This is a genomic window from Solirhodobacter olei (assembly GCF_004010155.1).
Classification (GTDB): domain Bacteria; phylum Pseudomonadota; class Alphaproteobacteria; order Rhodobacterales; family Rhodobacteraceae; genus Solirhodobacter; species Solirhodobacter olei.
On sequence record NZ_RRYH01000015.1, the window covers coordinates 114,384 to 209,594 of the forward strand.

Annotated in this window: 79 protein-coding genes, 3 tRNA genes and 1 pseudogene (1 of these 83 cut by a window edge); 32 read left to right on the plus strand and 51 right to left on the minus strand. The window is 66.1% G+C overall.

Annotation, left to right across the window (positions count from 1 at the left end; all coding sequences use genetic code 11):
• The 14 genes from EIP85_RS12330 to EIP85_RS12395 all read right to left on the minus strand — a co-directional run.
• Positions 1-62: the beginning of an ABC transporter ATP-binding protein/permease gene (locus EIP85_RS12330; RefSeq protein ID WP_127902488.1), read on the minus strand. The gene continues 1,705 nt to the left of window position 1, outside the view; 62 of the gene's 1,767 nt are visible here — the first part of the coding sequence; it begins with the start codon at positions 60-62; its stop codon lies beyond the left edge, outside the window.
• Positions 63-169: 107 nt separating this feature from the next.
• A complete protein-coding gene (ppsA, locus tag EIP85_RS12335; RefSeq protein WP_127902489.1) occupies positions 170-2,563 on the minus strand; it encodes a phosphoenolpyruvate synthase in 2,394 nt (797 codons plus the stop codon).
• Between the two features lie 90 nt (positions 2,564-2,653).
• Positions 2,654-4,288 (minus strand): NAD(P)-binding protein, encoded by a 1,635-nt coding sequence (locus EIP85_RS12340; RefSeq protein ID WP_127902490.1) that lies wholly within the window; start codon positions 4,286-4,288, stop codon positions 2,654-2,656.
• Positions 4,285-5,307, minus strand: a complete 1,023-nt coding sequence (locus EIP85_RS12345; protein WP_127902491.1) for a thiamine pyrophosphate-dependent enzyme — start codon at positions 5,305-5,307, stop codon at positions 4,285-4,287. Before EIP85_RS12345 ends, EIP85_RS12340 begins: the two co-directional genes overlap by 4 nt.
• Complete coding sequence (gene porA, locus EIP85_RS12350; protein ID WP_127902492.1) at positions 5,304-6,578, minus strand: pyruvate ferredoxin oxidoreductase; 1,275 nt, start codon at positions 6,576-6,578, stop codon at positions 5,304-5,306. Before porA ends, EIP85_RS12345 begins: the two co-directional genes overlap by 4 nt.
• Complete coding sequence (locus EIP85_RS12355; protein ID WP_127902493.1) at positions 6,572-7,144, minus strand: 2-oxoacid:acceptor oxidoreductase family protein; 573 nt, start codon at positions 7,142-7,144, stop codon at positions 6,572-6,574. The genes porA and EIP85_RS12355 overlap by 7 nt, the downstream gene beginning before the upstream one ends.
• A gap of 342 nt (positions 7,145-7,486) precedes the next feature.
• Complete coding sequence (locus tag EIP85_RS12360; protein ID WP_127902494.1) at positions 7,487-8,425, minus strand: pirin family protein; 939 nt, start codon at positions 8,423-8,425, stop codon at positions 7,487-7,489.
• A 302-nt stretch (positions 8,426-8,727) separates the two neighbouring features.
• Positions 8,728-10,491, minus strand: coding sequence for an ABC transporter ATP-binding protein (locus tag EIP85_RS12365; RefSeq protein WP_127902495.1), 1,764 nt, complete (start codon positions 10,489-10,491; stop codon positions 8,728-8,730).
• Positions 10,492-10,526: 35 nt separating this feature from the next.
• Complete coding sequence (locus EIP85_RS12370) at positions 10,527-11,471, minus strand: acetamidase/formamidase family protein (RefSeq protein WP_127902496.1); 945 nt, start codon at positions 11,469-11,471, stop codon at positions 10,527-10,529.
• Positions 11,461-13,095: an ABC transporter substrate-binding protein gene (locus EIP85_RS12375; protein WP_127902497.1), complete on the minus strand. Its 1,635-nt coding sequence runs from the start codon at positions 13,093-13,095 to the stop codon at positions 11,461-11,463. The genes EIP85_RS12370 and EIP85_RS12375 overlap by 11 nt, the downstream gene beginning before the upstream one ends.
• Before the next feature lie 38 nt (positions 13,096-13,133).
• Positions 13,134-14,054 (minus strand): ABC transporter permease, encoded by a 921-nt coding sequence (locus tag EIP85_RS12380; RefSeq protein WP_127902498.1) that lies wholly within the window; start codon positions 14,052-14,054, stop codon positions 13,134-13,136.
• Complete coding sequence (locus tag EIP85_RS12385) at positions 14,051-14,935, minus strand: ABC transporter permease subunit (protein ID WP_127902499.1); 885 nt, start codon at positions 14,933-14,935, stop codon at positions 14,051-14,053. Before EIP85_RS12385 ends, EIP85_RS12380 begins: the two co-directional genes overlap by 4 nt.
• The gene (locus EIP85_RS12390; protein WP_127902500.1) at positions 14,932-15,537 is read right to left on the minus strand and encodes an ANTAR domain-containing response regulator; all 606 of its coding nucleotides are present in this window, start codon (positions 15,535-15,537) and stop codon (positions 14,932-14,934) included. Before EIP85_RS12390 ends, EIP85_RS12385 begins: the two co-directional genes overlap by 4 nt.
• Positions 15,534-16,634 (minus strand): transporter substrate-binding protein, encoded by a 1,101-nt coding sequence (locus EIP85_RS12395; RefSeq protein ID WP_127902501.1) that lies wholly within the window; start codon positions 16,632-16,634, stop codon positions 15,534-15,536. The genes EIP85_RS12390 and EIP85_RS12395 overlap by 4 nt, the downstream gene beginning before the upstream one ends.
• 453 nt (positions 16,635-17,087) lie before the next feature.
• Between EIP85_RS12395 and EIP85_RS12400 the strand changes: the two genes are divergently transcribed.
• Together EIP85_RS12400 and EIP85_RS12405 are read left to right on the plus strand one after the other, a co-directional pair.
• Positions 17,088-18,170 carry a saccharopine dehydrogenase family protein gene (locus tag EIP85_RS12400; RefSeq protein ID WP_127902502.1) on the plus strand — a complete coding sequence of 361 codons (1,083 nt, stop codon included), beginning with the start codon at positions 17,088-17,090 and terminating at the stop codon, positions 18,168-18,170.
• A 136-nt stretch (positions 18,171-18,306) separates the two neighbouring features.
• The gene (locus EIP85_RS12405; RefSeq protein WP_127902503.1) at positions 18,307-19,056 is read left to right on the plus strand and encodes a 1-(5-phosphoribosyl)-5-[(5-phosphoribosylamino)methylideneamino]imidazole-4-carboxamide isomerase; all 750 of its coding nucleotides are present in this window, start codon (positions 18,307-18,309) and stop codon (positions 19,054-19,056) included.
• 9 nt (positions 19,057-19,065) lie between these two features.
• Here EIP85_RS12405 and EIP85_RS12410 read toward each other — a convergent pair whose 3' ends face one another.
• The 4 genes from EIP85_RS12410 to EIP85_RS12425 form a co-directional block, all read right to left on the minus strand.
• Positions 19,066-20,646: a DHA2 family efflux MFS transporter permease subunit gene (locus EIP85_RS12410; RefSeq protein ID WP_127902504.1), complete on the minus strand. Its 1,581-nt coding sequence runs from the start codon at positions 20,644-20,646 to the stop codon at positions 19,066-19,068.
• Positions 20,646-21,776 (minus strand): HlyD family secretion protein, encoded by a 1,131-nt coding sequence (locus EIP85_RS12415; protein ID WP_164871717.1) that lies wholly within the window; start codon positions 21,774-21,776, stop codon positions 20,646-20,648. Before EIP85_RS12415 ends, EIP85_RS12410 begins: the two co-directional genes overlap by 1 nt.
• 244 nt (positions 21,777-22,020) lie before the next feature.
• Positions 22,021-22,974 (minus strand): glutathione S-transferase family protein, encoded by a 954-nt coding sequence (locus EIP85_RS12420; protein ID WP_127902506.1) that lies wholly within the window; start codon positions 22,972-22,974, stop codon positions 22,021-22,023.
• Between the two features lie 288 nt (positions 22,975-23,262).
• Positions 23,263-24,195 (minus strand): LysR family transcriptional regulator, encoded by a 933-nt coding sequence (locus EIP85_RS12425; RefSeq protein ID WP_127902507.1) that lies wholly within the window; start codon positions 24,193-24,195, stop codon positions 23,263-23,265.
• 109 nt (positions 24,196-24,304) lie between these two features.
• Between EIP85_RS12425 and EIP85_RS12430 the strand changes: the two genes are divergently transcribed.
• Both EIP85_RS12430 and EIP85_RS12435 read left to right on the plus strand, forming a co-directional pair.
• Positions 24,305-25,675: an amidohydrolase family protein gene (locus EIP85_RS12430; RefSeq protein WP_127902508.1), complete on the plus strand. Its 1,371-nt coding sequence runs from the start codon at positions 24,305-24,307 to the stop codon at positions 25,673-25,675.
• A 315-nt stretch (positions 25,676-25,990) separates the two neighbouring features.
• Complete coding sequence (locus EIP85_RS12435; protein ID WP_127902509.1) at positions 25,991-27,001, plus strand: aldo/keto reductase; 1,011 nt, start codon at positions 25,991-25,993, stop codon at positions 26,999-27,001.
• 347 nt (positions 27,002-27,348) lie between these two features.
• Here EIP85_RS12435 and EIP85_RS12440 read toward each other — a convergent pair whose 3' ends face one another.
• From EIP85_RS12440 to EIP85_RS12460, 5 genes are all read right to left on the minus strand, one after another.
• Complete coding sequence (locus EIP85_RS12440; protein WP_127902567.1) at positions 27,349-28,542, minus strand: hydantoinase/carbamoylase family amidase; 1,194 nt, start codon at positions 28,540-28,542, stop codon at positions 27,349-27,351.
• 245 nt (positions 28,543-28,787) lie between these two features.
• Positions 28,788-28,863: transfer RNA gene (locus tag EIP85_RS12445), tRNA-Val, on the minus strand.
• Positions 28,864-28,951: 88 nt separating this feature from the next.
• Positions 28,952-30,430 (minus strand): ArnT family glycosyltransferase, encoded by a 1,479-nt coding sequence (locus EIP85_RS12450; protein ID WP_127902510.1) that lies wholly within the window; start codon positions 30,428-30,430, stop codon positions 28,952-28,954.
• Entirely contained in the window at positions 30,408-30,674 is a 267-nt protein-coding gene (locus EIP85_RS12455; protein WP_127902568.1) for a lipid-A-disaccharide synthase N-terminal domain-containing protein, read from the minus strand. The genes EIP85_RS12450 and EIP85_RS12455 overlap by 23 nt, the downstream gene beginning before the upstream one ends.
• A gap of 31 nt (positions 30,675-30,705) precedes the next feature.
• A complete protein-coding gene (locus EIP85_RS12460; RefSeq protein ID WP_241559996.1) occupies positions 30,706-31,452 on the minus strand; it encodes a glycosyltransferase family 2 protein in 747 nt (248 codons plus the stop codon).
• Between the two features lie 294 nt (positions 31,453-31,746).
• On the opposite strand from EIP85_RS12460, the gene EIP85_RS12465 reads away from it, so the two are divergent.
• Positions 31,747-33,408, plus strand: a complete 1,662-nt coding sequence (locus tag EIP85_RS12465) for a DUF6538 domain-containing protein (protein ID WP_127902512.1) — start codon at positions 31,747-31,749, stop codon at positions 33,406-33,408.
• Positions 33,409-33,457: 49 nt separating this feature from the next.
• On the opposite strand, the gene EIP85_RS12470 is transcribed toward EIP85_RS12465, so the two are convergent.
• Positions 33,458-34,297 (minus strand): type 1 periplasmic-binding domain-containing protein, encoded by an 840-nt coding sequence (locus EIP85_RS12470; RefSeq protein ID WP_127902513.1) that lies wholly within the window; start codon positions 34,295-34,297, stop codon positions 33,458-33,460.
• A gap of 560 nt (positions 34,298-34,857) precedes the next feature.
• Between EIP85_RS12470 and EIP85_RS12475 the strand changes: the two genes are divergently transcribed.
• From EIP85_RS12475 to EIP85_RS12515, 9 genes are all read left to right on the plus strand, one after another.
• Positions 34,858-35,319: a hypothetical protein gene (locus EIP85_RS12475; protein ID WP_127902514.1), complete on the plus strand. Its 462-nt coding sequence runs from the start codon at positions 34,858-34,860 to the stop codon at positions 35,317-35,319.
• 278 nt (positions 35,320-35,597) lie between these two features.
• On the plus strand, positions 35,598-36,113 hold the full coding sequence (locus tag EIP85_RS12480) for a hypothetical protein (protein ID WP_127902515.1): 516 nt from the start codon (positions 35,598-35,600) through the stop codon (positions 36,111-36,113).
• A 562-nt stretch (positions 36,114-36,675) separates the two neighbouring features.
• Positions 36,676-37,062, plus strand: coding sequence for a hypothetical protein (locus tag EIP85_RS12485; RefSeq protein WP_127902516.1), 387 nt, complete (start codon positions 36,676-36,678; stop codon positions 37,060-37,062).
• Positions 37,063-37,261: 199 nt separating this feature from the next.
• Positions 37,262-37,468 (plus strand): hypothetical protein, encoded by a 207-nt coding sequence (locus tag EIP85_RS12490; protein WP_127902517.1) that lies wholly within the window; start codon positions 37,262-37,264, stop codon positions 37,466-37,468.
• A gap of 162 nt (positions 37,469-37,630) precedes the next feature.
• Complete coding sequence (locus EIP85_RS12495; protein WP_127902518.1) at positions 37,631-39,745, plus strand: hypothetical protein; 2,115 nt, start codon at positions 37,631-37,633, stop codon at positions 39,743-39,745.
• Positions 39,746-40,250: 505 nt separating this feature from the next.
• Entirely contained in the window at positions 40,251-41,507 is a 1,257-nt protein-coding gene (locus EIP85_RS23030) for a hypothetical protein (protein ID WP_206615528.1), read from the plus strand.
• A 286-nt stretch (positions 41,508-41,793) separates the two neighbouring features.
• Complete coding sequence (locus EIP85_RS12505) at positions 41,794-42,468, plus strand: recombinase family protein (RefSeq protein ID WP_127902519.1); 675 nt, start codon at positions 41,794-41,796, stop codon at positions 42,466-42,468.
• Between the two features lie 1,025 nt (positions 42,469-43,493).
• Complete coding sequence (locus EIP85_RS12510; RefSeq protein WP_127902520.1) at positions 43,494-44,060, plus strand: hypothetical protein; 567 nt, start codon at positions 43,494-43,496, stop codon at positions 44,058-44,060.
• Positions 44,047-45,012 (plus strand): DUF2971 domain-containing protein, encoded by a 966-nt coding sequence (locus EIP85_RS12515; RefSeq protein ID WP_164871718.1) that lies wholly within the window; start codon positions 44,047-44,049, stop codon positions 45,010-45,012. Before EIP85_RS12510 ends, EIP85_RS12515 begins: the two co-directional genes overlap by 14 nt.
• Positions 45,013-45,304: 292 nt before the next feature.
• On the opposite strand, the gene EIP85_RS12520 is transcribed toward EIP85_RS12515, so the two are convergent.
• From EIP85_RS12520 to EIP85_RS12535, 4 genes are all read right to left on the minus strand, one after another.
• Positions 45,305-45,379, minus strand: a tRNA-Val gene (locus EIP85_RS12520).
• Positions 45,380-45,576: 197 nt separating this feature from the next.
• The gene (gene lon, locus EIP85_RS12525; protein ID WP_127902522.1) at positions 45,577-47,985 is read right to left on the minus strand and encodes an endopeptidase La; all 2,409 of its coding nucleotides are present in this window, start codon (positions 47,983-47,985) and stop codon (positions 45,577-45,579) included.
• A 180-nt stretch (positions 47,986-48,165) separates the two neighbouring features.
• Complete coding sequence (locus EIP85_RS12530; protein ID WP_127902523.1) at positions 48,166-48,843, minus strand: acyl-homoserine-lactone synthase; 678 nt, start codon at positions 48,841-48,843, stop codon at positions 48,166-48,168.
• Between the two features lie 131 nt (positions 48,844-48,974).
• A complete protein-coding gene (locus tag EIP85_RS12535) occupies positions 48,975-49,571 on the minus strand; it encodes a helix-turn-helix transcriptional regulator (protein ID WP_127902524.1) in 597 nt (198 codons plus the stop codon).
• A gap of 206 nt (positions 49,572-49,777) precedes the next feature.
• Between EIP85_RS12535 and EIP85_RS22785 the strand changes: the two genes are divergently transcribed.
• Positions 49,778-50,194 (plus strand): autoinducer binding domain-containing protein, encoded by a 417-nt coding sequence (locus EIP85_RS22785; protein ID WP_164871719.1) that lies wholly within the window; start codon positions 49,778-49,780, stop codon positions 50,192-50,194.
• Positions 50,195-50,236: 42 nt separating this feature from the next.
• On the opposite strand, the gene tgt is transcribed toward EIP85_RS22785, so the two are convergent.
• A complete protein-coding gene (tgt, locus tag EIP85_RS12545) occupies positions 50,237-51,367 on the minus strand; it encodes a tRNA guanosine(34) transglycosylase Tgt (protein WP_127902526.1) in 1,131 nt (376 codons plus the stop codon).
• Between the two features lie 208 nt (positions 51,368-51,575).
• On the opposite strand from tgt, the gene EIP85_RS12550 reads away from it, so the two are divergent.
• The 5 genes from EIP85_RS12550 (at position 51,576) to EIP85_RS12570 (ending at position 54,495) form a co-directional block, all read left to right on the plus strand.
• Positions 51,576-51,941, plus strand: a complete 366-nt coding sequence (locus tag EIP85_RS12550) for an SUF system Fe-S cluster assembly protein (protein WP_127902527.1) — start codon at positions 51,576-51,578, stop codon at positions 51,939-51,941.
• Between the two features lie 362 nt (positions 51,942-52,303).
• Positions 52,304-52,654 (plus strand): HesB/IscA family protein, encoded by a 351-nt coding sequence (locus EIP85_RS12555; RefSeq protein ID WP_127902528.1) that lies wholly within the window; start codon positions 52,304-52,306, stop codon positions 52,652-52,654.
• Positions 52,654-53,034 (plus strand): TfoX/Sxy family protein, encoded by a 381-nt coding sequence (locus EIP85_RS12560; RefSeq protein ID WP_127902529.1) that lies wholly within the window; start codon positions 52,654-52,656, stop codon positions 53,032-53,034. Before EIP85_RS12555 ends, EIP85_RS12560 begins: the two co-directional genes overlap by 1 nt.
• 73 nt (positions 53,035-53,107) lie before the next feature.
• Entirely contained in the window at positions 53,108-53,860 is a 753-nt protein-coding gene (gene tpiA / locus EIP85_RS12565) for a triose-phosphate isomerase (RefSeq protein ID WP_127902530.1), read from the plus strand.
• Between the two features lie 125 nt (positions 53,861-53,985).
• Complete coding sequence (locus tag EIP85_RS12570) at positions 53,986-54,495, plus strand: MarR family winged helix-turn-helix transcriptional regulator (RefSeq protein ID WP_164871720.1); 510 nt, start codon at positions 53,986-53,988, stop codon at positions 54,493-54,495.
• Between the two features lie 145 nt (positions 54,496-54,640).
• Here the strand turns inward: EIP85_RS12570 and EIP85_RS12575 are convergent, their stop codons facing one another.
• The 3 genes from EIP85_RS12575 to EIP85_RS12585 all read right to left on the minus strand — a co-directional run bounded on the left by EIP85_RS12575 (position 54,641) and on the right by EIP85_RS12585 (position 57,401).
• Positions 54,641-55,069 (minus strand): VOC family protein, encoded by a 429-nt coding sequence (locus EIP85_RS12575; protein WP_127902531.1) that lies wholly within the window; start codon positions 55,067-55,069, stop codon positions 54,641-54,643.
• 62 nt (positions 55,070-55,131) lie between these two features.
• Complete coding sequence (locus EIP85_RS12580) at positions 55,132-56,493, minus strand: tetratricopeptide repeat protein (RefSeq protein ID WP_127902532.1); 1,362 nt, start codon at positions 56,491-56,493, stop codon at positions 55,132-55,134.
• Between the two features lie 5 nt (positions 56,494-56,498).
• Positions 56,499-57,401, minus strand: a complete 903-nt coding sequence (locus EIP85_RS12585; protein ID WP_127902533.1) for a hypothetical protein — start codon at positions 57,399-57,401, stop codon at positions 56,499-56,501.
• A 198-nt stretch (positions 57,402-57,599) separates the two neighbouring features.
• Between EIP85_RS12585 and thyX the strand changes: the two genes are divergently transcribed.
• Positions 57,600-58,505 carry an FAD-dependent thymidylate synthase gene (thyX, locus tag EIP85_RS12590; protein WP_127902534.1) on the plus strand — a complete coding sequence of 302 codons (906 nt, stop codon included), beginning with the start codon at positions 57,600-57,602 and terminating at the stop codon, positions 58,503-58,505.
• A 72-nt stretch (positions 58,506-58,577) separates the two neighbouring features.
• On the opposite strand, the gene EIP85_RS12595 is transcribed toward thyX, so the two are convergent.
• The 4 genes from EIP85_RS12595 to EIP85_RS12610 all read right to left on the minus strand — a co-directional run bounded on the left by EIP85_RS12595 (position 58,578) and on the right by EIP85_RS12610 (position 63,269).
• Complete coding sequence (locus EIP85_RS12595; protein WP_127902535.1) at positions 58,578-59,069, minus strand: REP-associated tyrosine transposase; 492 nt, start codon at positions 59,067-59,069, stop codon at positions 58,578-58,580.
• A 95-nt stretch (positions 59,070-59,164) separates the two neighbouring features.
• Positions 59,165-61,117, minus strand: coding sequence for a DNA topoisomerase IV subunit B (gene parE, locus EIP85_RS12600; RefSeq protein ID WP_127902536.1), 1,953 nt, complete (start codon positions 61,115-61,117; stop codon positions 59,165-59,167).
• A gap of 148 nt (positions 61,118-61,265) precedes the next feature.
• Entirely contained in the window at positions 61,266-61,589 is a 324-nt protein-coding gene (locus EIP85_RS12605; RefSeq protein WP_127902537.1) for an arsenate reductase family protein, read from the minus strand.
• A gap of 249 nt (positions 61,590-61,838) precedes the next feature.
• Positions 61,839-63,269, minus strand: a complete 1,431-nt coding sequence (locus EIP85_RS12610) for a Glu/Leu/Phe/Val family dehydrogenase (protein WP_127902538.1) — start codon at positions 63,267-63,269, stop codon at positions 61,839-61,841.
• Between the two features lie 362 nt (positions 63,270-63,631).
• On the opposite strand from EIP85_RS12610, the gene EIP85_RS12615 reads away from it, so the two are divergent.
• From EIP85_RS12615 to EIP85_RS12625, 3 genes are read left to right on the plus strand one after another with little or no spacing between them, the layout of a single operon-like run.
• Complete coding sequence (locus EIP85_RS12615; protein WP_127902539.1) at positions 63,632-65,332, plus strand: TadE/TadG family type IV pilus assembly protein; 1,701 nt, start codon at positions 63,632-63,634, stop codon at positions 65,330-65,332.
• The gene (locus EIP85_RS12620; protein ID WP_127902540.1) at positions 65,329-65,877 is read left to right on the plus strand and encodes a TadE/TadG family type IV pilus assembly protein; all 549 of its coding nucleotides are present in this window, start codon (positions 65,329-65,331) and stop codon (positions 65,875-65,877) included. The genes EIP85_RS12615 and EIP85_RS12620 overlap by 4 nt, the downstream gene beginning before the upstream one ends.
• A 3-nt stretch (positions 65,878-65,880) precedes the next feature.
• Positions 65,881-66,465: a hypothetical protein gene (locus tag EIP85_RS12625; protein WP_127902541.1), complete on the plus strand. Its 585-nt coding sequence runs from the start codon at positions 65,881-65,883 to the stop codon at positions 66,463-66,465.
• 95 nt (positions 66,466-66,560) lie between these two features.
• Here the strand turns inward: EIP85_RS12625 and EIP85_RS12630 are convergent, their stop codons facing one another.
• Positions 66,561-67,148 carry a TetR/AcrR family transcriptional regulator gene (locus EIP85_RS12630; protein ID WP_127902542.1) on the minus strand — a complete coding sequence of 196 codons (588 nt, stop codon included), beginning with the start codon at positions 67,146-67,148 and terminating at the stop codon, positions 66,561-66,563.
• Positions 67,149-67,276: 128 nt separating this feature from the next.
• Between EIP85_RS12630 and EIP85_RS12635 the strand changes: the two genes are divergently transcribed.
• Both EIP85_RS12635 and EIP85_RS12640 read left to right on the plus strand, forming a co-directional pair.
• Positions 67,277-67,549, plus strand: a complete 273-nt coding sequence (locus tag EIP85_RS12635; RefSeq protein ID WP_127902543.1) for a hypothetical protein — start codon at positions 67,277-67,279, stop codon at positions 67,547-67,549.
• A 93-nt stretch (positions 67,550-67,642) separates the two neighbouring features.
• A complete protein-coding gene (locus tag EIP85_RS12640) occupies positions 67,643-68,932 on the plus strand; it encodes a homoserine dehydrogenase (protein WP_127902544.1) in 1,290 nt (429 codons plus the stop codon).
• A gap of 31 nt (positions 68,933-68,963) precedes the next feature.
• Here EIP85_RS12640 and EIP85_RS12645 read toward each other — a convergent pair whose 3' ends face one another.
• Positions 68,964-69,431 (minus strand): CoA-binding protein, encoded by a 468-nt coding sequence (locus EIP85_RS12645; RefSeq protein WP_127902545.1) that lies wholly within the window; start codon positions 69,429-69,431, stop codon positions 68,964-68,966.
• A gap of 294 nt (positions 69,432-69,725) precedes the next feature.
• Positions 69,726-70,499 carry a 23S rRNA (guanosine(2251)-2'-O)-methyltransferase RlmB gene (rlmB, locus tag EIP85_RS12650; RefSeq protein ID WP_127902546.1) on the minus strand — a complete coding sequence of 258 codons (774 nt, stop codon included), beginning with the start codon at positions 70,497-70,499 and terminating at the stop codon, positions 69,726-69,728.
• Between the two features lie 156 nt (positions 70,500-70,655).
• Between rlmB and EIP85_RS12655 the strand changes: the two genes are divergently transcribed.
• A tRNA-Tyr gene (locus EIP85_RS12655) sits at positions 70,656-70,739 on the plus strand.
• Between the two features lie 178 nt (positions 70,740-70,917).
• Here the strand turns inward: EIP85_RS12655 and EIP85_RS12660 are convergent.
• The 4 genes from EIP85_RS12660 to EIP85_RS12675 all read right to left on the minus strand — a co-directional run bounded on the left by EIP85_RS12660 (position 70,918) and on the right by EIP85_RS12675 (position 74,382).
• Positions 70,918-71,928 (minus strand): ABC transporter substrate-binding protein, encoded by a 1,011-nt coding sequence (locus tag EIP85_RS12660; protein WP_127902547.1) that lies wholly within the window; start codon positions 71,926-71,928, stop codon positions 70,918-70,920.
• 30 nt (positions 71,929-71,958) lie between these two features.
• Positions 71,959-72,744, minus strand: coding sequence for an ABC transporter permease (locus tag EIP85_RS12665; RefSeq protein WP_127902548.1), 786 nt, complete (start codon positions 72,742-72,744; stop codon positions 71,959-71,961).
• A complete protein-coding gene (locus tag EIP85_RS12670) occupies positions 72,741-73,610 on the minus strand; it encodes an ABC transporter ATP-binding protein (RefSeq protein WP_127902549.1) in 870 nt (289 codons plus the stop codon). Before EIP85_RS12670 ends, EIP85_RS12665 begins: the two co-directional genes overlap by 4 nt.
• A gap of 214 nt (positions 73,611-73,824) precedes the next feature.
• Positions 73,825-74,382 (minus strand): TetR/AcrR family transcriptional regulator, encoded by a 558-nt coding sequence (locus tag EIP85_RS12675; protein WP_127902550.1) that lies wholly within the window; start codon positions 74,380-74,382, stop codon positions 73,825-73,827.
• Positions 74,383-74,500: 118 nt separating this feature from the next.
• Here EIP85_RS12675 and EIP85_RS12680 point away from each other — a divergent pair, with 118 nt between their 5' ends.
• Positions 74,501-75,712 (plus strand): MFS transporter, encoded by a 1,212-nt coding sequence (locus EIP85_RS12680; protein WP_206615529.1) that lies wholly within the window; start codon positions 74,501-74,503, stop codon positions 75,710-75,712.
• A 54-nt stretch (positions 75,713-75,766) separates the two neighbouring features.
• On the opposite strand, the gene EIP85_RS12685 is transcribed toward EIP85_RS12680, so the two are convergent.
• The 8 genes from EIP85_RS12685 to EIP85_RS12720 form a co-directional block, all read right to left on the minus strand.
• Positions 75,767-77,875: a sensor histidine kinase gene (locus tag EIP85_RS12685; RefSeq protein WP_164871721.1), complete on the minus strand. Its 2,109-nt coding sequence runs from the start codon at positions 77,873-77,875 to the stop codon at positions 75,767-75,769.
• A gap of 496 nt (positions 77,876-78,371) precedes the next feature.
• A complete protein-coding gene (locus tag EIP85_RS12690; protein WP_127902552.1) occupies positions 78,372-80,114 on the minus strand; it encodes a M14 family metallopeptidase in 1,743 nt (580 codons plus the stop codon).
• A 94-nt stretch (positions 80,115-80,208) separates the two neighbouring features.
• Complete coding sequence (locus EIP85_RS12695) at positions 80,209-81,099, minus strand: transglutaminase family protein (protein ID WP_127902553.1); 891 nt, start codon at positions 81,097-81,099, stop codon at positions 80,209-80,211.
• A gap of 3 nt (positions 81,100-81,102) precedes the next feature.
• Positions 81,103-83,508, minus strand: coding sequence for a circularly permuted type 2 ATP-grasp protein (locus tag EIP85_RS12700; protein WP_127902554.1), 2,406 nt, complete (start codon positions 83,506-83,508; stop codon positions 81,103-81,105).
• A gap of 3 nt (positions 83,509-83,511) precedes the next feature.
• Positions 83,512-86,943 (minus strand): transglutaminase family protein, encoded by a 3,432-nt coding sequence (locus EIP85_RS12705; protein WP_127902555.1) that lies wholly within the window; start codon positions 86,941-86,943, stop codon positions 83,512-83,514.
• 202 nt (positions 86,944-87,145) lie between these two features.
• Positions 87,146-88,264, minus strand: coding sequence for an aminotransferase class V-fold PLP-dependent enzyme (locus EIP85_RS12710; RefSeq protein WP_127902556.1), 1,119 nt, complete (start codon positions 88,262-88,264; stop codon positions 87,146-87,148).
• Between the two features lie 50 nt (positions 88,265-88,314).
• Positions 88,315-89,493, minus strand: coding sequence for an acetyl-CoA C-acyltransferase (locus tag EIP85_RS12715; RefSeq protein WP_127902557.1), 1,179 nt, complete (start codon positions 89,491-89,493; stop codon positions 88,315-88,317).
• Positions 89,490-90,617: a 3-hydroxyacyl-CoA dehydrogenase gene (locus EIP85_RS12720; RefSeq protein WP_127902558.1), complete on the minus strand. Its 1,128-nt coding sequence runs from the start codon at positions 90,615-90,617 to the stop codon at positions 89,490-89,492. Before EIP85_RS12720 ends, EIP85_RS12715 begins: the two co-directional genes overlap by 4 nt.
• A 678-nt stretch (positions 90,618-91,295) precedes the next feature.
• Between EIP85_RS12720 and EIP85_RS12725 the strand changes: the two genes are divergently transcribed.
• From EIP85_RS12725 to EIP85_RS12740, 4 genes and pseudogenes are all read left to right on the plus strand, one after another.
• Complete coding sequence (locus EIP85_RS12725; protein WP_164871722.1) at positions 91,296-92,711, plus strand: cytochrome P450; 1,416 nt, start codon at positions 91,296-91,298, stop codon at positions 92,709-92,711.
• 353 nt (positions 92,712-93,064) lie between these two features.
• Complete coding sequence (locus tag EIP85_RS12730; protein WP_206615530.1) at positions 93,065-93,514, plus strand: Arm DNA-binding domain-containing protein; 450 nt, start codon at positions 93,065-93,067, stop codon at positions 93,512-93,514.
• 158 nt (positions 93,515-93,672) lie between these two features.
• Positions 93,673-93,981: pseudogene (locus tag EIP85_RS23575) on the plus strand (transposase); the annotation flags it as partial.
• A gap of 544 nt (positions 93,982-94,525) precedes the next feature.
• Entirely contained in the window at positions 94,526-95,197 is a 672-nt protein-coding gene (locus tag EIP85_RS12740; RefSeq protein ID WP_127902560.1) for a glutathione S-transferase, read from the plus strand.
• Positions 95,198-95,211 lie beyond the last annotated feature (14 nt).

Genomic DNA, 95,211 nt, shown 5'->3' on the forward strand with positions numbered 1-95,211 from the left:
CGCAACTCGGCCCGGAGACCCTTGCTCCAGGCGAGTGCGGGGTCGGCCCCGGCATCGGACATGCTTCCCGCCTCCGCTTGCGCCCCGGTTCAGCCGACCGAGGCAAACGCTGAGAGAAGCTTGGCCCGGCGGCGGCGAAAAGCAAGACCGCCGGGATGGTTGCGGGGCGCTACGCCTTCTCGGCGGCGGCAACATGCCGCTTCACGGCGAGGAAGCTGTCCGGCGTGACGGAGATCGTGTCGATCCCCGCCTTCACCAGGAGCCGCGCGAATTCCGGATCGTTCGATGGCGCCTGCCCGCAGAGCCCGACCTTGGCGCCCGCCTTGTGCGCGCGCTTGATCACCGTCTCGATCATCCATAGCACAGCCGGGTTCCGCTCGTCGAAGAGCTCCGCCAGCTCGCCCGAGTCGCGGTCCACCCCCAGCGTCAGCTGGGTCAGGTCGTTCGACCCGATCGAGAAGCCGTCGAAGCGCTTGGCGAAGTCCTCGGCCAGGATCACGTTGGAGGGGATCTCGCACATCACATAGACCTTGAGATCCTTCTTGCCGCGCTTCAGGCCGGCTTCGGCCATCACCTCCAGCACCTTGTCGGCCTCCTCCAGCGTCCGGCAGAACGGGATCATGACCACGACATTGTCGAAGCCCATCTCCTCCCTCAGCCGCCGGATCGCCTTGCATTCCAGCTTGAAGCCCTCGCGGTAAGCCTCTGAATAATAACGCGAGGCGCCGCGGAAGCCGATCATGGGGTTCTCTTCCTTCGGCTCGAATTCGCGGCCACCCAGAAGCTCGGCATATTCATTGGTCTTGAAGTCGCTCATCCGGACGATGACCGGCTTGGGATAGACCACAGCCGCGATCCGGCTGAGACCACGGGCCAGACCGTCGACGAAGTACTCCGCCTTGTCGGCATAGCCCTTGGTCAGTTCGGCGAGCGCCGACTTGGCATCGGCATCCTTGAGCCGGTCGAAGTTCAGAAGGGCCAGCGGATGTGCCTTGATCGCGTTGTTGATGACGAATTCCATCCGCGCCAGCCCCACGCCCTCGCTCGGCAGCCGCCACCACCGGGCGGCGGCAGAGGGGTTGGCCATGTTGAGCATGATCCTGGTCTTCGTCTCAGGCACGTGGTCGAGCGAGAGTTCCTCCACCTCGAAGTCCGAGATCCCGGCGAGCACGGTGCCGGTCTCGCCTTCGGCGCAGTTCACCGTCACGTCCTGGCCGTCATGCAGCAGATGCGTGGCGTTGCCGGTACCCACCACCGCGGGTAGGCCCAGTTCGCGGCTGACGATGGCGGCGTGGGAGGTGCGGCCGCCGTGATCGGTGACGATGGCCGAGGCGCGTTTCATGATCGGCACCCAGTCCGGGTCGGTGGTCGAGGTCACCAGGATCGAGCCGTCGACGAAGCGGTCGATCTCCTTAGCGCTTTCGATCAGGCAGACCCGGCCCGTCGCGACCGCGCTGCCGACCGAGAGACCGCTGAGCAGAACCTCGCCCCGGGTCTTGACGGTGTAGGATTTCATCGCCGCCGCCTTGGCGCGGCTCTGCACGGTCTCGGGCCGCGCCTGGACGATGTAGAGCTCGCCCGTCTCGCCGTCGCGGGCCCATTCCATGTCCATCGGCAGGCCGTAATGCGCCTCGATCACCGCCGCCATGCGGGCGAGGTCAAGGATCTCGGCATCCGACAGCACGAAACGTTCACGCTCGGCCTTCGAGGTCCGCACGTTGCGTGTGGTGCGGCCATGGGCGCTGTCGTAGATCATCTTGATCTCTTTCTCGCCCAGTCGTTTCTCCAGAATCGGCACCAGTTTCTTCTTGCCGATGAAGGGTTTGTAGACCTCGTACTCATCGGGATCGACGGCGCCCTGCACCACGTTCTCGCCCAGTCCCCAGGCCGCGGTGATAAGCACCACCTTGTCGAAGCCCGACTCGGTATCGATCGAGAACATCACCCCTGAGCCGCCGGTATCGGAGCGCACCATCTGCTGCACCCCGACCGAAAGCGCGACCTTCATGTGGTCGAAGCCCTTCACGGCCCGGTAAGTGATCGCCCGGTCGGTGAAGAGCGAGGCGTAGCAGCGGCGGCAGGCATCCAGAAGCGCGGCCTCGCCCGAGACGTTGAGGTATGTCTCCTGCTGGCCTGCGAAGCTGGCGTCAGGCAGGTCCTCGGCGGTGGCGGAGGAGCGGACCGCGACCGAGGCTTCTGCCCGACCCACGCGCTTTGAAAGCTCGCGGTAGGCGGTGGCGATGTCCTTCCGGATGTCCTGCGGCCAGTCGCCGGCGATCATCATGCCCCGGATCGACTTTCCGGCCTCGGCGAGCGCGATCTTGCCGTCCTTCAGGTCGGCCAGAACCGCGCCGATGCGGCTGCCGAGATCGTTGAACTCGATGTACTTGCGGAACGCATCCGCAGTGGTGGCGAAGCCCGCCGGCACACGGATGCCCTTGGCGGCAAGCGTGCCGATCATCTCGCCCAGCGAGGCGTTCTTGCCACCCACGCGGGCGACGTCACCGCGCTTCAGATTCTCAAAGAAAACAACGTTGTCGTCCAAGGCAACTTTGGCGTCCATAACGGCCTCCGATCGCGCTAATTCAACCTTTCCGAAACCCTAGGTGCGGCGCCCGCGCACCGCCTTGACATGTATCAACGGCGGCGGCGGTCAGCCGATCTCGGGCACCATCTGGATCGCCCCGCAGGGGCATTCGGCGGCGCAAAGGCCGCAGCCCTTGCAAAAATCGTAGTCGATGCGGAAGCGGTTGCCGGGGCCGAGCTTGATGACCGCATTGTCCGGGCAGACGCCGAAGCAGTTGTCGCATTCGAAGCAGTTGCCGCAGGACAGGCAGCGCCGCGCCTCGTAAAGCGCGGTGTCCTCGGTCAGGCCCTCGACGACCTCGTCGAAGCTCGTCTGCCGGCGCACCATCGCCAGTTCCGCCTGCACCGAACGGGGCGCGTCGTCGTAATACCAGGTGTTCAGGCCCTCGAACTCCGCCAGCGGATGGCGCTCGGAAGCGCCATATGCCGCGCCGCGCAGCCAGGCGTCGATGTGGCGCGCGGCCTTCTTGCCGTGGCCGATGCCGACCGTCACCGTCCGTTCCGCCGGCACCATGTCGCCGCCCGCGAACAGGCCTGCCCGGCCAGTCATCATCCGCGCGTCGACGCCGACCACGCCGTCCTTCGCGATCTCCACCCCGGCGACCCGGGTCAGAAAGGACGTGTCCACATCCTGGCCGAGGGCGAGGATCAGCGTGTCGGCCTCCAGCGTCTCGAATTCGCCCGTCGGCTGAGGCCGGCCCTCGGCATCGATCAGCATCTTTTCCACGGTGAAACGGGTTTCGTCGATCTCCTTGATGGTGCGGAGCCAGTGGATCAGGACGCCCTCGTCCTCTGCCTCCCGCGCCTCGAATTCATGCGCCGGCATCTCCTTGCGGGAGCGGCGGTAGACGATCATCGCCTCCTCCGCGCCCAGCCGCCTGGCCGACCGGGCCACGTCCATCGCGGTATTGCCGCCGCCGTAGACGATCACCCGCCGGCCGAGCGCGGGGGCCGCGCCGGTCTCGACCTGCTCAAGCAGGCTCACTGCGTCGAGAATTCGGCCAGCGGCATGGGCGGGAATGTCGATCCTCTTGGCCAGATGCGCGCCGACGGCGGCGAAGATCGCGTCGAAGCCCTCGGCGAAGGCGGCCTCTATATCCGTAACCTTGGTGTTCAGCTCCAGCGTCACGCCCATGTCGAGGATGCGGGCGATCTCGGCATCCAGAACCGCGCGCGGCAGGCGGTATTTCGGAATGCCAAAGCGCATCATGCCACCGGCCATGGGTCCCGCCTCGCGGATCGTCACGGCATGGCCCATCCGGGTCAGGTGGTAGGCCGCAGAAAGGCCCGAGGGTCCGGCCCCGATCACAAGCACCCGCTTGCCGCTGGGGTCCGCGCTGACGGCAGGCCTCAGCCCCTTCTCGATCGCATAATCGCCAAGGAACCGCTCCACGGCGTGGATCGAGACGGCCTCGTCTAGCTTTGCGCGGTTGCAGGCGGTTTCGCAGGAATGGTAGCAGACCCGCCCCATCACCGCCGGCATCGGGTTGTCGCGCATCAGGATCTGCCAGGCGGCCTCGTAATCGCCGCTCTCGGCCTCGAACAGCCAGCCCTGGATGTTCTCGCCCGCCGGGCACTGGTTGTTGCAGGGCGGCAGCTTGTCGACGTAGACGGGCCGCTCCGTCCGCCAGGACCCGGTGTGGTTCAGCTTGCTGGAGCCGGGATCGAGCGTGATCGCGAAAGGTTTCACCGCGTCGTTCATGCCTTGCCCTCCCCGAGCAGCCCGTAGCGGCGGATATTGGCATCCGCCATCGCCTGGATCGCCGCCAGGGTCTGGTGATCCTCATGCCCCTCTCGAAAGAGATGGGCGAAGCGCTTCTGCGGCCTCAGATACGCCTCCACCGGCACCTGGTGGCGGATGGTCTTGACCGCCGTCACGTCGCCATGCTCGGCCTCGAACAGCGGGAAGAGGCCGCTTTCCACCGCCAGCCGGGCCAGCTTGATCGTGTCCTGCGAGGCAGAACCCCAGCCCAGCGGACACGGCACCATGATGTGGATGTAGCGCGCGCCCCCGATCGCCATGGCGCGGGTCACCTTCGCCTCCAGGTCGTGCAGATCCGCGACCGAGGCGGTGGCGACATAGGGGATTTCGTGCGCCATGGCGATGCGCGGCAGGTTCTTCCCGGTGCCAAAGACATTGCCCGGGTGCGGGCCCACGGCCGGCGTGGTCGCGGTGCGCGCGAAGGCCGGCGTGGCCGAGGAGCGCTGCACGCCGGTATTCATGTAGGCTTCGTTGTCGTAGCAGATGTAAAGCACATCATCATTGCGCTCGAACATACCGGAAAGACAGCCAAATCCGATATCCGTGGTGCCGCCGTCCCCGCCCTGCGCCACGACCCGCACATCGGTCCTGCCGGTCGCCCGCATCGCCGCCGCGACGCCGGTCGCCACCGCCGGGGCATTGCCGAAGACCGAGTGGAGCCAGGCGATCTGCCAGGAAGTCTCGGGGTAAGGCGTGGTGAAGACCTCGAGGCAGCCGGTCGCGTTCACCGCCACCATCCGCCCGCCCGCGGCCCGCATCGCCGCGTCGAGCGCATAGCGCGCGCCCAATGCCTCGCCGCAGCCCTGGCAGGCGCGATGACCGGAGGTGATGGCATTGGAGCGGTCGATGGAGCTCTGCACCGTGCGTGTCGCGGCATCCATCAGCCGGTTGCCGACGGTATGGGTGCCGGTCTGGTAGAAGCGGACCCTCTGGCCGCCGGTTTCCGCCTGATCGTTCATTCCCCGGCCCTCCTTGGCGAGACCCGGTGGACAAGCCCCGGGTTCAGGGCCTTCAGCAGGTTCTCCGCGATCGGCCCGGATTCGCGCAGCCCCGCGGCGCGGGTCAGCTGGCCCTCGACCGCGCTGCGGTTGAGGTCGAGGAAGGTGATGTCGTCGAGCGCGTCGCGGCCCGCCGCCTCGATCACCCCGGCGATGCCGGAGCGCAGGATCGGCCGGCCGCCGAGCCCGGCGATGACGGTGTAGACCGGGACCGCGTGCCCGCGCAGTGCCATGCGGAGGTTGGAGGCGAGTACCCCGCCAAGCCCGGGGGAAAGGCTTTTTTCGATGCAGACCACGCGTTTGGCGCCTGACAGGGCCTCGTTCAGCTCGGCCAGCGGGAAGGGCCGGAAGGAGCAGATCGAGATCGCGCCGGCCTTCACGCCGCGCTCGCGCTCTGCGTCCACAACGTCCTTGATCGTGCCGTTGATGGAGCCGAGCGCGACGAGCACCGTCTCGGCCCCCTCGAGGCGGTAGGGGCGGATCAACCCGCCGGCTTCGCGGCCGAAGGCGGCGCGGAACTCATCGGCCACGCGGGGGATCACCTCCAGCGCGTCGATGTGCTTCTGGTGGCCGAGATAGCGGACCTCGGTGAAGGCCTCCGGCCCGACCATGGCGCCGATGGAATAGGGGTTGTCCGGGTCGAGCTGCTGGACCGGCACATAGGGCGGCAGGAAGCGGTCGACCTCTTCCTGGGTCGGCAGGTCGATACGTTCGAAGGCATGGGTCAGGATGAAGCCATCGACGCAAACCATTACGGGGCAAGACAATTCCTCGGCGATGCGGAAGGCCTGGATGTGGAGGTCCGCCGCCTCCTGGTTGGTCTCGGCGTAAAGCTGGATCCAGCCGGCATCCTTCAGCGCCATGGCGTCGGAATGGTCGTTCCAGATGTTGATCGGGGCACCGATGGCGCGGTTGCCGAGCGTCATCACGATCGGCAGGCCGAGGCCGGCGGCGTTGTAGACCGCCTCGGCCATGAAAAGCAGCCCCTGGCTCGCCGTCGCCGTATAGGCCCGCGCGCCCCCTGCCGAGGCGCCGATGGCGACGGACATGGCGCCGAATTCGCTTTCCACGTTGATATATTCGCAGCCCTGGAGGCGGCCGTCCTTCACCATGGCGCCGAGGCCCTCGACGATATGGGTCTGCGGCGTGATCGGGTAGGCGCAGATGACCTGCGGGCGGCAGAGGGCGATCGCCTCGGCCATGCCCTGGGAGCCCTCGATCTGCTTCAGCATGGCGCAACCTCCTTCTGCATCAGGGTGAAGGCCTCCTCGGCCGCCGCTGCGTTGGCCTCGCCGACCCGGCCGGCGAAGCGGGCGCGGATGGCCTTCAGTACGGCCGCCAGCCCGACGCGGCCTGTGAGCGCGGCGAAGCCGCCCAGAAGCGCCGCGTTGGGCAGGGGGCGGCCGATGTGACGCAGCGCGATCTCGGTCGCGGGCAGGCAGAGGGCATGGCCGGGGGGAAGCCTTTCGGCGACATCGGAAATGCCTAGCTCGGCAAGGGTTTTCGTTGAATTCACAAGCAGGTAGCCGCCGTCCTTGAGACCCGCGAAGACATCCACGGAGTGGAACAGCGTCGGGTCCTGAATAATCAGCGCGTCGGGGTCGACGATGGGTTCGCGCAACCGGATCTCGCGCTCGTCGATGCGGCAGAAAGAGGCGACGGGGGCCCCTGTCCGCTCTGATCCGAAGGAGGGGAAGGCCTGTGCGTGGCGCCCCTCGTCGAATGCCGCGACGGAGAGAAGTTCCGCCGCCGTGACGACCCCCTGACCGCCGCGTCCGTGCAATCTGACTTCGAACATGCATGCCTCCTTGCCTGGGAGGAGGCTGCTGCGGACCGGGCGGCGGCGCCCTGACCTGTGTCAAATCGCGGTTCGGTTGTGCGGGATTCGGCTCACGAAAGTGGGAGGCGAGGAGAGGGCTGAAGGGGGCTGCCGACAGGGCACCGATCAAGCACCGCTTTCGCACCGTAAAAGCACCGTATTTCGGGACGGTGGTCGGGCGGTTTGCGCAACGGGTGCGGCGGTAGACGGTGCGCACTGAGTGCGCGCCCTACGCGGAGGAAGGACTGCGCCTGCCCGCGGACAGGCGCCGGTCCGTCGGTGCTGCGCACCGCTGTTCCGGGCCGGCCCCTCCATCCCTCCCTACCGATCGGGGGCGGGGATGAACTCTGCGTCGTCGCCGGGCGGCAGGCGGAAGCGGCCGTGGGCCCAGTCGCCGGCGCGCCAGGCCTCCTTCGCGGCCTCGATCCGCTCCTTCGAGGAGGCGACGAAGTTCCACCAGATATGCCGCGAACCTTCCAGCGTCGCCCCGCCGAGCGCCAGCATCCGGGCGCCCCCGGCCCCCGCGCGCACGGCCAGGCGGTCGCCGGGCCGGAAGACGAGCATGCGGCCGGCCTCGTAGCTCTGACCGCCCGAAGAGACCGAGCCGGAGAGGATGTAGAGGCCGCGATCCTCCTGATCCTCGGGCAGCGGCAGCGCCGCGCCGGGGGCGAGGGTGACGTCGGCGTAGAACATCTCGGATGGCACGGGCACCGGTGCCTCCGCCCCCCATGCGCGGCCGAGGATCAGGCGCACGGATTTGCCCTCCGCCTCCAGAACCGGCAGCTTGTCCGCCGCGGCATGGGAGAAGCCCGCCGGGTCGTCCTCCTTCTCCAGCGGCAGGGCGAGCCAGGTCTGCACGCCGAACATGGTCTGCGGCGCCTGCCGCGCCGGGCCGTCGGTGCGTTCGGAATGGGTGATCCCCTGCCCCGCGACCATCAGGTTCACCGCCCCCGGCTCGATCCACTGGTCGGTGCCGAGGCTGTCGCGGTGATGCATCCGTCCCTGGAAGAGATAGGTGACAGTGGCGAGCCCGATATGCGGGTGCGGGCGCACGTCGATGCCCTGGCCGGTCAGGAACTCTGCCGGACCCATCTGGTCGAAGAAGATGAAGGGGCCGACCATCTGGCGCTTCGCCGAGGGCAGCGCGCGGCGCACTTCGAAGCCGCCGAGGTCGCGGGCGCGCGGCACGATCACCGCCTCGATTGCGTCGACCGCGTCGCCGATTGGAACGCTTGGGTCCATAAGGGGTGTCCAGCTCATCTCGCGCCTCCTGTCCGTTGCCAGGATCAATCTAGCGCAAAACCGCCGTGGCGCTTCCCCCCGTCAGCGCGCAGGCCCCGTGCAGGGCTGCACGGCATGGTGGGCGGCGGCACCGTTCGGCGCGCCCATCTCGGGACAGGGGCGGGGCCAGGCGGGGGCGAAAGGCCGCGCGTCAGAAACCTACGTGATTTCAAGGCCCTGAAACGGCCGTGGCGGCCTTCCCCCCGGCCCCGGCGTCGCCGGAACCGGGGGGCGCAAATGCTCAGAAAAGCCGGCCGTTCGGGCGGGCAAGGCGCCCGCGTTCAGGCATCCGCGTCGGCGGCCACAAGATGTCCGTCGCCGACATCGACGAGGGGAACGCGGACCGGCTCATCCCCGAGCTTGCGGACGGGGCTGGGAATCTCGCCCAGCATGCGCGGGAAGGCCTCGCGGCGATGTTCCGGGTCAGGGACCGGCACCGCTTCGATCAGCCGGCGCGTGTAGGGGTGGCGCGGGTTCGAGAAGATCTGCGAACAGCGCCCCATCTCCACGATCTGGCCCAGATACATGACCGCGATCCGGTCGGAGATATTCTCCACCACCGCCATGTCGTGCGAAATGAACATGTAGGAGATGCCGAACTCTGCCTGAAGCTCCTTCAGAAGATCGAGCACCCGCGCCTGCACCGAGACGTCGAGGGCCGAGACACTCTCGTCCGCCACGATCAGCTTGGGCCGAAGCGCAAGCGCCCGGGCAATGCATATGCGCTGCCGCTGCCCGCCGGAGAATTCATGCGGATACCGGGTCATCTGGTCGGCCGAGAGGCCGACGCGGTTGAAAAGGCCCGCCACCCGGTCGAGGCGCTCGGCGGGATCGCCGATGCCGTGGATGTCGAGCGGCTCGCGCACCAGATCGCCGACCGTCATCCGCGGGTCGAGGGAGGCGAACGGGTCCTGGAAGATCATCTGCACATCGCGCCGCAGCGCCAGACGCTCGCGCGCATCGCGGGCGGACATGTTGCGGCCGTCGAGCACCAGATCGCCGGTGTAGGGCACGAGGCCCGCGATCGCCTTGGCGGTGGTGGACTTGCCGCAGCCGGATTCGCCCACGACCGAGAACGTCTCGCGGCGGCCGATCTCGAGAGAGATGCCTTCGACGGCGTGGACCCGGCGGTCCACCTGGCCGAAGAAGCCGCCGTGCAGGTCGAAGCGGACCGTCAGGTCGTCGACCGAAAGAAGCGGATCCGCCTTCGGGGCGGGCACGGGCGCCGCCGGCGCCTGGGCCCCGACGCGGATGCGCGGAACGGCGGCCAGCAGCTCTCGCGTATAGGGTTGGGAGGGTTCGCGGAACAGGCTGCGGATGTTGTTCTGCTCGACCATCTTTCCGTCGCGCAGGATGATCACGCGGTCGGCCGTTTCGGCGACGACGCCCATGTCGTGGGTGATCAGGATGATCGCAGTGCCCATTTCCTGCTGCAGATCCTTCAGCAGCTGCAGGATCTGCGCCTGCACGGTCACGTCGAGCGCGGTTGTCGGCTCGTCCGCGATCAGCACGTCGGGCTTGAGGGCGAGCGCCATGGCAATCATGACCCGCTGGCGCATGCCGCCGGAAAGCTCGTGGGGATATTGCGTCAGGCGGCTGGCCGCCTCGGGGATACGGACGGCCTCGAGCGCCTCGATCGCGCGGGCGCGGGCGGCGGCGCGGCCGAGCGGCTCATGCGCCTGGATCGCCTCGATAAGCTGGCGGCCGATGGTCAGGACCGGGTTCAGCGAGGTCATCGGCTCCTGGAAGATCATCGCGATCCGGCTGCCGCGGATCTGGCGCATCCGCCCCTCGCCCAGCTGGGCGAGGTCGATGTCGCCCAGCATCACCGAGCCGGCGGAGATCTTTGCGGCGGGCCTGGGCAGGAGGCCCATGATCGCGAGCGATGTCATCGACTTGCCGGAGCCGGATTCGCCGGCGAGCGCCAGCGTCTCGCCGCGGCGCAGCTCGAAGCTGAGGCCGGAGACGACCGGCCTCGGCCCGTCCTCGCTGCCGACGACGACGGTCAGCCCGCTGACGGACAGGACGGGGGGATCAGCCGGCATCGCGATGCCGGCTGAAGCGCTGGACTGTGGCTGGTTCATTCAAACACACAGCGTGGAAAGTAGAACGAGACGACCCAGTTCGGCATGTCGACGATCTCGCTGATGCGCAGGTCGCCGCAGACGGAGCAGAGCATATAGGCCTCCACCGGCGCGATGTTGTAGCGCCCGGCGAGCAGGTCGACCATTTGCGAGACCGCCGCCTTCGCCCCGGCCATCAGGTCGGCGCCGACGCCGGTGGTGACCTCGTAGCCCTTCGCGTCGAGGTGGCGCGTGACCGGCCCCGGCGTGGTGAAGCGCGGCATGGCGAGGTTCGCCTGCTTCTCCAGCTCGAAAGTCAGCACCGCGTTCATCGGGCTTTCGATCGCGGTCCCGCAGACTTCGCCATCGCCCTGGGCGGCATGCGTGTCGCCCACCGAGAAGAGCGCGCCCGCCACCTCGACCGGCAGATAGAGGACCGTGCCGGCGGAGAGATCGCGGATGTCGAGATTGCCGCCCACCCGGCGCGGGGGGACCACCGAATGCAGCCCCGGCTCCGCCAGCGCATTGCCGATGGTGCCGGCGAACGCCTTCAGCGGAACCCGCGCGTTCTTTCCGAAGAGCGCGGGCTCCATGGACCCCTTGTCATAGGACCAGATGTTCAGCGCCGGATCCTTGAAGTCATCGGCCAGAAGGCCGAAGCCCGGAATGTTCGCGGTCCAGCCGAAGCCGGAGGGCTTGAACTCCTCGATGGTGATCTTCAGCGCGTCGCCGGGCTCCGCGCCATCGACGAAGATCGGCCCGGTGACCGGGTTGATCTTGTCGAAGGACAGCGTCGCGATATCGGCGGCTGTGCTTTTCGCGGTCAGCTGGCCGCCCGAGGAATCCACGCATTCGAACTCGACCGTGGTGCCGGGCGCAATGCGCCCGGCAGGTTCGATCGAATTGTCCCAGCCGAAGTGATGATGGTGGCTGTGGATCGTGTAGTCACACTTAGTGCACATTCTTCACCCAGATATTGTTGTAGTTCACCGGGATGTTGATCGGGTCGGCGTAGAGGGCGTCCGGCCCGGCCATGCGGTCGGAGCGCATCGTGTAGTGCTTCTCGTGGAAGACCGAGACCCAGGGCGCTTCCTTCACGACCTTGGCGTAGATCTCGCCCCACATCTTGTTGCGCTCGGCCTGCTGATCGGGGGCGACCAGCGCGTCCGCCTTCTTGGCCTGCGCGTCCAGCGCCTTGTCGCAGAACTTCGCCCAGTTCCAGCCGCCGGGCACCGCGCCCTCGCAGCTCAGGATCGGCCAGTAGAAGTCCGACGGATCGGGGTAATCGGCAATCCAGGCCATGCCACCGGACCAGATCATCGGCACGCCCTTGTCGGAACCGCCGGCCGAGATCACGTTGGCCTGGTCGAGCGACTTGATCGCGGCCTTGATGCCGACGTTCGACAGATCCTGCTGGATCGCCTGAGCGATGCGCGGGTTCGGATCGGTGTTGTAGACGTAGAGCTCGGTCGAGAAGCCCTTCGGATAGCCGGCCTCGGCCAGGAGCTTCTTGGCACCTGCCGGGTCGAACTTGTAGCCCTGGATGTCCTTGTTGTAGCCCGGCATCAGCGGCGGCAGCGGCTCTTTCGCCGGGATGGCGCGGCCGTTGATGATCTGGATGATCCGCTTCTTGTTGATCGCCATGTTCACGGCCTGGCGCACCTTCACGTTGTTGAAGGGCTTCTCGGTCGTGTTCATCGTGATGTAGCCGGTCTGAAGCTGTTCGCCCTCGACGATGTTCTTCCGCGTCTTCGGGTCCTTCATCACTTCAAGGAACTTGGCCGGCGGGATGCCGTCACCGGCGATGTCGATCTCGCCCCGCTGCAGGCGGAGAAGCGCGACGATCGGGGCCTGGCCGAATTCGAAGGTGATCTGGTCGAGATGCGGCAGACCCTTCTGCCAGTAATCCGGGTTGCGGACGAAGACGAGCTTCTGGCCGACGTCCCACTGCTTCATCTCGAAGGCGCCGCTGCCGACCGGGTGGTGGCCGAAGTCGGCGCCCCATTTCTCGACGGCTTCCTTCGGCACGACGAAGGAGAAGTTCAGCGCCATCTTCTGCAGGAAGGCGGCGTCGGGCTGCGACAGGTCGATCTCTACCGTTTTCGGGTCGAGGACCTTCACGCCGGACAGCTCTGTCGCCTTGCCGGCGGCGACCTGGTCATAGCCGACGATGGTGGAGAAGAAGCTTGCCCCCGGGCTTTGCGTCTTCGGGTTCACCACGCGGTCGAGCGAGTATTTCACGTCCTCGGCGGTGATGGCGCGGCCGTTGGAGAACTTGATCCCGTCGCGCAGGGTGAAGGTGTAGGTCTTGCCGTCGGCGGAGATCTTGTAGCTCTTGGCGAGGTCCGGCTCGAGCTGGGTGGTGCCCGGCTTGTAGGTCATCAGCCCGTCGAAGAGGCTCTTGATCATCGACCAGTTCTGCCAGTCGTAGCCGATGGCCGGGTCGAGCGTGGCGACGTCGTTCGAGAAGGTGACGGTGATGTCGCCCCCCTGCTGCGGCGTGCCGTCGTCTGCCAGCACGGTGCTCGGCATGGCCGTCATCCCGAGCAGTGCTGCAGCAATCCCTGTTGTCAGTATTTTCTTCATTGCTTGCCTCCGTTTGGAAAGCGGTGGGTTGAAACCTGTCACTTGAGCTTGATCCGGGGATCTATGAAGGGCGCGATCAGGTCGGCGAGAAGGTTGCCCAGCACGATGGCGACCGCGGATACCAGGGTGACGCCCATGATGATCGGCGTGTCGACGCGCTGGATCGCCTGCCAGGCGAGCTGGCCGATTCCGGGCCAGCCGAAGACGCTTTCGACCACGACGATGCCGGACATGAAGAGGCCGATGTCGATGCCGACCATGGCGACGATGGGCAGGATCGCGTTTGGCAGAGCGTGGCGGAACAGGATGGCGGCGCGCTTCAGCCCCTTGGCCCGGGCGGTGCGGATGAAGTCCTGCCGGAGCACGTCGATCATCGAGGACCGCATCATCCGCGAATACCAGCCCGCCCCGAGGATCCCGAGCGTCACCGAGGGCAGCACGAGGTTCGAGAAATGGCCGTAGCCGCCGATCGGGAACCACGCGAGCTGCACGGCGAAGACGTAGAGGAGCAGAAGGCCCACGACGAACTGCGGCGCGGAAACCCCGACGAAGGAGACGACCATCAGCGCCTGGTCGGTCTTGGTTCCGCGGCGCAGGGCCGCGAAAAGCCCCATGGTCAGCCCCATGGAGAGCTCGCAGAAGATCGAGCCGACCATCAGAAGGAGCGTCGCGGGCAGCCGCGCCGCGATGAGCGATCCGACCTCGGTCCGCTGCAGGTAGGACCGGCCGAGATCCCCGTGCAGCAGCCGCACCAGGTAGCGCCAGTACTGCACGATGAACGGCTGATCGAGGCCAAGCTCCCTGCGGATATTCGCGATCATCTGCGGACTGGCGTTGCGGCCGGCGATCTGGCGTACCGGGTCTGCCGGCAGCAGGTAGAGCAGCGCGAAGGTGACGAGGGACACGCCGAAAAGGATGAGGATCGACTGCACGATCCGCTTCGCAAGATAGGCGATCATTTCAGATGCCCCCGCTGTGTCGGGTCAAGAACATCGCGCAGCGCGTCTCCCACCAAGTTGAAGGCAAGCGCGAGCAGCAGGATCGCCACGCCGGGGAAGAAGACGAGCCAGGGCGCCGACTGGAAGTAGGTCTGGTTCTCGAAGATGATGTTGCCCCAGGAGGGGGTCGGCGGCTGCACCCCGACGCCGAGGAAGCTGAGCGTCGCCTCCAGCAGCACGGTCGTCGAAATGCCCAGCGTTCCCCAGACGATGATCGTGGGGAAGAGATGCGGCAGGATGTGGCGGGTCAGGATCCGCCCTGCCCCGGCGCCGATCGAGCGCTCGGCCTCGATGAACTCGCGTTCGGCCAGCGAGCGGGTCTCGGTGAAGATCACGCGGGCAATCTGCACCCAGTTCACCAGCGCGATCACCATGGCGACGATCCAGAGGCTGGGCGTGAAGACGGCGGCCAGGCTGATGGCGAGGAGCAGCGCGGGAAAGGCCATCATCAGGTCGGTGAAGCGCATCAGGATCGTGGCGACCCAGCCGCGGTAGAACCCGGCCAGCACGCCCACGAGCGTTCCGATGAAGAGAGAGATGCCGTTCGCCACGATGCCGATGATCAGCGAGGTCCGCGCCCCGAAGAGGATCCGCGTCAGAAGGTCCCGCCCGAGAAGATCGGTGCCGAGCAGGAATTTGGCGTTCGGGGCAAGCGGGGCGCCCTGAAGCGTCAGCCCGTCGAACATCTGATCGTCCGGACCGTAGGGCGTCAGGTAGGGCGCGAAGACCGCGCCCAGCACCACCAGCGCGATGATCGCCAGGCCGAAGATCGCCAGCGGGCGGGACAGAAGCCGCGAGATCGCTCCGCGCTCGCGCTTGGGGGTATCTGCAGCGGCGGTCACTTGGTCACCTGGCGGTCGGCCCGCTCCATATCTGTTTCGCGATAGGCAAGCACGCGTTGGGCCGCCTCCTCCATCGTCAGGCGGCTGTCCATGGCGAGGCTGCGCAACCGGGCGAAGCCCGCCTCCTGGCTGCCGCCGGCCTGCGCCAGGGCCGCGACCGCCCGCACGATCGTCTCGCGCTGGGAAATCCGCTCGCGAAGGCTCGCGACCTTCGCCTCCAGCGCCTTGTTCTGTTCGAAGGTCTGCCGCGCGATCAGCAGCGAGGAATAGACCCCGGCACTGCCGACCGGCTTCAGCAGCTGCGCATTGGCGGAGTGCGAGAGCGCCCATTCGATGCGCCCGGGCGCTTCCGAGCCGATAAGCGCGATCGTCGGCATAGGGGCCGCGCCGGGCTTCCACGGAAACTGGTCGTCGAAGCCCATGTCGGCGTCGAAGAACAGGAAATCGGCCCGGACGGCGCTTGCGGGCACCTCCGGCCAGGCCTGCTCGGCGGTCAGGCCGATCGCGGTCAGCTGCCGCGCCAGCGCCTCCACCACGTCGTGCGGCCGGTGCAGGATGACGGCATGCGCGCCGCCGAGGATCGGGATGCGCCGCGCCGTCATGACACCACCCGAAGGCCCGGGCGCCCGAATGCCGTCATCGGATCGTAGCGTGAGAGATAGGGATCCGGGGCGAGGCAGGCGGCAGACTCCTCCACCACATCGAAACGGCCATCGTGGATGCGGGCGATCCGCACCGGCAGATGGGCGTGCCGCGTCGCCGGGTCGATCGCGATCTGGCCGAGGGGCGTCCGGAACCGCCGGCCGGCGAAATCCATCGCGCCGCCCGCGGGGGTCTCGCCGTCGAGCATCTCTGCCAGGATCGAGACGGCGCTGTAGGCGGAAGCCATGAAGGAGGAGTCGAGGCCCTCGTCCTTGCCGCCCGGCACCCCGTCGAAATAGGGGCCAACGGAGAGGTGGCCCTCTCCATTCCCGCCGATCGCGGGCAGCTCTGCCTCGGAGATGTTGCAGCTGATCAGCGGGCAGGTGCCGGGCTGGAACCACGGATCCTGCCGGCCAAGCTCGGCATAGGCGCGCAGGAAGGCGTAGGAGGTGGCGCCCACGAAGTTGTTGAGGATGAAATTGGGGCGCTGGATGCGGATGTCCTCGACAATGCGCCCGACATCCTCGTCGCCCATCGCCAGGTACCGTTCCCCCAGCACGGTGCCGCCCGCGTCCCCGATCAGGTCGCGCGCGATGCGGTTGGTCTCCCACCCCCAGATGTAGTTGGAGCCGACCAGAAAGGCGCGCGACCCGAAGCGCGGCACGACATAGGCCAGCAGTGGCAGGATGTGCTGGTTCGGGCAGGCGTGCATGTAGACGACGTTCTCGCTCGCCTCGAACCCTTCATAGGGGGCCGGATACCAGAGCATCCCGCCGTGCTTCTCGAGCGCGGGGATGACTTCCTTCCGGCTCCAGGAGGTGATGCAGCCGATGATGTGGCGGGCCCCGGTGTCGCGCAGAATGTCCTCGGCCAGAGGCGCGTAGCGGTCGACGTTGCCGCCCGGATCCCGCTCTACCGGCACGATCTCGATCCGGGCATCCGGCCGGGCGTTGACCCGCTCGATGGCCTTCAGCGCACCCGCCCGGCAGCTTTCGGAAATGAGCGCGTAGGTCCCGGATCGCGAAAACAGCAATCCAACTTCGATGCGCTTAACCATGAGCAGTCGCCCCACGTCAGAAAATAAAAAAGCCCGCAGAAGCACCATCTGATCGACAGCGCTTAAGCGGGCGTTCTTGCCAGTGGCCACTCTGAGCCTTTGGGGTAAGGCTATTCACACGTCGTTGATTGTCAAGCCCATTGGGACGGCGGCGGCCCCTCCCACGCAATAAATTCCCCCGGCAGGAGGGGGTGAGCTTAATTTTCTTGCAAACGGTCCTGCCGGACGTTCCTGCCAGACGGCCCCGCGCTGCCGGTTCCCTTGGGGCACGGGGGGGCACGGGGGGGAAGGGGGGGCACGGGCAATGCGCCCATCCGCCCGGCAGAATTCGGCGGTTTGACACCGGAGCGGGCAATCTGCCGGGGGATTTCGTCAGCCATGCCCATCACTCTGCACGGCAGAATGCGCCGGGGCCACGCAGGGGCGATGGCCGGCAAGGAAAGGGAAAACCTCATGTCTTTCAGCAGGATCGCCGTGCTTGGCCTGGGCAAGGTCGGGCATCTGGCCGCCGAGCTTCTGGCTGCCTCGGGCTTCGAGGTCACCGGGATCGACGCGCGCGCCGTGACGGAGGCGCCCTTCGCCACGCGGGTCGCCAACCTGACGGAGGCGGAGGGCCTTCAGGACATTCTGTGGGGACAGGAGGCGGTGCTGTCCTGCCTGCCCTACAGCCTCAACACCGGGGTCGCGAGCGCGGCCCATGCGCTTGGCCTCCACTACTTCGACCTGACCGAGGACGTGCCGACGACGAAACATATCCGCCGCCTGGCCGCGACGGCGCGCGGCGTGATGGCACCGCAATGCGGTCTGGCGCCGGGTTTCGTCGGGATCGTCGGGGCCCATCTGGCCGGGCAGTTTGACAAGGTGCGGTCGATCCGGCTGCGCGTCGGGGCGCTGCCCCAGAACCCGACGGGGCTTCTGGGCTATGCCTTCAACTGGTCCCCCGAGGGCGTGGTCAACGAATACCTCAACGACTGCGAGGTGATCGAGGAGGGCGTGCTTAAATCCGTCTCGGCGATGGAGTGGCTGGAGACCATCCATATCGACGGCATGCAGCTTGAGGCGTTCACGACCTCCGGCGGCCTTGGCACGATGTGCGAGACCTTCGCCGACCGGGTCGAGAACCTGGATTACAAGACGATGCGCTATCCGGGCCACGTCACGCTGATGAACTTCTTCTTCCACGAGCTGCTGATGCGCGAAAACCGGGCCGATGCGGGCAGGATCCTCACCCATGCCAAGCCGCCGGTGTCGGACGATGTGGTCTATCTGCATGTCGCCGTCGAGGGCTGGCGCGACGACCAGCTGGGCCGGGAGGAATTCGTGCGAGCCTACTACCCGCTCGAGATCGGCGGCAAATCCCGCACGGCGATTGCCTGGACGACCTCTGCCTCGGTTGCGGCGGTGATCGAGATGGTGCGCGATGGCAGGCTGCCGCAGCAGGGCTTCCTGAAGCAGGAAGAGATCCCGCTTGTGCCCTACCTGAAGACGCGCACCGGCAATTACTACGAGATCGGTCACCGCCGCCGGAATGGCTGACAGGGGGGGCGGCGGCCGCATCTGCCGAATCTGTCCGTCACGTGCGTCGCAAAACAGGCTTAGCCCGGCGCGTGGAAGACAGAGCGCAATGGGCGTACCATGACCATTGGCGCTGCAGTCACCGGAGGGCATTGCCATGATTCTCTATCCCACCCTTGAAATCATGAACGGTAAATGTGTGTCGCTGAAGCGCGGGCGGCTGGAGGAGCCTGTCCTGTGGCACATCGACCCGCTGGCAACGGCACGCCGCTTTGCCGAGGCGGGGGCCGAATGGCTCCACGTGACCGACATCAACCGTCTTCTCGGCAACGCGGGGGATAATTCCGACCTGATCGAGGAGATCATCAGCGCGGCCGGGATCCCCGTGCAGCTCGGCGGCGGCTTCCGGTCGCGCGAGGCGGTCGAACGCTGGATCGACAAGGGCGCGGGGCGCATCGTGATCGGCACGATGGCTGTCTATTATCCCGACCTCGTCAAGGAGCTGGCCAAGCTTCATCCCGACCAGATCATCCTGTCGCTGGACATCTACCAGGGCCGCCTGATGACGGACGGATGGCGCTCGCCCAGCGCATTCACCCCCGAGGCGTTTCTGGCCGAATTCGACCGCGCGCCGCTGGCTGGCGTCATCGTCACGGACATCGACGCCTATATCGCCGATGAACCGGACGGGTCGATGGGCGTGATCGCGGGCCTGGCCAAGGGCACGCGCCATCCGGTCATCGCCAGCGGGATCGTGCGGAGCATCGATGACGTGTCGCGCCTGCATTACATCCCCGGGATCTCCGGTGCCGTGATCGGGCGCGCGCTGATGACCAAGGACGTGGACCTGGTCGATGCGCTTGACGTCGCGCGGGCGACCCCCGAACCGACGGCCGAGTTCCAGTAAGGGGCGCGGTCAGTGCGCGGGCTGCGAGGCGGCGGCCCGTGCCTTGCGGCTGCCGACCCGCAGCATCAGGACCAGCGGCACCACGAACAGCACCGCGATCGTGAGGACGTGAAAGACGTCGTCATAGGACATGACACTCGCCTGCAGGCGGGTCATGCCGTAGATCTTTCCGATTGCGGCCTGCTGGCTGCCGAGGGTGCTGCCGAGCTGCCGCACGGCGGTGGAAAAGGTCGGGTTCAGCATGTTGAGCCCCTCGGTAAGCCGCACCTGATGGAACTGTTCCCGCTGGGCAAGAAGCGTCTGGCAGAGCGAGATCCCGAAGGCCCCGCCAAGGTTGCGGAAGAAGTTCAGAAGCGCGGACGCCTTGTCGGCGCCGCCCGGCGGCAGCTCGAGATAGGCCGCTGTGCTGATTGGGATGAAGAGGAACGGCAGGCCGATCGAGATGTAGAACCGGGCCGTCACCGCGTTCCAGAAGGTGCTCGCGAGGCTGAATTGGCTCAGGTAGTGGAAGCTGACCGCCTGGACCAGGAAGCCCGGCACCAAGAGGAGGCGAAGGTCCAGCCGGTCCGACAGGATGCCCGAAAGCGGCATCACCACGATCGTGAAGATCCCGCCGATGGTCAGCGCCAGCCCGGCCTCGTAGGCGGTGTAGCCATAGACCCGCTGCAGAAGCTCCGGCACCAGCTGGATCGTGCCGAAGACGAGCAGGCCCACCAGTGCGATCAGAATCGAGCAGATCCTGAAATTGTGCACCCCCAGAAGCTGCAGGGGAACGATCGGGTCGTCGTGGTTGAGCTCCCACACCGTCATTCCGCCGAGACCCAGAAGCGTCAGCACGGCCAGGATGCGGATGAAATCGCTTGAGAACCACGCATCCTGCTGGCCGCGGTCGAGCATGATGAGCAGGCAGCCAACGCCCACCGCCATGAACAGGAAGCCCACCCAGTCGATCCTGATCCCGCCCTCGCGGGTGCGGCGCGTCTCTTCCTGCAGCACCGGCGCCTCGACCACGAAGGCGCCGGACAGGACCAGCGCGAGGATGCCGACCGGCAGGTTGATGAGGAATATCCAGTGCCAGGAGATGGCATCGGTGATCCAGCCGCCAAGCGTGGGCCCGAAGATCGGACCGACGACGATGACCATGCCGAAGGCGGCGAAGGCGATGCCGCGCCGGTGCGGTTCGAAACTGTCGGCGAGCATCGACTGCTCGACCGGCGCCAGCCCGCCGCCGCCGACCCCCTGCAGCGTCCGGGCAAAAAGCAGGAACCCAAGTGTCGGCGCGAAGGCGCAGGCCACCGAGGAGAGGGTGAACAGGGTGATCGAAATCTGGAAGTAGCGCTTTCGGCCCAGCACCCGCGAAAGGAAGCCCGTGATCGGGATCACCACGGCATTCGCCACGAGGTAGGTCGTGATCATCCAGGTGCCCTGGGAATAGGAAACCGCGAGGCTGCCAGCGATATTGTTGAGCGCCACGTTCGCGATGGAGACGTCGAGAACCTCCATGAAGGTGGCCAGCGAGATCGCCCAGGTCATCACCCAGGGCCCGGCGGCCCCCGCTGCGGATCGCGGCAGGCGGGCCTCTTCGGCCATCACTGCCCGACCCGGACCGTCGGCACCACCGACATGCCGGGGCCGAGCACGTATTTCGACAGATCCGGCCCTTCGATCGAGATCCTCACCGGGACCCTTTGTACGACCTTCACATAGTTGCCGGTGGCGTTCTGCGGCGGCAGCAGCTGGAACGCCTCGCCCGAGCCGCGCTGGATCGAGAGGACCTTGCCGTGAAAATCGACACCCGGATAGGCGTCGACATGGATGCTGACCGGATCGCCCGGATGGATGCGGGCGAGCTCGGTCTCCTTGAAATTGGCCGTGATGAAGACGTGATCCGGCACCAGGGCCATGATCTGCTCGCCGGGCTGAACATAGCTGCCCTGATTGACGTTAAGCTGAACGATCTGCCCGGCCATCGGAGCGCGGATCGTCAGATGGTCAAGCGTCACCTGCGCGGCCTCCAACGCCGCCTTCGCCTGCTTCAGCTGCGCGTTGGCCGAAGCGACGCCGGCCGTTGCGGCATCGGCACTTGCCTTTGCCGAGGCGACGGCGGTCTTTGCGCGGGCGGCATCGGCCTTGGCCGAACTTGCCCGGGTTCGGGCATCGTCGAATTGCTGTTGCGACACGGCCGTGTTGCCGCTGCTCTTCTTCAGCCCCTGCAACCGGTCGAGCGTCCGCTGGTCGTTCTCGGCCGTGATCCGGGCCGCCTCATATGCGCTTTCGCTTTGCGCGATGGCGGCCTTCGCCTCTTCGAGATGCGCGGCGGCGCTTTGCACGCCTGCCTTCGCCCCGCTCAGCGCCGCCGACGCCTGATCGTAGCTTGCCTTCGCGGCGGCCGGGTCGATCCGGGCGAGAAGCTGACCGGGCTTGACGGAGGTGTTGCTGTCGATCGGGACGTCCACGAGGCGCCCCGGTTCCTGGGGAGCGATGCGCACGATACGGGCGTCGATGAAGGCGTCGTCGGTCGAGGTGTAGAGCCGGGCGTAGAAATACCACCACGCCCCTCCGCCCGCGCCAAGGAGCGCGATCACCACGACCAGGAACAGCAAGAGCCGCCGCCGCCGCAGGCGGGAACGATCCTTGCTGCGCGACGCGCCTTCATCCGAGGACGGCGGCTCCTTCCCGGGGCCCCTTGCCTCTGCACCATCCGGTGCGTCCTGTCGCATTCGGTCTTCGTTCACCACCGCAACGGGGCGCGGCTTGCTGCCTGCGCCCTCTGTCTCCTCTGGCAGGGGTAAATCCTCGTCCATACTGTCGACCTATCCGCAATGACCCTAGGAGATAGGCCTTCGCCGCAAAATATCTAATCGCGGCAGGCCGATGCCGGCTCACATCCCCGACAGGCCCCGGCGCCGGTGTGGCGCGGACCCGCCTGGAAGGCCGCAGCAGGGGCCGTGCGGGCTGGCGCCCTTACAGCGCGGAGGCCGGTCCGATGGGGACGATGCCCGTCGGGTTGATCGACGTCAGGCTCTCGTAATAGTGGTGGCGGATGTGGTGCAGGTCGATGGTCTCCTCTACCCCCGGCCAGGCGCGCAGTTCGGCGAAGTAACGGCTCAGGTTCGCGTAATCTGCGATGCGCCGCAGGTTGCACTTGAAAAGTCCGACATAGACGGGATCGAAGCGCAGAAGCGTCACGAAGAGGCGCCAGTCCGCCTCCGTGACGCGGTCGCCGCAGAGGAAGCGGCGGCTGGCGAGGCGATCGTCGAGCATGTCCAGCGTTGCGAAAAGCTCCCCGGCGGCCTCCTCGTAAGCGCCCTGGCTGCGGGCGAACCCACAGCGGTAGACGCCGTTGTTCACAGTCGCGTAGATGCGGTCGTTCAGCGCGTCGATCTCGGCCCGCAGGTCGGCCGGATAATAATCGCCCGGGGCGGCGCCGAGACCGTCGAAGGCGGAATTGAACATCCGGATGATCTCGGAGGATTCGTTGCTCACGATCCTGCCCTGAGCCCGGTCCCAGAGCACCGGGACGGTGACACGGCTGGTGCAGTCGGGCTTCGCGGCGAGGTAAACCTCCCGCAGGTAGCGCGCGCCCAGGATCGGGTCGGCCATGGTCCCGGGGCCGTCGTCGAAGCTCCAGCCCTGCTCGCCGAGGTGCCAGTGGACGACGGAAAGGTCGATCATCTCCTCCAGCCCCTTGAGGCGGCGGAAGATCAGGGTGCGATGCGCCCAGGGACAGGCAAGTGAGACATAGAGGTGGTAGCGGCCCGCCTCGGCCTTGAAACCGCCCTCGCCGCTTGGCCCCGGAGCGCCGTCGGGGGTGATCCAGTTGCGGAAGACAGTGTCGGGTCGCTGGAACCGCCCGCTTGCGTCAGCCCTCTTGCGCGGGTCGTCTGCCTGCCAGTGGCCCTCGATCAACAGCCCCATCGTATCCTCCTTCGTCCTCGTTCGGCCCGCCGGAAAAATGGCCGGGCCACCGGCGTCCGTAACGGCCGCCGGTCGTGGTTCGATCAGATGCCTTGGTGATCCGCATCCCCCGTCTTCGGCAAATGAGGACCAAGTCGGGGGGCAATGTCCACCCCGGAGGGCACATGAAGGCCCTGGACTGGATGGGCGGAAGGGATCACACGCGCATGTGAAGTCCCAGGGCATCCCGAGGATGCCGATGGCATGCGTCCGGCCCCTGCCGGTGCTGCGTCCCGGGGATGGGCCGCGCTATCCGCGCGCGGCCCCCGGGAGCGCCTTCGCCTCCGCCGCGATGCCGGCGAGCGTGTCGATGAGGATCGCCGACAGGGCGCTCGCGCTCTGCGATGTCTGTGCCGGGGGGCGGCCGGTCAGCGACAGCACCTCTGTCGCGCGGCCCGCCGCCATCGGCAGGAAGAGCAGGTCGCCCCGCCGCACCTCTTCGCAGACATCCGCCCAGGTGAGGAAACCCACGCCCGCGCCCGCCATCACCAGCGACTTGATCGCCTCGATGGAGTTGGACCGCGCGATGGCCTGGGAGTTCAGGCCCATCCGCTCCATCATCGCCCGCACGATGGGTTCCACGGTCAGCGAGCGATCCGACAGGACGACGTGCCGGCCCTGCAGGTCCGAACGGGCCAGCGCCCCCTTCCGTACCAGATCGGGCGTCGGCCGCAGCACGATGCCGATGTCGAGCGCGGTTTCGAAGAGAACCCGCAGCCCGAGATCGCCGGGCATGTTGAAGGCCACCGCGAGGTCGAGTTCGCCCGCCAGCATCCGCTGCGCGATCCGTGCCGTGCCGCCGGTGAAGACATCCAGCGTCGTCGCGCCGTGCATCGCTTCCAGCCTGCGGAAGACCGCGGGAAGAACCGTGCGGGTGAAGCATTCCATGATGCCGATCCGGACCAACCCCTTCCGGCCCTTCAGCATCTCGATCTCGCCGCGCAGGGCCTGATCTTCCCCCTGCCACGCCCGGATGCGGTCCACCACCAGCTTGCCCGCCTCGGTCGGGGTCATGCCCCGGGCGTGGCGGGTCAGAAGCGGCGTTCCCATCTCCGCCTCGAGGTTCAGGATCTGACGGTCGATCGCCGAAGGCGCCAGGTTGATCCGCTCCGATGCCTTCCGGATCGAACCTGCGCTAACGACAGTCTCGAAGACTAGGGCGGCCCGGGTGAGCAGAGGCATGGCGAGTGTGTCCTCATTTATAGAACGCGATGTGCATTTCTTTGCGTTTGAATGGAACACCCCCGGCCCGTAGCCTCAAGCCTGAAACCATTATGATGGAAGGGTTCCGATGGGCGACGACCAGCTTCTGAGTGCCGGCCATGTGCTGACGATGGATGCGGCCAACACCGTGCTGACCGACGGCGCGGTTCTTGTCCGCAACGGGACGATCCAGGCCGTCGGCAAGCGGACGGAGCTTGAAGGAAAGCATCCGGACGCGGCCCGCACCCACTACGGCAACTGTCTTCTGATGCCCGGGCTGGTCAACGCCCACAGCCATTCCGGCCTGTTGCGCGGCACGGCGGAGGGGCTGCCCGTCTGGGACTGGCTGCGGATGTATATCGATCCGATGCACCGCGTGCTGAACGCGCGGGAGGCCGAGGCCGCCTCGTGGCTCTGCTATGCCGAGAGCCTTCTGGCGGGCTCGACGACGGTGGTCGACATGTGGCGCTTCATGCATGGCAGCGCGCGGGCGGCCGACAGGCTCGGCCTGCGCGCTGTGCTGGTGCCCTATGTGGGCGAGCATCCCGATTACGACTACTTCGAGACGCTCGACAGCAACGAGCGGCTGCTGGAGGACTGGCACGGCGGGGCGGAGGGCCGGATCAGCGTCTGGGTCGGGCTCGAACATCTCTTCTACGCGTCACCGGAGCGCCATCGCGCCTTCATCGACCTCGCCCTGAAATACGACACAGGCTTTCACACCCACAGCAACGAGGCCGAGATCGAGCTGCGGGAAATGGACCGGCGCTACGGCAAGCGCTCCATCCACGTCCTGCGCGATCTCGGGTTCTTCGAGCCGAGGCACACGCTGCTTGCCCACTGCGTCTGGCTGGACGACGGCGAAATCGCGCTTTTGGCCGAGCATGGGGCCGGCGTGGCCCACAACCCCGTCAGCAACATGAAGCTCGCCAGCGGGATCGCCCCAGTGGAGAAGCTGCTGAAGGCCGGGGTCGCCGTCGGCATCGGCACCGACGGGGAGAAGGAAAACAACAACCTGGACATGTTCGACGACATGAAATGCGCCTCCCTCCTGGCCAAGCTGAACACACTCGATGCCGGGGCGCTCGACGGCTGGCAGGTGCTGCGCATGGCCACGATCGACGGCGCGCGCAGCATCGGCATGGGGGACACGATCGGATCGCTGGAACCCGGCAAGCGCGCGGACATCATCGCGGTGCGCACCGACACCCCGCGCATGACGCCCCTTCTGGGAGAGGGCGAATTCTTCAACCTGCACTACAACCTGGTTCATGCCGCCCGCGGATCCGATGTGGAGATGACGATGGTGGACGGCCGCGTCGTGGCCGAGGCGGGCCGGCTGCTGAACGCCGACCTCGACGGGCTGATCGCCGAGGTCCACGCCGTCCTGCCGGATCTGTTCGCGCGGCGGGCGGCATTCCTGGCGGATCACAGGGACGGTGCAGTCAGCCCGGTGTGACCAGCCGGGTTCACTGCCCTGCGGAGCGCATGCTCGAGCTGCGTCCGAAGAAACCCAGGATCGAGATCGCCACGGGGGCCGGCTTCCCAAAGCCGGCCTCCGAGCCCGAAGTCTGACTGGCACGCATGTCGTCAAGATGCTCGACCAAAAGGAGGGACTCCAGTCTGAGATCTGACCGGCGCACGATCCTCGCGTGAGTGTGTCGCCACCCGTCCGTCATCTGGCTTGCGTCAAATGGATTGCGGATTAGCTAACCGGTGTACCGCAGCTCTCGAAGCTGCTTCGGTTACTTGTATGCGGCAGGAGGCGTGAACAATGGAATATCGAGCCCTTGGCAAATCTGGCCTCAAGGTATCCGAGCTTTGCCTTGGAACGATGACGTTCGCCGGCGGCTCCGGAATGTGGAAAGCGATCGGTCAGGTCCCGCAGGATGAGGCGACCGCTCTGGTCAAGACCGCATTCGACGCTGGTATCAACTTCTTCGACACGGCGGATATCTATTCGGAAGGCGCGTCCGAGCGGATGCTGGGCCAGGCTCTGAAGAACCTGGGCCTGCCCCGCGGCGAGGTGGTGATCGCGACAAAAGCCTTTGGCCGCGTCCATCCGGGCCCGAACGGCCGCGGCGCCTCGCGCAAGCATCTTATCGATGCCTGCGACGCGAGTCTTGCCCGGCTCGGCCTTGATCACATCGACCTGTATCAACTCCACGGCTTCGACCTCGAGACGCCGGTAGAGGAGCAGATGGACGCGCTGAACGACCTCGTCCGTGCCGGAAAGGTCCGCTACGTCGGTGTTTCGAACTGGGCCGCCTGGCAGCTGGTCAAGGCCTTGGGCATCGCCGAGCGGCGCGGCTTCGCGCCCATCCGGTCGATCCAGTCCTACTATACCATTGCCGGACGCGAGCTTGAGCGAGAGATCATTCCAGCTCTCAACTCCGAAGGGGTGGGTCTCATGGTCTGGAGTCCGCTTGCCGGGGGCTACCTGAGCGGGAAATTTACCGGCGCGACGGGCGACGGCCGGCGCGCGAATTTCGACTTCCCGCCGATCGACAAACCGAAAGCCGACCGCATCGTCGAGATCATGCGGGCGATCGCCGACGCGAAGTCGGCTTCGGTCGCGCAGATCGCTCTCGCCTGGCTGCTCCATCAACCAGCGGTCACAAGCGTCATCATCGGTGCCAAGCGGGCCGATCAGCTCCAAGACAACCTGAAAGCCCCTAACGTGAAGCTGAGCGAAGATGAGCTTGCGCAACTGGCGGACGTGAGTGCGTTGGACAAGGAATATCCCGGGTGGATGTTCGAGCGTCAGCAGTCCGCAAACCGGTAGCCCACCCACGGAGCCCGGGCTCCAGGGTCCGGGCCCCATTGCCAGGGTGATGCCCTCGCCCGCTTCCGCTCGCCTTGCCCGAACCTCCAATGGCTGCCACACCAGTCGGCCCCTTGCACGCGCAGAAGGAGCGCCGGGGACGGGTATCTCGAAGACCGTTGCTTCCTCTGCCGGGCCAATCAGTCCCCGCCACGGAGCAGGTCAGGTGAGTGACGACGCCGGTACGGCGGCGCTGCCCGGCAGGGCCCGGACAAGCCGGGTTTCACGACCATGCGCTGAAACAGGAGACAGCTCACGCTCACTATCGCCGGCCAGTCATTCACCCGGGGCCGTTGCCCGCGCTCCGCCTAAAGTGCAGCTACTGCACGGGCCAGCACGTTGAGGCCGACGACAAGATCTTCCTCTCGCGTGTCCTCGTCGAAGTTGTGGCTTACCCCGTTGATCGAGGGGACAAAGAGCATCGCAGCTGGCATGTGCCGCGCAACACTTGTGGTGTCGTGCAGCGCCCCAGAGGGCATACGGCGCCACTTGCCCGGCGCCTCGGCTTCCGCGGCATGTGCCAGCGCCTGTTGCAGGCGAGGGTCCATCGCGACCGGCTCCAGCCCCAGCAACTGGCCGAATTCGACCTCCAATCCTCGGTCTTCGGCAACTTCGGCAACAGTCTCGCGGATGATCGCCTCCATCGCTGCCAAGCGGCCGCTATCGCCATCCCGCCACTGCATCGAGAACATCACCCGTCCTGGCACGATCGAAGAGCCGTTGGGGTGAACGCTTACATGACCGATCGTCCATACCGTCTCGGGAAGCACCACGTTGCGCAGCCGGTCGTTCAGGCGTTGGTTGAACTCCGACAGCCCTTGAAAAGCGTCGCGGCGCAGATGCATGGGCGTCGTGCCGGCGTGGTTCGACTGGCCCGTCAGCGTGATCCGCATGTCGCGGATGCCAACAATGGAGGTCACAACCCCGACGTGCTCGCCCGACGTATCGAGATACGGCCCCTGCTCGATATGCGCCTCGATGAAACCGGTGAAGCGTGCAGGATCGAGGAAGTCGCCGCTGACCAGATCAGCCATCTTCGCGCGCCCCTCGGCATAGCTGGTCCCGTCCGAGGCGGTCAGCGTGTCGGCCTCCTCGAGGCTCCGCCCGCCCGCCCAGACGGTCGAGCCGGTGGTCACGCCGTAGCGGCCCTCTTCGTCCTGAAAGCTCACAACGGAGATGTCAGGGCCACCCGCTTCCTTTGCCGCGCGAGCTATCTCCAGCGCGACCATCACGCCGTAAGCGCCGTCGAGCCAGCCACCCTCGGGTTGGGTATCGGAATGCGATCCCATGAGCAGGCTGGGGCCGTCACCCGCGAGACCGAAGAGATTGCCGACCGGGTCGAAGTAGGGGGTCAGTCCCGCCTCCGCGAACTGCGCGGCGAGCCACTTCCGCGCCTCGATATCCTTGTCAGTGTAAGCGGGACGCACCACCCCCTTGCCCACAGCACCGATGGACCGAAGCTGATGAAGGCTGTTCAGGAATCTCTGCGGGTTAGGCTGCATGGCTTGTCCACCTTCTTGCTGCGAGAGCCGCTCTAACAGCACGGGCGCCCGATAGCCACTTTGAGCTGCTGCCGGTTTCGTGGACATGACGAAAAGATCGTGATCGCGGAACTGGCGGAGGCTCTTGACCACGGAGGCCTGGCGCGGCCCGCCAACACTGCCTCCGAAGAGGTGACCGGCACCGCACCTACGGAACGGGACCCGAGACCTGTTCTCAGCACACCAGACGTCATTAGCGGGATAGATGGTGGGTGATGAGAGGCTCGAACTCCCGACATCCTCGGTGTAAACGAGGCGCTCTACCAACTGAGCTAATCACCCGGGCCGAAGGCCTGGGCGCTTTCCTACCCCGGCGGCCGGGCGGGGCGCAAGATGGTGTGACGGGGTAACGGCCTCTCCGGCGCGCGGGTCAGCCCTTGGCGACCCAGCAGTCGCCCGGCACGCGCCAGAGGGTGACGGGGCCGCGTTGCCAGGTGCCGGGCACCGGCTGCAGCACCTTCAGCTTCTCGCCGCCGCAGCGGGGCGGCCCACCGGGCGTGGCGAAAAGCGCGTCGCCGGGAAGCACGGGGGGGACCGGGTGGGTCATCTGGTACTGGTCGTTGTAGCAGTCCGTGTCGCCTGCCGGGCAGCCCGGCGCGGGGGCGGCATAGAGGCCAAGGCCGGACGCCCGCCCGGTGTAGAAGAGATCGGCCTGCAGCGCCCGGCTGGTAGCGACGACCGAGCGGAGGTGGTTCGCCCTGGCGGTCGCGATGATCTCGCGGCTGACGGCGGCGCGGCCCATGTAGCGGGCCATCAGCGCACGGCCGTTCGGCATCACCACCGCCTCGGGGTAGATCACCAGCGCAATCAGGAAAAGGCAGATCGCGGCGTTCACCGCGACGGTCAGCGCCCCGAAGCGGGGGTGGCGCGCGGCACAGGCGAAAAGGAGGAGCGCAGCCGGCAGGTAGGCCGCCACCGCCCAGTTGGCGAAGGCATGGGACAGGAGCGCCTGCACCGTCACCAGCGCGACCACCGGCAGGGACGTGGCGATCATCGCCCGCTCCCACGCGGCGCGGCGGCGCCAGCGGGCCGAGAGCGCCAGCAGGCCCGCGAAGCTCAGCGGGCCGAAGACGCCGAACTGCGCCGCCAGGAATGACAGCGCGGCGCCAAGGTGGAGGCCGGTGCGATCTTCCGGGTCGTTCACCCAGTCCATGTTGTCGGCGGTGTGGTGCAGCGTCGGCCAGCCGTTGACCGCGTTCCAGAGGATGTTCGGCAAGAGGCACAGGAACGCGACGCCAAGCGCGATACCCGCCGCCCGCCAGCCCGGGCGCGCCTCGGTCACCAGAAGGGCCGCAAGCGCGCCGCCAAGGATGAAGTAGAGCGCGGCATATTTCGCCATGGCCCCAAGGCCAAGGCCGAGACCCGCGAGCGCCGCGTAGCCCGCCCCGCCGCCGCGCGCGGCGCGCAGCCAGGCCCAGAGCGCGAGCGCCAGGAAGGGGAACATGATCGTGTCGGTGGTGATCAGGAGGCTGCCCACCCCCACCATCGGCAGGCTCAGGTAGCCCGCCGCCACCCAGACCGCGGCGCGGCGGCCGGCGAGCTCCGCCGCCGTGGCGGCCAGCAGGACGGCCGTCGCCGCATGGGCGAGCGGGGCGGCGAGGCGGACGAAGAACGGCGCCTCTGACCCGGCGATGGTGGTCACGGCGCGGATCACCCAGCCGATCAGCGGGGGCTTGGAGTAATATCCGAAGGCAAGGTCCTGCCCCCAGAGCCAGTATTGCGACTCGTCCAGGAAGAGGTCGGTCCGGTCGAAGGCCAGGGCCAGCAGCCGGGCAGCGGTGACCGCGAGGACGATCAGCAGGACCGGCGCGAGCCAGCCCCGCCGCTCAGGCGCTGCGGCGCTCTGCACGGATCAGCCAGAGGTTCCGGGCGTAGATCACCACGCCGAGGGATTGCCCGATGGTGAAGACCGGATCGTGCCGGGCGATGGCATAGGCCAGCAGAATCAGCCCGCCACCGATGGAGAAATACCAGAAGGCCACCGGCATGACCGAGCGCTTCGCCCGTTCGGAGGCCAGCCATTGCACAAGAAAGCGCGCGGTGAAGAGCGCCTGGCCCAGGAGGCCGATGGCGATCCAGACGAGCCCTGCCATCGAGCCCGCGTGAAAGAACCGTACCAGCGTCTCAGTCAAGCCCGCCTCCCTGCCCGCCCGCACGTTCGACCGCGCGCGCCTTCTTGCGGCGGCGGATCAGCCAGGCGACCCCGGCGAGATCGGCCACCCCGACGAGGGCGCGCTGGAAATTCGAATATTTCGACTTGCCCGCCGCGCGTTCACGATGGGAGACGTCGACCAGCACCACCTCCCAGCCGTCGCGCTTGGCCAGCGCGGGCAGGTAGCGGTGCATGTGGTCGAAATAGGGGAAGGCGAGGAAGGCCTCGCGCCGGAAACCCTTCAGGCCGCAGCCCGTGTCCCGCGTGCCGTCCTTCAGAATGAAGGCGCGAATGCGGTTGGCCAGGCGCGACGCAAGCCGTTTGGAGAGCGTATCCTGCCGCGCGACACGCTGGCCGGCGACAAGGCCGATGCGGCCGGCGGTATCGGCGAGGAACGGCGCCCAGAGCTTCGGAAGCTCCTCGGGCGGGTTCTGGCCGTCGCCGTCCAGCGTGCAGATGATCCCGGCCTCGGCAGCCAGGACGCCGGAATGGACCGCCGCGCTCTGCCCGCCCGCCTTCGGGTGCTGAAGCAGGCGCAGCTCGGGCACGTCGGCCATCAGCGCGCGGAGACGCTCGGCTGTGTCGTCGGTGGAGCCGTCGTCGACAGCGATGATCTCGAAGCTCGCAAGGCTCGCGCAGGCGGCGCGGATGCCCGTGACGAGCGGGGCCACGGCCCCCGCCTCGTTATGCATCGGAATGACGATCGCGACGGTTTTCACCTGGGCCTCGGGGATTCTATGGGCCGGCGGACGGCGGGCATCTGAACTCATCGGTCTAGGCGCGCCTCCCGGCCCTGTCAACCGAGGCCGTTCTGCATCCAGGCCAAACGAAAGCGCGCCCGAAGCCGGGCCTCGGGCGCGCGAATTATGGTGGGTGATAACGGATTTAAATCACCCATCACCATTCGCTCGCCCTGTTTTTCCTATTTTTACCCAATATTCAATAATTTTTGCGTTGATTTTGGGTAACATCTCGAGCATTTATGGGTAACATTTTGGGACTTTGAGGCCGTCATGAACTCCGACAAACACCAGAAGGCGAAGTACCTTAAGAGGGAGGAAGACGGCTATTGGCGCTACATTCGCAGAGTGCCCATTGACCTTCAACAAGCCATCGGCGCGAAGCGCTGGCGACGGTCACTGAGCCAGAACAGAACCGAGGCCGAGCGGCGCGCACAGTCGCTACGGGTCGAGCACGACGCCCTAATTGCCCGCCTCCGCGACCCGGAGACGGCGACCGAGACGAAGGTGGAACTAGCCCGCAGACGGACACAAGCTCGGATGGCTGATTTGGAGGCACAGGGCGCACCAAGTGACGGGCACGAATATGTGGAGTCGGTCACCCCCATCATTGCCGAGTTGGAAGCCAAGGGCGAGCCGGTCGAGCCGTCGGACCTTGGGCACACAACGGAGTCCTTACTCGGGGAAATGTGGCGGCGCGTCCCGGAGGTTCTGCTGAGCGCCGAGGACGAACCAGACCGCGCAAAACGCTACCATCAACTCGTTGGCTTTCAGGTGATGGCGTTCGGCGATCAGTCGCGCGGAAGCGTCGACGGGCGCCCCGACATCCCCGCCCCCGATGGTAAGGTTGCCCGAATGCAGTATGACGCACACCGCGCGATGCTGGAATCGGCTCTGGAAGAGATAGCCCCGTTACCGGACGATACGCCACCCGAGCGGCGCCTTAGCGGCCTCCTGAAGCAGTACATTAAGGCGCAGGCCCTGCGCCCGAACTCCCAGCGATCCTACGAGGGCAAGATCAAGCGCTTCCTGCGGTTCGCTTCGCCAGACGCGAACAACCCGGCGCTAGGCGACCATAGCTTACCCAGTTACACGCCGGAGCTTTTTCGCGAGTATCGCGACTACCTGCGGGATGGCGACGAGGAAGAGTCCTTTAAGCCCATGAACGCGACCAGTGTTCGGCAGTACTTCGCACCCATGAAAGCGCTATGGACTTGGGCCGCCGACGAATACCAAAGCGATCCCACCCTCAAGGAACTCTCTTTCCCGCGCATCCGCATGCCGAAGGACGGCGAGACCGTTGAGGAGAAGCGCTGGCAGTCCTTCGATGACAACGAGATCAAACAAGTGTGGAAGCTTCTAAACGAGGCGTGGGGGCCGGACGGTGACAGCCGGCTATCACCGACGCGCCGCAAAGCCTTTCTGATGGCCTTCCGCGTGATCCTGTGGACAGGAATGCGTCCCGTTGAGGTGTTCCGCCTGACGGCGGACAACGTCAAATCGGACGCCGCCCACGGCGACATCCTGCACATCACCCACACGAAAACCAAGATGCCCCGGAAAGTACCCATCGCAAAAGGCATTAGCGACCTGCCAAACTTTCTGGCGTCTGGCGGCTTTGCTGGCGAACTGGCAAACGCGAACGCCAAGGGCGGCGCTAGCAAACCCGGCTCACTGGCGGGTACGATGCGTGATCAGTTTCGCACCATCATCCGGGACGGCGGACTGACCAACCGGAAGCATGTTCTATACAGCGCCAAGGACACGTTGGTGGAGCGACTACAGCGCCAGAATGCTGGGGATGACGTCATCCGGAGCATCATCGGGCACGTGACCGGACAGAAGTCGCTCCGAAACTATAAGACGTTGTTGGGTGACACCGCAGACGGCATGATGCAGATGCGGAAGGCGCTGAACCAGATTGAGTATTGGTGAAGGCAGCAACAGCCCTAATGCGGGCGAAGTAGACCCAACCGGAAGACAGCTAGGCAATACCAGTGGAGGCCACAAGGTATTGACCGATTTGTCCGACTTCGGTGTCCAAGTCCAATCCATTGAACAGTCGACGCGCTTGAGGCTGACCGGGCGTGATCGGCTCTGCCACCCAGAACAGATCGAAACCGTTTTGACCCGCTGCACCAATAGACGTAGCACCGCCTACCGTTGGATCTGGTCCCTCGGCGACCATCTTGTCGATTGCGCGACGGGGTAGGCCCGAGGTGATGTGCGGCTCAGTTCGGCGGTATGCTTTAAGCGCTTCATCGAATGCCTCTTTGGCTGTGCCCAATACAAGCCACGGGTCGCCGTCTTTAGGAGGCGCATCGGGGTAAGTCAGCTCCACCCTAAACGCTGCTTCCATTCGGCCGTCAATGTGCGCGACCTTGTATTTCATCTCGTGCGGACACCAGCCAAAGAATGCCGCCGAGAAAATCCCGTCATCTGAATTCTTTCCTTTGCCCTCTGAAAACTGGCGCCGCTCCTTCATGAAGCGCTCGGCCAAACGATGGACAAACCCTGCAATCTGTTCGAATGTTGGCGGGTTTGAGAGATCACCCGGACGCGCCAGCTTCTGAAGAAGAGTTGAAGCCGTTACGGCCGTCATCGTAGCTGGCAACGCCGATCCCGCGTAGGCAAAACCATATTGCGTCCAATAATGTGGTATACGAAGATGGTCCTCTTGATCCATCGCTGATGCAACAACTGGAATTGCATATATCTTTGTGGCTATCTCCGTGGTCGGCTTATCCTCCGATCCGGCGACCAGCCGTGTGTCCGCTGCACACCACTGCCGACCATTTTCCTGCCAAATCACTGCTATTGTCACGACAAGCATCCTTGAGAAGGGGCCGAGAAAAATTAACTTGCCGCGAGCCCAAAGATCAATCCTCAGCGCTTTATCTCGCGCAAACGTCAATGAAGCTCAAGTAATCTAGCTTCAAAGCGGCCCACAACGTCTATGCGTCAACAGCTTCACCGGTAAAATCTCTGACAATCGGAAGTTCCTCCTGACCGCGTTTCCGAAGTGCTTGCATTTTATCAAATGTTATGTTATTACATAAATACTCCGGAAGCACACACGCCGGTCGACTTCTCCCACCCGTGAGGCAGCCTTGCACCAGTACACTATCACTATAGTCGATCTATGTGCCGCAGCCGGGATCACCTACCGGACTGCCGCCAAGTGGCTGAAAGGCTTGCCCCGCATCCGGCGCCGCGATGGTTTCCACTACAATCTCGCTGACGTCTTGCTTGTTATCCGCTCTCGGCGCCGGGGTATCTCCGCGATGGCGCCGGAGGTGGTTGAGTTGGCTCGGGCCGCCGAGCTTCGGGGCTGCCCGAGCTGACTCCCACTATCTTCCCTTAACTGACAAAGGAATTTTCAGAATGTCTGACGCAGACGATCTTCGTCACCTTGTTTCGCTTTTGCCCCCGGAAGACAATGCCCGCCTTTTGGAGGTGACCAACCAGTTGTCACAGGCCTCTGCGGCACTGGGCGTAGACGTGGATACGGACAGCCTCCTTTCGGTCGAGGCGGTTCGCCTCGCCGTGCTCGCGGGCCTCGAGTTCCGAGTGGACGAGGCGTTGGCACAGCTCAAAAACGTCCCCGCCGTAGCCGAGCGCCTGAAGGCCCGCAGCGATGATGCTAAGGCCCGTCGTGAGATTTCGGAATACGCCCAGTCGCTCCCGAGGGATAAACGGATTTCCTACGCCCGGAGCCTCGGTGGTATCGCTGCGGGGAAGCCGGGCAATGCCGACAGCGGCAATGTCCCTGATCTCTCCACCATCAACAGCATCAAGGATCGCGCAACCCGACTGGCACTAGCGCGCCGCGCGGGCTTGGCGTGACGACGTGAATAGCGAGACGCTTCTCTCCCTTTGGGATGAGGTTCTAGCCTTCGCAAGAGAGCATGCCACCCGCCTGCAGGCTGATCCGGCGGTCTCCTCACCTCAGAAGAAGCGAAGTTTGGCTATCTTCTCCGACGCGGCACAGAAACTGTACGCAACCCGAGATGCTATTCGAGCCGCAGACCGTCACCTTGCGTTCGTCCACCCGCGTCAGCGGGAGACGATTGTGGACGAGGCCCGTATGGTTCGCGATTTGCTTCGCTGGGAGGCCGAAGAGGATGGCTAAGGATCGCCGGGCGCGCCGAACACGTCGAGTAACAATCGGCGGGTCTGGCGGCAGCAGTCTCGTATCACACGGCGCGCCGCCATCGAACTGGGATGGGTTGGAACATTTTGTCTACGCCGCAGAGGCAAACTTTGTGGCCGCGAAGGCCTCGGCCCAAGCAGGTGCGAATGTTGACTGCAACAGCTACCTTCAGCGGTCACTCGATGCTCTGGATGCTGCCGCGCAGTTCGTCAACGACCGTGCCCGCGAGGAAGCAGATGCTTCCCGTGGTGAGATGCGCCCGGATGTTCCGTGCCACACCGCGTCACTCGACATTAATGTCGCCGCCGCGTGGATTGCCGGACTGGGCGTCTGGCTTGGCATGGTGACCGCCGAGGAGGCCCGGCAGCGGCGTCACCGCGCCCTTGCAAGGCAGAACGTCATCGACGGGATCAACGCCAAGGCCGACGACGCGCTAATGGCAGAGCTGCGCGGTGATGATGCCGCAGGCAGGGCGGCAAGTATTTGACCCACGCTTCCATGGCTCCTTGCCCCGATGCGGAATCGGCGAGACACGGTCATACGTCGTGGTCACTCGAGTGGCGTCCACGCACTGACGCTTAGGGCGGGCGGTTACCTCGGCAATGTCCCCAAGAGAACGCCTCTTCGCAGCAACCGCTGCTCCGACTCCTCCACACAGCCATTAGTCAATCTTATAATTGACCCATCGCGCAGGCGTCAAATATGCGCTTGAAGCGGATTCCCCGTCCTCGATGGCAGAAAGATGTTAGAGAAACGCGATAAGGGATGCCGGTCTCTGCCATATCATCGGCCCTCGCCATTAGCCCCACAAATGTGACAAAAATCTAACCCTGATTTCCAATTTTCACGAATGCGTGATTTTGTAGCGCACTGATAATAATAGCTATTTTTTAATCTTAAAATCAAATTTCAGCTTCAAGCTGACTCCTTTTCCCGAGTTTTAGCACATTGGCCAATCCGGGGACATGGACCCGTATTGAAATTTTCGCGGCATTCCGTATCTTCGCCGTGTGGTGAATGAATGCCACGCTAAAACAGAAGGAAACAAAATGTTGGACTGCGTATGCAATGAATTGGACTCATCTCCATGGGTGACCGCTTTTTTGGTTGGGTTTTTCGATAGCCATAAGCCCTCCTACACTGAGAGTGTCGGCCGAGTTCTCAAAATTCGTATGGCAACCGGGGTTTGCCCGCCCGCAGAGTTGATTGGCGCTGAAACGGATATCACCTTGAACGAGGACGATACATTGATATTGCCGCTTGCTCTGAATGGAATGCCCCCGAGTGATGCAATTGAAGCAATCTTGAACATTACTCCCGACGATGTTTGCGCGGACTTTCTCATTGGAATTCGGGCGGGAGAAGCTCCGGATGGGACATGGCTGCCACGCTTCCTCGGCCCGTACAGCGCCAACCCGATGTGGGGAAAGAACTGATGTGCGACCTTCATTCAGAGCTGATCCAGCAGACCGCCCTGCTCGCCAGCGACGCCGAACGGATACCGAGCCCGAAGGTTCGAACACGCATGCGCGCTAGATGGCGAGAGATCGGGCGGACCTTGAGTGCAATGGACCCACATGAACGTCGGATGGGGCCGCTCTGCATTCACCCTGACGGTCGGCCGGGATGTGCGCCATGAGCGTGCCCTTCCATTTGCATCGCTCCGCCGAACTGGAAAGCGTTCGCGACTTGCTACACGACGCGCTCGAACTGGCGGAGGATGTCGGCACACCGGTTGAAACCCGGATCGCAATTGATCGCGCCCTGAAGGCGGTCTGCAAAGATATGACGCCCATCAGGATCGGCAGGCGCGGGCCCGGCTTCGTACGGGACGCCGGCTAACCACTGAAGGCGGGCGTCAGCCCGCCTCCCGTAAGTACGAGTGTTTGACGGCGGTACTGCCGCACCCCTCGCAGACAAGCGAACACGAAGAGCACCCGAACGCCCGTGCGGCAATCGGCCGTGACCCTTTGTCCAAAATGGCTACGAAGCATAGGAGAAGATATGGAAATGTTTGTTGACGTAAGTAACTCGGCCGCTGTCGCCGCTGAAATCGAACCGGAAGAACTGGTAATCCCTGAACCCTCCGCCATCGCGAAGGGCGCCAAGGAAATCAGGGATAGTTTCGACCAGAAGCAGCGCGAGCGCATCCGGAAGGCTCAGGCGCTGATACTGTCGGACGCAAGTGAGGCTCTGCATGAGCTCAGCCGAAAGAAGGTTACGCCCCCTGATGTAGAACTGGCAGTGCTGGTCGCGGGACTGGAGAAGGCGAAAGCACCAGAGAACACCAAGGTTGAATTTCTCGACGTCCTCCGGGCCGCTTTTCCGAAGCTGGAAAAGACTTGGCTCAAAAACCTCCGTGTGGCGGTGAAAAACATTCTCAAAGCCCCCAGTCGAAGCGCCGCGCAGGCCATGACGTACAACCTCGTGAACCTGCACGATTTCCGCCATCAAGTCGGCCACGGACTGCGGGAGCTTGAAAGGGCGAACAAGCACAATCCCACGCTGTTTCGCTACGGCAGCGAAGTAGCCGAGATCCGCACCGACCCCCTGACGGGGGCCGCTGCCATCGAGACGTTGAGCTTTCAGGTGTTCAAGGCGCGGGTGAATGCCGTTGCCGAATATCGACGTCTCCATTTGGATGGAGAGTCTTCGCAGGGTGTCAGCGTCCCGGAGGATGTCGCCCAGACGCTCTACGCCCACCCCGAGTTGCCGCTGCCGGTTCTGCGAGGGATTACCCGGACACCCGTCTTCGATACGGAAGGCAATCTGATCAAAGTGCCGGGCTACCACAGGGCATCGGGGCTCTATTACGCACCACCACCCGACTTCGCCGTAGATCTCCCGAGCGGGCGCGTCAGCGCCGAAGATGTGACACAGGCCATTGCCGATCTGTGCGACCTGTTCTGCGATTTCGAAATGGACGGCCTCTCGCGCGAGGCTTTCACTGCTGCGGTTCTACGCGGCGAGGGCGACAAACAATGGCGCCTAGCCGGTACGCGCGCCCGTAGCGCCGTGCCGCCGTCCTTCCTCGCCTGTGTCGCTTGGATGTTAGAACAGCCCTGCCGCCCGATGATCGCGGGACCTGTAATGGGTCTCCTCGTGTCAAAGACGACGCCGGGAGCGGGCGGAGGGCTGCTGGCCAAGGTCATGCAGATGATCGTGCAGGGATCGACCGCATCTCGGCAGCTCGCCAAGAGCGAGGACGAACGCCGCAAGGCCATCTTCACTGCATTGAAGGGAAGCCCACCAACCGTATTCTGGGACAATCTCCGCGCAGGTCACGAGGTGGATAGCGCTGCGCTGGCGTCCCTCCTGACGGAGCCGGTCTGGACCGACCGGGAGCTTGGGCGCAGCGGCGAACGCAGTCTGATGGTCACCGCGTCGTTCATCTTCGTCGGAAACCGACCCTTGTTCTCAGATGAGCTGCGCCGCCGCCTGAGTCTGTGCGAGTTGCTGCCGCAGGTGGCCGATCCTGCCGCGCGTGACACCAGCAGCTTCGCCCACCCCGACCTGTTTGGAGATGTAAAGCGGGATCGCGTGCGCTACGTCCGGGCCCTGTTGGTGCTGGTGTTGAATTGGATCCAGCAAGGCCGCCCGTCTCCGAAGTATTCGGTCGCGCCGGGCAGTTACGACGAGTGGCACCGGGTCGTCGTGGGCATCCTTGAGGCCGCTGCACCTCATTGGAAATCATGGGGGGCAAACCGCTCCAAGCTGGACGACGTTGCTGGCTCTGACGACACCACCGAGATCGACACACTGCTCGCATTGTGGGCTCAGGAATATGGGCTCGGGCAGCCTGTGGAGGCATCGGCACTCTGCACGGCGGTCGCTCAAGCGAGGCTGGAGCTGCCGTTGAAGCCCGCGCGACATGGTGACGAATGCGAATACAGCTCCAAGTCGCTGGGGCGCTATCTCAAGAGCTTTGCCGGGCGAGTCTTCGAGGTGGAGACCAAAGACGGCGAGAAGTCGGTCGCCGTGCGTCAGCACGACAAACGGGGTAAGGGCGGCTATCCATGGCTTCTTGTCGAAGTGGCGCAGAAGCCCAAGGCTGTGCCGAATGCTGTCAGCCTTGCAGCGGGGGCTCAGCGGCGGGGACGCGGGGGCAACTTCGGGTGATCGGATCTGGGCGGCGTCGGCCGCCCTTTCCTATCGCGTTGGTGCAACGTGGCGAGGGACGCGCCGAAGTACAGATTACGGCAAATACGCCCGAAAACGGTCGCAAACACGGCCACGAAACCAAAACAAAATTAATGGGTTAGCGCCGTTCACCGTATTGGCGTATTTTAATACCTTGCCCATAGTCCTGTTCAGATCAACACGTATCAGCGTATGTTCTCACAGGCTCTAGCTCCGCCCCCATTACGAATGTTGCAATACGGAAATAGGGCCGAACTTGCCGCCAAGCCGTTGAAACTGCGTAGAGTTTTTCCACCGTAATTGATGGCCGCAAATACGGCCCCGAGTACCATCTGCTGCTCAAGCACGGCACTTGCGCTTCGCGCAGGCCAGACACCCGGAGCAGTCCTTGACCGCATCCGGGCTAAGGCGCATCTATCACTTTGCAGACCATTCGGATATCCGATTCCGACACGGCCAAAACTGTTCAGCGTGATTGACAATCATGGAAACCGAGAAGAACGAGAGTCACGATACGACGCAAGAAGATAATAGTCCCGGCACCGGGTCTCTGCATTCGGCGGCTCAGGCCACTGCTGACCATGCGTTGACCGCTGGCACAATTGCCAATGGGGGTGAACCAATCCGGCTGACTGACATCAATATGCATGGAATCTCTGCTTCAGCAGGGTTGCCGGGAAGTGAGATCAAGATCTGGACAAGGCTTGCGATGACTTCGGACGACCCGAAGTTTTACCGTATTGTGCCGAACCTCGCTTCTTACATCACTGCTCTAGCGCGTAACGCAGGCGCTAATGTCAACTTAGATCGGGCAGACACAGTCTTACTCGTCATCGGACCGGACAACACGGGCAAGTTGTGGGTGGACACCGTCGCGACCACGCTCAAAGCGATGCCGAAGCGCCCAATGATCGTCGGCGCACCGATCTTCGAGTCTGACATAGCAGACGTGACAGCCATGGAGTTTCCCTGCGTTACCATCGGACGGCAAGACCGAATCGTTTTCCTATTCCGGCAAGATTGGCGGTTCGCCCTGTTTTTTGACTTCAATCGCGATGGAAATTTAGACTTGCCTCGGGCGAGTAGGGACCTTGCCAAGCTTTACCGAAGCCTAAAGTACCGCCACTTATATGATACGCTGGCAGACCAAGCCGTATTTGGGCGCCTTCGGTCCGCCGGTTGGTTTCCATTCGTTGAGATCGTCGGTCACGAATTTACGGAACTTGCAAACCACTGTGAAGCTGGATTTGATCTTGCCGACCAAGAGTTCAAGCTTGTGGCAAGCTTTGATAGAGCCCGACTTGATTCTATGGTTGATAGGTGGCTTACGAAGCCTCACTTTGCGTCCAAGGAGCCATTTCTAAGGGTTGCGGTTGATGCATTCGAACAGAACAATCCGATTTCTTGCATCAAGACGGTTCTGACCGAGATCGAGGGCGTATTGCAGGCCGCCTACAAGGCCGCTACCGGCCAAGGGACACGGCAAACAGGCAAGCTTCTTGAATTTGCCAAACTATCGGCTGAGGAAAAGGCAGGAGGCTCAGACTCACTACTCTTTCCGTCCGATTTTGCGAAGTATCTCGAAGATTATACGTACGCCAACTTTGATCCCTCGGGCCCGTCTGGTTCTGCGAGCTCGCGACATGCCGTTGGACACGGTGCCGCTGACGCGACGACATATACTCAAGTTAGGGCTCTGCAGGCACTGCTCACTCTGGATCAAATCGCGTTCTACACCTAGCGGCAGACTGCGTCACAGCAGCGAGGCAGGGCATTTGAAAAATCGGCGTTTCAGTCGCTGTCGGACGCTGGCCCGCTGACCTTCCCGAATATTGGCGAAGCGCAATATGGGTGGGTCCATGACGCAATCCTGATGGGACGTCTATTAAATTCGGCTTGGCGACCACTGAAGCGGTGCCATCACCAAGAATCCAAGCTAAACGTACGAATTTAATATCGAATCATATCCCCTCTGGCCTATAATTTGGCCTAACGAACATTACGCCAGTTTGGAAATTAGGTTCAGAATGCGGATTGTGGCCTACATCCGAGTTTCCACTCGGCGACAAGGGGAAAGCGGACTCGGGATCGAAGCCCAACAGGCCGAGATCGCGGCTTACGCCGCCACCCATGGTGCCAGCATCGCCGCCGAGTTTATCGAGGTGGAGTCGGGCAAGAAGGACGACCGCCCGGAGCTGCATCGGGCGATCCGCGAAGCCCGGCTGACCGGCTCACGCTTGGTCATCGCGCGGTTGAATCGACTGTCGAGAAATGCCGCCTTCCTGCTGAACCTGCGCGACTCCGGCGTGGACTTCGTGGCGGCAGACATGCCGAACGCCAACAGCCTGACAATCGGTGTCATGGCGCTGGTGGCGCAAGAAGAGCGCGAGGCTATCAGCAGGAACACCAAAGCCGCGTTAGCGGCTGCTCGGGCGCGGGGCCAGAAGCTCGGCAACCCCAACGGCGCAGCGGCCCTGAGACGCGCAGGGAAGGGCAACACGGCATCCCGGCAGGCTGCTACGGCGCGGGCCGACGCCCGGGCTCACGACCTCGCTGACGTGCTGGCAGACATCACCGCCAAAGGCCACACGACGCTTCACCAGATCGCCAAGGAGCTGAACCGGCGGGAGATTAGGACGCCGCGCGGCGGGCGCTGGCATCCGTCCAGCGTGGCGAACATACGAGAGCGGCTAGCTAGCTGATCTGGCTCCAGCGCGCGTTTAGCGCGCCGGGGACCCATCAGGGCGGTAGGGGCATCCTTACGCAACGGGCGCAGTTGCTGACTATGACTAGAATCCCGAATCTGCCCGCTTGCTGATGTTCCATCTCCCGAAAAGGGAAACTTTCACACCACGCAAGTCTGACCTTGTCGGCTGGCTCGCCCTGCGACTATGCTATGGGTGTGAGACCAAGCTGGTCGCAAGGCGAGCCTCGCCGGAGCCAGTTTCGCCGGGCGGTACCATGATTGGTATACGCCCGGCTCCACCCCCACAAGATCCATTAACTTTATCGGCACGTCCAGATGTTAACCCCGCATTGGAAAAGGGGAATACAGTCAAAGTACATTAACATATTGTTTCTAAATGTTATTTTTCTCTAATCGCCAACTTGCGCAGCTTGCAGATGAAGACGTCGGCCTTTCTCCACACGCCAAGTAAGCACTCGCATAGGTCGTGTGAATGACTCACGAAACGAGTCAAAACAATGAAGGGAGAGCGATTGGGTCACTGCAGCCGGCCCTCGAAAACTGCGCTTCGCCGCAACAGAAGTGCCGGCATTTCATTCTGCCTTTGTTCGTGCAGCTTATCCAATTGGTGGCCCGAGTCCGCGACCTGCTAGACGATCACTCCGAGGTGAAGACCACCTGCCCGGCCTGCCGCACCATCACTGTTATCGCGTGCGCGGCAGATTCAACGTGAGCTTGCCCGGCTGACCCAAGACACCCCTATTCCCTTGACAGTCTCGCATATGTACTTAGTTTGTTCCTGCACCTAGCGGTTATCGGCTCGGCATGTGCCCGCCGTAGGCGGATTTTATTATTTCACGCCCGCCTAGCCCACTTGGCCGCGATGACAGATGTAAACGCTTATTGATGCCCCCAACATAATCTTGGTGAACCGAACTTGCCAAGGATACGACGGGCCACAAGAAGGCGTTTCAGCCTACCAGAACGAGGGATAGACGTCCGCCCACAAATCACGGGCCAGAGGAAACCAAGGAGACTCGTGTGGAGTGGAATGATGCAGGTGATTACGCAGCTCTGATCGGTGGAATTCTATATCGGAACGTCAAGAATCCTTTGGTAGTCAACGGAACACCTCCTATCACCCTTTCTCGTAATCCAGAAACAAGCGCACTGGCCGTATCCTTCCAAATATCAGCCGATGATGAAAACATCATCGCCAAGATTGATCGAAACAACGTGACGGTGATTAATGAAAACTTCTACCTATACACTGGACAAAAGAGATTCTCAGTTATTCGAATAAAAGGTGGGCAGGTGGTACTCGACTTGAGATACGAGATCGAAGATTCTCCATATGAACTCGAATTGTCTACAATCTTCCTGCAAGATGGCTGCCCAGTCATACTTCACCCCGAGCGCACAAAAGTTGCAAAAACAAACGATAACAGCGGCCCCAATCTATCAAATTTAACATTGACGTCCCAACGCGACTCGCAGGGAACAGGTATCAAACTCGATCGCGCGGCAATTTATCTTCTTGGTGTTTGCATCGAGAATCTCTCAAATGGGGTGGACATCAGCACCGGAGAAGGAAATGCAGATAAATGAACTTCAAGCTGCCGCGCTGAACACGGCGAGGGAGCGTTTCTTCGCAAGCTGGAATCCGCTCCACGCACCATTCCCCAACCGTCTATATCACTACACGTCCGCCGCAGGTCTAATTGGAATCTTGTCGTCGCGGTCACTATGGTTAACTGACTTGCGATATATGAATGACATGTCAGAGCTCCAATTTGCGCAACAGGCCATAGATCAATGCATTTCAGATAAGCTCAGCGACCCAAGCCTGTCGGAAGCCCAAAAGGAGTTCCTCTCTCGTATTTCGCGAAGCTACAACCCTTTCGATTCTGGTGCCGCTGTATATTCCGCCTCGTTTTGCGAAAACAAGAACCTGCTGAGCCAATGGAGGGCGTATCGAGGTCAGGGTGGCGGCTATGCGCTTGGATTTGATTTTTTCCACACAATACGACTCTTGGATAGACCCTGCTTCTTGCGCAGAATTATTTATGGCGTTGAACAGCAAAGATCAATTATTGACGATGCGGTAACCAACCTACTCGCAGGCGTTCACGACGGGAGCAAGGATTTGCAGCTATCAGATGTGTCTGATCAATTTCTTCCTGCGGCGTGTCAGGTATTTTCCCAGCTTGCAGCAGAACTCCTCTTTTGCCTTAAACACCCGGATTTTCACGAAGAACGTGAGTGGCGCCTAGTTAGCACTACACCTCAATTGTCGCCGATTCAGCGAGAGCTGATTCCACCTCAATTCCGCGAGTTTCAGGGGAACATAATTCCTTACTATGCCGTCAGCTATGATAGATCGGTCAAAGCATCCAACGACGACCTCTCCGGAATTGGGTTTCCCATCCAAGAAGTTGTCATCGGCCCCACAGTTAGCGGAGACCTGAATGAAAGCTCCCTTAGGACATTGATGCTGAGTCTGTCTCGGGACATCGTGCCGAATATCACGAAGTCTGAGATTCCGCTGCGCTGGTTGTGACTGAACACCTACAATCAAACCCGGGGGCGAAGAGGGCCGAACCTCTGCCCGACGGCGCGTGAGTGCCTGTTGCCTTCTGCGTCCCTCCATCATGCGCCGCTACCCTTCGTCTACAGCACTTCGGAGGTGGGTAGCTCGACTTTGATGCGTCCGACGGAGAGCGAATCCCCTACCCCTCGGCCCGAATTCCGCCTCTTCGCGAACTCCGTTTTGGGTAACATTTCGGGATAGTTTGGGTAACATTTGGGCCCCTCCCGGGGCCCAAATTGTCTTATTTTACTGGAAAGTGTAATGGTGGGTGATAACGGATTTGAACCGCTGACATCTTCGATGTGAACGAAGCGCTCTACCGCTGAGCTAATCACCCGTCGGCGGGGGTCATAGCCGCAGACGACGGCCTCCGCAAGAGGGTCGTGGCGGGAAATGGCGGATGGCCGGGGGGCGGTGCGGTGTGCGGGCGGGGGCGGGCATTGGTGCGCAATGAATGCGCACCCTACGGGGGCGGGGTGGCCAAAGGAAAAGGGCGCGCCGGGGGCGCGCCCTTCGATTTTCCGTCCGGACCGCTCAGTGGGCGGTGGCGCCGGGGGCCTCGGCCGCCTTGGCGCGGGCGGCGGCGGCTGCCGCCTCCTCGGCCGCCTCGTCCCATTCGACGGGCTCGGGCATCCTGACCAGCGCCTGTTTCAGCACCTCGCGGACATGGGCCACGGGGATGATCTCCAGCCCCGATTTCACGTTGTCGGAGATCTCGGCGAGATCCTTGGCGTTCTCCTCGGGGATCAGCACGGTCTTGATGCCGCCGCGATGCGCCGCCATCAGCTTCTCCTTCAGCCCGCCGATCGGCAGCACGTTGCCGCGCAGCGTCACCTCGCCCGTCATAGCCACGTCCTTGCGAACTGGGATGCCGGTCAGCACCGAGACGATGGAGGTCACCATCGCCACGCCGGCGCTCGGCCCGTCCTTCGGCGTCGCGCCTTCGGGAACGTGGACGTGGATGTCCACCGTTTCGAACTTCGGCGGCTTGATGCCGAGCTGGGGCGCGATCGAGCGCACGAAGCTCGACGCCGCGTCGATCGACTCCTTCATCACGTCGCCGAGCTTGCCGGTGGTCTTCATCCGCCCCTTGCCGGGCAGTTTCAGCGCTTCGATCGACAGAAGCTCGCCACCCACGCTGGTCCAGGCGAGGCCGGTGACGACACCGATCTGGTCTTCCTTCTCGGCGAGGCCATAGCGGAACTTCTTGACGCCGAGGAATTCCTCAAGGTTTTCAGGCGTGACCGTGACGGTCTTCACCTTGCCCTTGATGATCTCGGTCACCGCCTTGCGGGCGAGCTTGGCGATCTCGCGTTCGAGGTTCCGCACCCCCGCCTCGCGGGTGTAGGTGCGGATCATCTCCATCAGCGCCTCGTCGGTGAGGGTGAACTCGGCCTTCTTCAGACCGTGCGCCTTCACCTGCTTGGCGACGAGATGCTGCTTGGCGATCTCGCGCTTCTCGTCCTCGGTGTAGCCGGCCAGCGGGATGATCTCCATCCGGTCCATCAGCGGGCCCGGCATGTTGTAGGAGTTGGCCGTGGTCAGGAACATCACGTTGGAGAGGTCGTATTCGACCTCCATGTAATGGTCCGAGAAGGTGGCGTTCTGTTCCGGGTCGAGCACCTCGAGCATGGCGGAGGCCGGATCACCACGGAAGTCCTGGCCCATCTTGTCGATCTCGTCGAGCAGGATGAGGGGGTTGGTGGTCTTGGCCTTCTTCATCGCCTGGATGATCTTGCCGGGCATGGAGCCGATATAGGTCCGCCGGTGGCCGCGGATCTCCGCCTCGTCCCGGACACCGCCGAGCGAGATGCGGATGAACTCGCGCCCCGTCGCCCGCGCGACCGAGCGGCCGAGCGACGTCTTGCCCACGCCGGGCGGGCCGACGAGGCAGAGGATCGGGCCCTTCATCTTCGTCGCCCGCGCCTGAACGGCCAGGTATTCGACGATGCGCTCCTTGACCTTCTCAAGCCCGTAGTGATCGGCGTCGAGCACCTCCTGGGCCTTGTTGAGGTCCTTCTTCACGCGCGACTTGGTGCCCCACGGGATCGACAGCATCCAGTCGAGGTAGTTGCGGACCACCGTGGCCTCGGCCGACATCGGCGACATGGCCTTGAGCTTCTTCAGCTCGGCATCCGCCTTGTCGCGGGCCTCCTTGGAGAGCTTGACGGCGTTGATGCGCTCCTCGAGTTCGGCGATCTCGCCGCCGTCCTCGCCCTCGCCGCCGAGTTCCTTCTGAATGGCCTTCATCTGCTCGTTCAGATAGTACTCGCGCTGGGTCCGCTCCATCTGGCTCTTGACGCGGGTCTTGATCTTCTTCTCGACCTGCAGGACCGACATCTCGCCCTGCATCAGGCCATAGACCTTCTCCAGACGCTCGGCCACGTCGAGGGTTTCCAGAAGCTCCTGCTTCTGGGCCACTTCGATGCCGAGGTGCCCTGCGACGAGATCGGCCAGCTTGGCCGGTTCGCGGGTGTCCGAGACGGCGGTGAGCGCCTCCTCGGGAATGTTCTTCTTCACCTTGGCGTAGCGTTCGAATTCCTCGCCGACGGAGCGCAGGAGTGCTGCCACCGCGGCCTCGTCGCCGGGAAGCTCGGTCAGAAGCTCGGCCTTGGCCTCGAAGAATTCGTCATTCGACAGGTATTCGGTGATGCGGACGCGGGCCTTGCCCTCGACCAACACCTTCACGGTGCCGTCGGGCAGCTTCAGAAGCTGCAGGACATTGGCAAGCACGCCGGCCTTGTAGATGCCGTCGGCGGTCGGATCGTCCACCGCGGGATCGATCTGCGAGGACAGCAGAATCTGCTTGTCCTCCTTCATGACCTCTTCCAGCGCCCGGACGGATTTCTCGCGGCCCACGAAGAGCGGCACGATCATGTGCGGAAACACCACGATATCGCGCAGCGGCAGGACCGGATAGCTGGGGGCAAGAGACTCAAACATGCGGGTTCCTTTCTCTGGCGGAAGGCGGCGGCCCCATCGATCGGCGGCCCGGCGCGTTCCCCATCTCGCCACAATATCTGGGGCACCCGCCCCAGGCTTTCAACCACACCAAATCACGGCCGTGTCATAGAATGCCCCCGGCCGCAACCGGGGGCAAGCGACAAGCCGGCGGGAGGCGGATCACTGCGCCATCACGGCCATGGCAGGGGCCCGCGCGGGGACGCGAGCGGGAGCGAAGGGCGCGGGCGCGCGGGCCGGGCGCCGAAGCCCCAACCCCTTCACCGCGGGCATGGCGAGAACGGCATAGCGCCGCCCGTCGCCGCAGTCGTGGAACGGCTCGCCGATCCGCTCGGCCGGCCAGCCGAGCTGGCGCAGCGTCCGCATCAGCGTGATCGGCGACAGCGAGATCAGCCGCTCCGCCCCGGCGCGATGCGCGGTGGCGGCCAGCCCTTCGACGATGAGGCCGAGGGCGTGGGCGCGCTCCGCCTGGGTGGTAAGCGCGTCGGAGAGTACCAGCCGCGTGCATTCCCAGACCGAGGGGCTGCGGATCTCGCCCGGGAGCACGCCCGAGGGGATATCTGGCAGCTTGCCCGCGACCGCGTCGCGCAGCATGTAGCTGTGCGGCCCCCAGCTGGCCGTGGTCGGCATGCAGCGCGCGCCGCCCACCACCGCGCCGTCCAGCAGGGCCAGCGAGTAATGCGCCATCGGGTTGTCATACTGGTCCATTTCGACCGCCTCGTTATGCGGAATGTCCCAGCCCAGGCCATCGACGAAGAAGCGTTTGCGCAGCTTCAGATAGTCGTAGAACGCCGGGCCGTGGCGGTGAAGGTCAGACAGGTCGAAGGTCACGTTTTCCATGGGGTCATCCTCCAGGTTGCACAACCTGAATTAGAACACCCCAAGCAACAGTTGAAAAATACAGATCGTATTGTTTCCGGAACGAGGGCCAATAACGCCGCCCTGCCCCGCGGCCCGGCGCGCCGCCGCGATCAGATCAGCCCGGCCGTTGCGGCGAGCGAGACGGCATGGCTTGCGTTGCGGGCGTTGAGCTTGGCGCGGGCGTTCTTCAGCCTTTGCTTGATCGCCCCCTCCGTCACCCCAAGCTCGCCCGCGATCTCGCGCAGCTTCATGCCGGACTTGACCATGCGCAGCACCTCCAGCTCCGCCCGTGTGAGGTTGGAGGGCGGGGCGAGATCGACATGCATCTTCACCAGCTTCCGCGCGATCAGTGCGATCTCCAGATCGGTGAATTCTCGATCCTCCCGGGCGAAGGAGCCGAAGCTGCGCTGGACCTCCGGGTCCACCCCGCCGCAGACCGCCACAAGGCCGAAATTCAGCCCGAAGCGCCGCGCGGCTGGCAGAACGCCGCGCGGATCGGGGGTTGCGATCTCGCTCCAGCGGATCGCGCCGGTATTGTCATAGGCCCAGCGGATCACCGGATCGTCGAGCATCAGGCCGTTGCGGGTATAGTGGTCGACCCAGGATGCGGGCAGCGCGTTTTCCTCTGCCAGCGGGAAGGCGAAGCCGAGGCGGATGGCGATGTAATGGCCTGCCGGAGCCAGCTCAGCAAAGGAGATCTCATCCAATGGATGAGTCGACAGCTGCGAGCCTCTCGAATAGTCTTGGATCAGCCTTACCACCTTGGCGTGTCTTGCACGGTCTCGTCCTGATATGTCACGGAACCGTGTCAGGCGAAAGAGTGGGGGCGACAATGGAACGGCAGGCCAGGATTGGTGAGAGTCTCGGACGACTCCGGGATGCACATCCGGCCGGCTTCGCAATCGCCTTGCACGTGAAATATAGTGCGCCGCAATACCTGTTCCAAGCCTACGATTCGGAGTGGATCGACACTTACACCCGCCATGGGATGGTGCTGCGCGACCCGACGGTGCGCTGGGGCTTCGCCAACACCGGCGCCATTCGGTGGAGCAAGCTTGTCGATCCCGAGGGAGCGCCGGAGGGGGCGGAGGTGCTGCGCCTCGCCGCCGAGCATGGGCTGCGCTACGGCTTCACGCTGGCGGTGGAGGAAAAGGGGTCGCGCAGCATCGCCAGCTTCGCGCGCCCCGATCGCGAGGCGACGGATGACGAGATCGCCAGGGCGGAGGCGGAGCTGACCGAGCTGCATGTGCTGACCCGCGACCTCCACCAGCTGACCCCGGCCTTCCATGCCGCACTGAAGCAGATGTCGATATTCCTGACCCGGAGCTGAGGCCCCGGGCGGGACGGCCCCGCCGCCCCTCCCTGCCCCGGATCAGAGCGGTTCGATGTCGCCCTCGGCGCGCTCTGCCTCGAACGCCGCCACGAAGGCCTCGAGCCGCCCCGCGGCGATGGCGCCGCGCAGACCGGCCATCAGCTCCTGGAAATAATGCAGGTTGTGCCAGGTCATCAGCATGGAGGAGAGGATCTCCCCCGCGCGGTAGATGTGGTGCAGGTAGGCGCGCGAGTAGCTGCGGCAGGCCGGGCAGGAACAGGCCTCGTCCAGCGGGCGGGGATCGTCCATGTGGCGGGCGTTCTTGATGTTCACCACGCCGCGGCGGGTGAAGGCCTGCCCGGTGCGGCCCGAGCGCGAGGGCAGCACGCAGTCCATCATGTCGATGCCGCGCACCACCGCGCCGACGATATCGTCCGGCTTGCCCACGCCCATCAGGTAGCGCGGCTTGTCCTGGGGCAGCATGTCGGGGGCGTAGTCGAGCACTCCGAACATCGCCTCCTGCCCCTCGCCCACGGCGAGACCGCCGACCGCGTATCCGTCGAACCCGATCCTGGTCAGCGCCTCGGCGCTTTCGGCGCGCAGGTCCCGCGTCACGCCGCCCTGCTGGATGCCGAAGAGCGCGTGGCCCGGCCGGTCGCCGAAGGCCGCGCGCGAGCGTTCGGCCCAGCGCATCGAGAGGCGCATGGAGCGGGCGACCTCCGCCTCGGTCGCGGGCAGCGCGGGGCATTCGTCGAAGCACATCACGATGTCCGAGCCGAGGAGGCGCTGGATCTCCATGCTGCGCTCGGGGCTGAGCATGTGCTCGGACCCGTCAATATGGGATTTGAAGCGAACGCCGTCCTCGTTCATCTTGCGCAGGCTGGCGAGACTCATCACCTGGAAGCCGCCGGAATCGGTAAGGATCGGGCGCTGCCAGTTCATGAAGGCATGGAGCCCGCCCAGCCGGTCGATCCGCTCGGCGGTCGGGCGCAGCATCAGGTGATATGTGTTGCCCAGCAGGATATCGGCGCCGGTGGCGCGGACGCTTTCGGGCTGCATCGCCTTCACCGTGCCGGCGGTGCCGACCGGCATGAAGGACGGGGTGCGGATCTCGCCCCGCGGGGTATGGATCACCCCGGTGCGGGCCTTGCCGTCCCGTGCCTTGATCTCAAACGAAATGCCCTCGGCCATCTCCGCGCCCTCCGAAACCGCGCCCTCATGCGCCATTCCGGCCGGAAAGCCAAGGCCACCGCCGGGCCGGCGCCTCCCGCCGCCCCCTTTGCCCCCCCCCGAAGATTTGACCGGAGGGCGGCGGGGATCAGGGGGCGAGGCGCCGCCGGCTCTGGACCCGTCCTCATAATTCCCTATATAATCGGTCAACAACCCGCGCGAGTGAGATATGACTGCCCAGCCGCAAGACACCATCGAGGGGGCTCCCCTGATCCAGCCATCCTCGACCGAGCATCCACTTTATGATGACGTCGTAGGCGCTTGCCGGACGATCTTCGACCCCGAGATCCCGGTGAACATCTACGACCTGGGCCTCGTCTACACGATCCGCATCTCGGACGAGAACGAGGTCGACGTGATTATGACGCTGACCGCGCCGGGCTGCCCGGTGGCGGGCGAGATGCCGGCCTGGGTCAGCGACGCGGTCGAGGCGCTGCCGGGGGTCAAGGAAGCCCGGGTGGAGCTGACCTTCGACCCGCCCTGGGGCATGGAGATGATGTCCGAGGAAGCCCGGCTCGAGCTTGGTTTCATGTAAGTCCTCCGCCCGGCCGGGTCGGGGCGTTTCCAGACATGAGGACATTTGGAGCGGCGCCTTGCGGGTGTCGGGCGAAATGTCCGGTTTGTGGTATTTTGCGGCAGCATCGGGGCAAAAGTGGGTCCCATTTGGTCGCAATTTTTCATCCGCTCGCGCAACCGTCGCGCCCAAAGGTGCGCAATGAATGCGCACGCTACGCGGAGAGGAGGGTCGGGGGCCGTCCGCGGGTGGGGGCTGGCCCTGCGGGCTATGCCCGCGGTTATCGGGCCAGGGACTGGAATGGTGAGGCCGCGCCTCGCGCTCCCCCCTTGAGAATTGGGCCGGAGCGGCCTAACTTGAGCGAAAGAGACAGGAATTCGCAGATGTTCGGTATCCCCGGCAAACAGGCCGTCACCCTTACCCCCGCAGCCGCCGCGCAGATCACGCGCCTGATGACGCGTGACGGGGCTCAGGGCCTGCGCATCGGCGTCAAGAAGGGCGGCTGCGCGGGCATGGAATACACCATGGATTTCGCAGCCGAAATCGACCCGCTCGACGAGATCGTGGAGCAGGACGGCGCGCGTGTGATGATCGCGCCGATGGCCCAGATGTTCCTTTTCGGCACCGAGATCGACTACGAGACCACGCTCATCGACTCCGGCTTCCGCTTCAAGAACCCCAATGTGGTTGAAAGCTGCGGCTGCGGCGAGTCGGTGAAATTCGCCGACCAGTGATGGCGACCGATCCGGAACTTCTGGATCACGTCCTCGACCTTTTCTCCGGGCTTGGCCGCGTCACCACGGCGCGGATGTTCTCCGGCACCGCGCTTTACGTCGAGGGCGACGTGATGTTCGCCGTCGTGATCAGCGATACCGTCTACATGAAATCCGACGCCGCCACCGCCCCGGCCTATGCCGAGGCGGGCGCCCTGCCCTTCAGCTATGACGACAGGAACGGGCGACACAAGGTGACAAGCCTCCTGTCGCTGCCCGAAAGCGCCATGGACGATGCCGAGGAGGCGCTGGCCTGGGCCCGCCTCTCGCTGCCGCCGGCGCGTGCCGCGGCGGCGGTGAAGCGCCGCCAGAAGGCACGCAAAGCCGCGGCACGTCGCTGATGCGACGCCGCAGGCCCTTCCGTGGCGCCCGGTTTGCCGGTATCCCGAAGACCAAACCGCCAGGGAGGACGGAATGACCGCAACCCGCAAGCTCGCCGCAGGCAATTGGAAGATGAATGGCACGGCAGCGTCCCTCGTCGAGATCGAGAAGCTGCTGGAAACCCATCCCGAGCCCGGCTGCGAGATGCTGATCTGCCCGCCCGCCACGCTGATCGCGCAGACCGCCTGGCGCTGCCGCGACAAGCATCTGAAGATCGGCGGGCAGGATTGCCATTGGGAGAGCGCGGGCGCCCATACCGGCGACATCTCCGCCGCGATGCTGGCCGATGCCGGGGCCTCCTATGTCATCCTCGGCCATTCCGAGCGGCGCAGCGATCACGGCGAGACGGATATCGAGGTCGCCGTCAAGACCCGGGCGGCCTGGGGCGCGGGGCTTGCCGCCGTGGTCTGCGTCGGCGAGACGGAACGGCAGCGCGACCTCGGGACCACGCTCGTCGTGGTGGGCGGGCAGCTCGATACCTCGCTGCCGGAGGGCTGCACGGCGGGCAATCTCGTCGTCGCCTACGAACCCGTCTGGGCGATCGGCACCGGGCGCACCCCGACGCTGGCCGAGATCGCGGAGGTGCATGATTTCATCCGCGCCGCGCTGGAGCGCCGCTTCGGAGCCGAGGGCGCGGGCGTGCGCATCCTCTATGGCGGCTCGGTGAAACCCTCTAACGCTGCGGAGATCTTCGCGGTCTCGAACGTCGACGGGGCGCTGGTCGGCGGGGCTTCGCTGAAGGCCGCGGATTTCGGCGCGATCGTCGACGCGCTGTCGGCCGCCTGAGGCTGCCCCCCCCCCCGCCCCCCCGGCAGGCACCGGCGGGGCGATCCCGGCCAAATTGTCTCGACTTAACCCAATCTTCGGGATTTCCGCCGACTCTGCCGAGGTGACCCCCGGCGGAGACGACGATGAGCATCCATACCCCCCTTTCCGCGCCGGAGACGGGCGCGGCAGAGCCGGGCCTGATGGCCGGCTACCTGGAAAGCCTCGCGCTGCTCGAGCGGCTGCACCGGCTGCTTCTCGACGTGGTGAAGGACGAATTTGAACGGCTCGGCATCCTGGAGATCAACGCCGTGCAGGCGCTCCTGCTGTTCAACATCGGCGAGAACGAGGTGACGGCGGGCGAGCTGAAGACGCGCGGCTACTACCAGGGCTCCAACGTCAGCTACAACCTGAAGAAGCTGGTGGATCTGGGCTACATGCACCACCAGCGCTCGGAAATCGACCGCCGGTCGGTCCGGGTTCGGCTGACCGAGAAGGGCCATGACATCCGGCGGGTGGTGTCCGAGCTGTTCGCCCGCCATGCGGAGGGGATCTCGGCCAGGAACCTGCTCGGCGTGGCGGCGGTGGAGGAGATCAACACGGCCCTGAAACGGATGGAGCGCTACTGGACTGATCAGATCCGCTACATCTACTGAGGCGCCGTGCCGGGGCGGGCAGATGGCAAGGCGCGGACGCACGAGCCGGTGAACGGTCGGGCGGAGACGCGGCGGCGGAGAAACGGGCACGTGGCGGAACGGGCGGGCGGCGGGGATCCCTCCGCCCGGCCCGGGATCTATCGGCCTACCAGTGGCCGATGTTCTCCATGCTGGCCCAGGGCTCGGCCTTTTCCTTGGCGCCGCCCTTCTGCAGGATCTCGATCGAGATGTTGTCGGGCGAACGCACGAAGGCCATGCGGCCGTCGCGCGGCGGGCGGTTGATCGTCACGCCATGCTCCATCAGGTGGGCGCAGGTGGCGTAGATGTCGTCCACCTCATAGGCAAGGTGGCCGAAATGGCGGCTGTCGGAGGGCAGCCCCTCGTCGCCGTCCCAGTTGTAGGTCAGCTCTACCGGGCAGTCCTCCTGCCCCTCCGGCGCCATGAAGAGGAGCGTGAACCGGCCGCCCTCGTTCTCGTAACGGCGGGTCTCCTTGAGGCCGAGGAGCTCGAAGAACGCCTTGGATTTCTCCAGGTCCAGCACGCGGACCATGGTGTGCAGGTAGCGGATCGTCATCGCCTCTCCCTTTCTTGCTTGACCGGCGGAGATATAGCACGCCCGCCGGCGGGGGCGAGGGGTCAGAAGGTCGAACGGACGCCGACCACCACCCCGAAGTTCCGCGTCTCGTAAAGGCTGACGTTGGAATGGACGCGGCTCAGCTCCAGCGTGAGACTGGGCGAAAAGCCCATGTATTGTACCCGGTCGAAGACCATGGTCAGGCTTGCCGTCACCCCGGTGTCGCTGCGCCCGTTCGTGGAGAACGGGAAGAAGCCGTAGCGGCTGTGCTGCATCTGTAGCGCGGCGCCAATCCGCACGCCACGTATCGGCCGCGCCTTGTCCCAGGTGACCTGGGCGAAGACCATGTTGTGGTCGATCTCGATGTTCTTCGAATGCGTGTCCTGATCGCCGACCGTGACCTGCAGCCGGTCGCCGTTCCTCAGCCGCCAGGTCAGCCCGGCCGAGCCTGTCGTCACCACTGCCGAGCGCGAGAAGACATCGGCGCGCAGCTGCCGTTGCAGCCCGAGATCGGCCCCGAAGGTGACGCTGGGCGAAAGGGGCCGCTGCACCCCCACCCCGCCGGCGATGTAGTCCGACAGCACGTTCCCGCCGTACCAGTTGCGCCCCAGCGTGGCGCTCCAGTGATAGACCGCCAGCGATTTGACCGAGGCGCGGATCTGCTGGGAAAACCCGATCTCGACATCGGAATAATCGTAGTCCGATCCCTTGGCGTTCGGCGCCTGCCTCCGCGCGCTGGAAGACAGCCAGTTATGCGTCTGAACCGCCGAAAAGCGCAGCGATGACAGGGTGTTGGTGCTCGGCCGGAAGCGATAGGTCGCCGTCGCGCCAAGCGAGCCGACCAGCCCGGACAGCGCCCGCGCGTCGCCCGACAGGATGAAGGGCAGGCCGAAGATCGTCATCGTCGAGTTGGCACTGCCGCCGTTGACGTTGGAGGACGGCTGCAGCGAGGCGTCGATCTTGAAGGCCCAATGGCTGTGCGAGCGCACGTAGCGCAGACCGGCCACCGCGGCTGCCTTGTCGCGGTCGTTCGGGGCCAGCTGAATCGCCCGGCGCAGCCAGAACTGCGAGGCCGTCCTGTAGCCCGAGGACGACAGCACCTGCGACCGCACCATGGCCGCGTCGAAGCGCTGCTGCGGCGTCTTCGCCTCGCGCCAGGCCTGCCGCGCCGCCTCGCGCGCCTCGGGCATCTTGTTGAGCCTGGCCGAAGCCCGGGCCATCACCAGAAGCGCGGTGAAATCATGCGGATCGCGCTTCAGAAGCCCCGTCGCCAGCGACCAGGCCAGCGGCGCATCACCGGCATTAAGCGCCTTGATCGCGAGGACACGCGATTGCTCGATCGTTAAGGTCAGCGTCTTCGCAGAGGCAGTGACGGCAGACAGGGCAAACGTCGCAACCAGTGCGCCTGCCGCCAGGCATTTCATCACACTCACGGGCAGGGCACACCCGTTCCGGGGGAAACGCAGGTGCCTGTGAACGCGCCGTGTTCGACCAAAGTCGAGTTGCCGTTGATCGGGTTGAAAACCATTACGCCGGCAATATCGCTGACATTGGTGCCGCCGAGGGCCCCACCATAGGTACCGGCGGATGTGGTCACTGAGGGATAATAGGTCACGGTTCCTTCGAAGGTCCCATCAGAAGCGATCGATGTCGCCTTTAAAGCCAACTGATCGCTTAACGTCAGCCCCGAGCCAGAATCCACCACCGTATGATTCTTCAGTCCGCCGTTGATCGTATTGGTGGTGAAATCGGCAGTCATCTGGATGTCGCCGCTCGTCCGATAGGCCTGAACCGGCGTAGTGACTGAACCTCCGGCACCGGTGTTCAGGATGCCCGCGTATTTCCCTTGCCATTGCGCGATACCCGAAGTCGGCAGCACCACGCTTCCGCTCCGGCTGTAATAGGTGCCCGCGTAATAGGTCGCATACTGCCCGCCGTCGCCGACAACCCCCGCCTGAAGCACATTGTCGGAGGTCGCCGCGACAAGCGCCACGAACTTCCGGCTGAGAGAGCTGTCCTGCGTTGTAAATGCGCGGAAGCCGTTCACATCCAGACTGGCATCGCGTGTATAGACGGCGTTCACTGTCCCCGCATCGAGCGAATTGAGCTGCACGGTCAGCGTTCCCGCACCGGAATCTCCGTTCGGATCATAGGTGGCGCTGACGAGGTTCCCTGCAAGATCGGACGGCACCACGAGCCCGGTGGATGTGTTTGTGGTGGTCGACGTCGTCGAAGAGGTCGACGTGCTCGAGGTCGGCCCGCCGTTGTTCAAAGGGTTGCCGCCGCAGTTTGCCAAAACCAGAACGGCCGTCATTGCCCAGACCGATTTCATAACACTGCCCCATAAATATATACTTTTGCGAGAGTTTCCCGGCTTACCGCAATAAAGTCAAACCGGGCCTGACGACCGCCTGCAAAAATGCCCCCCGCGTGACCGAACTGCGACCCTACCGCATATCGCGGTTCCATCGCGCGGCTTACGCAATATAATGTGGCACTCGACTCATTCCCGCCCCGGAGACCGCGCCCCATGCCCCTGACGCCCGACCAGCTTGCCGAAATCGAGGCCGCCCGCGCCAACCCGCAGCCCACACTTCGCGCCGTCTCTGCGGGGATGGAGGCGCAGCTTTACCGCGCGCATGAGGTGCTCGACCACGGCTTCGTCAGGGTGATCGACTATATGGGCGACGACGCGGCCATCGTGCAGGCGGCGCGGGTTTCCTACGGGGCGGGGACCAAGCATGTCTCGAACGACGAGGGGCTGATCCGCTACCTGATGCGGCACTGGCATTCGACCCCGTTCGAGATGTGCGAGGTGAAGTTCCACGTCAAGCTGCCGGTCTTCGTCGCGCGCCAGTGGATCCGCCACCGCACCGCGAACGTCAACGAATACTCCGCCCGCTACTCGATCCTCGACCGGGAGTTCTACATCCCCGAACCGGCGGCGCTGGCGGCGCAGTCGACCGTCAACAACCAGGGCCGGGGCGAGGTTCTGGCGGGCGAGGAGGCGGCGCGGGTGCTGGCCTGGCTGAAATCCGACGCGGCGCAGGCCTATGACCATTACGAGGCGATGCTGAGCCAGGAGGGGCAGCAGGGCCTCGCGCGCGAGCTGGCGCGGATGAACCTGCCGGCGAACATCTACACGCAGTGGTACTGGAAGATCGACCTGCACAACCTCTTCCATTTCCTGCGGCTCCGGGCAGACGCCCATGCGCAATACGAGATCCGGATCTATGCCGAGGCGATGGCGAAGCTGGTGGCCGACTGGGTGCCGCTCGCCTTCCGCGCCTTCGAGGATTACCGGATGGGCGGCGTGACGCTCTCGGCCAAGGCGGTGGATTGCGTGAAGCGGATGCTGAAGGGCGAAGAGGTGACGCAGGAGACGAGCGGCATGAGCAAGGGCGAGTGGCGGGAGTTTCAAGCCGCGATCGGGTGAGGATAACTCGCCCGTAGGGTGTGCATTCATTGCGCACCTTTGCGCGCCCAGGCAATGCTCAACCCATTGTAATCATTTCGGAAGGTGCGCAATGAATGCGCACCCTACGTCGCGGTGGTACGAGGAATGGGGCCAGTCGGCCGGATCCTCGACAAGGCCGTGTTTCACCGGGTTGAACCAGCAATAGCGCATGTGCACCTCCCAATCCGCGGGATCGCGGATGTGGTGTTCCCAGAACCTCCGCTGCCAGATCCCGTGCTCGCGCCGGGCGGCGTGGCTGCGCCGCCGGCGGACCCCCGGCATGGCGCGGGAGAAGCGGGCCTTGATGACCTGCCAGCGCCGGGAATAGTCCGCATCGCCCTCCGGCAGGCTCCAGAGGCAATGCAGGTGATCGGGCAGGACCACCCAGGCGTCGATCCCGAAGGGCCTCTCTGCCCGTGTGCGGCGCACCGCGTCGCGCAGCGCGTCGACCTGGCGCAGCAGAAGGTCCGACCCGCGGTCGGCAAGCGCGACGGTGAAGAAGACGCGGGCGCCGGGCTGGCTCGGCCGAAGATAGCGCGACATGCGCCGATCTTGGGGGCGGGATGGTTAAGGGAAGGTTAATCCGGCGTTCGGCCGGGTGGTGCGCAATGAATGCGCACCCTACAGCGGGGGGCCGGTCAGATATCCAGCTCCTCCACGAACCGGGCGTTCTCCTGGATATACTGGAACCGCAGCTCCGGTTTCTTGCCCATCAGGCGCTCGACGAGGTCCCCGGTCTCGCCCGGCTCCTCCTCGTTGATGGTGACGCGGATCAGCTTGCGGGTCGCCGGGTCCATCGTCGTTTCCTTCAGGTCCTTGGCGTCCATCTCGCCCAGGCCCTTGAAGCGGCTGACCTCGATCTTGCCCTTGCCGCCGAGGCCCTTGGCCAGCCAGGCCTCCTTCTCCGCCTCGTCGAGGCAGTAGACGCGCTTGGCGCCCTGCGTCAGCCGGAACAGCGGCGGGCAGGCGAGGTAGAGGTGCCCGCGGTCGATCAGCGGGCGCATCTGGGTGAAGAAGAAGGTCATCAGGAGCGAGGCGATATGCGCGCCGTCGACGTCGGCGTCGGTCATGATGATGACCTTGTCGTAGCGCAGATCCTCGATGTTGAAGCGCGTGCCGAGGCCGACGCCGAGGGCCTGGCAGAGGTCGTTGATTTCCTGGTTCTGCCCCATCTTCGCCGATGCCGCCCCGAGCACGTTGAGGATCTTGCCCCGGAGCGGCAGCAACGCCTGGGTTTCGCGGTTGCGCGCGGCCTTGCCGGAGCCGCCGGCACTGTCGCCCTCAACGATGAACAATTCGGTACCGCTGCGGTTGGTGGCCGAGCAGTCGGTCAGCTTGCCGGGCAGGCGCAGCTTCTTGGTGGCGGTTTTCCGTTGGGTTTCCTTCTCTTGCCGGCGGCGGAGGCGTTCTTCCGCCCTCAGCACGAGGAAGTCGAGGATGGCGCCGGCGGCCTTGGTGTCGGCGGCGAGCCAGTTGTCGAAATGGTCGCGGACGGCGCCCTCGACGAGGCGGGCGGCCTCGGTCGTGGCCAGCCGGTCCTTGGTCTGGCCGACGAATTCCGGCTCCGCGATGAAGCAGGAGACCAGCGCACAGCCCCCGGTCAGCAGGTCGTCACGGGTGATTTGCGCGGCTTTCCGGTTACTTACCAGCTCGCCATAGGCGCGGATGCCCTTCAGTATGGCGGACCAGAAGCCCTGCTCATGCGTGCCGCCCTCCGGGGTGGGGACGGTGTTGCAGTAGCTCTGCGTGAAGCCGTCGACCGAGGGCGACCAGTTGATCGCCCATTCGACCTGGCCGGGGACGTTGTATTTCTCGGTGAAGGACACCCGGCCCGCGAAGGGGCGATCGGCGTAAGTCGCTGCTTTTCCGAGGGTTTCCGAGAGGTAATCGGCGAGGCCACCGGGGAAGTGGAAGGTCGCCTCCATCGGCGTGTCGCCGTCCTCGACGGCGGATTTCCAGCGGATCTCGACACCCGAGAACAGATAGGCCTTCGAGCGGGCCATCTTCAGCAGGCGGGCGGGCTTGAACCGGTGGTGGCCGAAGATCTCCGGATCCGGGTGGAAGGTCGTCGTGGTGCCGCGGCGGTTCGGGGCCGGGCCGATTTTCTGCAGCGGCCCCAAGGGCTTGCCGCGCGAGAAGCTTTGCGAGAAAAGCTCGCGGTTGCGGGCGACCTCGACCGTCAGGCTGTCGGAGAGGGCGTTGACGACGGAGGCGCCGACGCCGTGCAGACCGCCCGAGGTCTGGTAGGATTTGCCGGAGAACTTACCGCCGGCGTGCAGCGTGCAGAGGATCACCTCCAGCGCCGATTTGCCGGGGAACTTGGGGTGCGGATCGACCGGGATGCCACGGCCGTTGTCCTTGATCGTAATGGAAAAATCGGCGTGAAGCTCGACCTCGATGCGGGTGGCGTGGCCGGCCACGGCCTCGTCCATGGAGTTGTCGAGCACCTCGGCGACGAGATGGTGCAGCGCGCGGTCGTCGGTGCCGCCGATATACATGCCGGGGCGCTTGCGGACAGGCTCCAGCCCCTCCAGAACCTCAATGGAATCAGCGTTGTAGTCGGAGGACGCGGCGCTCAGCAGGTCGTTCATTCAGGGGCCCTTGCTTGGCTAATGGGCGATTAGACCACCGATGGGGCCTTACCGCAAGGTCTTGGGGGGCGGCGGGGCTTCGGCACAAATACCGTAAGAGCACCGTATTCGCACCATTCCGGCACCGTTTTATACCGCCGCCGGCGGGCTAGAGCCAGACCGCCTGCGCCGCCGCATCCCAGCCGAGCGTCATCTTCCCGCCGTCGCGGATCAGCGGGCGCTTCATCAGCGTCGGGTGTTCGAGAAGCTGCGCCTCGGGCTCGCTTTCCCGCATCCAGTCCGAGAGGCCGCGCCAGGTGGGGGAGTTGCGGTTGATGATGCCGGGGCCGAACTCCGCGATCAGCGGCGCCCAGTCCTCGGCCGTCATCGCCGGGGCGCGGAGATTGCGGAACTCGACCGTGTGCCCGGCGTCGGCGAGGGCCTTGAGCGCCTTGCGGCAGGTGTCGCAGGTGGGGATGCCGTAAAGGATCACGAAACACCTCATCGTGTTTGGTTGGATTCGGCCGGCCGGCAGCGGCGGCGGGTCGGGAGACTGTAAGGGAGGCAGAGGCTGGCCGCGACCGGGAAATTGCCGCTGGCGCTGGCGGGCAGGCTCCCAAGGCCGTTCGGGACGACCGGGGCGTTCCGGATGAATTTGCGGCGGCGGTGGGAGGTGGATCTAGCCCGTTCGGTCGGCCGAAGGTGAGAAGGGCGCGCCGAAGCGCGCCCTGCCCTGCCTGGGTCAGAGACCCTTCGAGCGGTAGCTCTTCGCCACGCGGTCGATCGCGACGATGTAGGCCGCCACGCGCAGGTCGGTCACGTCGTTGCGGCCGTGCCAGATCTCCCGCATCGCGCCATAGGCGGTGCGCATCGTGTCGTCGAGGCCGGAGCGGACCAGCTCCAGCTCCCCTGCCCCGTGCAGGTACTTCTCCTTGAAACCGGGAGAGAGCGACCAGCCGAGGCCCTTTTCGGCCGAGAGCCGCTCCAGCTCGTCGATCAGCAGCTGGTGGCGGGATTCCTCCTGCCTCCGCTGCATCCGGCCGAAGCGGATATGGCCGAGGTTTTTCACCCATTCGAAATAGGAGACCGTCACCCCCCCGGCATTGGCGAACATGTCGGGGATGATGACCGCGCCCTTCTTGCGCAGGATCTCGTCCGCGCCGAAGGTGATCGGCCCGTTCGCCGCCTCGATGATCACCGGGGCCTTCACGCGGTCGGCGTTGTGGAGGTTGATCACCCCTTCCATCGCCGCCGGGATCAGGATGTCGCAGTCGCTTTCCATCAGCACCGCGCCGTTCTCGACGTAGGTGGCCTCCGGATAGTCCTTCACCCCGCCATGGGTGACGATCCAGTCCTTGACGCTTTGCACGTCGAGGCCGTTCTCGTCCCAGAGGCCGCCGTCATGCTCGATGATGCCGATGATCTTGCAGCCGTCCTCGCGCTGCAGGAACAGCGCCGCGTGATAGCCGACGTTGCCGAGGCCCTGCACCACCACGCTCTTGCCGTCGAGATCGCCGGAAAGCCCGCAGGCGCGACGTTCTTCCGGGTAGCGGAAATATTCGCGCAACGCGAACTGGACACCGCGGCCCGTGGCCTCGACCCGGCCCTGGATACCGCCGGCGTTGATCGGCTTGCCGGTGACGCAGGCGCGGGAGTTGATGTCCGTCGTGTTCATCCGCGCGTACTGGTCGACGATCCAGGCCATCTCGCGTTCGCCCGTGCCCATGTCGGGGGCGGGCACGTTCTGCGAGGGGTTGATGAGGTCGCGCTTGATCAACTCGTAGGCGAAACGGCGGGTGATCTGCTCGAGCTCGTGTTCCTCGTATTGCCGCGGGTCGATGCAGAGCCCGCCCTTGGAGCCGCCGAAGGGCGCCTCGACCAGCGCGCATTTGTAGCTCATCAGCGCGGCCAGCGCCTCGACCTCGTCCTGGCTGACGTTGCCGGCGTAGCGGATCCCGCCCTTGACCGGCTCCATGTGCTCGGAATGGACGGATCGATAGCCGGTGAAGGTCTCGATCTTGCCGCGCAGGCGGACGCCGAAGCGCACGGTATAGGTGGAATTGCAGACCCTGATCTTCTGCTCCAGCCCCGGCGACAGGTCCATCAGCGCCACGGCGCGGTTGAACATCATGTCGACTGACTCGCGGAAACTGGGTTCGCCCGGTGCGGCCATCTCTCTCTCCCCTGATGCCACCGGCGTGGGCTGCCGGCGCTGGGGCGAGCTTATGTCCGATCGGCTTCCGCGCCCACCCCCCCAATGCGGGGCGCGGGCGATTCGGGCGGCCGGCAAGGTTAACGAGGGCGTGAGCGGCCGCAGGACGAACCGTGGACGAAACTCCGCGATTGCGCGCCGAGCCGGAAACAATCCCACGGGACCGGCCGGAACTGTCGGGCGATTACCCCGGGCCTGACACATTTCAGGCCAGATGCGCCTCAATTCCGCCCAATGCGAAGGGGTATCCACGATTCACCCCCGCGCGCTTGGCCTGTCTGCCGGCGTGGGGCCGGTTTGAACGGAAACAGGATGTGATCGACATGATGAGCCCGACGCACCTCCTCCGCCTTCACGCGGCGCCGCGGCGCCTCGCCTCCACGCTGTCGCGTTTCGCGCGCGGCGAGGCCGGGACGATGACGATCTTCGGCATCTACCTGGCGGTGCTGATCCTGATGATCGGCGGGATCGCGGTCGACGTGATGCGGTCGGAATCGGTGCGCACGAAGGTGCAGAACGTCGAGGACACCGCGGTGCTGGCGGCGACCAACCTCAACCAGTCGCTCGACCCGACCGCCGTGGTGAAGGATTACTTCGCCAAGGCGGACATGACGAAATACCTCAAGTCGGTGCATGTCACCTCCAGCGCGACCTCGCGCACGGTGACCGCCCACGCGACGACGACGCTGCCGACCTTCTTCATGAAGCTCGAGGGCATCGACACGCTGACCACCAACAACGCCTCCACCGCGGTGCAGAGCATCGGCAACGTGGAGATCTCGCTGGCGCTCGACAACTCCGGCTCGATGGCGCAGGCGATCACCACCTCCTGCTCCTCGAAGCAGTACAACAACTACGGCGGCTGGGGGAACTGCACCAGCGAGAGCAAGATCGATGCGCTGAAGACGGCGGCGAGCGACTTCGTCGATACGATGTTCAACAATTCCGAGCCGGGGACGGTCACCATGTCGATCATCCCCTACGACTCGCATGTGAACATCGGGCCGGACCTGCTGAAATACCTCAACGTCACGCAGGAGCAGACCAAGACGAAATGCGTCGACTTCACCGCGGCGGCCTTCGACACCCCCTCGATCAGCCCGACGGCGCCGCTGCAGCGCACGGCCTTTGCCGACGAGGTGCACAACACCACCAATGTCACCGCCTCGCGGGTCGACTGCAATTCCGCGTCCTATCGCGACTCGCTTGTCTTCTCGTCCAGCCCGTCGGCGCTTAAGGCCGAGATCGGAGCGATGCAGGCGGGCGGCAACACCTCCATCGACAGCGGCGTGAAATGGGCCGCGGCGGCGCTTGATCCGGCCTGGCAGCCGGTCGTCGACCGCATGATCGCCAATGGCGAGCTGGCCTCGAGCTATGCCGGGCGGCCTGTGTCCTACAACGACAACTCCAACATGAAGGTGTTGATCGTGATGTCGGACGGCGAGAACACCGCCCGCTACCAGCTGAAGCCGGGCTACTACTCCGGCCCGTCGCATCTGTTCACGAATTCGGACGATCCGAACAACTACAGCTTCTACGACCCGACCCGGCCGCAGCCCTATTTCTGGACCGTCGACGACCAGTGGCACAACCTGCCCTATGCCAAGAACGGCGGCACCTATACCCGTTGCAGCTACTGGAGTTGCGGGACCTATACGGCGCAGGGCACCGCGACCGAGCTGAGCTATCCCCAGCTCTGGGCCAAGTGGAGCGTGCCCTATTTCCTGAACAACGTCATCGCGCCCGCCTATGGCAGCTACGCCGCCAATACCTGGTACAACAACATCGTCGATATCGAGGACCAGACCAGCATGGACAGCCATCTGCATGCGATCTGCTCGGCGGCCAAGGCCAAGGGCGTGCTGATCTACTCGATCGGGTTCCAGACGAGCACGCATGGCGCCGCGACGCTGACCGACTGCGCCAGCGCGCCCTCCTATTACTTCAATGCGCAGGGGACCGAGATCTCTGACGTCTTCGCCAAGATCGCGACCAGTATCCAGCACCTGAGGCTGACCCAATGATGGGCCGGGTGCTGAGCCTGCTAGCGCGTTTCGCGCGCGCCGCCCGGCGCGAGGAAGGCACCGCCACGGTGGAATTCGTGGTGATCTTTCCGCTGTTCATCGCGATCATGCTTCAGGCTTTCGAGGTCGGCTGGATCTCGATCCGCCAGACGATGCTGGAGCGCGCGCTGGACATCACCGTGCGCGAGCTGCGGCTGGGCCATTTGACCAATCCGACCAACGACAGCCTGCGCAACGAGATCTGCAGCCTGACGGCCGGCGTGATCCACAACTGCAGCCAGAACATGCTGGTGGAGCTGACGCCGATCGACACCTCCAGCTGGTCGCTGCCCTCGCCGCGTGCGACCTGCATCAACCGCGACGCGAAGATCCAGCCGGTGACCAAGGTGCAGGCCGGCAAGGGCGACCAGCTGATGATCATCCGCGCCTGCGCGATCATCAACCTGATGTTCCCGCTGGTCGGGGTCGGGCCGCATCTGACGGTGGATTCCTCGGGCGGGACCTCGATCGTCGCCTCCTCCGCATTCGTCAACGAGCCGGGCTGAGCCATGCGACAGATCCATATCACGCTCCGCCTCGCCCTGGCCCGCCTGCGCGGCTTTGCCGAGGACAACCGCGCCGCCGTCGCGGCCGAGGCGGTGATCGTGCTGCCCTTCGTCCTCTGGGCCTATCTCGCGACCTTCCAGTATTACGACGCCTTCGGAACGATCACCCGGAACCTGCGGGCAAGCTATACGATCGCCGACCTGATCTCGCGCGAGACCAATACGGTGACGCCGAGCTATATCCAGGGGCTGAACTCGCTTTACGGCTACCTGAACCGCAATCCGCCCGGGGTCTGGACGCGGGTGACCGAGGTCGGCTGGCAGCCGCCGCAGGGCAACAACCCGGGGCGCTATTACGTCAGCTGGTCCTATGCCACCAACGCCAACCCGGCGCTGACCAACACCACGCTGCAGAGCTTCGTGCCGAAGCTGCCCACCATCGTGTCCGGCGATACGCTGCTGATGGTGGAGACCCACATGCAGTACACCCCCCTCGTCAACTTCGTCGGGATGACCAAGTCGACCTTCAAGCAGCTTGTCATCACCCGGCCGCGGATCAGCCCGCAGATCGTCTTCTCCGCCTCGTAAGGGCGGTCGTCCGGCTCGGCATTCCCCCCACCCCCCGGCCCGAAACAGCGTCGCGCGGCGGGAAGGGTGCGCATCTACCGCGCGCCGCGGGTCTTTCAGGCGCCGACGGCCTTCAGGGCCATCTCGGCATAGATCGCCTCGACCTCGGCGCGGGCGAGGCGGCCGCCTTCGTGGTACCATTGCGTGACGCCGGTCAGCATGGCGATCAGCGCCATCGTGGCCAGCCGCGTGTCCGGGACGCGGAAGACGCCCGCCGCGACGCCGGCCTTCAGGATCTCCTCCAGCGCGTCCTCGTAGGCGTGGCGCAGGCGCTCGACGGCGGCGAAGTTCTCGGGGTTGAGGTTGCGCAGTTCCATGTAGGCCACGAAGACCTCCTCGGGCCGGTCGAGGTGGTAGCGCACGTGGAAGCGCGCGAAGGCGGCGAGACGCTCGGCGGGGGGCCCGGGCAAGGGCTCTGCGGCGAGCGCGGCCAGAAGTTCTTCCAGGTGGCTGCGCATCAGTTCGAACAGCAGGCTCTGCTTGTCGGGGGTGTAGAGGTAGAGCGCGCCGGCCTGCACCCCCACCCCGGCCGCGATCTGGCGCATCGAGACGGCGGCGAAGCCGTCGCGCGCGAACAGCGCGCGCGCCACCGCGCGGATGCGCGGGCCGGTGATCTCTCCATGCGAACCTGTTCGGCGGGCCATGAGCCGAGAGTGATATGAACGCGCGTTCAGTTCAAGGGGCGGCGGGCCTGCGCCGTGACCGCGCGCCAGGGGATTGCGGCGGGCCCGCGGGGGCGGATATGGTCGCGCCGCCTGTTGCCGGAGCGCCGATGCGCCTCATTGCCTGCCTTCTCGTCCTTTCGATCCCGCTGGCCGGTTGCGACCACCGGCGCGCCGCAGCCTGGCCGGCGCTGGCGCCGCGTTCGGATTTCCAGTCGGCGGCCGGCGGGATGACCGATCCCCAGGCGCTGACCAAGGCCTCGGGCGGGATTGACGCGCGCGTGGCGGCGCTTCGGGCGCGGGCGGCGCTGATGCAGGGGCCGGTGATCGACCCGGAGGCGCTGGCCCGGCTGAACGCCGCGATCACCCGGCTGCAACCCTGATCCACCCTGATCCGCGTGCGGGCGCGCGCTGCGTTGCGCGCCTTCCAGCTTCGCGCTAACAGTCGCCCGACAACCACGATACCGGAGAGAGACATGCCCGATCCCCTGCGCCTCGGCCTTGCCGGACTGGGCACCGTCGGCATCGGCGTGGTCAAGATCGTCCAGCGCCACGCGGATCTCATCGCGGCGCGCGGCGGGCGGCCGATCACCATAACCGCCGTCTCTGCCCGCGACCGGACCAAGAACCGCGACGCGGATCTGTCGGGCTATGCCTGGGAGTCGGACCCGGTGGCACTGGCCCGGCGACCGGATGTCGATGTCTTCGTGGAACTCATGGGCGGCGAGGCCGGCGGCGCAAAGGCCTCGGTCGAGGCGGCGATCGCGGCCGGCAAGGACGTGGTGACCGCCAACAAGGCGCTTCTTGCCCATCACGGCCAGGCGCTGGCCGAGGCGGCCGAGGCCGCGGGCGCGGCAATCCGCTTCGAGGCGGCCGTCGCCGGTGGCATCCCGGTCATCAAGGCGCTGACCGAGGGTCTTGCGGGCAACGAGATCACCCGCGTCATGGGCGTGATGAACGGCACCTGCAACTACATCCTGACAAGGATGGAGAGCGCGGGGCTCAGCTATGACCAGGTCTTCGAGGAGGCCCGGCAGCTCGGCTATCTGGAGGCCGATCCGACGCTCGACGTGGGCGGGATCGACGCCGGGCACAAGCTGTCGCTTCTGGCCTCGATCGCCTTCGGCACGCGGGTGAGCTTCGACAAGGTCGAGCTGGAGGGGATCGAGCGCGTCTCGATCGACGATATCCGGCTGGCGGCGGACATGGGGCTTCGGATCAAGCTGCTGGGCGTGGCGCAGATGACGGGCCGCGGGCTGGAGCAGCGGATGTCGCCCTGCCTGGTGCCGGTGGACAGCCCGCTGGGCCAGCTGCCGGGCGGCACCAACATGGTCGTCATCGAGGGCGACTCGGTCGGCCAGGTGGTGCTGCGCGGCGCCGGCGCGGGCCAGGGACCGACGGCCTCTGCCGTGATGGCCGACGTGATCGACCTTGCGCGCGGCACGCGGCTTTCGACCTTCGGGCGGCCGGCGGCCTCGCTGGTCGCGCCCGTCCCCGCCAAGGCCACGGCGCCGGCCGCGCATTACCTGCGCATGACGCTGCAGGACAAGCCCGGGGCGCTGGCGAAGATCGCGACGGCGCTGGGCGAGGCCGGCGTCTCGATCAACCGGATGCGGCAGTATGGCCATCCGGACGCGACCACGGCGCCGGTCCTAATCGTCACCCACAAGACGACGCGGGACGCGATCGACGTGGCGCTGAAGGCCTTTGCCGGGACGGGGGTTTTGGCGAGCGAGCCGGTGGCGCTTCGGATCGAGCCGGTCTGAGGGCGTATCGGGCGGGCTTCCCCGGCGGCCGTCAGAGCCGCGAGGAGATCACCCCGGTCGCGAAGCCGCCCATGCGCAGCTCGCCGAAGAGGCGCTGGTATTCGATCTTCGGGCAGCGGTTCTGGATCACGGTGAGGCCCCGGGCCTCGGCCTTCGCCGCCGCGTCGGCATTCTCGACCCCGATCTGCATCCAGATCGTGCGCAGGTTCGGCAGCACTTCCAGTGCCTCGTCCACGATCGGGGGGACGGCCTCGGACCGGCGGAAGATGTCGACCATGTCGACCTCCTTCGGGACCTCGGAGAGGCTGGCGCGGATCTTCTCGCCAAACAGCATCTGGCCGGCGTGGCCAGGGTTCACGGGGATCACCTTGAAGCCCTTGCGGCCGAGGTAGCGCGCGACGTAGTAGCTGGGCCGCACCGGGTTCATCGAGACGCCGACGACGGCGATCACCTTGGTGCGGGTGAGCACGTCCTTCAGGAAGGCGTCCGTATAGTCCATTGCGGTCTCCTTGGCGCGCGCGGGGCTTCCGGGATGTTGTAATCGGTGGCGCGGCGAAGGCAAAGGGCGGGCGGTGCGCAATGAATGCGCACCCTACGCGGGTCGCGTGGGCGCCCGTCCGGAACGAAAAAGGCGCCCGGACAAAAATCCGGGCGCCAGTCGCGGAACGAGGGACAGTGCATAGAACCGCCGGGGTTCCGGACCGGCGATCCTGCTACAGAAGATAGGGGCGGAAATCCGCCAAGGAAGACTCTGTAGCAATTCTGTGAACGGGCGTTGGCGGGTGCCCGCGACTCAGCGCCGCGAGGCGGCGTAAAGCGCCACTGCGGCGGCGTTCGAGACGTTGAGCGACCCGAAGGCCCCCGCCGCCGGGATCCGGGCCAGGATGTCGCAGGTTTCCCGCGTCTTCTCGCGCAGGCCCGGCCCCTCGGCGCCCAGAACCAGCGCCACCGGCCGCCCGGAAGCGGGCGCGAGCGCCTCGGGCAGCTCCGTCTCGGCCTCGCCATCGAGGCCGACGAGCCAGTAGCCCATGTCCTTCAGCCGCTCCATCGCGGCGGCGAGGTTCGGCACGCGCAGGTAGGGCTGGCGTTCCAGCGCGCCCGAGGCGGTCTTGGCGAGCGCCCCCGTCTCCGGCGCGGAATGACGGTGCGGCGCGATCACCGCGCGGGCGCCGAAGACCTCGGCCGAGCGCAGGATGGCGCCGACGTTATGGGGATCGGTGACGCGGTCGAGAAGGACGGCCACCGCCTCCGGCCCGCCGGCGCAGGCCTCTTCCAAGCCGCCCCAGTCGAGGGGTTTGACCTCCAGCGCCGCCCCCTGGTGGACGGAGCCGGGATCGAGCGGCACCGGGAACTTGCGGGGATCGGCGATCTCGGGCTCGATCGCGCCGGCGGCGATCGCGGGCCCGAGCTTGTCGGCGGCATTGCGGGTCAGGACGAGGCGCAGCTTCTCGCGCGCGGGATTTTCCAGCGCGTCACGCACGGCGTGGAGGCCGAAGAGCCAGACGGTCTCGGCCGCAGAGGCGCGGCGCGCGCGTTCCTTGTCGATTACCCAGGCCGGTTTCTTCATCTTGCGCCCCCTTCAGGAAGGCCGCACCATGCCGCCCCGGCCCCGCGCATGCAAGGCCCGGCCGCGCCTGCGGCGGGCATCGCGGGAATGGCGGTCGAAACTCCCGTTTTCCGCCCTTGACGCCCCTGCCCCCCTTCGCTATTTCCGCCGGGCGTCGGGCGACGTGCTGCAAGGTGCGGCAGCGGACTGTAACTCCGCCGGGGAGACCCACGCCTGGTTCGATTCCAGGGTCGCCCACCATTCCCCCCCCCACAGGACAGCGGCGCCGTGTTGTGCCCGGACAGCGATGCTGTGGGACGCCTGCCACCCTGATCCGAAGCCCTTTGCCACGCCCCGCGCTGCCGGCCTTGCCGCGCTCCGGCGCAAATGGAAACGGGCCACCCTGGAGCGGCCCGTTCCGATCGGTATCGCCTGCGGATCAGTTCCGCGCGGCGGCCTTGTCGGCGAAGGCGTTGGTATAGGTCTTCGTCACGTCGACATGGGCATCGGCGACCGCCTTAGAGCCCTGCGTGAAGACCGCGAGCACCGCGGCGGCGCCCTTCGGGTCCATCTTGCCGTCGGTCGAATACATCGGGATCGTGTTCTTCAGCGCGGCGAGATAGGCGGCCTTGTCCTTGCCCACCATCGCGGGCGGCATCTTTGCCATGATCTCCTCGGCGCTGTGCGAATGGATCCAGCGCAGCGTATCGACCACCGCATTGGTCATCGCCTGCGCCTCGGCCGGGTGCTTCGAAAGCCAGGAGGCGCGGGTGTAGAAGGCCCCGCCCGGATAGTCGCCACCGAAGACGGCCTCGGTGTCCTTCTGGCTGCGGGTGTCGGAGAGAAGCCGCAGGTCCTTGTACTTGGCCTGCAGGACCGTCACCGCCGGATCCAGCATCACCGCGGCGTCGATCCGCCCCTGCTCCATCGCCGCGATGGCGGTGCCGCCGAGGCCCACGCCGATCGTCGAGGCGGATTTCGGATCCACCCCGGCCTTCTTCAGCAGGTATTTCAGGAAGAGGTCGGTCGAGGAGCCCGGCGCGCTGACGCCGACGGTCTTGCCGGCGAGATCGGCCACCGTCTTGATCTTGTCGGTCTCGCCCGGCGCCACCACCAGCACGAGGCCGGGGAAGCGGTCGTAGACCACGAAGGACGTCATGTGCTGCCCCTTCGCGGCCAGCTCGACCGTATGGTCGAAATAGCCCGAGACGACATCGGCGCTGCCGCCGATGACGGCGGTCAGTGCCTGGCTGCCGCCCTTGAAGTTCACCATGTTGACGTCGACGCCTTCCTTGGCGAAGAAGCCGAGCTGCTTGGTCAGCACGGTCGGCAGGTAGCACAGGCACCCTGCCCCGCCGATGGCCAGAGTCACCTTGGGCGTCGCCTGGGCCGAGCCCGCGAGGCCCAGCGCCGCCAGGCAGACGACGATCGCCCGTCCGAATTTCCTCATCATTCCTCCTCCTGCGTTGATGACTTTGAATTACGTGTCGTGATGACCCTTGGGCTGCCAGACCAGCAGCCGCCGCTCGGCGATGGTCACCCCCCAGTCGATCAGGATGACGAAGGCCGCGAGCACAAACATGCCCGCGAAGACGCCGGCGACGTCAAACATCCCCTCTGCCTGCTGGATCAGGTAGCCGAGCCCGGCCGCCGAGCCGAGGTATTCGCCCACCACCGCGCCCACGACGGCGAAGCCAATCGAAGTGTGCAGCGACGAGAACACCCAGGAAAGCGCCGAGGGCAGGTAGACGTGGCGCAGAAGCTGGCGCTCGTTCAGGCCCAGCATCCGGGCGTTCGAGAGCACGGTGCGGTCGACCTCCTTCACGCCCTGGACGACGTTGAAGAAGACGATGAAGAAGACCAGCGTGAAACCCAGCGCCACCTTCGACCAGATCCCGAGCCCGAACCACAGCGTGAAGATCGGCGCCAGCACAACCCGCGGCAGGGCGTTCGCACCCTTCACGTAGGGGTCGAAGACCGAGGCCAGCATCGGCTTGCGCGCGAACCAGAAGCCGATCACCAGCGCCGCGAAGGCGCCGATGACGAAGGACAGCGCCGCCTCTGACAGCGTGATCCAGAGGTTGTACCAGATCGTGCCGCCCTGGAACCAGTCCCAGACCTGTGCCGCCACGTCCGACGGGGTGGAGAAGAAGAAGGCCATGGTCTTCGGATCGCCGAAGAGATTGGTGGTGGAGACCACGTGCCAGGCGAGGATCAGCACGACGGCGACGCCGACCTGCAGGGCGAGAAGCAGCCAGGATTTCATGGTGCGTCCCCCGTCGGAATTTCGCTGTAGGCCTTCAGCACCTCGGTCTTCAGAAGGTGCCAGATGTCGCGGTGGATGGCGAGGAAGGCGGGATCGACCTTCAGCTCTCCGATATCGCGCGGCCGGTCGAGCGCGATCGGGAAGTCGCCCACCACCCGCGCCGCCGGCCCGGCCGAAAGGATCACGACCCGGTCGGCGAGCGAGATCGCCTCCTCGAGGTCATGGGTGACGAAAAGCACCGCCTTGCGGTTCTCCGACCAGAGACGGAGCAGCAGCTCGCCCATGATCAGCCGCGTCTGGGCGTCGAGCGGGCCGAAGGGTTCATCCATCAGGATGATCCGCGGATCGCGGATCAGCGCCTGGGCCAGCGCCACGCGCTTCCTCTGCCCGCCGGAGAGGGTGTGGGGATAGCGCTCGGCAAAGGCGGCGAGGCCGACGCGGGCCAGCCAGTCGCGCGCCCGGGCGCGCGCCTCGGCCCGGCGGGTCCCCGCCGCCTCGAGGCTGATCGCGACGTTTTCGACGGCGGTCTTCCAGGGCATCAGAGCGTCCTGCTGGAAGAGATAGCCCGCCTGCGCGTTGAGGCCGGAAAGCGGGCGGCCGAAGATCGAGACCGTGCCCGCGGCGGGCGTCAGAAGCCCCGCCGCCGCGTTCAGAAGCGTGGACTTGCCGCTGCCGGTCGGGCCGACGATGGCAACGAATTCGCCCTCCGCCACATCCAGCGTCACGTCCTGCACCGCGACGAAGCGGTTCCGTCCGGCGATGTCGAAGGCGATGGAGATGTCGCGGAAGCCGATAGCGGGATGCGCCGGGGCGCTGCTGGCCGGGGCGCTGCTGGCGGGGGAAGAGGACGGGGACGGGACGCTCATGCCGCTGCCCGCCGCAAGCCTGCGGCGCGGAACGGGCACGGGGCCCGCCGCGAAGGGTTGCCGGTCATTATGAAGTCCCTCCCAAGCCGTATTCCCCGCCCCTGGCCTGTGGCGCCCGGAGCGGACCGGGAAAGTATGTAACTTGCACCCTCCGGGATCAAGTGACGAAATTCATTCGGAAATGCCGGGGCGGGTGCGGGTGCGGGGGAGATCCTCAGCCGGGCCCGCCCGCGCCCGTCAGCAGGGTGCGGCAGTAATCCGGCGTCACCTCGCGGTCGCCGAAGAGGATGTGGTAGCAGATCGGCGCGATGGTGCGGTCGAGCACCCCGGCCACGTCCAGGGGCGGCTCGCCCCGCGCCGTGGCGCGGGCGGAGATCTCGGCCAGGTGGTCGTGGGTGTACTGGCAGCAGCGGATCGTCGCGTCGTCATCCTGCGCCTCGGCAATCACGTCGCGCAGCAGCGCCCGGCCGACGGGGGAGGACATCTCTTCGGCATATTGCAGCACGAAGGACTCGAGATCGCCCGCCGTGCTGCCGGTATCCTCCGGCGCCGCGGCGGGGCGGAGCCGTTCCACAGCGACATCGGCCATCAGCTCGGTCAGGGTGCCCCAGCGGCGGTAGATGGTCGAGGGCGTGACCCCGGCGCGCTCTGCGATCATCGGGACGGTGATCCTGGTTCGGTCCATCTCGTCCAGAAGCTGGCGGCTGGCCTCATGCACCGCCTTCTGGATCCGCGCGCTGCGGCCACCCTGGCGCACCATTTCCCGGCTCATTCCAATCCCCTCGTCAGGCGCATGGCAGCTATGCACGAACCTTAACGCAATTTATTTGCATTAAGGCGCCACCATTCTATCTTCACCTAACGCTAATATTTAGCTTTAGGAGACCGTCATGTCCATGGCCCGCCCCGCGCTGCAGCGCCGCACCCTGTCCGCCCGCGCGACCACGCGTTATGCGGTCGTGACCGCGATCAGCTTCTCTGCCACATCGAGCGCGCCGACGCCGCTTTACCATGTCTACCAGCAGGAAATGGGGCTTTCGGCCCTGACGGTGACGCTGGTCTTCGCCTCCTATGCCTTCACGATGGTGGCGACCTTCCTGACCGTGGCGCGGCTTTCCGACTATGTCGGGCGGCGGCCGATGATCCTGGCGGCCCTGGTTCTGAACGCGGTCTCGCTGGGGCTTTTCATCACCGCGGGGACGGCGGCGCAGCTGATCCTCGCGCGGCTCATCCAGGGGGTGGCGATCAGCATCGGGATGGCGACGCTGGGGGCCACGATCCTTGACACCGATCGCGCCACGGGGCCGATCTACAACTCCATCACGGCGTTCCTGGGGCTGACGGCGGGCTCGCTACTGGGCGGGATGCTTGTGGCCTGGGCACCGCTGCCCGAGCAGCTGATCTTCCTTGTCCTGCTGGCGGTGACGGCGCTGGAGGCGCTGCTTCTGCTGCTGTTCGTGCCGGAGACGACGACCGGCAAGCCGGGCGCGCGGCGGGTTCTCATTCCCTATGTGAACGTGCCGGCGGCGCTGGTCCCGGTGATGGTCCGGCTGACGCCGCTGAATACCTCGACCTGGGCGCTGGGCGGGTTCTACCTGTCGCTGATGCCGGTGCTGGTGGCGGTGGCGACGGGGATCCAGTCGATCTTCGTGGGCGCCGCGGTGGTTTCGGTGCTGATGGCGACGGCGGCGACGACCGTGCTGGCCTTCCGCCATGTCGCGCCCGGGCGGCTGCTGCGGATCTCGTCGCTGAGCCTCGCGCTTGGCATCGCGGTGACGCTGGCGGGGGTGCATCTGCACGCGGCGTCGCTGATGCTGCTGGGCACGGTGATCAGCGGCCTGGGCTTCGGCTCCGGCTATTCCGGGAACCTGCGCACGCTGCTGCCGCTGGCGGAGGAGCATGAACGCGCGGGCCTTCTGGCGGCCTATTTCGTGGAGAGCTACCTGTCCTTCGCGATCCCGGCGATCCTGGCGGGGCTGGCCGTGCCGGTGATCGGCCTTGTGGCGACGGGCGAGGCCTATGGCGCGGTCCTGATCGTCCTGGCGCTGCTCTCTGCCCGGATCGGGGCGCGGCGGCCGGCGGCGCGGCTGGCGCGGGCCTGAGCCGCCCTGCCCTGCCCCGCCGCTGCCCGCGGGACCGCGCCCGCCTGGCCGGGATCAGGCCTGCGCGGCCTGCGGCGCGGCGCGGCCCTCGCTGCCGGCCGCGGCAAGCGGGATCGTCAGGCGGAACTCGCTGCCCTTGCCGGGCACGCTCGACACATGGATCTGGCCGCCGTGCAGTTCCACCAGCCGCCGGGTGATGGCGAGGCCCAGCCCCGTGCCAGCCGCCTTGCGGGTGGAGGAGGCGTCGACCTGACGGAAGCGATCGAAGACGATGTCGAGATGCTCCGGGGCGATGCCGCAGCCGGTATCGGAGACGGTGATCTCGACCATCTCGCCCTCGACGCGCGAGCTGAGCCGGATCTCGCCCCTGTCGGTAAATTTCATCGCGTTGCCGACGAGATTGATCAGGATCTGGTTCAGCCGTACCCGGTCGGCCATGACGTTCAGGTCCTCGACCTCGCAGACCAGCGCCAGCCCCTTCTTCGCGGCGCTGTCGCGGAACCCGTCGAGCATCCCCTCGACCAGCGGGCGCAGTTCCAGCGTCTCGGGATCGAGCTCCATCTTCCCGGCCTCGATCTTGGAGAAGTCGAGCATGTCGGTGATCAGGTAGAGCAGATGTTCGGAGGAGACCTCGATCTTCCTGGCGAGCGCGCCGAGAAAGGCGAGCGCGGTCTCCACCTGCGCGGCGGCGACAGGGTCGCTGCCGGGCTTGGCCAGGGTGTCGCGCAGGGCCGAGACCTGGGGCAGCTTGTCCTGGTAGCGCAGGATCCGGGCGTTGCCGAGGATCACCGTCAGAGGCGTGCGCAGCTCGTGGCTGAGCACGTTCAGGAATTCCGACTTGGCGATATTGGCCGCCTGCGCCGCATCCATCGCGTTCTTCAGCGGGGTCACGTCGACGCGCAGGCCGACGGTGCTGCCGTCGGGCGTCTTGCGGTCGGCCACCTTCAGCCAGCGCCCGTCGCCAAGCTGCTGCTCGGTCTCCGAGCTTGCCTTGTGATGGGCTGCAAGCCGCTCGCGGGCCCATTGTTCGGGGGTCAGCACCCCGTTGGTGAACTGGCCGCGGCGCAGGCCCTCGCGGACGATCTTCTCGAACGGCGTGCCCGGCACGAAGAGATCGGAGGTCGTGCTGTAGAACTCGCGATACTTGCGGTTGCAGACCACCAGCCGGTCGTTCTCGTCATAAAGCACGAAGCCGTCGTCGAGCGCGTTGATCGCGTCGCTCAGGCGCCGTTCGGCCAGACGGCGTCGGCGATGGGTCACCGCCATGAAGCGGATCGCGGCAAGGATCAGGAGCACCATCAGCACGTAGGCGCCGCGATAGAGCCAGATCACCGGGGACTGGTGCGGCCAGCCGTTCTTCGGGATCGAGGCCAGTTCCCAGTCGCCCTCGGCCAGGTCGATCATGGTGATGACGGGTTTCCGGTCGAAGACACCGGCGTCGCCGAAGATCAGGCCCGGATTGCCGACGTGGGTGTTGACCCGCCTGAGCGCGATGGACAGCGGCAGGTTGGGATTGGTCAGCCCGGCGGCGTTATAGAAGTGCCCGGCGTCGATCACGGCCGAGACGATGCCCCAGAATTTCCGCGGCTTACCCTGCCCGCTTGTCAGGAAGACCGGCGTGCGGATGATGAAGCCGGTGCCGCCCTGCACCAGCTTGATCGGGCCGGTGATCACGGTCTGGCCGGTCTTCTTGGCCCGCAGCACGTCGGGGTATTGCTGCTTGGAGGTGGTATAGTCGAAGCCGAGTACGGAGCTGTTCTTGTCCGCCGGATAGACGTAGCGCACCACCAGCCCCGGGGCCGCGGCGATGTCCACGATGCCCGGGTAGTCGGAGACGAGCTGCCCCGCGACCTTGGCGTAGCTGTCCTGCGACATCTTCGGATCGTTGTTGATCAGCGCCACCAGCGCGCGCATCAGGATCGCCTTGTCGACCAGCTGCTCGGAGATGTTGGACGCCAGGCCGGCCGCCTGCTGCTGCACGAGCTGGCGCTGGCGCGACATGAAGCTGTCGGATTCCAGCCGGCTCATGAAGAGCCCCGCGGCGACGATCGCAGCCACGAGATAAATGTAGACCAGCGTCTCGAGGTTCCGTTTGAAGAACCCTTTCAGACGCTTGCCCCGCGCCCCCGCGGCGGTCGTCGGTTGTGGATGGCTCTCGGCCATCTCTAATTTCTTGCTCGACATCTTTTCCGCGGATTCAGCCCACACCCAGCGAGGACAGTCCGATCAAATCTTGTCGATTGTTTGTTGTCGAGACGCAGTCCGCCTGATTTCAAATCCGCATTTGGCCATGAGTTCGCCGCACGGGCGAAGCCCGTTTCGACGCGGGCAGGACCCAACCTTGGATTGATTGCCCCGGGGCCGCGCCGCCCCGGGACGGTCTGGCGAGCCCTCCTGAACGGGGCAGATCGGGCAAAAACGCTGGTATCTATTTGGATTCAAATCGGTTTCAAGGGCGATCTTGGTCGCAAAAGGCCCTTTTCCCCGGTCCCGGCCCGCGCGGCGCCCGGGCGACAGCGCAGCCGCCACGCCGAAAGGCCGCCCGGCGGCAGGGGCGGCGGGCGGGGCCTGTTCACAATGCCGTGTTCCGCCGCCGGCGCGGCCGGGCCACCGCCCCCGAGGCGCAATTCCGGGGCGCCGCCCCGCGCCGGGACGGGGCCTAGTCTTCCTGCATCAGCCGACAATGCGCATCGTAGGCGGCCCGTGCCGTCTCGGCCTGCGCATCATGGGCGAAGCGGAAAGCATCGCCCTCGATGGTCTCGTCGGGGAATTCGGTGATGAGCGTCATCGCCGGCCCCTCCGCCGCATCGGCAACGGCGGAGACGAGGCAGGGGAACCCGTTGACCATCCGGAAGCCGGTGGGGCCGGCATAGGCCTCGAAAGCGGCAATCTGGGCGGCGTTGAACGCCATCAGCTCTGGCAGGGCGGCGAGCCGGGCGGTGACGGAGGAGAGCAGGCGCACCGCCTGCTCCGCCCAGTCGGGGCGGTGGCGCAGGATCAGGAAGAAGCCCTTCGGGATGGTCCAGGCCTCGAAACCGCGCGGCAGGTAGCCGGAGAAGGGCCGCGTCCATTCGTGCGAGGGGTAGCCGTGCAGGTTCACGTGCAGCTCGGCCCGCGAAAGGCGCCAGGCCTCGGCCACCGCAGCCCGCTCCATCAGTGGCTCGGCCCGCGACATCAGGTCATCGCCCAGCGCGGTGTAGCGGGCGGCGTGATGCATATGGGCGGGGTTTCGGGCCTTGAGCCGCTGGTGCAGGGCGTAGCCATCGGGGTTCTTCAGCGGGATCAGCGCGAAATGGCTTTGCGGCCGGTCCGCAAGCGCCTGCGCGGCGCGCAGGATACCGACCACACCCGAGGTTTCGTTGGCGTGCTGGCCGGCGCTGAGGATCACCGCCGGATCGGTGCCCTTGCGGTAGACCCCGGCGACCGTCCGACCGGCGCGGGAGCGGGCCTCGAAACGCTGGCCCGTGATCGCGGCGGTCTCGGCCCGGATCTGGGCGGGGCTGAGGGCGCGGGCCGCGGTGGCGAGCGGCTGGCCGGGGGCCTCGGCCTCGGCGGTGTCGAGCGGGCGTAGCGCGATGGTCAGCCGCGCCCCGGGCGCGCGGCGGATGTCGGGGACGATCTGGCCCGGCTGGAAGGTCCGGTCGCCCGGCGGCAGGCCCGCGCGGCGCTGCAGCAGTTCGAGGCCGGAAAAGTAGAAATCTTCGTGCAGCGCCTCCTGCAGGCTGAGAACCTCGGCCCCATGCGGCAGCGGGGTCTCTGCCATGGGCAGGTCGGCGCGGATCGAGAGTTCCTCGAAGAACGGCGTCGTCGCGCCCCAGTCACGGCCCGCGAGCGCGGTGATGCCATCGGCAAAGATCGCATCGACCTCGGTGGGCAGCGGGCGGTCTTCGGTCAGGGTGCCGTCCGGGGCGGTATGGCGGAGCCAGCCGGTGGGCGAGAGGCTCAGGGTGCCCGATGTATCCTCGCGCAGGGTGTTCGGCGCGCGGATCGCGAGGCGCTCGGCCGCCCCGCCGGTGCGCGTCAGGAGCAGCTCGTAGGCCGGGGCGTCCATCGCCTCGCCGGGGTGGAAGCGGGCCTCCACGCCGGGAAGGATCTCTGCCAGCGGCCAGGCCTCGATCAGGAAGCGGCGCTCGGGGGCCTGGGCGTGGCGGGGATAGGTGACGTCGAGGCTTTCGAGGCCCTCGGGGTCGAGGCCCTCCATCGCCCAGCAGACGAGCGGCTTCAGGGCGCTGTGAAGCCGCGCTGCCACCCCGGCCCCGGCCAGGCGGGCCTCGGCGGCACGGCGGGCGGCGGCATCGTCGAAAAGCCAGGCCTCGGTCAGCCCCTCCGGCCGGCGGGCGAGGAGGTCGGCCACCAGCAGATCCAGGCTGCGCGCGTAGCTGCGGTCGAAAAGCGTCGTCATGGGTCCTGCCTGCTGCTGCCGTTCGCGCCCAGAAAGGCGGCAAACGGCGGGGAGCACAAGGCCGCAGGGCGGTGAGCGCGCGGGCAGGGGCGGCTCAGGCGGGCGCGATCACGTCGACCTGCTGGTAGGTGCGGTGCGAGCCGACCGAGCGCATCGCGCCCTTGACCGGGGCAACGTCGGAATAGTCGCGGCCGATGGCGACGGCGATATGGTCGCGCCCGGCCGGCATGGCATTGGTGGGGTCGATCTCGATCCAGCCGGTCTCTGCCCCGCACCAGGCGCGGATCCAGGCATGCATCGCGTCGGCGCCTTCGAGGCGGGGCTGGCCGGGCGGGGGCACGGTGCGCAGGAAGCCCGAGACATAGGCCGCGGGGATGCCGACCGCACGAAGCGCCGCGATGGCGACATGGCTGATGTCCTGGCAGACGCCGCGGCGGTTCAGGAAAGCCTCGATCGGCGGCGTCGTCACGTCGGTCGCGGTGCTGTCGAAGGTGAATTCGGCATGGATCGCGTCGCAGATCGCCAGCACCCCCTCGCGGGCGGAGCGGGGGGCGGTGCCCAGAACATCGCGTGCGAAGGCGGCGATTTCGGCAGCCGGCGGCACCCGGGGCGACGCGCCGAGGAAGTGATGCGGCGAAGCCGGGCCGATGTCGCGCGTCTCCGCCACCTCGGCGGACAGGCGAGACAGGTCTCCGCTGAGGTCCAGCACGCTTTCCCCCGCCCCGGTTCGGACACGGCCGGCGAAGCGGAACTCGATCCGGTCGAGCGGCAGGTCGAAGGTGATCTCGGTCGTCGCATTGCCGAAGAAATCGGTGCCGTCGCGGCGGTAATCATGCGCCGGGGCGGTGCTGACAAGGCCGGTGACAAGCTGCTGGGTGCCGCTGGTGAGCGGCTGCACGCGCAGGATCGTGCGGTTGGCGGCGGCCGGATGCTCGAACTCGTAGGCGATGCGGAGGCTGACGTCGTAAAGCGCGCTGTCCGGCATGGCTCAGCCCAGGTAGCGCGCGGTGAGCGCGTCGGAGATGCCGGCGATCTCTGCCTGCATCGCGGCGCAGCGGGCGGCGTCCACCTCGCCCGGTGCGCTGATGGCCAGGTCGGTCTGCAGGCGCAGGAGGCGGCGGGCGGCCTCGGTCAGGTGCGCGGCCTCGGGGCCGGCGCGGACGCGGGCCTCCTGCTCGCTCAGCACGTCGAGCTGGAAGCGGATGGAGCGGGGGTTGTCGGGATCGAGCGCCAGCAGGTCCATCGTTGTGGCGCAGCTGGTTTCCACCGAGTAGCGGCGGCGGTGGCTCATCACGCTGTCGCCGAGTTCGATGGCAAGGTCAAGGCAGCCGGGGGGCGCGGCGGGATCGGCGAAGGCGGCAAGCATGGCGGCCGTCTGCTGCGCCCGTTCCAGCGCGCGACCCATGGTCAGGAAACGCCAGCCGGTGAAGTGGTACATGTTGTCGTGGATCAGGCCGGACAGCCCGGCGAGCTTGCGCAGCAGCAGGCTCATCGCCTTGGCGGCCTCGCTGCCGGGCGCGGTGGCGGCGGTCAGTTCGCGGGCATTGTCGGACAGGTCTTTCAGCGCGGTCCAGCCGTCGACCGAGAAGCGGTCGCGCACCTTCTCGGCGCAGCCGCGGGAGCGGTCGAAAAGCGCGATCAGGCCCGGCGGCACGGGCGCCGCCGCGTCGAGGCCGCGGGTGGCGAGGTAGCGCTCGAGATGGCCCAGAAGCGGCAGCGGCGCGCCGGTCGCCTCTTCCAGCCGCAGGTGGTAGGCACGCAGCAGCCGCACCGCGCTCTCCGCCCGCTCGACGTAGCGGCCGAGCCAGAAGAGGTTGTCGGCCGCCCGCGCAGGCAGAAGCCGCGGCATGGGGCCAAGCCCGCCGCCCGCGCCGGGGCGGGACAGGCTATCCGGGCTGACGGAGCTGTCGCTGACGATCCAGACATCGGCGACGGAGCCGCCGGCCTGCATCGAAAGCGCGGTCGGGTCTTCGGTCCGGCCGATCCGCGCATAGCCGCCGGGCATGACGATCCAGCCCTCGCGCGTGCGGGCGGCGAAGACGCGGACGACCATCGGGCGGGGCACCAGGCGGCCGCCGATCATCGCGGGCGTGGTCGAAAGCGTCACCGCCTCCTGTCCCACCAGCGCGCCGGCCTTTTCGTCCAGCCAGTCGCGCGCCATCGGGCGCCCGGCGTCGCGGAAGCGGCCGGCGAGCGCGGTGGCGGCGTCGAGGTCGAAGGGGAGCCGGGTGGAGAGCGCGGGGCCGATCATCATCCGCGCGAGGTTGTCGCGGACATAGGCGCGCTCTGCCGCCTGCCCGCACCACCAGGTCGCGATATTGGGGAGCTTCAGCGCCTCGCCCAGCAGCCGCTCGGCGATGCGCGGCAGGAAGGCGAGGAGCGCGCGGCTTTCCAGCACACCGGAGCCGAGGCTGTTGACCATGGTGAAGCTGCCCGCGCGCAGCGCCGCGACCATGCCGGGGGTGCCGAGGGTGGAATCCTCGTCCAGCTCCAGCGGGTCGGCGAAGCGCGCATCGAGCCGCCGCCAGACAACGCTCAGCGGCTCCGGCCCGTTGATCGTCTGGACCTGAAGCTGGCCGCCCGAGACCTTCATCTCCGAGGCTTCGAGCAGCAGGAAGCCTAGGTAGCGGGCGATATAGGCGTGCTCGAAATAGGTGTCGGTGTTGAGGCCCGGGGTGAGGATGGCGACGCGGGCGTCGCCCGGGCCGCGCAGCCCGTTCAGCGCGTCGCGGAAGCCGCGGAAGAAGCCTGCGAGCCGTTCGACATTGGCCGAAGGGTAGAGGTCGTGGAAGACCCGCGCCGTGGCCATCCGGTTTTCCAGCGCGAAACCCACGCCGGAGGGGGCCTGCGTCCGGTCGCCGAGCACGAACCACGAGCCGTCGGGCGAGCGGCCGAGCTCGAAGGCGACGAAATGCAGGAAATGGCCGTCGCGCGGCTGCACGCCGACCATGGGGCGCAGCCATTCCGGGTTCCGTGCCACCAGCTCGGCCGGCAGAAGGCCGTCCGCCACCAGCCGCCCCGCGCCGTAAAGGTCGGCCATCACCCGTTCCAGAAGCTCGGCGCGCTGGACGATGCCCGCGCTCAGCCCCTTCCATTCCTCGGCCCCGATCATCACCGGGACATGGCTGAGCGGCCAGTTGCGCTCGGTCGAGCCGGTGCCGGAATGCTGGCGGAAGTAGACGCCGGTGTCGTGCAGGTACTGGTCGCCGCGCGCGAAGCGGGCGGCGAGCTGCTCGGGGCTTTCGCGCGACAGCAGATCCAGCAGCGGGCGCCAGACCGGGCGGAGGGCACCGTTCGCGCGCAGAAGCTCATCCGCCGCGCCGTCGCGCAGCGGATAGGCGGCCAGAAGCCGCGAGAGGTCCGGGCCGGGCCGGTTGGGCGCGGTCTCCGCCATCGTTCAGAGACCGGGCGCGCGGCGCAGGTCGAGGGTCATCGGAAACTCCGGATGCGGCCGCTCAGGGGCGGGCCAGTAGCTGCCCGGAGTGTGGCCCATCTTCTCGAAGCGCGCGAGTCTGCGCGCGTCGGCCTCGTTGGTATTCACCGGGAACGTGTCGTAGTTGCGTCCGCCGGGGTGGGCGACGTGATAGGTGCAGCCGCCGAGCGCCCGGCCCGTCCAGGTGTCGAAGATGTCGAAGACCAGCGGCGCGTTGACCGGCAGCACCGGGTGCAGAGCCTCGGCGGGCTGCCACGCCTTGAAGCGGACGCCGCCCACCGCCTCGCCCGGCGTGGCGGTGGGGGTGAGCGGGATCTGGCGACGGTTGGCACAGACCAGATAGCGGTCCGCCGTGGCGGCGGAGAGCCTGACCTGCATCCGCTCGACCGAGCTGTCTGTGTAGCGCACGGTGCCGCCGATCGCGCCCCGCTCGCCCAGGACGTGCCAGGGCTCCAGCGCCTGGCGCAGCTCCAGCCTAACGCCTTCGTATTCGACCTCGCCCGCGAAGGGGAAGCGGAACTCGGCCTGCGCCTCGTACCAGTCGGCGCGGAAGGGGAAGCCGTGGGCGTCGAGGTCGCGCAGCACCTCGAGAAAATCCTGCCAGACGAAATGCGGCAGCATGAAGCGGTCGTGCAGCGCCGTGCCCCAGCGCACCGGCCGCCCCTCCAGCGGCGCCTGCCAGAAGCGCGCCAGAAGCGCGCGCACCAGCGCCTGCTGGGCAAGGCTCATCTTCGCGTCGGGCGGCATCTCGAAGCCGCGGAACTCGACCAGACCCAGCCGGCCGGTGGGTCCGTCGGGCGAGAAGAGCTTGTCGATGCAGATCTCCGCCCGGTGGGTGTTGCCGGTCACGTCGATCAGGATGTTGCGCAGGAGCCGGTCCACCAGCCAGGGCGGGGTCACTGCGCCCTGCCCCGCCGCCCCGTCCCCGCCCTGCCCCGGCGCGGCGATCTGGGACAGCGCGATCTCCAGCTCGTAGAGCGTGTCGTGACGGGCCTCGTCGATCCGCGGGGCCTGGCTCGTCGGGCCGATGAAGAGGCCCGAGAAGAGGTAGGAGAGCGAGGGATGCCGCTGCCAGTGCAGGATCAGCGACTTCAGCAGGTCCGGGCGGCGCAGGAAGGGGCTGTCGTCCGGGGTCAGCCCGCCGACGACCACGTGATTGCCGCCGCCGGTGCCGGTGTGCTTGCCGTCGATCATGAACTTGTCGGCGCCGAGGCGGCACTGCCGGGCATCTTCGTAGACGCCGTTGGTGATGGCGACGCAGTCGTCCCAGGTCTGCGCCGGGTGGACGTTGACCTCGATCACGCCCGGGTCGGGGGCGACGCGGATCACGTTCAGCCGTGCGTCGTGGGGCGGCGTGTAGCCCTCGATATGGATCGGCAGGCCAAGCTCGGATGCCGTCTCCTCCGCCGTGGCGAGAAGCTCCAGGTAGTCGTCCAGCGTCTCGACAGGCGGCATGAAGAGGCAGAGCCGTCCGTCGCGCAGCTCCATCGCGATGGCGGTGCGGACGGCCTCGCCCTCGGCCGTCAGCTCCTGCGCGACGACGGGCTGGCGGGGGCCGGCGCCGCGGGCCTCGGAGACGGGCTGTTCGTGGCCGGGGGTGATCTCCGGCAGGGCCGCGCCCTCCTCCGCCGCGATACGCTCCAGCTCCTCCAGCAGGCGCTGGCGGCGGGCCTGCGCCTCGGCGTGGAAATCGGGAAGCTCCGACCGGGGCGCGGCAGGGTCGGCGGGGTAGACGTAGGGGTAAGCCGAGGGCGAGACATAAGGCAGCCCGCCGAGCGGAAGGCGGAAGCCCGCCGGGCTGTCGCCCGGGATCAGGAAGAGATGCCCGCGCCGCGTCTTCCAGTGCTCCGAGCGCCAGCGCGGGCCCGCGGCCCGGGCCTGCCAGAGCCGTTGCAGCGGCAGCACGTGGCCCGCCGCGTTGCCGAGCCCGCGGGAGAAGACACGGGCGATGCGGGCGCGCATCTCCGGGTCCTTCAGCCGTGAATCCTCGGGCGTCACGTTCAGCGGCAGGTCTGCCTCTTTCAGGATCCAGTCGGCCGGATCCTCGTAGGCCGGCTGGACGTAATCAGCGCCGAGGCCGAGGTTCTCGGCAAAGCGCGCCATGAAGGCCCCGGCCGCCTCGGGCGTCGAGGGGGCGGAGGTCTCGGTCGCCACCAGGTCCGCGTTCTTCCAGACCGGCTTGCCGTCGCGCCGCCAGTAGAGCGAGAAGGTCCAGCGCGGCAGCGTCTCGCCCGGGTACCACTTGCCCTGGCCGTAGTGCAGGAAGCCTTCGGGGGCAAACCGTTCGCGCAGGCGGCGGATCAGCCTGTCGGCGCGGTCGCGCTTGGTGGGGCCGACGGCGGCGGTGTTCCACTCCGCGCTTTCGAAATCGTCGATGGAGACGAAGGTCGGCTCGCCGCCCATGGTCAGGCGCATATCCTGCTTTGCCATCACCGCATCGACCTGCCGGCCGAGCGCGTCGAGCGCGTCCCAGGCCTCGTCGGAGAACGGCCTGGTGATCCGCGGATGCTCTGCCACGCGGGTGACGCGCATGTCGAAGTCGAAATCCGTCTTCGGCGTGCCGGCGGAGGAGAAGCCGCCGACGATGGGCGCCGCGTTGCGGTAATGCGGCGTGGCGGCGAGCGGGACGTGACTTTCGCCGGTCAGCAGGCCCGAGGTCGGGTCCAGCCCGATCCAGCCCGCGCCGGGCAGGTAGACCTCGCACCAGGCGTGCAGATCGGTGAAGTCGTGATCGGTCCCCGCCGGGCCGTCCAGCGAGACGAGATCGGGCTTCAGCTGGATCAGGTAGCCCGAGACGAAGCGCGCCGCAAAGCCGAGGTTGCGCAGAAGCTGCACCAGCAGCCAGCTCGTGTCCCGGCAGGAGCCCTTGGCAAGGCCGAGCGTTTCCTCGGGGCTTTGCACGCCGGGCTCCATCCGGATGACGTAGCCGATCTCGCGCTGCAGCCGCGCGTTCAGCTCGACAAGAAAGGTGACCGTGTTGGGCGCCGAGGCCGGGAGCGTGGCGAGAAGCCGCGTCAGCAGCGGGCCGGCGGGCTCTGGCGTGCGGTACATCCTCAGGTCGTCGGCGAATTCCTCCGGATAGGCGAAGGGCCAGGCCTCGGCGCTCGCCTCCACGAAGAAGTCGAACGGGTTGTAGACGGTCATGTCGGCGACAAGGTCGACCTCGATCTTCAGCTCGCGCACGGGTTCGGGGAAGACGAAGCGGGCCAGCCAGTTGCCGTAGGGATCCTGCTGGTGGTTCACGAAATGCCCGCCGGGAGAGACCTTCAGGGAATGCGAGACCACGCGCGTCCGGCTGTGCGGCGCGGGCCTGAGGCGCAGGATCTGGGGACCGAGCGTGACCGGGCGGTCATACTTGTAATGGGTCAGGTGGTAGACATTCGCGAGGATGGCCATCGTTGCGTCTGCTGCTCCCAGTCATGCGGGCCAAGCAGAACGTGCCGGGGCGGTGGTGTAAAGCCTCGGATGGCGCAATGCCGCCGGATCGGGCGTTGGCGGCGCCTTCGGCCCCCGAAATGCCAGCCGGATGAGCGTATTGGGGACGGGCCCGCCGAGGCATGGCCCGGCATGGCGCCGTTCGGCGCGGGCGGCGCGCGCCTTAACCCGCCAGCGCGGCGAGCATCCGGTCGACCCCCTCGGCCGTGGTCATGACCCCGGGCGAGAGCCGCAGCACCTGCCCGCGGGCATCGGCGAAGGAGCCCGCCGCGCGGAAGCGGGCAAGGACCTCGGCCGGCGCCGCGCTTTCGGGCAGGTGAAGCATGACGCTGCCGCCGCGCTCCGCCTCCGCCCTCGGGCTGACCAGCGGCAGTCCGAGCGCGTCGAGCCCCTCGATGATCCGGGCCGAGAGCGCGCGGTTATGGGCGAGGATCGTGGCATGGTTCTGGCCCGCGTGCCAGTCGAGCGCGGGCAGGCTCGCCAGCGCCGCGACGGTGCCCGGCGTGCCATGATCGAAGCGGCGGGCGTCGGGGGCGTAGGCGAAGCTGTCGAGCGCCCAGGAGAAGGGATCGGGCTGGCTGAACCAGCCGCGAAGCTCCGGCTGGCAGGCCGCGATCAGGGGGGCCGAGACCTGCAGGATGCCCGCGCCGGGCGTGCCGCACATCCACTTGAGGCTCGTCGAGATCGCGAAATCCACCGCGGGTTCCGCCACGCTGAACGGCAGAAGCCCGGCCGCCTGAGTGATGTCGACGCCGACGAGGCTGCCCATCTCACGCGCCTGCGCCACCAGCGGCGCGAGGTCGATCCGGTGCGAGGAGGTCGAGCTGACCCAGGTCAGCAGCGCGAGGCCCACGTCCGGGCCCCAGCGGTCGAGGAAATCCTCGTCCTGCACCCAGCTCGCGCCCTGGCGCAGGGGCACTGTGTCGAGCGTGAAGCCCAGCCGCGGCGCGAGACCGGCCAGCAGGAAATGGAGCGAGGGGAAGCAGTCGGCCGCAACCAGCACGCGCTTGCCCTTGAGCCGGCTCTCGGGCAGCGCGGTGACGAGCGCGTGGAAGGCGGCAGTGACGTTCTCGGCGGTGGTCAGCGTGCCCTCCGGCGCGCCGATCAGCGCGCGCCAGCGGTCGATGAAGCGCTGGCGGAGGGGCATGACATAGCCCCATTGCCCGTCATCCGCCGCGCCCCAATGGGCGGCGAAATCGGCCATGGCGGCGGCGAGGTCGCGGTCCTTGCCGGGATAGATCCCGATGGAATGATAAAGGAAATAGGCCTCGCCGTTCTGCATCTCTCACTTTCCGTGCCGGTCGCGGGGCCGGGGCCCCGCCTGTTTCGCCCTTATACCCGGTGCAGCGCCAGCGCCACGCCCTGCCCCACACCGACGCAGAGCGTGGCTAGCGCGGCCTTGCCGCCGCCCTCGGCCAGCGCGCGCGCGGCGGCCAGCGCGATCCGGGCGCCGGACATGCCGAGGGGATGGCCCAGCGCGATCGCGCCCCCATGCGGGTTCACCTGCGCCGCGTCATCCGGCAGGCCCCAGGCGCGCAGGCAGGCCAGCGCCTGTGCCGCGAAAGCCTCGTTCAGCTCGATCACGTCATAGTCGGCAGGGGCAAGGCCGTTGCGGGCCTGAAGCCGCTCCAGCGCCGCGACGGGCCCCAGCCCCATCACACGCGGCGCGAGCCCCGCGCTGGCCGAGGCGCCGATCCGGGCGAGCGGCGTCAGCCCGTGCCGCGCCACCGCCGCGCCGGAGGCCAGCAGCAGCGCCGCCGCCCCGTCATTGACGCCGGAGGCGTTGCCCGCCGTCACCGTCCCGCCCGCGCGGAAGGGGGCCTTGAGCGCCGCGAGTCTTTCCAGGCTGGTCGCGCGGGGATGCTCGTCCGCCGACACGGTGACCGCCTCGCCCCGGCGCTGCGGGATCGTGACGGGGGCAATGTCCCGCGCGTGCCAGGCGGCATCGTAGCGCGCTTGGCTGCGCAGCGCGAAGGCGTCCTGATCGGCGCGCGAGACGGCCCGCTCGGCGGCGACATTCTCGGCCGTTTCGGGCATCGACTCGATCCCGAATTCCGCCGCGATCCGCTTGTGGACGAAGCGCCAGCCGATGGTCGTGTCGTGGATCTCGGCGCGGCGGTCGAAGGCGCTCTCGGCCTTGGCCATGACGAAGGGCGCGCGGCTCATGCTCTCCACTCCGCCGGCGATCACCAGCTCCGCCGCGCCGGTGGCGATGGCCCGCGCGCCGAGGATCACCGCGTCGAGGCCGGAGGCGCAGAGACGGTTGACGGTCAGCGCCGGCACGGTCTCTGGCAGGCACGAGAGCAGCACCGCCATGCGGGCGACGTTGCGGTTGTCCTCGCCGGCCTGGTTGGCGCAGCCGAGGATCACCTCGTCGACCGGCAGGTTGCGCCCATCCAGAACCGCGTCGATCACATGGGCGGCGAGATCGTCCGGGCGCACGGCCGATAGCGCGCCGCCGTAGCGGCCGATAGGGGTGCGCTTGCCTGCGCAGAGGAAAACTTCGGTCATGCGAGCGCCTCCAGCGCCGGGGTGATCTGATAGCGGCCCTTCAGCTCTGCCGGGGCGGCGGCCTCCAGCGCGGCGAGCGTGGCGCGGACACGCGGCAGGCCGCGGGCACGGGCGGCGGCGAAGGGGCCACGCGGGAAATTGAGCCCGAGGCGCAGGGCGGTGTCGATATCCGCCTCGCTCACCCCGCCCTCGCCCAGAAGGCTTGCCGCCTCGTTGGCGAGTGTCGCCTCGATGCGGAGCGCGATGGCCTCGGCGTCTTCGGGCGGCGGGCCGGGCGGATCGGGGAAGAGAAAGCCGCGCCCGGTCTTGCGGCCGAGATCGCCGGCCTCCACCTGCCGCTCGAGGCTTGCGAAGACGTGGTAGCGGGGGTGGTTCCCCATCGCCTCGGCAAGGCCCCGCGTGGCGGCGAGGTTGATATCCGCACCGATCAGGTCGATCAGCGAGAACGGGCCCATCCGGTAGCCGGCGGCCAGCATCGCGGCATCGATCTCGGCGGCGCGGTGGCCGTCCTCCAGCAGCGCCAGCGCCTCGCCGTAGAAAGGCCGGGCGCAGCGATTGACGATGAAGCCGGGGCGGTCGGCGCAGGCGATGACGGTCTTGCCGGCGCCCTCGGTCAGCGCCCTGGCGCGGGCCAGCGCGGCGGTGGCGGTTGCGGGATGGGCGACCAGTTCCACCAGCTTCATCGCCGGAGCGGGGTTGAAGAAATGAAGGCCCAGCACCCGCTCCGGCCGTGCCGTTGCCCGCGCCAGCGCGCCGACGGAGAGCGAAGAGGTGTTGGTCGCAAGCACCGCCTCCGGCGCAAGCACGGCGTCGAGCTGGCCGAAGAGCGCGGCCTTGGGCTCCATCGCCTCGACGATCGCCTCGATGACGAGATCCGCCGGGGCCATCGCCTCGGGCCGCTCCACCACCTCCAACCGCGCGAGCGTCGTGTCCCGTGCCTCGCGGGTGAGCTTGCCGTCCCCCACCCGCCGGTCGAGCGATGCGGCGATGCGGGAGGCGGCGGTGGCGCGGCTCTCCTCCGAGAGGTCCGTCCCCAGCACCCGGCAGCCGGCCGAGGCGAAGACCTGCGCGATTCCGAGGCCCATCGCCCCCAGCCCCACGACGCCGATCACAGGTTCGGCCATGCCCGTCTCCCCTCTTCCGCTCCCCTGGGAAACTGGCGCAGACGAGGCGGTACTTCAAGCTTGAAATGAATCTTTACCTTCTGCATAGCGCGAAAACGGGGGTTCAAAGGGACCAGTCGGGGCTGGTTCAAAGCGGCGGCGCGTGCAGGTCGCGCTTGCAGTCCGCGGGCGGTTGGCCCGTGGTCGAAAAGGCCTCTACCCCGCAGACGCGGCAGCGGTATGCCGCGAGGCTTCCGCCCGAGCGGCCCTTGGTGCGCTGCCAGCGACAAGGGCGGCGCCTGCGGCGCGGCCGAAAGAGGAAGGCAAGCCCGAACAGCACGAGTAAGGCGAGAGCCCCATAGGCAAAGACGTCATCCGCGACCGCACCGGACGATGGCGAGGAGAGCCTTATCCAATGGGAGGTGAACTCCTTCATCCCGGTCAGCCTAGCCTGAAATGCGCCTACCGACAAAGGCCTGCGGGCGGGCCGATGTGCCGGGGCCGCCAGCACATTACAATACTCCAGGTGGCATTTCTCGACGAGATGCCGCCAAGGGTTGGTTTCGGTCTCGACCGAATCGAAGCCTCCATCGTAAGGATAAAGACAGATTTCGGCCCATTTCCGCCGCGCGGCCCGCCTCGTCACCCTCGTGGCCGGACCACAGGCCCCGAAGCACAACAAGACCGAAAGGCATGAAGATGAGCCGGAGACGGGCCCCCCCGCCCCACAGGTACCCGCCCCGGCCGCGCGGCGGCCTGCCCTTCCTGGGCCATATGCCTGCCTTCGCCGGCGACCAGCTCGGCTATCCGATCGCGGTCACGCGGGATTACGGCGACATGGTCGAGATGAACCTCGCCGGTTACCGCACCTGGCTCGTCAGCGACACCGCTGCGGTGGAGCAGGTCCTGGTCAGCGATCACCAGAAGTTCATCAAGACCCCCCTCATCTGGCGCCAGCTGACCGCGGTCTTCGGCACCGGCGTGCTGGCTTGCGAAGGCTCCCTCTGGCAGCACCAGCGCCGCATCGCCGCGCCCCCCTTCACGCCCCGTCGGGTGCAGGCCTATGACGGCAGGATCGTTTCCCTGGCGAAGAAGGAGGTCGACCGCTGGAAAGGCGATGCGACCTTCGACGTGCACCCGCCAATGATGAACCTGATGCTGCGCACCCTCACCGGGACCGTGTTCGACGCCGACACGGAATCCGAGGTGAAGATCATGGAGCACGCGCTGCGCCGGCTCCTGCACGAGATGTCCTATCGCTTCCGCCGCCCGGTGCTGATCCCGGACTGGCTGCCCCTGCCCTCCAACCGGCGCTACCTCAGGGCGATCGCGGATATCGACGGCGTGGTCGGCCGGATCGTGGCCGAGCGCAAGCGGGTCGGCACCGAGGGGCGGAACGACTACCTCTCCACCCTGCTGACCGCGAAGGACCAGCAGGGCCGGCCGCTGACGCCGAAGCAGATCCGCGACGACATGTTCAGCGTGCTCATCGCCGGGCACGAGACCACGGCGCTGACGCTGACCTTCACCTTCTACCTCCTGACCCAGCACCCCGAGATCCAGGCCCGGGTCATCGCCGAGATCGACGAGGTTCTGGGCGAGCGCGACGCCACCTCCGAGGACATCGCGCGTCTGAAGCTGACGAACGCGGTCATCCTCGAGTCGATGCGGGTCTATCCCGCCGCCTGGATGTTCGGCCGCGAAGCGATCGAGGATTGCGAGATCCAGGGCTACCACTGCCCCAAGGGCACGCAGATCCTGATCGCGCCCTGGGTGATCCACCGTGACGCCCGCCATTACGAGGATCCGGAGACGTTCCGCCCCGACCGATGGCTCGACGGCCTCGCCCAGAGGATCCCGCGCTGTGCCTTCCTGCCCTTCGGCGGCGGGCCCAGGATCTGCGTCGGCAACAGCCTCTCGATGATCGAGACGACGCTTTCGCTCGCCACGATCCTGCAGCGCGGCAGCGTCGAGTGGCGGGGCACCGCGCCGATCAAGCTCTACCCCTCCGCCACGATCATTCCCCAGGGCGGGGTGCCGATCGCCTTCAAACCCCGTGTGCAGGGCGCCGCGCCGGATCTGCGGCAGGAGCCCGCCGTGCCGGTGGGGGAGTAGGCGGCGCGGGGAGGGTCCGACGGGTCGCGCAGCCTCGCGCGGAGATGCCGCCACTGCGATGATCGACGCCCGCGGCGCCGATCCCGGCGCGGGCGACAGTGCCGGGCATTCGATCGAGAACCATTGGCCCGGAGATCGGCCGTGACCGCCGCGGGCTCTCCCGGATTGTTGAAAGCCGGTCGCCGATAGCCGGCCTCGGGCCTGGCGTCCTGGCACGGCCAAAGCGCCAAATATCCCGGCCCGACGCGATAGCGCGCTGGCGGATGGGGTGTCCCGCTGTCCGTCATAGTATTGGATCGCGGCACACGGAAATCTTCTACCTAAGGTAATGAAACTATGAAGAAACTGCGAGCATGTTCTTCCAGGCGACAACAGCCAACGGTATCCAACGGCTTGCAGGATGTTGGGAAAGAAGTTGGGAACAGATGCCAAAGAAGGCCAAGGAACTCAGTGCTATCGAAGTCAAGCGTTTGACGTCAGCGGGGTTCCACGCCGTAGGAGGCGTCGCCGGCCTCTACCTCGACGTCAACAAAAGGTCCGGCCGGTCATGGACCCTACGCACTACCATAGGAGGCCGCCGTCGAGATGTCAGGCTCGGAGACTATCCCGACGTCCCGCTCGCCGATGCCCGCGAGAAGGCACGACAGATGAAAGCGGCGATCTCTGGTGGCGCCGACCCCATCGCGGAACGCCGGGCTGCCCGCGCCGCAGCGATCGCCGAGCACAAAGCAGCGCTGACCTTCGAGAAGGCCGTGGACGATTATCTGTCCTCTGGCAAGCTCGACGGCAGGGTGCTGAAATAGTTGGCGATCCCGAACGGTTTCCCGTCGCATTGATGATCGACGTTCACTATCGGGTCCACCGACACCGAAGTCATGCGTGCCTGAAGCCAGTTTTCAATGTCACGCGGCCAATAGCCTCGGCAGCCGGGCAAGGTTGTTTGCGGCCATGGTGAGGATGAAGCGGGAGCGCAGGGCCCTGGGTCGGCCTGACGCCGTCGCGGAACCAATCCGGTGAACGCGATGTCTCGGGCGGCATCACCAAGGCAGGAGACGTCAACCTGCGCCGAGCCTTGTGTCAGGCCGCGACGGTCATGATGAACCGGGGGCGAGCGACGTGGCTGAGAACATGGGCTGCACAGGTCGCTCGCCGCCGCGGCGGGAGGCGCGCCATGGTCGCCCTGGCGCGCCGCATCAGCGTCATCCTGCACCGGATATGGGTCAATGACACCGACTTCCGGTCGGACATCGCGGTGTCTCATGTGGCCTAACGAGGTGAGCTCCCAACCGTTGCCTGTCTGAACGCAGGCCTTCGAGGTCCCCTAGGGACGCGGTTCCGATGATGCCGTGGTCAGGACTGTCGCCGATCCAGGTCGAGCACGCCTATGAGATGGGCACGTCGGAATTGCATTTGCACCAGCATCATGTTGGCAGCCATTGCGCTGACCACGGACCGAAGCATGTACCCGGGGCGATCTCAGACGAAGGCAGCGGCCACAGAACGACGGCTCAAACTAAGCTGATGCGAAAGCCGCACCTCAGCGGCCGGTGCCTTATGTGCGAAATGGCTTGACCGGGACGTCCCCGTTACGGAAGTCCTGACCCTACGAAGGCTTACCTCGGCGGATATGGTTCGGCCCCCGACATGTCGCACCGCCCCCACCGGACGCAAATCTGGACACCCCGAAGAGCGGCATATCCCCGCGGTTTCGGCCCGAGGCAATTGACCTTCCCTCGCTGCCGCATGATGATTTTCACGACGTTACCCTTATGAGACCCGCGCCGCAGCGACCGGAGCAGACCCTGAGAGGCAGGATGCCTGACTATACGCTCTACTACTGGCCGATCCCGTTCCGGGGTCACTTCGTGCGTTACGTTCTGGCGCATGTCGGCGCCGAATGGGAGGAGCCGGGGGCGGAGGCACTGCTGGCATTGAAAGATGCGACCCCGGCGGATCAGCCCTATCCCTTCATGGCGCCGCCCCTGCTTCATGACCTCAGAGCAGATCGCTGGCTCAGCCAGATGCCCGCGATCGTCATGTATCTCGGCCGCAAGCATGGGCTGGCAGGCGATCCGGACGAGGCGCTGCGGCTGGTGTCGGATGCCGCCGACATCCTGCTGGAGATCACCCGGCACCATGGCGACCAGATGTGGGATCGGCCCGCGTGGGAAGCCTTCACGGACACACGGCTGCCGCGATGGATGCCGCTGCACGAGGCGCTGGCTGCCAGGGGCCGGTTCGACGCGGAGAAGCCGGGGTTGGCGGAACTGACGCTCGCAGCCCTCTGGCACACGATGGTAGATCGCCTGCCGGGCCTGCGCCCCCTGCTCTCGGCCAATGCGCCGAGAGTGGAGACCCTCGTAGACGCCGTCGCAGCCCTGCCCGGGATCGCGACGATGCGGGCGGGCTGGGATCGGCAGGGTGCGGGCTACTGCGGCGGCCAGATCGAGGCCTCGCTTCGGGCCATGCTCGCTGGCGGGGACTGACGAAGGCATCTCCC

Excerpts from the sequence above, each read along its gene's own strand:
- ppsA (WP_127902489.1), bottom strand. The coding sequence starts at position 2,563 with ATGGACGCCAAAGTTGCCTTGGACGACAACGTTGTTTTCTTTGAGAAT.
- EIP85_RS12340 (WP_127902490.1), bottom strand. The coding sequence starts at position 4,288 with ATGAACGACGCGGTGAAACCTTTCGCGATCACGCTCGATCCCGGCTCC.
- EIP85_RS12345 (WP_127902491.1), bottom strand. The coding sequence starts at position 5,307 with ATGAACGATCAGGCGGAAACCGGCGGCCAGAGGGTCCGCTTCTACCAG.
- porA (WP_127902492.1), bottom strand. The coding sequence starts at position 6,578 with ATGCTGAAGCAGATCGAGGGCTCCCAGGGCATGGCCGAGGCGATCGCC.
- EIP85_RS12355 (WP_127902493.1), bottom strand. The coding sequence starts at position 7,144 with ATGTTCGAAGTCAGATTGCACGGACGCGGCGGTCAGGGGGTCGTCACG.
- EIP85_RS12360 (WP_127902494.1), bottom strand. The coding sequence starts at position 8,425 with ATGAGCTGGACACCCCTTATGGACCCAAGCGTTCCAATCGGCGACGCG.
- EIP85_RS12365 (WP_127902495.1), bottom strand. The coding sequence starts at position 10,491 with ATGCCGGCTGATCCCCCCGTCCTGTCCGTCAGCGGGCTGACCGTCGTC.
- EIP85_RS12370 (WP_127902496.1), bottom strand. The coding sequence starts at position 11,471 with ATGTGCACTAAGTGTGACTACACGATCCACAGCCACCATCATCACTTC.
- EIP85_RS12375 (WP_127902497.1), bottom strand. The coding sequence starts at position 13,095 with ATGAAGAAAATACTGACAACAGGGATTGCTGCAGCACTGCTCGGGATG.
- EIP85_RS12380 (WP_127902498.1), bottom strand. The coding sequence starts at position 14,054 with ATGATCGCCTATCTTGCGAAGCGGATCGTGCAGTCGATCCTCATCCTT.
- EIP85_RS12390 (WP_127902500.1), bottom strand. The coding sequence starts at position 15,537 with ATGACGGCGCGGCGCATCCCGATCCTCGGCGGCGCGCATGCCGTCATC.
- EIP85_RS12395 (WP_127902501.1), bottom strand. The coding sequence starts at position 16,634 with ATGGTTAAGCGCATCGAAGTTGGATTGCTGTTTTCGCGATCCGGGACC.
- EIP85_RS12400 (WP_127902502.1), top strand. The coding sequence starts at position 17,088 with ATGTCTTTCAGCAGGATCGCCGTGCTTGGCCTGGGCAAGGTCGGGCAT.
- EIP85_RS12405 (WP_127902503.1), top strand. The coding sequence starts at position 18,307 with ATGATTCTCTATCCCACCCTTGAAATCATGAACGGTAAATGTGTGTCG.
- EIP85_RS12410 (WP_127902504.1), bottom strand. The coding sequence starts at position 20,646 with ATGGCCGAAGAGGCCCGCCTGCCGCGATCCGCAGCGGGGGCCGCCGGG.
- EIP85_RS12415 (WP_164871717.1), bottom strand. The coding sequence starts at position 21,776 with ATGCGACAGGACGCACCGGATGGTGCAGAGGCAAGGGGCCCCGGGAAG.
- EIP85_RS12420 (WP_127902506.1), bottom strand. The coding sequence starts at position 22,974 with ATGGGGCTGTTGATCGAGGGCCACTGGCAGGCAGACGACCCGCGCAAG.
- EIP85_RS12425 (WP_127902507.1), bottom strand. The coding sequence starts at position 24,195 with ATGCCTCTGCTCACCCGGGCCGCCCTAGTCTTCGAGACTGTCGTTAGC.
- EIP85_RS12430 (WP_127902508.1), top strand. The coding sequence starts at position 24,305 with ATGGGCGACGACCAGCTTCTGAGTGCCGGCCATGTGCTGACGATGGAT.
- EIP85_RS12435 (WP_127902509.1), top strand. The coding sequence starts at position 25,991 with ATGGAATATCGAGCCCTTGGCAAATCTGGCCTCAAGGTATCCGAGCTT.
- EIP85_RS12440 (WP_127902567.1), bottom strand. The coding sequence starts at position 28,542 with ATGCAGCCTAACCCGCAGAGATTCCTGAACAGCCTTCATCAGCTTCGG.
- EIP85_RS12455 (WP_127902568.1), bottom strand. The coding sequence starts at position 30,674 with ATGGCAGGGCTCGTCTGGATCGCCATCGGCCTCCTGGGCCAGGCGCTC.
- EIP85_RS12465 (WP_127902512.1), top strand. The coding sequence starts at position 31,747 with ATGAACTCCGACAAACACCAGAAGGCGAAGTACCTTAAGAGGGAGGAA.
- EIP85_RS12475 (WP_127902514.1), top strand. The coding sequence starts at position 34,858 with ATGTCTGACGCAGACGATCTTCGTCACCTTGTTTCGCTTTTGCCCCCG.
- EIP85_RS12480 (WP_127902515.1), top strand. The coding sequence starts at position 35,598 with ATGGCTAAGGATCGCCGGGCGCGCCGAACACGTCGAGTAACAATCGGC.
- EIP85_RS12485 (WP_127902516.1), top strand. The coding sequence starts at position 36,676 with ATGTTGGACTGCGTATGCAATGAATTGGACTCATCTCCATGGGTGACC.
- EIP85_RS12490 (WP_127902517.1), top strand. The coding sequence starts at position 37,262 with ATGAGCGTGCCCTTCCATTTGCATCGCTCCGCCGAACTGGAAAGCGTT.
- EIP85_RS12495 (WP_127902518.1), top strand. The coding sequence starts at position 37,631 with ATGGAAATGTTTGTTGACGTAAGTAACTCGGCCGCTGTCGCCGCTGAA.
- EIP85_RS23030 (WP_206615528.1), top strand. The coding sequence starts at position 40,251 with ATGGAAACCGAGAAGAACGAGAGTCACGATACGACGCAAGAAGATAAT.
- EIP85_RS12505 (WP_127902519.1), top strand. The coding sequence starts at position 41,794 with ATGCGGATTGTGGCCTACATCCGAGTTTCCACTCGGCGACAAGGGGAA.
- EIP85_RS12515 (WP_164871718.1), top strand. The coding sequence starts at position 44,047 with ATGCAGATAAATGAACTTCAAGCTGCCGCGCTGAACACGGCGAGGGAG.
- lon (WP_127902522.1), bottom strand. The coding sequence starts at position 47,985 with ATGTTTGAGTCTCTTGCCCCCAGCTATCCGGTCCTGCCGCTGCGCGAT.
- EIP85_RS12530 (WP_127902523.1), bottom strand. The coding sequence starts at position 48,843 with ATGGAAAACGTGACCTTCGACCTGTCTGACCTTCACCGCCACGGCCCG.
- tgt (WP_127902526.1), bottom strand. The coding sequence starts at position 51,367 with ATGGCCGAGGGCATTTCGTTTGAGATCAAGGCACGGGACGGCAAGGCC.
- EIP85_RS12550 (WP_127902527.1), top strand. The coding sequence starts at position 51,576 with ATGACTGCCCAGCCGCAAGACACCATCGAGGGGGCTCCCCTGATCCAG.
- EIP85_RS12555 (WP_127902528.1), top strand. The coding sequence starts at position 52,304 with ATGTTCGGTATCCCCGGCAAACAGGCCGTCACCCTTACCCCCGCAGCC.
- EIP85_RS12560 (WP_127902529.1), top strand. The coding sequence starts at position 52,654 with ATGGCGACCGATCCGGAACTTCTGGATCACGTCCTCGACCTTTTCTCC.
- tpiA (WP_127902530.1), top strand. The coding sequence starts at position 53,108 with ATGACCGCAACCCGCAAGCTCGCCGCAGGCAATTGGAAGATGAATGGC.
- EIP85_RS12570 (WP_164871720.1), top strand. The coding sequence starts at position 53,986 with ATGAGCATCCATACCCCCCTTTCCGCGCCGGAGACGGGCGCGGCAGAG.
- EIP85_RS12575 (WP_127902531.1), bottom strand. The coding sequence starts at position 55,069 with ATGACGATCCGCTACCTGCACACCATGGTCCGCGTGCTGGACCTGGAG.
- EIP85_RS12580 (WP_127902532.1), bottom strand. The coding sequence starts at position 56,493 with ATGAAATGCCTGGCGGCAGGCGCACTGGTTGCGACGTTTGCCCTGTCT.
- EIP85_RS12585 (WP_127902533.1), bottom strand. The coding sequence starts at position 57,401 with ATGAAATCGGTCTGGGCAATGACGGCCGTTCTGGTTTTGGCAAACTGC.
- thyX (WP_127902534.1), top strand. The coding sequence starts at position 57,600 with ATGCCCCTGACGCCCGACCAGCTTGCCGAAATCGAGGCCGCCCGCGCC.
- EIP85_RS12595 (WP_127902535.1), bottom strand. The coding sequence starts at position 59,069 with ATGTCGCGCTATCTTCGGCCGAGCCAGCCCGGCGCCCGCGTCTTCTTC.
- parE (WP_127902536.1), bottom strand. The coding sequence starts at position 61,117 with ATGAACGACCTGCTGAGCGCCGCGTCCTCCGACTACAACGCTGATTCC.
- EIP85_RS12610 (WP_127902538.1), bottom strand. The coding sequence starts at position 63,269 with ATGGCCGCACCGGGCGAACCCAGTTTCCGCGAGTCAGTCGACATGATG.
- EIP85_RS12615 (WP_127902539.1), top strand. The coding sequence starts at position 63,632 with ATGATGAGCCCGACGCACCTCCTCCGCCTTCACGCGGCGCCGCGGCGC.
- EIP85_RS12620 (WP_127902540.1), top strand. The coding sequence starts at position 65,329 with ATGATGGGCCGGGTGCTGAGCCTGCTAGCGCGTTTCGCGCGCGCCGCC.
- EIP85_RS12625 (WP_127902541.1), top strand. The coding sequence starts at position 65,881 with ATGCGACAGATCCATATCACGCTCCGCCTCGCCCTGGCCCGCCTGCGC.
- EIP85_RS12630 (WP_127902542.1), bottom strand. The coding sequence starts at position 67,148 with ATGGCCCGCCGAACAGGTTCGCATGGAGAGATCACCGGCCCGCGCATC.
- EIP85_RS12635 (WP_127902543.1), top strand. The coding sequence starts at position 67,277 with ATGCGCCTCATTGCCTGCCTTCTCGTCCTTTCGATCCCGCTGGCCGGT.
- EIP85_RS12640 (WP_127902544.1), top strand. The coding sequence starts at position 67,643 with ATGCCCGATCCCCTGCGCCTCGGCCTTGCCGGACTGGGCACCGTCGGC.
- EIP85_RS12645 (WP_127902545.1), bottom strand. The coding sequence starts at position 69,431 with ATGGACTATACGGACGCCTTCCTGAAGGACGTGCTCACCCGCACCAAG.
- rlmB (WP_127902546.1), bottom strand. The coding sequence starts at position 70,499 with ATGAAGAAACCGGCCTGGGTAATCGACAAGGAACGCGCGCGCCGCGCC.
- EIP85_RS12660 (WP_127902547.1), bottom strand. The coding sequence starts at position 71,928 with ATGAGGAAATTCGGACGGGCGATCGTCGTCTGCCTGGCGGCGCTGGGC.
- EIP85_RS12665 (WP_127902548.1), bottom strand. The coding sequence starts at position 72,744 with ATGAAATCCTGGCTGCTTCTCGCCCTGCAGGTCGGCGTCGCCGTCGTG.
- EIP85_RS12670 (WP_127902549.1), bottom strand. The coding sequence starts at position 73,610 with ATGAGCGTCCCGTCCCCGTCCTCTTCCCCCGCCAGCAGCGCCCCGGCC.
- EIP85_RS12675 (WP_127902550.1), bottom strand. The coding sequence starts at position 74,382 with ATGAGCCGGGAAATGGTGCGCCAGGGTGGCCGCAGCGCGCGGATCCAG.
- EIP85_RS12680 (WP_206615529.1), top strand. The coding sequence starts at position 74,501 with ATGTCCATGGCCCGCCCCGCGCTGCAGCGCCGCACCCTGTCCGCCCGC.
- EIP85_RS12685 (WP_164871721.1), bottom strand. The coding sequence starts at position 77,875 with ATGGCCGAGAGCCATCCACAACCGACGACCGCCGCGGGGGCGCGGGGC.
- EIP85_RS12690 (WP_127902552.1), bottom strand. The coding sequence starts at position 80,114 with ATGACGACGCTTTTCGACCGCAGCTACGCGCGCAGCCTGGATCTGCTG.
- EIP85_RS12695 (WP_127902553.1), bottom strand. The coding sequence starts at position 81,099 with ATGCCGGACAGCGCGCTTTACGACGTCAGCCTCCGCATCGCCTACGAG.
- EIP85_RS12700 (WP_127902554.1), bottom strand. The coding sequence starts at position 83,508 with ATGGCGGAGACCGCGCCCAACCGGCCCGGCCCGGACCTCTCGCGGCTT.
- EIP85_RS12705 (WP_127902555.1), bottom strand. The coding sequence starts at position 86,943 with ATGGCCATCCTCGCGAATGTCTACCACCTGACCCATTACAAGTATGAC.
- EIP85_RS12710 (WP_127902556.1), bottom strand. The coding sequence starts at position 88,264 with ATGCAGAACGGCGAGGCCTATTTCCTTTATCATTCCATCGGGATCTAT.
- EIP85_RS12715 (WP_127902557.1), bottom strand. The coding sequence starts at position 89,493 with ATGACCGAAGTTTTCCTCTGCGCAGGCAAGCGCACCCCTATCGGCCGC.
- EIP85_RS12720 (WP_127902558.1), bottom strand. The coding sequence starts at position 90,617 with ATGGCCGAACCTGTGATCGGCGTCGTGGGGCTGGGGGCGATGGGCCTC.
- EIP85_RS12725 (WP_164871722.1), top strand. The coding sequence starts at position 91,296 with ATGAGCCGGAGACGGGCCCCCCCGCCCCACAGGTACCCGCCCCGGCCG.
- EIP85_RS12730 (WP_206615530.1), top strand. The coding sequence starts at position 93,065 with ATGTTCTTCCAGGCGACAACAGCCAACGGTATCCAACGGCTTGCAGGA.
- EIP85_RS12740 (WP_127902560.1), top strand. The coding sequence starts at position 94,526 with ATGCCTGACTATACGCTCTACTACTGGCCGATCCCGTTCCGGGGTCAC.